The 114835-nt window shown below is 59.0% G+C and carries 106 protein-coding genes, 3 tRNA genes and 1 pseudogene (2 of these 110 cut by a window edge); 65 read left to right on the forward strand and 45 right to left on the reverse strand.

The window, feature by feature from the left end; translation table 11 throughout:
- The 3 genes in view from efeO (IF189_RS14845) to efeO (IF189_RS14855) are tightly spaced (at most 22 nt apart) and all read left to right on the forward strand, a layout consistent with a single transcriptional unit that may run on beyond the window.
- Positions 1–857, forward strand: the 3' portion of a protein-coding gene (gene efeO, locus IF189_RS14845; protein ID WP_134827034.1) for an iron uptake system protein EfeO. Its footprint begins 343 nt before the window's first position; only the last 857 of its 1200 coding nucleotides appear in the window; its start codon lies off the left edge, out of view; it ends in the stop codon at positions 855–857.
- A gap of 17 nt (positions 858–874) precedes the next feature.
- Positions 875–2173, forward strand: coding sequence for an iron uptake transporter deferrochelatase/peroxidase subunit (efeB, locus tag IF189_RS14850; RefSeq protein WP_119428205.1), 1299 nt, complete (start codon positions 875–877; stop codon positions 2171–2173).
- A 22-nt stretch (positions 2174–2195) separates the two neighbouring features.
- Entirely contained in the window at positions 2196–3020 is an 825-nt protein-coding gene (gene efeO, locus IF189_RS14855) for an iron uptake system protein EfeO (protein ID WP_134827035.1), read from the forward strand.
- A 66-nt stretch (positions 3021–3086) separates the two neighbouring features.
- Here the strand turns inward: efeO (IF189_RS14855) and pssA are convergent, their stop codons facing one another.
- Positions 3087–4430, reverse strand: coding sequence for a CDP-diacylglycerol--serine O-phosphatidyltransferase (pssA, locus tag IF189_RS14860; protein ID WP_134827036.1), 1344 nt, complete (start codon positions 4428–4430; stop codon positions 3087–3089).
- A 258-nt stretch (positions 4431–4688) separates the two neighbouring features.
- Here pssA and IF189_RS14865 point away from each other — a divergent pair, with 258 nt between their 5' ends.
- The 4 genes from IF189_RS14865 (at position 4689) to IF189_RS14880 (ending at position 7409) form a co-directional block, all read left to right on the forward strand.
- Positions 4689–5255 carry a TetR/AcrR family transcriptional regulator gene (locus tag IF189_RS14865; protein WP_134827037.1) on the forward strand — a complete coding sequence of 189 codons (567 nt, stop codon included), beginning with the start codon at positions 4689–4691 and terminating at the stop codon, positions 5253–5255.
- Between the two features lie 52 nt (positions 5256–5307).
- Positions 5308–5787: a DUF1348 family protein gene (locus tag IF189_RS14870; protein WP_085709991.1), complete on the forward strand. Its 480-nt coding sequence runs from the start codon at positions 5308–5310 to the stop codon at positions 5785–5787.
- 212 nt (positions 5788–5999) lie between these two features.
- Positions 6000–6521 carry a hypothetical protein gene (locus tag IF189_RS14875; RefSeq protein WP_134827038.1) on the forward strand — a complete coding sequence of 174 codons (522 nt, stop codon included), beginning with the start codon at positions 6000–6002 and terminating at the stop codon, positions 6519–6521.
- Between the two features lie 108 nt (positions 6522–6629).
- Positions 6630–7409, forward strand: coding sequence for a TSUP family transporter (locus IF189_RS14880; RefSeq protein WP_119428211.1), 780 nt, complete (start codon positions 6630–6632; stop codon positions 7407–7409).
- Here IF189_RS14880 and nudC read toward each other — a convergent pair.
- From nudC to IF189_RS14895, 3 genes are all read right to left on the reverse strand, one after another.
- Positions 7377–8207 (reverse strand): NAD(+) diphosphatase, encoded by an 831-nt coding sequence (gene nudC / locus IF189_RS14885; protein ID WP_134827039.1) that lies wholly within the window; start codon positions 8205–8207, stop codon positions 7377–7379. The genes IF189_RS14880 and nudC overlap by 33 nt on opposite strands.
- 6 nt (positions 8208–8213) lie before the next feature.
- On the reverse strand, positions 8214–9026 hold the full coding sequence (locus IF189_RS14890) for a crotonase/enoyl-CoA hydratase family protein (RefSeq protein WP_134827040.1): 813 nt from the start codon (positions 9024–9026) through the stop codon (positions 8214–8216).
- A gap of 82 nt (positions 9027–9108) precedes the next feature.
- On the reverse strand, positions 9109–9882 hold the full coding sequence (locus IF189_RS14895; protein ID WP_318780482.1) for a class I SAM-dependent methyltransferase: 774 nt from the start codon (positions 9880–9882) through the stop codon (positions 9109–9111).
- A gap of 157 nt (positions 9883–10039) precedes the next feature.
- Here IF189_RS14895 and IF189_RS14900 point away from each other — a divergent pair, with 157 nt between their 5' ends.
- The 4 genes from IF189_RS14900 (at position 10040) to pncA (ending at position 12554) form a co-directional block, all read left to right on the forward strand.
- Positions 10040–10573 carry a tetratricopeptide repeat protein gene (locus tag IF189_RS14900; RefSeq protein WP_192551796.1) on the forward strand — a complete coding sequence of 178 codons (534 nt, stop codon included), beginning with the start codon at positions 10040–10042 and terminating at the stop codon, positions 10571–10573.
- Positions 10574–10635: 62 nt separating this feature from the next.
- Entirely contained in the window at positions 10636–11121 is a 486-nt protein-coding gene (locus IF189_RS14905) for a sigma-70 family RNA polymerase sigma factor (protein WP_192553582.1), read from the forward strand.
- Positions 11118–11876 (forward strand): anti-sigma factor family protein, encoded by a 759-nt coding sequence (locus tag IF189_RS14910; RefSeq protein WP_192551797.1) that lies wholly within the window; start codon positions 11118–11120, stop codon positions 11874–11876. The genes IF189_RS14905 and IF189_RS14910 overlap by 4 nt, the downstream gene beginning before the upstream one ends.
- A gap of 51 nt (positions 11877–11927) precedes the next feature.
- A complete protein-coding gene (gene pncA / locus IF189_RS14915; RefSeq protein ID WP_192551798.1) occupies positions 11928–12554 on the forward strand; it encodes a bifunctional nicotinamidase/pyrazinamidase in 627 nt (208 codons plus the stop codon).
- Between the two features lie 39 nt (positions 12555–12593).
- On the opposite strand, the gene IF189_RS14920 is transcribed toward pncA, so the two are convergent.
- Together IF189_RS14920 and IF189_RS14925 are read right to left on the reverse strand one after the other, a co-directional pair.
- Positions 12594–13895, reverse strand: coding sequence for an ATP-binding protein (locus IF189_RS14920; protein WP_134827045.1), 1302 nt, complete (start codon positions 13893–13895; stop codon positions 12594–12596).
- 4 nt (positions 13896–13899) lie between these two features.
- Positions 13900–14601, reverse strand: coding sequence for a response regulator transcription factor (locus IF189_RS14925; protein ID WP_007960391.1), 702 nt, complete (start codon positions 14599–14601; stop codon positions 13900–13902).
- Positions 14602–14863: 262 nt separating this feature from the next.
- Between IF189_RS14925 and IF189_RS14930 the strand changes: the two genes are divergently transcribed.
- The 3 genes from IF189_RS14930 to IF189_RS14940 all read left to right on the forward strand — a co-directional run bounded on the left by IF189_RS14930 (position 14864) and on the right by IF189_RS14940 (position 19856).
- Positions 14864–16021 (forward strand): efflux RND transporter periplasmic adaptor subunit, encoded by a 1158-nt coding sequence (locus IF189_RS14930; RefSeq protein ID WP_192551799.1) that lies wholly within the window; start codon positions 14864–14866, stop codon positions 16019–16021.
- A gap of 15 nt (positions 16022–16036) precedes the next feature.
- Positions 16037–19135: an efflux RND transporter permease subunit gene (locus IF189_RS14935; protein ID WP_134827047.1), complete on the forward strand. Its 3099-nt coding sequence runs from the start codon at positions 16037–16039 to the stop codon at positions 19133–19135.
- A 79-nt stretch (positions 19136–19214) separates the two neighbouring features.
- Entirely contained in the window at positions 19215–19856 is a 642-nt protein-coding gene (locus IF189_RS14940; RefSeq protein ID WP_114883288.1) for a DUF1345 domain-containing protein, read from the forward strand.
- A 55-nt stretch (positions 19857–19911) separates the two neighbouring features.
- Here the strand turns inward: IF189_RS14940 and IF189_RS14945 are convergent, their stop codons facing one another.
- Positions 19912–22446 (reverse strand): autotransporter outer membrane beta-barrel domain-containing protein, encoded by a 2535-nt coding sequence (locus tag IF189_RS14945; protein WP_225739900.1) that lies wholly within the window; start codon positions 22444–22446, stop codon positions 19912–19914.
- Positions 22447–22693: 247 nt separating this feature from the next.
- The gene (locus IF189_RS14950; protein ID WP_192551800.1) at positions 22694–25531 is read right to left on the reverse strand and encodes a hypothetical protein; all 2838 of its coding nucleotides are present in this window, start codon (positions 25529–25531) and stop codon (positions 22694–22696) included.
- Positions 25532–25764: 233 nt separating this feature from the next.
- On the opposite strand from IF189_RS14950, the gene IF189_RS14955 reads away from it, so the two are divergent.
- The 5 genes from IF189_RS14955 (at position 25765) to IF189_RS14975 (ending at position 31119) form a co-directional block, all read left to right on the forward strand.
- Positions 25765–26793 carry a LacI family DNA-binding transcriptional regulator gene (locus tag IF189_RS14955; RefSeq protein ID WP_134827048.1) on the forward strand — a complete coding sequence of 343 codons (1029 nt, stop codon included), beginning with the start codon at positions 25765–25767 and terminating at the stop codon, positions 26791–26793.
- A 172-nt stretch (positions 26794–26965) separates the two neighbouring features.
- Entirely contained in the window at positions 26966–27748 is a 783-nt protein-coding gene (locus IF189_RS14960) for a sugar phosphate isomerase/epimerase family protein (RefSeq protein WP_192551801.1), read from the forward strand.
- Complete coding sequence (locus IF189_RS14965) at positions 27741–28763, forward strand: sugar kinase (protein WP_192551802.1); 1023 nt, start codon at positions 27741–27743, stop codon at positions 28761–28763. The genes IF189_RS14960 and IF189_RS14965 overlap by 8 nt, the downstream gene beginning before the upstream one ends.
- A gap of 58 nt (positions 28764–28821) precedes the next feature.
- Positions 28822–30120 carry an MFS transporter gene (locus IF189_RS14970; protein WP_134827051.1) on the forward strand — a complete coding sequence of 433 codons (1299 nt, stop codon included), beginning with the start codon at positions 28822–28824 and terminating at the stop codon, positions 30118–30120.
- Positions 30121–30141: 21 nt separating this feature from the next.
- Complete coding sequence (locus tag IF189_RS14975; protein ID WP_134827052.1) at positions 30142–31119, forward strand: 2-hydroxyacid dehydrogenase; 978 nt, start codon at positions 30142–30144, stop codon at positions 31117–31119.
- Positions 31120–31260: 141 nt separating this feature from the next.
- On the opposite strand, the gene IF189_RS14980 is transcribed toward IF189_RS14975, so the two are convergent.
- The 4 genes from IF189_RS14980 to IF189_RS14995 all read right to left on the reverse strand — a co-directional run bounded on the left by IF189_RS14980 (position 31261) and on the right by IF189_RS14995 (position 36695).
- Complete coding sequence (locus tag IF189_RS14980; protein ID WP_192551803.1) at positions 31261–32448, reverse strand: pyridoxal phosphate-dependent aminotransferase; 1188 nt, start codon at positions 32446–32448, stop codon at positions 31261–31263.
- Between the two features lie 41 nt (positions 32449–32489).
- The gene (locus IF189_RS14985) at positions 32490–34115 is read right to left on the reverse strand and encodes a methyl-accepting chemotaxis protein (protein ID WP_192551804.1); all 1626 of its coding nucleotides are present in this window, start codon (positions 34113–34115) and stop codon (positions 32490–32492) included.
- Positions 34116–34339: 224 nt separating this feature from the next.
- On the reverse strand, positions 34340–35479 hold the full coding sequence (locus IF189_RS14990) for a glycerate kinase (RefSeq protein ID WP_134827055.1): 1140 nt from the start codon (positions 35477–35479) through the stop codon (positions 34340–34342).
- A 91-nt stretch (positions 35480–35570) separates the two neighbouring features.
- Positions 35571–36695 (reverse strand): sugar diacid recognition domain-containing protein, encoded by a 1125-nt coding sequence (locus tag IF189_RS14995; RefSeq protein ID WP_114883310.1) that lies wholly within the window; start codon positions 36693–36695, stop codon positions 35571–35573.
- 170 nt (positions 36696–36865) lie between these two features.
- On the opposite strand from IF189_RS14995, the gene IF189_RS15000 reads away from it, so the two are divergent.
- Positions 36866–38176, forward strand: coding sequence for an MFS transporter (locus IF189_RS15000; RefSeq protein ID WP_134827056.1), 1311 nt, complete (start codon positions 36866–36868; stop codon positions 38174–38176).
- 65 nt (positions 38177–38241) lie between these two features.
- Here IF189_RS15000 and IF189_RS15005 read toward each other — a convergent pair whose 3' ends face one another.
- Both IF189_RS15005 and IF189_RS15010 read right to left on the reverse strand, forming a co-directional pair.
- Positions 38242–38613 (reverse strand): DUF6124 family protein, encoded by a 372-nt coding sequence (locus IF189_RS15005; protein WP_192551805.1) that lies wholly within the window; start codon positions 38611–38613, stop codon positions 38242–38244.
- A 351-nt stretch (positions 38614–38964) separates the two neighbouring features.
- Complete coding sequence (locus IF189_RS15010) at positions 38965–39330, reverse strand: hypothetical protein (RefSeq protein WP_134827058.1); 366 nt, start codon at positions 39328–39330, stop codon at positions 38965–38967.
- A 97-nt stretch (positions 39331–39427) separates the two neighbouring features.
- On the opposite strand from IF189_RS15010, the gene IF189_RS15015 reads away from it, so the two are divergent.
- From IF189_RS15015 to rarD, 3 genes are all read left to right on the forward strand, one after another.
- Complete coding sequence (locus IF189_RS15015) at positions 39428–40327, forward strand: LysR family transcriptional regulator (protein WP_134827059.1); 900 nt, start codon at positions 39428–39430, stop codon at positions 40325–40327.
- Positions 40328–40396: 69 nt separating this feature from the next.
- Positions 40397–41410 (forward strand): aldo/keto reductase, encoded by a 1014-nt coding sequence (locus tag IF189_RS15020; protein WP_134827060.1) that lies wholly within the window; start codon positions 40397–40399, stop codon positions 41408–41410.
- A 138-nt stretch (positions 41411–41548) separates the two neighbouring features.
- Entirely contained in the window at positions 41549–42430 is an 882-nt protein-coding gene (gene rarD, locus IF189_RS15025) for an EamA family transporter RarD (protein WP_085710020.1), read from the forward strand.
- Positions 42431–42496: 66 nt separating this feature from the next.
- Here rarD and hppD read toward each other — a convergent pair whose 3' ends face one another.
- Entirely contained in the window at positions 42497–43573 is a 1077-nt protein-coding gene (gene hppD / locus IF189_RS15030; protein WP_192551806.1) for a 4-hydroxyphenylpyruvate dioxygenase, read from the reverse strand.
- 246 nt (positions 43574–43819) lie between these two features.
- A complete protein-coding gene (locus tag IF189_RS15035; protein WP_192551807.1) occupies positions 43820–44767 on the reverse strand; it encodes a DMT family transporter in 948 nt (315 codons plus the stop codon).
- A gap of 77 nt (positions 44768–44844) precedes the next feature.
- Between IF189_RS15035 and IF189_RS15040 the strand changes: the two genes are divergently transcribed.
- The 3 genes from IF189_RS15040 (at position 44845) to IF189_RS15050 (ending at position 47969) form a co-directional block, all read left to right on the forward strand.
- Positions 44845–45717, forward strand: coding sequence for a LysR family transcriptional regulator (locus tag IF189_RS15040; RefSeq protein ID WP_192551808.1), 873 nt, complete (start codon positions 44845–44847; stop codon positions 45715–45717).
- Positions 45718–45832: 115 nt separating this feature from the next.
- Positions 45833–47368, forward strand: a complete 1536-nt coding sequence (locus tag IF189_RS15045; RefSeq protein WP_134827064.1) for an EAL domain-containing protein — start codon at positions 45833–45835, stop codon at positions 47366–47368.
- 235 nt (positions 47369–47603) lie between these two features.
- Complete coding sequence (locus IF189_RS15050) at positions 47604–47969, forward strand: histone-like nucleoid-structuring protein, MvaT/MvaU family (RefSeq protein WP_064381416.1); 366 nt, start codon at positions 47604–47606, stop codon at positions 47967–47969.
- A gap of 208 nt (positions 47970–48177) precedes the next feature.
- On the opposite strand, the gene IF189_RS15055 is transcribed toward IF189_RS15050, so the two are convergent.
- Positions 48178–48696 carry a DUF4946 domain-containing protein gene (locus IF189_RS15055; RefSeq protein ID WP_134827065.1) on the reverse strand — a complete coding sequence of 173 codons (519 nt, stop codon included), beginning with the start codon at positions 48694–48696 and terminating at the stop codon, positions 48178–48180.
- Positions 48697–48838: 142 nt separating this feature from the next.
- Between IF189_RS15055 and gloA the strand changes: the two genes are divergently transcribed.
- Positions 48839–49360, forward strand: a complete 522-nt coding sequence (gene gloA, locus IF189_RS15060) for a lactoylglutathione lyase (protein ID WP_065260490.1) — start codon at positions 48839–48841, stop codon at positions 49358–49360.
- A gap of 60 nt (positions 49361–49420) precedes the next feature.
- Here gloA and ahpF read toward each other — a convergent pair whose 3' ends face one another.
- The 3 genes from ahpF to IF189_RS15075 form a co-directional block, all read right to left on the reverse strand.
- On the reverse strand, positions 49421–50983 hold the full coding sequence (gene ahpF, locus IF189_RS15065) for an alkyl hydroperoxide reductase subunit F (RefSeq protein WP_134827066.1): 1563 nt from the start codon (positions 50981–50983) through the stop codon (positions 49421–49423).
- Positions 50984–51111: 128 nt separating this feature from the next.
- A complete protein-coding gene (gene ahpC, locus IF189_RS15070; RefSeq protein WP_003224621.1) occupies positions 51112–51675 on the reverse strand; it encodes an alkyl hydroperoxide reductase subunit C in 564 nt (187 codons plus the stop codon).
- A 136-nt stretch (positions 51676–51811) separates the two neighbouring features.
- Positions 51812–52750, reverse strand: a complete 939-nt coding sequence (locus IF189_RS15075) for a site-specific integrase (protein ID WP_192551809.1) — start codon at positions 52748–52750, stop codon at positions 51812–51814.
- Between the two features lie 177 nt (positions 52751–52927).
- Here IF189_RS15075 and IF189_RS15080 point away from each other — a divergent pair, with 177 nt between their 5' ends.
- Positions 52928–53932 (forward strand): DNA-binding protein, encoded by a 1005-nt coding sequence (locus IF189_RS15080; RefSeq protein WP_192551810.1) that lies wholly within the window; start codon positions 52928–52930, stop codon positions 53930–53932.
- On the opposite strand, the gene gorA is transcribed toward IF189_RS15080, so the two are convergent.
- Entirely contained in the window at positions 53929–55287 is a 1359-nt protein-coding gene (gene gorA, locus IF189_RS15085; protein ID WP_192551811.1) for a glutathione-disulfide reductase, read from the reverse strand. The genes IF189_RS15080 and gorA overlap by 4 nt on opposite strands.
- Positions 55288–55416: 129 nt before the next feature.
- Positions 55417–56256, reverse strand: coding sequence for a UTP--glucose-1-phosphate uridylyltransferase GalU (gene galU, locus IF189_RS15090; protein WP_085710029.1), 840 nt, complete (start codon positions 56254–56256; stop codon positions 55417–55419).
- A 248-nt stretch (positions 56257–56504) separates the two neighbouring features.
- Between galU and IF189_RS15095 the strand changes: the two genes are divergently transcribed.
- Both IF189_RS15095 and IF189_RS15100 read left to right on the forward strand, forming a co-directional pair.
- Entirely contained in the window at positions 56505–56693 is a 189-nt protein-coding gene (locus IF189_RS15095; RefSeq protein WP_085710030.1) for a hypothetical protein, read from the forward strand.
- Positions 56694–56832: 139 nt separating this feature from the next.
- Complete coding sequence (locus IF189_RS15100) at positions 56833–57129, forward strand: hypothetical protein (protein ID WP_134827071.1); 297 nt, start codon at positions 56833–56835, stop codon at positions 57127–57129.
- A gap of 3 nt (positions 57130–57132) precedes the next feature.
- On the opposite strand, the gene IF189_RS15105 is transcribed toward IF189_RS15100, so the two are convergent.
- Positions 57133–57363 carry a hypothetical protein gene (locus tag IF189_RS15105; RefSeq protein WP_085710032.1) on the reverse strand — a complete coding sequence of 77 codons (231 nt, stop codon included), beginning with the start codon at positions 57361–57363 and terminating at the stop codon, positions 57133–57135.
- A gap of 72 nt (positions 57364–57435) precedes the next feature.
- The gene (locus IF189_RS15110; RefSeq protein WP_134827072.1) at positions 57436–57792 is read right to left on the reverse strand and encodes a hypothetical protein; all 357 of its coding nucleotides are present in this window, start codon (positions 57790–57792) and stop codon (positions 57436–57438) included.
- Between the two features lie 212 nt (positions 57793–58004).
- On the opposite strand from IF189_RS15110, the gene IF189_RS15115 reads away from it, so the two are divergent.
- The 5 genes from IF189_RS15115 (at position 58005) to ada (ending at position 61135) form a co-directional block, all read left to right on the forward strand.
- A complete protein-coding gene (locus tag IF189_RS15115; RefSeq protein ID WP_007958929.1) occupies positions 58005–58307 on the forward strand; it encodes a DUF1883 domain-containing protein in 303 nt (100 codons plus the stop codon).
- Positions 58308–58340: 33 nt separating this feature from the next.
- Positions 58341–58511, forward strand: coding sequence for a hypothetical protein (locus IF189_RS15120; RefSeq protein WP_192553621.1), 171 nt, complete (start codon positions 58341–58343; stop codon positions 58509–58511).
- A gap of 92 nt (positions 58512–58603) precedes the next feature.
- Positions 58604–59317, forward strand: a complete 714-nt coding sequence (locus IF189_RS15125; RefSeq protein ID WP_413038505.1) for a 2OG-Fe(II) oxygenase — start codon at positions 58604–58606, stop codon at positions 59315–59317.
- A 5-nt stretch (positions 59318–59322) separates the two neighbouring features.
- Entirely contained in the window at positions 59323–59979 is a 657-nt protein-coding gene (gene alkB / locus IF189_RS15130) for a DNA oxidative demethylase AlkB (protein ID WP_192551812.1), read from the forward strand.
- Positions 59980–60067: 88 nt separating this feature from the next.
- Positions 60068–61135: a bifunctional DNA-binding transcriptional regulator/O6-methylguanine-DNA methyltransferase Ada gene (ada, locus tag IF189_RS15135; RefSeq protein WP_134827075.1), complete on the forward strand. Its 1068-nt coding sequence runs from the start codon at positions 60068–60070 to the stop codon at positions 61133–61135.
- On the opposite strand, the gene IF189_RS15140 is transcribed toward ada, so the two are convergent.
- Both IF189_RS15140 and IF189_RS15145 read right to left on the reverse strand, forming a co-directional pair.
- Complete coding sequence (locus tag IF189_RS15140) at positions 61132–61590, reverse strand: GyrI-like domain-containing protein (RefSeq protein ID WP_134827076.1); 459 nt, start codon at positions 61588–61590, stop codon at positions 61132–61134. The genes ada and IF189_RS15140 overlap by 4 nt on opposite strands.
- Positions 61591–61650: 60 nt before the next feature.
- Positions 61651–62634 carry an MDR family oxidoreductase gene (locus IF189_RS15145; RefSeq protein WP_192551813.1) on the reverse strand — a complete coding sequence of 328 codons (984 nt, stop codon included), beginning with the start codon at positions 62632–62634 and terminating at the stop codon, positions 61651–61653.
- A gap of 179 nt (positions 62635–62813) precedes the next feature.
- On the opposite strand from IF189_RS15145, the gene IF189_RS15150 reads away from it, so the two are divergent.
- From IF189_RS15150 to IF189_RS15205, 12 genes and pseudogenes are all read left to right on the forward strand, one after another.
- Entirely contained in the window at positions 62814–65261 is a 2448-nt protein-coding gene (locus IF189_RS15150) for an autotransporter (RefSeq protein ID WP_192551814.1), read from the forward strand.
- A 108-nt stretch (positions 65262–65369) separates the two neighbouring features.
- Positions 65370–66431, forward strand: coding sequence for an NAD(P)H-dependent flavin oxidoreductase (locus IF189_RS15155; protein WP_192551815.1), 1062 nt, complete (start codon positions 65370–65372; stop codon positions 66429–66431).
- Positions 66432–66607: 176 nt separating this feature from the next.
- Complete coding sequence (gene modA, locus IF189_RS15160) at positions 66608–67375, forward strand: molybdate ABC transporter substrate-binding protein (RefSeq protein WP_114883351.1); 768 nt, start codon at positions 66608–66610, stop codon at positions 67373–67375.
- On the forward strand, positions 67376–68056 hold the full coding sequence (modB, locus tag IF189_RS15165; RefSeq protein ID WP_085710042.1) for a molybdate ABC transporter permease subunit: 681 nt from the start codon (positions 67376–67378) through the stop codon (positions 68054–68056).
- Positions 68057–68059: 3 nt separating this feature from the next.
- Positions 68060–69139: a molybdenum ABC transporter ATP-binding protein gene (modC, locus tag IF189_RS15170; RefSeq protein ID WP_192551816.1), complete on the forward strand. Its 1080-nt coding sequence runs from the start codon at positions 68060–68062 to the stop codon at positions 69137–69139.
- Positions 69140–69211: 72 nt separating this feature from the next.
- Complete coding sequence (locus IF189_RS15175; protein ID WP_134827081.1) at positions 69212–70240, forward strand: DNA topoisomerase IB; 1029 nt, start codon at positions 69212–69214, stop codon at positions 70238–70240.
- Positions 70241–70384: 144 nt separating this feature from the next.
- Positions 70385–72022 (forward strand): ATP-binding cassette domain-containing protein, encoded by a 1638-nt coding sequence (locus IF189_RS15180; RefSeq protein WP_192551817.1) that lies wholly within the window; start codon positions 70385–70387, stop codon positions 72020–72022.
- Positions 72023–72093: 71 nt separating this feature from the next.
- Positions 72094–72323 (forward strand): annotated as a pseudogene (locus IF189_RS15185) (hypothetical protein).
- Positions 72324–72443: 120 nt separating this feature from the next.
- Positions 72444–72674: a hypothetical protein gene (locus IF189_RS15190; RefSeq protein ID WP_085710047.1), complete on the forward strand. Its 231-nt coding sequence runs from the start codon at positions 72444–72446 to the stop codon at positions 72672–72674.
- Between the two features lie 87 nt (positions 72675–72761).
- A complete protein-coding gene (locus tag IF189_RS15195) occupies positions 72762–73046 on the forward strand; it encodes a hypothetical protein (RefSeq protein ID WP_134827084.1) in 285 nt (94 codons plus the stop codon).
- A gap of 113 nt (positions 73047–73159) precedes the next feature.
- Positions 73160–73822 (forward strand): TetR/AcrR family transcriptional regulator, encoded by a 663-nt coding sequence (locus IF189_RS15200; RefSeq protein ID WP_134827085.1) that lies wholly within the window; start codon positions 73160–73162, stop codon positions 73820–73822.
- A 118-nt stretch (positions 73823–73940) separates the two neighbouring features.
- Positions 73941–74777, forward strand: a complete 837-nt coding sequence (locus IF189_RS15205) for an NAD(P)H-binding protein (protein WP_192551818.1) — start codon at positions 73941–73943, stop codon at positions 74775–74777.
- Here IF189_RS15205 and IF189_RS28865 read toward each other — a convergent pair.
- Both IF189_RS28865 and IF189_RS29010 read right to left on the reverse strand, forming a co-directional pair.
- A complete protein-coding gene (locus IF189_RS28865) occupies positions 74732–75070 on the reverse strand; it encodes an aldehyde dehydrogenase family protein (RefSeq protein WP_263974418.1) in 339 nt (112 codons plus the stop codon). The two genes, IF189_RS15205 and IF189_RS28865, sit on opposite strands and share 46 nt — an antisense overlap.
- Complete coding sequence (locus IF189_RS29010; RefSeq protein ID WP_413038506.1) at positions 75067–75219, reverse strand: hypothetical protein; 153 nt, start codon at positions 75217–75219, stop codon at positions 75067–75069. The genes IF189_RS28865 and IF189_RS29010 overlap by 4 nt, the downstream gene beginning before the upstream one ends.
- A 534-nt stretch (positions 75220–75753) precedes the next feature.
- Between IF189_RS29010 and IF189_RS15215 the strand changes: the two genes are divergently transcribed.
- The gene (locus IF189_RS15215; RefSeq protein WP_225739901.1) at positions 75754–77631 is read left to right on the forward strand and encodes an acyltransferase family protein; all 1878 of its coding nucleotides are present in this window, start codon (positions 75754–75756) and stop codon (positions 77629–77631) included.
- A 269-nt stretch (positions 77632–77900) separates the two neighbouring features.
- Complete coding sequence (locus IF189_RS15220; RefSeq protein ID WP_192551819.1) at positions 77901–79367, forward strand: hypothetical protein; 1467 nt, start codon at positions 77901–77903, stop codon at positions 79365–79367.
- Between the two features lie 506 nt (positions 79368–79873).
- On the opposite strand, the gene IF189_RS15225 is transcribed toward IF189_RS15220, so the two are convergent.
- The 7 genes from IF189_RS15225 to IF189_RS15255 form a co-directional block, all read right to left on the reverse strand.
- Positions 79874–79960, reverse strand: a tRNA-Leu gene (locus IF189_RS15225).
- A 193-nt stretch (positions 79961–80153) separates the two neighbouring features.
- Positions 80154–80227: transfer RNA gene (locus tag IF189_RS15230), tRNA-Cys, on the reverse strand.
- A gap of 47 nt (positions 80228–80274) precedes the next feature.
- Positions 80275–80350, reverse strand: a tRNA-Gly gene (locus tag IF189_RS15235).
- A 60-nt stretch (positions 80351–80410) separates the two neighbouring features.
- Positions 80411–80971 (reverse strand): CDP-diacylglycerol--glycerol-3-phosphate 3-phosphatidyltransferase, encoded by a 561-nt coding sequence (pgsA, locus tag IF189_RS15240; RefSeq protein WP_085603312.1) that lies wholly within the window; start codon positions 80969–80971, stop codon positions 80411–80413.
- Between the two features lie 32 nt (positions 80972–81003).
- Positions 81004–82827 (reverse strand): excinuclease ABC subunit UvrC, encoded by a 1824-nt coding sequence (uvrC, locus tag IF189_RS15245; RefSeq protein WP_134827088.1) that lies wholly within the window; start codon positions 82825–82827, stop codon positions 81004–81006.
- A gap of 2 nt (positions 82828–82829) precedes the next feature.
- Entirely contained in the window at positions 82830–83471 is a 642-nt protein-coding gene (gene uvrY / locus IF189_RS15250) for a UvrY/SirA/GacA family response regulator transcription factor (RefSeq protein WP_032829778.1), read from the reverse strand.
- A 127-nt stretch (positions 83472–83598) separates the two neighbouring features.
- Positions 83599–84063 carry a GNAT family N-acetyltransferase gene (locus IF189_RS15255; RefSeq protein WP_134827089.1) on the reverse strand — a complete coding sequence of 155 codons (465 nt, stop codon included), beginning with the start codon at positions 84061–84063 and terminating at the stop codon, positions 83599–83601.
- 634 nt (positions 84064–84697) lie between these two features.
- On the opposite strand from IF189_RS15255, the gene IF189_RS15260 reads away from it, so the two are divergent.
- Positions 84698–85774 carry a 3-deoxy-7-phosphoheptulonate synthase gene (locus IF189_RS15260; RefSeq protein ID WP_134827090.1) on the forward strand — a complete coding sequence of 359 codons (1077 nt, stop codon included), beginning with the start codon at positions 84698–84700 and terminating at the stop codon, positions 85772–85774.
- Between the two features lie 47 nt (positions 85775–85821).
- Here the strand turns inward: IF189_RS15260 and IF189_RS15265 are convergent, their stop codons facing one another.
- A complete protein-coding gene (locus tag IF189_RS15265; RefSeq protein ID WP_225739902.1) occupies positions 85822–86931 on the reverse strand; it encodes a hypothetical protein in 1110 nt (369 codons plus the stop codon).
- A 337-nt stretch (positions 86932–87268) separates the two neighbouring features.
- Here IF189_RS15265 and IF189_RS15270 point away from each other — a divergent pair, with 337 nt between their 5' ends.
- The 10 genes from IF189_RS15270 to IF189_RS15315 all read left to right on the forward strand — a co-directional run bounded on the left by IF189_RS15270 (position 87269) and on the right by IF189_RS15315 (position 100238).
- Positions 87269–88138, forward strand: a complete 870-nt coding sequence (locus IF189_RS15270) for an esterase/lipase family protein (RefSeq protein WP_134827091.1) — start codon at positions 87269–87271, stop codon at positions 88136–88138.
- A 96-nt stretch (positions 88139–88234) separates the two neighbouring features.
- Entirely contained in the window at positions 88235–88516 is a 282-nt protein-coding gene (locus IF189_RS15275) for a peptidylprolyl isomerase (RefSeq protein WP_041478733.1), read from the forward strand.
- 135 nt (positions 88517–88651) lie between these two features.
- Entirely contained in the window at positions 88652–90520 is a 1869-nt protein-coding gene (locus IF189_RS15280; RefSeq protein WP_192551820.1) for an extracellular solute-binding protein, read from the forward strand.
- Positions 90520–91581 carry a microcin C ABC transporter permease YejB gene (locus IF189_RS15285; protein WP_085710058.1) on the forward strand — a complete coding sequence of 354 codons (1062 nt, stop codon included), beginning with the start codon at positions 90520–90522 and terminating at the stop codon, positions 91579–91581. Before IF189_RS15280 ends, IF189_RS15285 begins: the two co-directional genes overlap by 1 nt.
- Positions 91581–92603 (forward strand): ABC transporter permease, encoded by a 1023-nt coding sequence (locus IF189_RS15290; RefSeq protein WP_114883385.1) that lies wholly within the window; start codon positions 91581–91583, stop codon positions 92601–92603. Before IF189_RS15285 ends, IF189_RS15290 begins: the two co-directional genes overlap by 1 nt.
- A gap of 13 nt (positions 92604–92616) precedes the next feature.
- Positions 92617–94191 carry an ABC transporter ATP-binding protein gene (locus IF189_RS15295; protein WP_134827093.1) on the forward strand — a complete coding sequence of 525 codons (1575 nt, stop codon included), beginning with the start codon at positions 92617–92619 and terminating at the stop codon, positions 94189–94191.
- A 166-nt stretch (positions 94192–94357) separates the two neighbouring features.
- Complete coding sequence (locus tag IF189_RS15300) at positions 94358–95773, forward strand: sigma-54 interaction domain-containing protein (RefSeq protein ID WP_134827094.1); 1416 nt, start codon at positions 94358–94360, stop codon at positions 95771–95773.
- Between the two features lie 273 nt (positions 95774–96046).
- Positions 96047–97438, forward strand: coding sequence for a GntP family permease (locus IF189_RS15305; RefSeq protein ID WP_134827095.1), 1392 nt, complete (start codon positions 96047–96049; stop codon positions 97436–97438).
- Between the two features lie 7 nt (positions 97439–97445).
- Positions 97446–98219, forward strand: a complete 774-nt coding sequence (hbdH, locus tag IF189_RS15310; RefSeq protein ID WP_134827096.1) for a 3-hydroxybutyrate dehydrogenase — start codon at positions 97446–97448, stop codon at positions 98217–98219.
- 63 nt (positions 98220–98282) lie between these two features.
- A complete protein-coding gene (locus tag IF189_RS15315) occupies positions 98283–100238 on the forward strand; it encodes an acetoacetate--CoA ligase (protein WP_192551821.1) in 1956 nt (651 codons plus the stop codon).
- Between the two features lie 6 nt (positions 100239–100244).
- Here IF189_RS15315 and IF189_RS15320 read toward each other — a convergent pair whose 3' ends face one another.
- Complete coding sequence (locus IF189_RS15320; RefSeq protein WP_134827098.1) at positions 100245–101354, reverse strand: PilT/PilU family type 4a pilus ATPase; 1110 nt, start codon at positions 101352–101354, stop codon at positions 100245–100247.
- 127 nt (positions 101355–101481) lie between these two features.
- Here IF189_RS15320 and IF189_RS15325 point away from each other — a divergent pair, with 127 nt between their 5' ends.
- Together IF189_RS15325 and IF189_RS15330 are read left to right on the forward strand one after the other, a co-directional pair.
- The gene (locus IF189_RS15325) at positions 101482–104019 is read left to right on the forward strand and encodes a PAS domain-containing protein (protein ID WP_192551822.1); all 2538 of its coding nucleotides are present in this window, start codon (positions 101482–101484) and stop codon (positions 104017–104019) included.
- A gap of 50 nt (positions 104020–104069) precedes the next feature.
- Positions 104070–104345: a peptidylprolyl isomerase gene (locus IF189_RS15330; RefSeq protein WP_065260528.1), complete on the forward strand. Its 276-nt coding sequence runs from the start codon at positions 104070–104072 to the stop codon at positions 104343–104345.
- A 48-nt stretch (positions 104346–104393) separates the two neighbouring features.
- On the opposite strand, the gene IF189_RS15335 is transcribed toward IF189_RS15330, so the two are convergent.
- From IF189_RS15335 to IF189_RS15370, 8 genes are all read right to left on the reverse strand, one after another.
- Positions 104394–105329: a sugar kinase gene (locus IF189_RS15335; protein ID WP_192551823.1), complete on the reverse strand. Its 936-nt coding sequence runs from the start codon at positions 105327–105329 to the stop codon at positions 104394–104396.
- The gene (locus tag IF189_RS15340) at positions 105329–106549 is read right to left on the reverse strand and encodes an amino acid deaminase (protein ID WP_134827101.1); all 1221 of its coding nucleotides are present in this window, start codon (positions 106547–106549) and stop codon (positions 105329–105331) included. Before IF189_RS15340 ends, IF189_RS15335 begins: the two co-directional genes overlap by 1 nt.
- Before the next feature lie 39 nt (positions 106550–106588).
- Positions 106589–107353 carry an IclR family transcriptional regulator gene (locus IF189_RS15345; protein WP_192551824.1) on the reverse strand — a complete coding sequence of 255 codons (765 nt, stop codon included), beginning with the start codon at positions 107351–107353 and terminating at the stop codon, positions 106589–106591.
- 79 nt (positions 107354–107432) lie between these two features.
- Positions 107433–107822, reverse strand: a complete 390-nt coding sequence (locus IF189_RS15350) for a RidA family protein (protein WP_007912330.1) — start codon at positions 107820–107822, stop codon at positions 107433–107435.
- A 32-nt stretch (positions 107823–107854) separates the two neighbouring features.
- The gene (locus IF189_RS15355) at positions 107855–108652 is read right to left on the reverse strand and encodes an amino acid ABC transporter ATP-binding protein (protein ID WP_007960239.1); all 798 of its coding nucleotides are present in this window, start codon (positions 108650–108652) and stop codon (positions 107855–107857) included.
- Complete coding sequence (locus IF189_RS15360) at positions 108649–109311, reverse strand: amino acid ABC transporter permease (RefSeq protein WP_114883423.1); 663 nt, start codon at positions 109309–109311, stop codon at positions 108649–108651. Before IF189_RS15360 ends, IF189_RS15355 begins: the two co-directional genes overlap by 4 nt.
- Before the next feature lie 9 nt (positions 109312–109320).
- Positions 109321–109983 carry an amino acid ABC transporter permease gene (locus IF189_RS15365; protein WP_059405928.1) on the reverse strand — a complete coding sequence of 221 codons (663 nt, stop codon included), beginning with the start codon at positions 109981–109983 and terminating at the stop codon, positions 109321–109323.
- A 51-nt stretch (positions 109984–110034) separates the two neighbouring features.
- Positions 110035–110883 carry a transporter substrate-binding domain-containing protein gene (locus IF189_RS15370; RefSeq protein WP_085710070.1) on the reverse strand — a complete coding sequence of 283 codons (849 nt, stop codon included), beginning with the start codon at positions 110881–110883 and terminating at the stop codon, positions 110035–110037.
- Between the two features lie 338 nt (positions 110884–111221).
- Here IF189_RS15370 and IF189_RS15375 point away from each other — a divergent pair, with 338 nt between their 5' ends.
- The 3 genes from IF189_RS15375 to nrfB all read left to right on the forward strand — a co-directional run.
- Positions 111222–111653, forward strand: a complete 432-nt coding sequence (locus tag IF189_RS15375) for a thioredoxin family protein (protein ID WP_134827102.1) — start codon at positions 111222–111224, stop codon at positions 111651–111653.
- 176 nt (positions 111654–111829) lie between these two features.
- On the forward strand, positions 111830–112984 hold the full coding sequence (gene wecB / locus IF189_RS15380; protein ID WP_134827103.1) for a non-hydrolyzing UDP-N-acetylglucosamine 2-epimerase: 1155 nt from the start codon (positions 111830–111832) through the stop codon (positions 112982–112984).
- Positions 112981–114835, forward strand: the 5' portion of a protein-coding gene (gene nrfB / locus IF189_RS15385) for a cyclic di-3',5'-guanylate-activated glycosyltransferase NrfB (protein WP_134827104.1). It continues 320 nt past the right edge of the window; only the first 1855 of its 2175 coding nucleotides appear in the window; it begins with the start codon at positions 112981–112983; its stop codon lies off the right edge, out of view. The genes wecB and nrfB overlap by 4 nt, the downstream gene beginning before the upstream one ends.

A 114835-nucleotide genomic window follows, 5' to 3' on the forward strand; every position in this document is an offset into this window, starting at 1 on the left:
CCGGCGATTACGCCATCACCTGCGGCCTGCTGAGCAATCCGCGCGGCGTGCTGCACGTGACGCCGACCGCTGCCTCGGATGCCGCCGCCAAGGCCAAGCCGTCGATGGTCGCTTTCGTCGGGCCTCTGTCAGAGTTCCGGGTTTATCTGGCCACCCAGGGCAGCGCGCTGATCAGAGCTGTCACCGCACTCAATCAAGCGATCACCAGCGGCGATCTGGCCCAGGCGCAAGCGGCGTACCTGCCGGCCCGCGCGGCGTATCAGCGTCTGGCCCCGGCCGCGCAACGCCTGGCCGAGCTGGACAACAGCATCAACGCCCGCGCCGATTACTTCGAGAAACGCGAGCAGGATCCGGCCTTCGTCGGCTTCCATCGCATCGAGTACGCGCTGTTCCAGCAACGCAACCTCGACGGTTTGTCGCCGATTGCCGAACGCCTGCTGGGCGACGTCACCACGCTGAAACAGCAGCTGTTGGCCCAATCGCTGCCGCCGGAGCAACTGGTGGAAATCCTCGTGCGCAACCTCAACACCCTGGCCGACGTGCGCGCCGCCAGCGGCGAAGAGGAGCGCTACAGCCACGGCGACCTCAACGGCTTCGCAGCGAATCTGGAGACGGCGCACAAAGTCGTCGAACTGCTGCGACCCCTGCTGACGAAATCCGCCGCCGACCTGCTGCCGAAAATCGACAGCGCGCTGACTGACTTCGACAACACCCTGAACGGCTTCAAGGTCAAGGACGGCTACGCGAGTTACGACACCGTCAGCGGTGAACAACGCAAACAGATCGCCGACAAGGCCAAGGCTCTGGCCGACGCCCTCGACGCCATTGATCCCGCCCTCGGCCTCTCCGGCCTGTAAGTAGAAGACGAATACCGATGAACGATTCCGAACACTTCAACCTGCAACGCCGTCGCGTACTGATGGGCATGGGCGCCGCCGGCGTCGCTCTGGCCGGCACCGCCCTGAGCTGTCCGGCCATGGCCGCTGCGCCTGCACAAGTCACCGAAGCGCCGAGCAGCGACAAGACCCAGGATCATCACGACTTTCACGGCGTGCACCAGACCGGCATCGTCACCCCGCGCCCGGCATCCGGCATGCTGGTGTCGTTCGATGTGCTGGCCAGCGACCGCGAAGACCTCGAACGCCTGTTCCGCACCCTCAACGAGCGCATCGCGTTCCTGATGAAGGGCGGCCCTGTCGCGCAGATCGATCCGAAATTGCCGCCGCCGGACTCCGGCATCCTTGGCCCGGTGGTCACCCCGGACAACCTGACCATCACCGTGTCGGTGGGCGAATCGCTGTTCGACGAGCGTTTCGGCCTCGCCGCCGCCAAGCCCAAGCGCCTGATCCGCATGGTCGGCTTCCCCAACGACGCGCTGGAAGCCGATTGCTGCCACGGCGATCTGAGCCTGCAGTTCTGCTCCAACACCGCCGACACCAACATCCACGCCCTGCGCGACATCGTGAAGAACCTGCCGGACCTGCTGCTGGTGCGCTGGAAACAGGAAGGCAGCGTGCCGCCGCAAGCCCCGGCCAAACCCGGTGTGCCGGCGCAATCGGCGCGTAACTTCCTGGGTTTCCGCGACGGTTCGGCGAACCCGGACTCCAACGATGGCAAGGCCATGGACCGCATCGTCTGGGTGCAACCGGGCAGCGACGAACCGGCCTGGGCGGCCCACGGCAGTTATCAGGCGGTGCGGATCATCCGCAACTTCGTCGAACGCTGGGACCGCACGCCGTTACAGGAACAGGAAAGCATCATCGGCCGGGTCAAGACCACCGGCGCGCCGATGGGCGCCAGCCATGAGACCGAAGTCCCGGACTACAGCAAGGACCCGGAAGGCAAGCTGACCAAGCTCGACGCGCACATCCGCCTGGCCAACCCACGCACTGCTGCGAGCCAGGCCAACCTGATCCTGCGCCGGCCGTTCAACTACTCCAACGGTGTGAACAAGAACGGCCAGCTCGACATGGGCCTGCTGTTCATCTGCTACCAGGCCGACCTGGAAAAAGGCTTCATCACCGTACAGACCCGCCTCAACGGCGAACCGCTGGAGGAATACCTCAAGCCGGTCGGCGGCGGTTACTTCTTCACCCTGCCGGGTGTTACGGGCGACAAGGATTTCATCGGTCGCTCGCTGCTCAACGCTACCCAACCAAAAACAACTGCATAGCATTCAACAGGAGCCGCCCCCAATGAAAAAGACGCCCATCGCGTTATTGCTGACCCTTGGTCTACTCAACACTCCGCTGTCGGCGTTCGCGGCGACCGCACCGCTGGATCTGGTCGGGCCGGTTTCGGACTACAAGATCTACGTCACCGAGCAACTGGACCAGTTGGGCACCCACACCAGGCAATTCACCGACGCTGTGAAAAAGGGTGATCTGGCCACTGCGCAAAAGCTCTATGCACCGACCCGCGTCTACTACGAGTCGATCGAGCCGATTGCCGAGCTGTTCAGTGACCTCGATGCGTCCATCGACTCCCGCGTCGACGACCATGAAAAAGGCGTGAAGGCTGAAGATTTCACCGGTTTCCACCGCCTCGAGTACTCGCTGTTCTCGGAGAAGAGCACCCAGGGCCTGAACGATCTGGCCGACAAACTGGATAAAGACGTGCAGGACCTGCAGACCCGTGTCGCCGGCCTGACCTTCCCGCCTGAAAAAGTCGTCGGTGGTGCTGCCGCCCTGCTGGAAGAAGTCGCCGCCACCAAGATCTCCGGTGAGGAAGACCGCTACAGCCACACCGACCTCTATGACTTCCAGGGCAACATCGACGGCGCGAAGAAAATCGTCGACCTGTTCCGTCCGCAGATCGAGAAGCAGGACAAGGCCTTCGTGGCCAAAGTCGACAAAAACTTCGCCACCGTGGACAAGATCCTGGCCAAGTACAAGACCAAGGATGGTGGTTTCGAGACCTATGACAAAGTGAAGGACAACGACCGCAAGGCGCTGGTGGGTCCGGTTAATACCCTGGCGGAAGACCTGTCGACGTTGCGTGGCAAGCTCGGTCTGAACTGAGATCCGCGCATAAAAAAATCCCCCGGACGCGTTTTGCGCGTTCGGGGGATTTTTTGTTTTCCGACGTTACAGAATCCGGTACAGCAACCGTTCGACCCGCACCCGGCTCACGCGTTTGAGGAACTTGGCCACGCCCGCCGGGTAGTCCGGCAAGGCTTCCAGATCCTGGAAACGTTCGATCCGCGTGGTGTGTTCGAAGATGTTTTCCAGCTCCAGACGACGTGGCTCCAGCCACTCGCCTTTCGGGTCGTCGATCAGCAGCGCGTTTTCCAGATCGAGACGGAACGCCCGCGGGTTGAGGTTGTTGCCGGTCAGCAGCGTATAGCGCTGGTCGATCCACATGCCCTTGAGGTGATAGCTGTTGTCGCCCTCACGCCACAGGTGCAGGTTCAACTGGCCGCTGTCGATGTTGCGCTGATGACGCTTGGCGAAACGGCGCAGGCTGATCTCGTAGAGATACGGCAGCGCGGCGATCACCTTGAACGGCTCGCTCGGCGGAATGTAGAAGTCGTTGGCGGTCTTGTCGCCGACCACGATGTCGATCTTCACGCCACGGGCCAGCGCCCGGTTGATCTCGCGGATCACCCCCAGCGGCAGGTTGAAGTACGGCGTGCAGATGGTCAGTTGCTTCTGGGCGCTGGCGATCAGCTCCAGAATCACCCGGTTCAGCGGGTTGTTCTTGCCCACGCCGAGCAACGGGTTGACCGACAGGCCGGTATGCGCCGTACTGCCGGCGCTGGTGTCGTACGCCGCGTACTTGAGACGGCTGCGCAGGTCGCCGATGTCGTTGCGCAGGCTGCGGGTGGTCGGCAGGTGCGGCAGGTCGAGGCGATGCACCGCTTTCGATTCGATCAGGCCGTGCTTGACCAGATGGTGCATCGAGTCGGCCAGTTCACGGCTCTGCAACACGTGATAGCGGTCGAAGCGGTACTTGTCGAACTTGTGCAGGTACACGTTGTTCAGGCTGGCGCCGCTGTAGACCACGCAATCGTCGATCACGAAACCTTTCAAGTGCAGCACGCCGAACAGCTCACGGGTCTGCACCGGCACGCCGTAGACCGGCACCACGCTCTGGTGGGTACGGGTCATTTCCTGATACCAGGCGGCGTTGCCCGGCTGCTTGCCGGCACCGATCAAGCCACGCTGGGCGCGCAGCCAGTCAACGACCACAACGATTTCAAGCTCGGGGCGCTTGAGTTTCGCGGCGTGCAAGGCATCGAGGATTTCCTGACCGGCTTCGTCGTTTTGCAGATAGAGCGCGACGAGGTAGATGCGCTGGGTCGCCTGGGCGATTTTCTCCAGCAGGCAACGACGGAACTCGGCGGCGCCGGACAGAATGGTCACGGCCTCGGCGGTCAGCGGAAAGCTGCGCAACTTGGGCAGCAGAGAGCGTTTGAAAAGCAACGGCATAGGGCTCGCAATGGGTCGAATCCGAAGAACCCGAGAGCTTACACCATCAACTCCTTCGGGTCTTCCCGCCTGATTGATCGTTCCCACGCTCCTTTTATGATCGTTCCCACGCTCTGCGTGGGAATGCAGCCCGAGACGCTCCGCGTCCCTTCCAGAGCTGGAACGCGGAGCGTCCCTTGAGGCATTCCCACGCAGAGCGTGGGAACAATAAATAAAAAACATTTGACCAAGGAGAACGATCGTTCTACTGTTCGCCACATGAACGAAACCAACAGCAACGACACGACCCGCGACATCATTCTGGATGTCACCGAAAAGTTGATCTACAAGAGTGGCATCGCGGCCACCGGCATGGATCTTCTGGTGAAAACCGCCGGTGTCTCCAGAAAAAGTATCTACCGCTACTTCGCCAACAAGGAGGAGCTGACCGTCGCCGCCCTGCAACGCCGCGACGTACGCTGGATGCACTGGTACAGAAGCGCCGTCGATCAGGCTGAAACCCCGGCCGATCGCCTGCTCAACCTGTTTACCGTGCTCAAGGGCTGGTTCGCCTCGGAAGGCTTCCGGGGCTGCGCCTTCATCAATACCAGCGGCGAGACCGGCGATCCAGAGGATCCGGTGCGCCTGGTCGCCAAAGACCACAAACAGAAGCTGCTCGACTACCTGTGCGAGCTGTGTACCGAACATGGTGCCGAGGACCCTCAACTGCTGGCCAGACAGTTGCTGATCCTGATTGACGGCGCCATTACCGTAGCGCTTGTGATGGGTGATCACAGTGCCGCCGATAATGCGCAATGCATGGCGCGAAAGTTATTGGACCTGTAAAGCCTCAATAAGCGACAAGTTGGTTAATCGTTAATTTGATCGGGAGACAAATATGTCTACTGCAGCCGAAGTGCGTCCGCCATTGCCACCCTTCAACCGTGAATCGGCCATTGAAAAAGTTCGCCTGGCCGAGGATGGCTGGAACTCCCGCGACCCGCAGCGCGTGTCGCTGGCCTACACCCTGGACACCAAATGGCGCAACCGCGCCGAATTCGCCAACAACCGCGAAGAAGCCAAGGCCTTCCTGACCCGCAAATGGGCCAAGGAACTGGATTACCGCCTGATCAAGGAACTCTGGGCCTACTCCGACACCCGCATCGCCGTGCGCTACGCCTACGAATGGCACGACGACTCGGGCAACTGGTTCCGTTCCTACGGCAACGAGAACTGGGAGTTCGACGAGCATGGCCTGATGTTCCAGCGTTACGCCTGCATCAACGACATGCCGATCAAGGAAAGCGAACGCAAGTTCCACTGGCCGCTGGGCCGGCGCCCGGATGATCATCCGGGGTTGTCGGAGCTGGGTCTGTAACCGCGGACCTCGCTACTTCTGGTGGAAGCACGGATGCTTCCACTTAATGCTTTTCCTCAGAAACAGAAGTCAGTCGCTTTTATCGCAAAAGGTACTAATGGACTGTCAGTAATGACAGTAGCGGCCAAAGAAGATCTATCAAATCATTGCCATGCAGGCAGATTTGGCCGAATTAACGGCCTCTCTTCTACCCATGACAGTGAGCGACTGATATGACCCAGAAAAACATGGTTCCAAATGGTGATTTCAGTACCGGTGATTTCAGCAAATGGATTCCACAAGGTTACGACACACCTTTATCCGTCGAACGCCACAACGGTAACTATGCCGCACGCTTGGTCGGTGGTAGAAACCAGGGTCAGAGTCTGGCAACAGAGACCTTTCGAACTCAATCGGGAGAGTTCACTTTCAGTTTTCAGGTCCAAGCCCTCGATGCCGCCCCGTTGCAAGACACCAAGGATCGACGAATTCACCTCCCAGTCCTCGACAAAACCCCCAATCCTCTGTTTCACGCGCACATCTACTACACGCTTTGGGCAACCAATCGCAACACTGGTGAGCATGAAGTATGGCCCGAAGTGCGCTATGTCGATTCGCAAACAAGAACGCTGACGCTCAAAGGCACTATCCAGCCCGGTTACGAGTGGTTAAGTGTTCACTTCGCCATTACCAACGATTTCTTTGGAAACAAAGGGCCGTATTTCATTGACAATGTCTGGTTCTCGACGATGTAGCGACTTACATTCAGGCACCACTTGATCGATAAGGATCACAGTCGCGATGAACGGGGGTTACGGCTATGATGACCGCCCGTTCCTGCCCTGCCGAAATAAGCCGATTCCATGCCTTTCGAACTCAGCGTTGACCTCACTACCCTGGCCGTTCTGGCCCTTGTCGCTTTCATTGCCGGATTCATCGACGCCATCGCCGGCGGTGGCGGGCTGTTGACCACGCCTGCGCTGCTCACCGCCGGTCTGCCGCCGCATCTGGTGCTGGGCACCAACAAGTTGAGTTCGACCTTCGGTTCGGCCACCGCCAGTTTCACCTTCTACCGGCGCAAGCTGTTTCACCCACGGCAGTGGATGCACGCGATCATCGGCACCCTGGTCGGCGCGCTGACCGGCGCCATCGTCGCCCACTATCTGCCGGCGGAATGGCTGAACAAGATGCTGCCGGTAATCGTCTTCGCCTGCGGCCTGTACCTGTTGTTTGGCGGCACGCCGAAAGCGCCGCTGGACAGCGACGCACCGATCAAGAAGAAGTGGCAATCGAGCCAGGGTTTCAGCCTTGGTTTCTACGACGGCGTGGCCGGCCCGGGCACTGGCGCGTTCTGGACCGTCAGCAGCCTGCTGCTCTACCCGATCGATCTGGTCAAGGCCAGCGGTGTAGCGCGCAGCATGAACTTCGTCAGCAACATTGCGGCGCTGTCGGTGTTCGTGTTTTCCGGGCAGGTGGACTGGATCATCGGCCTGAGCATGGGCCTGTCGGTGATGGTCGGCGCGTTCTTCGGGGCGCGCACCGCGATCAGCGGTGGCGCCAAGTTCATTCGTCCGGTGTTCATCACCGTGGTGCTGGGGTTGACCGTGCGTCTAGCCTGGCAGCACTGGTTCAGCGTGGCCTAAGCGCCGCGCCACGTAGACGTCGATCAGGTAACGTGCAATCGATTTGGACGCCGGCAACGGCGGCAGATCGTGCACGTTGAACCACTGGGCGTCTTCGATCTCGTCTTCCTGACAGACAATCTCGCCGCCGGCGTATTCGGCATGGAAGCCCAGCATCATCGAATGCGGGAACGGCCAGCACTGGCTGCCCATGTACTGGATGTTCTTCACTTCGATCTTCACTTCCTCGCGCACTTCGCGAATCAGGCAATCCTCGGCCGACTCTCCCGGCTCGGCAAACCCGGCCAGCGTGCTATAGACCCCGGTGACAAAACGCGGTGAGCGCGCCAGCAGCACTTCATCGCCACGAGTCACCAGCACGATCATGCTTGGCGAAATCCGCGGATAACTGCGCAGATCGCACGGCTGGCAATACATCGCCCGCTCCCGTGGCACTTGAGTCATGGCCTGACCGCAGTTGCCGCAGAAACGGTGTTCACGGGCCCACGTCCCGATCTGCGCTGCATAGCCCAGCACTTTGTAAATCGTGTGATCGCCGTCGAGCATGAACGCCCGCAAGCCTTTCCAGTTGCAGCCCGGCACCTCGCTGGCGCTGCGCAGTTCCAGCAGGTAGACCGGCTCGCCATCGAGGTGGCCGATACCGTGCTCGGCGAGGATCGACAAGTCCTGGCGCTTGAGCCATTCCCGGGGGAACAGCACGCCGTTGTCATCGAACAGAAAACCCTCGGGGCTGCGCGCGACGGCCCAGCCGCCCGGTTGATCGGTGTCCAGTACTGCGGTGGTCCAGCGAGATGTCATGGTTTCTCAATCCAGAAATTCGGGTTTCTGTTTGCTCATATGGGCGGCCATGGCCACGCGCAAGTCGGTGGATTGCAACATGGCGGCGTTCCAGGTGGCAACGTACTCCAGACCATCGTCGATACGGTGGTCGCGCATGTAGCTGATCATTTCCTTGGTGCCGGTGACCGCGATCGGCGACTTGCCGGCGATGTCCCGGGCAATGTCCATCACGCCTTCGATCAGGCTGTCCTTGTCGCTGTAGACGCGGTTGACCAGCCCGATGCTGCGCGCCTCTTCGGCGCCAAAGGTGCGACCGGTGTAAGCCAGCTCACGCAGCATGCCGTCACCGATGATCCGTGGCAACCGTTGCAAAGTGCCAACATCGGCTGCCATGCCGATATCGATTTCCTTGATGGAGAATTGCGCGTCTTCGGCGGCGTAGCGCATGTCGCAGGCCGCGATCAGGTCGATGGCACCGCCCAGGCAATAACCCTGGATCGCCGCGAGCACCGGCTTGCGGCAATTGTCGACGGCATTGAACGAGGCTTGCAGGGTCAGGATTTTTTTGCGCAGCAGGCGCGCGTTGCGGCCGACGTCCTTGCCCAGCTCATTGGCCACGCCGGCCAGCATCATCAGGTCGATGCCCGAAGAAAAGTGTTTGCCGGCACCGCTGAGCACCACCGCCCGCACTTCGTCGGTGTCGTCGATCCACTGGAACACCTCGACGATTTCGCTCCAGAACGCGGCGTTCATCGAGTTGATCTTTTCCGGACGGTTGATCTGCACATGGGCGATGTTGTCGGCCAGTTCGACGCTGAAGGCGGTGTATTGAGTCATGGCAGAAATCCTTTACCGGTCTGAAAATGAGGCCTGAACTATATCAAGGCCTCAGAACGGCGGTTCGGCCAAATGCAGGACTCTAGCCGCCCTTCACCGCCACGAACGCGGCAGTCTCGTAGGGCACAGTCATCACATCCCTGCCCCGCAGCTCGGGATCGGACGCGATCAACGCCCGCAACTGGGCATCGATCCGGGCTCGCTCTGCATCCGGCAGCGCCGCGATGAAACTGGTGGATCGCACCCGGTTGAAAATCACATCCTCCGGCGAGCCGGTATGACCGTGGTGAAAATGCTCGGCCTGCAACGGCCCGAACGCCGGGTGCGGAAACACCTTGCGCCAGGCACCGGTGTAATAGCGCGGCGTGTCGCCTTCCAGGGCGTTGACGATTGCGTCGAGCTTGGGCACCCAGCCGACCTTGATATCGCGCAGGTTCCAGATCAGCCCGAGCTTGCCGCCGGGCTTGAGTACCCGGGCGATTTCGTCCAGCGCCTCGGTGCTGGCGAACCAGTGAAAGGCCTGGGCGCAGACCACGGCATCCACCGAGGCGTCGGGCAATGGCAAATCGGTCGCCATGGCGCTGACGGCCAACACGTCGGGCCAGTTGGCAGACAGTTTTGCCAGCATCTGCGCCACCGGCTCCACGGCAATCACCTGGGCACCGGTCGCCACCAGTCGTCCGGTGAACTTGCCGGTGCCGGCGCCGAGGTCGATAACCGTCTTGTGGCCATCCAGGTCCAGGGTTGCCGTCAGCCATTCGGTGACCGCCGGCGGATAGTCCGGCCGGCCTTTGACGTAGGTTTCCGCTGCGGTCTTGTAACCGGCGGCAGCGGAGTGATGAACCTGATCTTTCATGGCGCAACTCCCGGAGTAGAACGGCGGATTGACGACAGACGACACGAGCATAGCCCGCGACTTTGCGCTTTCCTTGAATGGCACCTGACAAAGCAATGAATAAAACTTCACCTTGCGGTGTTCAACGTGAAACATGACCCACTATGGAGCCTTGCCCATGACTATCCGTTCCGTTATGTTCGCCGCCCCGTTGCTGATGGCCGCCATGTTGTCCAGCCCTTTGGCCCTGGCCCACGGTGATGAAGACGAGCCGGTGCAGAAACCCAACTGCCCGAAAGGCCAGGTGTACGACAGCAAAACGCAGAAATGCGTGACGCAGACCAGCAGCCTGGTACCGGACGCCGACCGCACCGACTACGCCTATCGTCTTGCGAAGGACGGTCGCTATGAAGAAGCCCTGGCCTTGCTCGACACCCTGAAACAGCCGAACACCGCCAAGGCACTCAACTATCGCGGTTACGCCACGCGCAAGCTGGGGCGCACCGACGAAGGCATCGGTTATTACCTGCAATCGGTGAAACTTGATCCGCAGTACGCGCAAGTCCGCGAATACCTGGGCGAGGCTTATGTCATCAAGGGTCGCGTCGATCTGGCGCAGGAACAGTTGCAGCATATCCAGAAGATTTGCGGCACGACCTGCGAGGAATACCGGGACCTGGCCGAAGCCATCAACGATTCATCGAAAACCTGACACGACACGCGGAGGCGAACATTTTCAGCGATCAGGCCTTCAGAGCCGAACTCGGACAACACCTGGCGCGCCTGTGGCGCTACGGCTTGCTGCTGTCGCGCAACCGGCACGTGGCCGAGGATCTGGTGCAAGCCACCTGCGTACGGGCGCTTGAACGTTCGGGCCAGTACGTGGCCGGCACGCGCATGGATCGCTGGCTGCTGAGCATTCTGCATTCGATCTGGCTCAATGAAGTGCGCGCCCGCCGGGTGCGCCAGGGCCAGGGCGTGGTGGACGCCGACAGCCAGCTGACATTCGACGGCGAATACGCCGCACAGACCCACGTCATGGCGGCGCAGGTGATCCGCCGCGTCGATGCGCTGCCGGAAACCCAGCGTGAAACGGTGTACCTGGCTTATGTCGAAGGTCTGTCCTATCGCGAAGTCGCCGAGATCCTGCAAGTGCCGATCGGCACGGTCATGAGTCGCCTCGCCACCGCCCGCCTGAAACTGGCCGAATACCCGCCGCTGCATGCGGTACCGAACCCCCCCGCAGGAGACCGGCAATGAATACGCCTTCCGACGAGCAACTGGTGGCGTATCTGGACGATGAACTGGACCGCGAACAACGCAGCCAGCTCGACAACCTCATCGCCGACGATCCGCTGCTCAACCTGCGTGTGCAGTGGCTGAGCCGCAGCAACCTGCCCTATCGCGATGCCTACGACGAACTGGCCCGACAGGCACCGCTCGATCGCCTGCAAGCCCGACTGGATGCCGCACCCTCCCCGCAACGGCCCGGATTCAGCCGGCGCTGGTTCATCGGCGCGGCAGCAGCGGGCATGGTGCTCGCGGGCGTCGCGGCCGACCGTTTGTTCCTCGGCTGGCAAGCGCAGAAATCGCATGGCTGGCGCGAGCTGGTGGGCGATTACATGGCGTTGTATGTACCGCAAACCCTTGAACATCTGGCCACCGACGAAGCCTCGCAACTGGCGCAGCTGCGCACGGTTGACGCTCGACTGGGCCTGAACTTGTCGCCCGCGAAGCTGAAACTGCCCGGTGCGCAGTTCAAACGTGCGCAACTGCTCGAATACGACGGTGTGCCGATTGCGCAGATGACCTGGCTCGACGCCGCCCACGGCCCGCTGGCGCTGTGCGTCACGCGTTCCAACAGCGGCAGCCAGGCACTGGCCCATGAACGTCGGCACGGGATGAACGTGGTCTACTGGACCGAACGCGAGCATGCCTGGATGCTGATCGGGCATAACCCGGCCGCCGAACTGGAAGGTCTGGCGAAAATGTTTAAAGAGCGGCTGAGCACATGAGCCTGCCTGTCACTATGCTTGGCCAGTGATTATCCAGGGAGGAACCCTTACATGACGATTTCACTGCGCACTGCATTGCTGGTCATCGACGTCCAGAACGACTTCATTCCCGGCGGCCAACTGGCCGTGCCCGAGGGTGACCGGATCGTTCCGCTGATCAACCGACTCGCCGAACAGTTCAAGCAAGTGGTCATTGCCCAGGACTGGCACCCGGCGGGTCATGCTTCATTTGCGTCAAGCCATCCCGGCCGCCAGCCTTACGACGTGATTCAATTGCCGTACGGCGAGCAAACCCTGTGGCCGGATCACTGCATTCAGGGCTCACGCGGCGCCGATTTTCATTCGGGACTCAATCTGCCCCACGCTCAACTGATCATCCGCAAGGGCTGCAATCCGGACATCGACAGCTATTCGGCGTTTCTGGAAGCGGACCGGGCGACCACTACGGGGCTGGCGGGTTATCTGAAGGAACGCGGCATCGACACGGTGTACATGGTCGGCCTGGCGCTGGATTTCTGCGTGATGTTTTCCGCGCTGGATGCACGGGCGGCGGGGTTCAATACGTTTGTGGTGCTGGATGCGTGCCGGGCAATCGACATGAACGGCTCGCTGGCATCGGCCATCGAGCGGATGCAGGTGGCCGGGGTCGGGTTGATTCAATCCACTGAGTTGCTCTGATCACGGATCGCTCCCACGCCATGCGCGGGAGCGATCGAATCAAACCGGGGTCGGCAACCAAAGCCTGAAGCGCGCTCCACCCAACGGCGAACCTTCCACCGTCAACGTCCCGCCCTGCGCTTCCAGCGCCCGACGGCTGATGGCCAGTCCCAGGCCAAACCCGCCAGTTGCCCGGTCACGGCTGCGATCCAGTCGATAGAACGGCTCGAAAATCCGCTCCCGCTCGTCTTCCGGAATGCCGATGCCGTCGTCATCCACCCAGATTTCACAGCCCTTCGGGCAGACCTGGACACCGATCTGAATGCGTTTTTCGCAGTAACGCATGGCGTTGCGCAAAAGGTTCTGAATTGCACGGGCGGTCAGGCGCGGATCAAGGGAAAAACGTTCCAGCTGATTGTGCAACAACACATCGATAACGATTTCCGGGGACTCAAGCTCTTCGTCGACGCTGCCCAGAATGCTGTCGATGAACTCGTCCAGCGACACTTCGACCTGCTCCGGCAAACGCGCCGGGTTTTGCAGGCGACTGTAAGACAGCAGCTCCAGCACCAGCTCATCGAGTTCGCGAATGTGTGCGACCAGACCTTGCAGGCGTTCACGACTGGTTTGCGGCAAATCATCGGACAGCGCCAGCGCCAGACCGAAGTCCAGTCGGGTCAGTGGCGTGCGCAGTTCGTGAGACACCGCGTTGAGCAGATCACGCTGCTGATTGAGCAGGTTTTCGATATCGCCGGCCATGGTGTCGAACACATTGGCCAGGCTGCCAATGTTCGAACTCGAACCGATTTGCGTACGTTCGCTCAAATGGCCCTTGCCGAAACGCTCGGCGGTGCCCTTCAGGCGTTCAAGATCACGCCAGTGCGGACGCAGCCACAACAACAGGCACGCCAGCAAACTCGCACCGATCAGGACGTTGATGCTCCAGTACAGCAAGTTCACATCCATCGGATCCGGCGGCACCACCATTTGCACGGCGATCTCCCCGTTCAACGGTGTCACCGCCAGCGTTCGCCAGCCCCAGTCGCCGATGCGCACCACGTTTTCACCACGACGCAGGCGCTCTTGTTCAATCCGGGTGAAATCAGCGTTATCGATACGAGCGAGGACGATGTGCAGCGGCTGGAAGTCCTTGTCCATCGACGCGGCAACCGCCGGCCACTGATCCTGCGGCACCGCGCGAAACTGCTTGGTGATCAGCGATTGCAGGCCCCGGGAATAGTCGAGGTTGTAAGTCACGAAGCGATCCCTGAACGCCATCACCACCAGATCCGGCACCAGATAGATTGCCGCGCTGTAGGAAACGATCGTTACCAGATAAAGGCGAAACAGGATTCTGAACATCGACTCAGCATTCCCACTCGGAACGGCTGAACAGATAACCCTTGCCCCACACGGTCTTGATCTTGCGCGCTTCGCCCGCGTGGTCGTCGAACTTGCGTCGCAGCTTGGAAATCGCCACATCCACCGAGCGATCGGTGCCGTTGAACTCTATGCCGCGCAAGCGCTGCAGGATCTGGTCGCGGCTCAGCACTTCGCCGGCGTGACGGGCCAGCACCACCAGCAGGTTGTATTCGCCGCTGGACAGCTCGACCGGTTGTTCGCGCCAGGTCACGGTGCGCTCCGACAGGTCAATGCACAGATTGCCCATCAGGATGCGGTCGTTGGCGGTCATCGGTTCGCCGAGGCTGCTGCGGCGCAACAATGTGCGCACTCGGGCCAGCAGGACCCGCGGCTCGCAGGGTTTGGTGACGTAATCGTCGGCGCCCATTTCCAGGCCGAGCACCTGATCGTGGCTGTCATCGCGGGCGGTGAGCATCAGGATCGGCAGCGTCGCCGAATCGGCGCGCAACAGGCGACACACCTGCAACCCGTCGAGGCCCGGCAGCATCAGGTCGAGAATCACCAGATCCGGCGGATTGAGCCGCGCCCGTTCGCGCACATGGTCGCCGCGGCCGATCACGCTGACGGAATAGCCGTTGCGCTCGAGATAGCTGGAGATCAGTTCGGCGAGGGCGGTGTCGTCTTCGACCAGGAGGATGTTGGGCATTGATGATCCAGAAAGTGCTGTGGCGACTCATCATCCGCTATCGCGAGCAGGCTCGCTCCCACAAGGGACTGAATTCCAAATGTGGGAGCGAGCCTGCTCGCGATGCTTTATCTGTCGCAATAAATTTCAAGGCGTAAAGGATATACGCCCTCACTCGTCCCTGAGCAAAACCCTTACACAATTTCACACAGCGCCTACAAAGCTTCACCGCTACCCTCGGCGACTGTCCGTAGGATGCGCAGATCAATATTGGGGGTTGTACATGTCGAAGAATCTGCTGGCCGGGCTCGGCCTGATCGCATTGGCGCTGACGCTGAGTGCCTGTGGTAAATCCTCGAGCACAGAGGAACAGGCGCCGCCGGCCACCGTGCGGGTCGAAACCCTTGAGGCACGCCCCCTGTCGATCAGCAGCGAACTGAGCGGGCGCATTGCCGCGCCACGCATCGCCGAAGTCCGCGCCCGAGTGGCCGGCGTCGTGCTGCAACGCACCTATCGCGAAGGCAGCGACGTAAAAAAGGGCGACGTGCTGTTCCGCATCGATCCGGCGCCATTCAAGGCTGACCTGGACAGCGCCGAAGCTGCCCTGCGTAAAGCCGAAGCCAATGCGTTTCAGGCAAAACTGCAGGAACAGCGCTACGCACAGTTGATCGATGACAAGGCCATCAGCGCTCAGGACTACGACAACGCCCGCGCCAATGCCCGGCAAACCGCCGCCGACGTCGCCGCCAACAAGGCTGCCGTCGAGCGTGCGAAGCTGAATCTTGGCTATGCCACCGTCACCGCGCCGATCTCCGGTCGCGTCGGTCGTGCACTGGTAACCGAAGGTGCACTGGTCGGCCAGAGCGAAACCACGCCCATGGCGCTGATCCAGCAACTGAACCCGATCCACGCCGACCTCACCCAGTCGACCCGTGAACTGAATGAGTTGCGCCGGGCCTTCCGTTCCGGCCAGTTGCAGCAGGTCGGTCAGGATCAGGTCAAGGCCACGCTGATTCAGGATGACGGCAGCCTCTATCCGCTGCCGGGCAAGTTGCTGTTCAGCGACATCACGGTCGATCCGGGCACCGGGCAGATCGTTCTGCGCAGCGAATTCCCCAACCCGGATCTCGATCTGCTGCCCGGCAGCTACGTTCGCGTGCGTCTTGAACAAGGCGTGATTCAGCATGGCCTCACCGTGCCGCAACGTGCGGTGCAACGCGACAGCGCCGGTGTGGCGCAAGTGCTGACCGTTGACGATCAGATGCGCGTCGCCCTGCAACCGGTTCAGCTCGGCGCGGTGCAGAACGACCGCTGGATCGTCACCGGTGGCCTGAAGGCCGGCGACCGCGTGGTCATCGAAGGCCTGCAGCACGCACGCCCCGGCGAAACCGTGCAGATCGACGACACCCCTCTTCCACTTGCCCAGACCTCTGGTCAGTAAGCAGGACGCTTTTCTATGCCGCAGTTCTTTATCGACCGCCCGGTGTTTGCCTGGGTCGTCGCGTTGTTCATCCTGTTGGCCGGTGCGCTGGCCATCCCGCAATTGCCGGTGGCGCAGTACCCCGACGTCGCACCGCCGCAGATCGAAATCTATGCCGTGTACCCGGGCGCCTCGGCGCAGACCGTCGACGAAAGCGTGGTCAGCCTGATCGAGGAAGAGCTCAACGGCGCCGATCACCTGCTGTATTTCGAATCGCAGAGCAGTCTGGGCAGCGCCACGATCAAGGCCACGTTCCAGCCGGGCACCAACCCTGAGCTGGCACAGGTTGACGTGCAAAACCGCTTGAAAGTGGTCGAGTCGCGCCTGCCGCAAGCGGTCAACCAGCAAGGGTTGCAGGTGGAGAAAGTCTCCGCCGGTTTCCTGCTGCTGATCACCCTGACCTCCAGCGACGGTAAGCTCGATGACGTAGCGCTCAGCGATTACCTGGCGCGCAACGTGATGAACGAGATCAAGCGCATTGACGGCGTCGGCAAGGCCCAGTTGTATGGCGCCGAACGGGCGATGCGGATCTGGGTCGACCCGCAGAAGCTGATCGGTTTCAACCTGACGCCGGCCGACGTCAACGCCGCCATCGTCGCGCAGAACGCTCAGGTGTCGGCGGGCAGCATCGGCGATCTGCCGAACCCAAGCACTCAGGAAATCACCGCGACGATTCTGGTCAAGGGTCAGCTGTCGACGCCGGAAGAGTTCGCCGACATCGTGCTCAAGGCCAATCCCGACGGCTCCACCGTGCGCATCAAGGATGTGGCGCGGGTCGAGATCGGCAGTCAGGAATACCAGTTCGGCACCCGCCTGAACGGCAAGCCGTCCACCGCCGTTGGCGTGCAACTGTCGCCGGGCGCCAACGCCCTCAGCACCGCAACGCTGATCCGGGCGAAGATGGATGAACTGTCGCGCTACTTCCCGACCGGTGTGGAATACAAGATCCCCTACGACACTTCGCCGTTCGTGAAGGTCTCGATCACCAAAGTGGTCTACACCCTCGGCGAAGCCATGCTGCTGGTGTTCGCGGTGATGTTCCTGTTCCTGCAGAACATCCGCTACACACTGATCCCGACGCTGGTGGTGCCGGTGGCGCTGATGGGCACCTTCGCGACCATGCTCGCGCTGGGCTTTTCGATCAACGTGCTGACCATGTTCGGCATGGTGCTGGCCATCGGCATTCTGGTGGACGACGCCATCGTGGTGGTGGAGAACGTCGAACGGATCATGGCCACCGAAGGTCTGTCTCCGAAAGAAGCAACGCGCAAGGCGATGCGGCAGATTACCGGCGCGATCATCGGCATCACGCTGGTGCTGGTGGCGGTGTTCATTCCGATGGCGTTCATGCAGGGTTCGGTGGGCGTCATCTACCGACAGTTCTCGCTGTCGATGGCTACCTCGATTCTGTTCTCGGCCTTCCTTGCCCTGACCTTGACCCCGGCATTGTGCGCAACGCTGCTCAAGCCGATCGCCAAGGGCGAGCATCACGAGAAGACCGGGTTCTTTGGCTGGTTCAATCGCCGCTTCGAGCAACTGACCGATCGTTATCAGGGCTGGGTCGGCTACGCGCTGAAACGCACCGGGCGTTACCTGCTGATTTACGTTGTGCTGCTGGTGGGTCTGGGCCTGTGCTTTGCGCGCCTGCCCTCCTCGTTCCTGCCGGTCGAGGACCAGGGTTACACCATCACCGATATCCAGTTGCCGCCGGGCGCGACCAAGAATCGTACCGTGCAGGTCGCCGAGCAGCTCGAAGCGCACAACAGTGGCGAACCGGGCATCAGTGACAGCGTGGTGATTCTTGGTTTCAGTTTCTCCGGCAGCGGGCAGAACGCCGCACTGGCGTTCACCACGCTCAAGGACTGGTCGCATCGCGGCAGCGACGACTCGGCCAGCTCCATTGCTGAACGCGCCAACATTGCCCTGAGCCAGATCAAGGACGCGATGGCATTCTCGGTATTGCCGCCGCCGGTTGACGGCCTCGGCACCTCCAGCGGTTTCGAGTTCCGCCTGCAGGATCGCGGCGGCCTCGGTCATGCGACCCTGATGGAGGCGCGCACCCAATTGCTGGAGGCCGCCGAGAAAAGCCCGATCCTGATGAACGTGCGTGAAAGTGCTCTGGCCGAGGCGCCACAAGTGCAGCTGGAGGTGGACCGTAAACAAGCCAACGCGCTGGGCATTTCCTTCGCCGACGTCGGCAACGTGCTGTCCACCGCCATCGGTTCTTCGTACGTCAACGACTTCCCCAACCAGGGGCGCATGCAACGGGTGGTGGTGCAGGCCGAAGGCGACCGCCGCAGTCAGGTCGATGATTTGCTGAAGATGCACGTGCGCAACGACGCCGGAAAAATGGTGCCGCTGTCGGCGTTCGTCCGAGCCACTTGGACCCAAGGCCCGGCCCAACTGACCCGCTACAACGGCTACCCGGCGATCTCGATTTCCGGTGAACCGAAACCCGGTCACAGCACCGGCGAAGCCATGGCGGAGATCGAACGTCTGGTAGCGCAAGGGCCGAAAGGCATGGGTCAGGAATGGACCGGTCTGTCGTTGCAGGAGCGTTTGTCCGGCAGTCAGGCGCCGATTTTGCTCGGGTTGTCGTTGCTGATCGTGTTCCTGTGCCTGGCGGCGTTGTATGAGAGCTGGTCGATTCCGACGTCCGTGCTGCTGGTGGTGCCGCTCGGTGTGCTTGGCGCGGTGTTGGCGGTGACCCTGCGCGGGATGCCCAACGATGTGTTCTTCAAGGTCGGCCTGATCACCATCATCGGCCTGTCGGCGAAGAACGCGATCCTGATCATCGAGTTTGCCAAGAGCCTGTATGACGAAGGTCACGATCTGATCGACGCCACGCTGCAAGCGGCGCGTCTGCGGTTGCGGCCGATTGTCATGACCTCGCTGGCGTTCATTCTGGGTGTGGTGCCGTTGGCGATTGCCACGGGCGCGAGTTCGGCGAGTCAGCAGGCAATTGGCACAGGGGTGATTGGCGGGATGATTACCGCGACGTTGGCGGTGATCTTTGTGCCGGTGTTCTTCGTTGTCGTGATCAAGCTTGTCCGCAGGTTCACCAAGCCTGATTGATCGAGCGCTCCCGGCGCGGTGGCCAGAGGTCGCTGCGCTGGGCTAAGGTGTCTGAACCACCCTGGCCCATCGAGTCCCCATGCGCTTCCTCGCCCGCACCCACCCTCGCCTTTCCGCTGCCGCGTTGCTCGGCCTTGCCGCAGGCCTCCTGGCCCCGGCGGAATCTGTCATCAGCAAAATCCTCATCGGCTGGAACGCCGGGGTCTGGACGTACCTGATCCTGATGCTTTGGCTGACCATCCGCGCCAAAGCGCCTGACGTCAAACGTATCGCCGAAGTCGAGGATGAAAATGCCGGGCTGGTGCTGTTTGTCGTCTGCATCGCGGCGTTGGCGAGCCTGGCCACCATTACCGTCGAGCTGGCTGGCAGCAAGGACCTGGAAACCACCCGCAAACTCCTGCATTACGGTTTTACCGCGCTGACGGTGATCGGTTCGTGGCTGCTGATCGGGGTGATTTTCTGCGTGCACTACGCCCGGCTGTTTTACACCTGGGACGGCAAGGAGCCTGCACTGCGATTTGCCGAAGGCCTGACGACACCCAACTACTGGGACTTCCTGTACTTTTCGTTCACCATCGGCGTGGCGGTGCAGACGGCGGATGTCGGTGTGGCTACGCGGGAGATTCGCAAGATCGTGCTGGCACAGTCGTTGATCGGTTTCGTATTCAATACGGCGATTCTGGGCTTCTCGATCAACATCGCCGCGGGGCTCTTCGGCTGAGCGCACAAAAAAACGCGCCGGCATTACTGCACGGGGCGTTTGTTGTTTCAGCACATCAGAAGAAGTAACTGACTCGCAGGCTGCCACTCCAGTTCTGATTGACGGTGTTGCCTTTGCTGCCACCGACCTGACCGGAAACCTGCCAGTTGCGCTGCGCCGGTGTCCACTTCAGACCTGCGCCATATTCGACCCCGCTGCTGGCGCGATCGTCATCGAAGCTGTCGTCGTTGATCTTGACCCGGTTGGCTTTGACGAACTCATGGTTGGCCCCCAGCGACAGGCTCGGCTCCAGAAGACTGCCGTTATCAAGAGCAATGACTCGTCCCCCCCTCACACCGGCGTTGCCCTGAACCGAGTGCATGGTGTCGGCCTTGACCTTGAGACCATTGTCCAGACGATAGCTTTCGCTCTGGGTCGCGCCAGTCGATACCCGGACCTGTGGCTCGACAAACCAGTTGTCCTTCAGGCGAATATGCTTGCCCACCGCCACCGAACCGCTGGCGCCCAATGCCTTGTAATCGCCCTTGGCCCGCGTGCCGTCGCTCATGGTGACCTTGGCCTTGTTGTCGAACTGATTGACCTTGGCCATGACGTTGACGAACACACCGTTTTCAACATCGTAGGTGCTGCCATAGACGCCAGCGTTCAGACTGTCGACCGTCGCGCTGGAGCCGTATTTGAGGTCCATATTGGTTCGGCTGGCACCCACGAAACCACCGACAACCCAGGCACTGCCAGCAATATCCACCGTCGTATCGGCACCACCGGTGATGCCGCTCTGGTTTTGGGTGTAGCCGTCGCCGTAAGCATTTTTGACGTTGTATTGGTTGCCATAAGTGCGTACCCAGATGCTGTTGCTCAGCTTGGTGGTATCACTGTCGCTGGCCGCGCGAAGCGCAGAATCGGGCCGGATACTCAGACCACGATCACCGATCTGGTCGCTGAGCATGTTCATTTCCGCATTCAATACACTGCGGGCACTGCCGGCCAAAGCCAGGGCGGTGTTGGTCGAGGTGCTGACGGTTTCCTTGTCCGGGTTGAGGTACAGGCCCTGCCCGTCCTGCTTCAGTCGGTAAACGAATGTACCGGCATCCACCGTGTCTTTATTGGCCAGAGTAAAAGCAGCGGTGCCAGCGGCAATACTGCCGACTTTCACCGGTTCTGCGGTAACAGGCGTCGTTCCGGTGGCAGAGACCAGCAATTGATGCTGACCGCTTGCAGAGCCAGTCACGTTCAGGAAGTCAGTACTGCCAGTCCCGAGATCGGTGCCCATCACGAAGGTGCCTTTACCTGTGAGATTGCCGATATTCAACTGCTGGAACTGCTCGTTGGTGCCCATTTGCACGACACCGTCGTTCATACCCAGATTCTGTACGGTGCTATCACCGGTCATGACCCATCGCGCAGCATTGTTGATGGTCAGGTTACCCGAGTTGTTGATCTGGCCCGTAAGCACCGAACCGTTGTCCAGCAGCACGCTGCCGTTGGTATCGCTGTTGACGTTACCGGTCAGCGAGCTGCCATTGTTCAGCGAAAGGCTGGCGACATTGTCGACGTTGCCGTTGATGGCCGAACCGTTGTCCAGGCTGATGGTGGCGGCCGTTCCCGCAACAGCGGCTACGTTACCGTTCAAGGTAGCGCCGGTGTCGAATCGGGACTGAGTGACATTCTGCAGATTGCCGTTGAGCGTGGCGCCGTTCTGCATCAGCAGTGCAACCGTACTGCCGGTCTCGGCAATCACATCACCTGCCAGGGTACTGCCATCGACATTGAAGTTGGCGGTGGAGCGGTTGATCGCCTTCAAAACCGAGCCATCGCCGCCGATCAGTTCAGAGTTGCCACTGACATTGATGTTGGCGACAGTCCCGGCCCTGGCGGAGGAACCCAGCACGATAGCTGACCCGGTTCCACCGTTCACACGAGTATTGTCAAGCGTCACGGTACTGGCGTTGACGCCTTCCGAGTCAGTCACGATTTGCAACCCGTCCTTCGCGCCAGTGATCGTGCTGCCCGTCGCTGAAAGTGTTGCGCCGCCCAATTGCACGCCGTAACTGGTAGCGCCCGTGCCGACGACAGTGGAGTCTGTAAGGTTCAGCACGGCAAAACCTACCGCGTTTACACCGCCAGTCACGCCGGTGATGACACTGTTACCCGAAACGGTGGCAGAGGAAGAGGCTGGCGTGTTGATGTTTCGTCCCAGCAGAAGCCCGAAACTGTTGGTACTGGTGATCGTCGAGTTGTTGATCGTTGCATTGCTGTTGAGCAGTTGAATGGCTCCCCGGCCCGCCGCGCTATTGACCGTGGCGCCGGTCATATTCAACGAGGAGGTGTTGGCATCGATACGCTGGCTCTGGCCACCGTTGAAAACGACATTGGCATTTTGTGAAGCGATGGTCAGCGCTGTCGCGTTGTTGACGGTCAACGTTCCCCCCTGGGACACCACCCAGGCTTCCGGTGCAGGTGGATTGGTGACCACTTCACTTTCGCCCGGCAACAGGGTTCGGCTGTAGGCCTCGGGAGAGGCGATCAACGCCGCTGCCATCATCAGTCTGATAGTGTTCGGGTGTTTTGGAAGGAAAAAAATGGACATGGGTACTCCTCAAACCTGCACGATTACAGAAACTGTTTTTTGGCAGTGTTGAACGCGCGCCCCAAAAAACGTCCGACAGCCTAATGAGAAAACCGAATGTTTAATGTAGGAATAGTCCTTATATGAGTGACGACTTGTCCTTCAGAAGTGAAGTCACTTATCCCTCCTTCAAAGCGGTAGAAATCGCAAGAGAGACCGTCAGATCTCTCTCGCGGTGCAAACAACATCCAATCTGTTGGTCACAGCGTTAAGCCGGAGCCACTGTCAGATCGCAATACTGGAAGCTGCTATTGATGGTATCCAGAGGCTTGATGATCGGAGTTGACGATCGCGTACCGCCAGCAGCCGTATACCAATACTTCCCATACGCAATGACACCACGCTTCGGCTGTGCGGCCTTGAAGTTTGCGGGAGTACCGACACCTGCAACGTCAGGCACATTGGCAGCCTTGATGGTGTAAGGTTGCGAGTCCGCCGTACCGGCAATCAACTGTTGGCCTGCAGGATCCGAGTACGCTTCAAAGTATGCGGTAATAAGGGTGCCTGGCTGTAGTAACGGGTCTTTTGGGATATTCAGCCCCATCACATAATTACTCGTAGGACTGATCATCGCGAAGCACTCGATATAGTCGCGAGTTGCAGGCTTGCGGACATTGACCGTTGGAGGCGGCAGTACAATCGGAATCTGGTTGACGACCACTGTTTGAGGCAAGGATTTATTGACGTTCTTACCCAGTCCCGTGATTTCGATCGTGTAGCGGGCCGTATCGCTTGGTGGTTTCAACTTGGCCATTTCACTTGCCGGGATAGGAACAGAAAAACTCGACACAGGCCCAAACGGACTGAATGTTGCAAAAGGTATTGTAGCGTTACCCAAGTAACACTTGACCTCATGCTCCGGCAGAATGTCCGGGTCTGCCAGGGCGTTTGTCACTGTAAATGTGCCTGGTTTGTCACGATCAGTAGCCGCCACAATGTTTGCAACACCGGAAGCCCCCGTCACAACCGGTAACTGGAGATTCGGGTTCTCCAGATCAGGTGGATTCGTAGGTATTACACCCGCGACACGCGAGTCAAAAGTAAAGGTTGCAATCGGTGATTCGGCATCAGGCGTAAGACCGGCACGCACTATTACGGAGTAGATCTCAATGTCGACGGGGCTATCGGGATCAGCAAACAGCGGATAAACATCCTTGAAGTCAATGTTGTAAGTCAAATTAGCGTTAGCCCATGGCTGTGTCGCAGTCTCGAAAAAAACAGTGACATCGTTGGCTTTAGTAAGCACCAGATAGATTTCATCCCCCGGCTCCGCGTCTTGAATTGTCGAGTTTTCGACGGTAGCCGTAAGCGCGATGGGGACCGGAGGTGTAGTCGTGCTGAGAAAATCTTCCCAGTAAAGCGTCGTGGTGTAATTTGGATCGGTCTTCGGCACCAATGGGGCTTTATTGATCGATGGTGCTAATGGTAATTTCAATGTCAACAAGGGTGCAGAAACAGATTCCTGGCCTTGATTACCGATCCAGTCGGTCCATTCATAAATCCAATTGACGCGCCCATTAGGGAATACACGCAACTCGGTGCTAGGAAAACTGAACTTACCCGTCGCATCGACAGTTCCATTAAAGACCTCAACTCTTTGCGAACCGGAAACAAGCCAGACTCTTAAATTGTCATCGAGCCTACGCCCGAAATACCCGACGTTAACCGTACCCTCCACATTTTGATTCGAGTTTACCCAGGTGGAATCAACCGTCTTCTGTGGATCCGCAGGACCGTTGTCAAAACTTGGAGCCGGTGTTGGCCTGATTTTTCTGGGAGGGTTTTTTGTATCGACCGGTGCGAGTTGGTCAGATATAAGCTCCAATAGGCCGTCATCGACATTACCGCCTCCCTCTTTGTAGTACCTGACCAGCAACTCCCAAACAGTCGGACCTGGGGATGTAGCCTTTTCCATAAACATATTTGCGGGCAAGGCCAGCGGGATAGGCGACGCAGGCCGACCACTAACAGGGCCAAGGACCGCATCATTCGGGAAGTCAATCCAGTTCAAATCTCCTTTTTCACGAATAAAAAATCCAACTTCATCGTCATCATGCTCATCATCGGTACGAGTCAATTCGAGAATCACGTTACCGGAGTCCATCATGGCTTTCTTGATAAAGCCACCCGGGAGCGTATCAACTGTAATAGTCAAATCAAGAACCCCACCACCTGACGAAGCAGAAGCCGGGCGTTGTTTTCTAGGTACAAATGTAATTCCCATTGTCGTCTCTCCATGCGAGTTCAGGCCGGAAGGGCCAGGTGTACCAGGTGTTACTCGATCGATTTTCACCAATCCTTTTTTTGATTCAGCTACGAGTCTGCTGCCATCAAACACCTGACAAATAAAAACAGCGGAGTCGTTATCAATCAACGAACTTATATAGTTTGGAAATGGCACTTCATGCATAAAGCCATTTGTTATATCCGTATCGGAAAGCGTTCTCCTCCATTGGCCAAAAGCTTCTTTCACTTCCGGACCACTTCCGTTGAGTGACCGGTATCCCCTCCAGGTAATCACTGCAACATATCCCGACAGCGCAATGTTAAGCAGGGAAGGAATTTTTAGAGAACCGCCACTTGTCAATGGAGGAATTTTGTTGTTATTCCAGTACCCCCAGAGTGTTGCGCCCACCGCCAGAAGTTCCGGAAAGGTTAACGGCGGTTTATGAATTGTCAGTTTACGCCATGGAGACTCATCCGGATTACCCCCACCTCCTTTCCACAACCTGTAATAAACATACGCAACACCAGGAGTTGCCAACTGTTCAGGCTTCAAGGGCGCATAAACAAAAGGATCAATAAATCCCGCTGGATAATCATCATTAAATATAGTTGTTTCTAATGAGTCCTGGACCCAGACCACCATCAGTTCATCTTTAGGTTTCGGGTCTTCCGGACCGGGTATAGCGATTCGAGTACCAGCTAACTGGATATCTCTGGAGACATGTCCATCCAGATCATTATCATCAACACCTTCAACTGAAAGTGGTGCGGCAAATATGCCGCTTGAAGGACTGTTTTTGGATAAATCAGCTGAACTCATGATTCAAATCCACCACATTAATCGGGGTTCCGTTTGTGAAATCCCCTGCTGATCCGTTGGTCAAATTAGGCGCTTCTGTATGTCTTTCTCCAACTGTCAGATCTGACAGGTGCAGCTACCGCCTGTCGGAAACGGTGGACTTTTTTTCCAATCAGCCCCCCACCTTTCACTTGACGCAGCCAAGGAATCTGGTGTTTTCTGAAACCGGTTTCAGAAAATAAGAAGACTCAACCGTGAACGATTTCTCCGCCGCCCAGCGCAGCCGCGTGACCATGCTCGATGTCGCCCAACACGCTGGCGTGTCCAAGGCCAGCGTCTCGCGCTTTATCGGCGATGACCGCGTCCTGCTCTCCGATACCATCGCCCAACGCATCGAGCAGGCGATTGCCGAACTCGGCTATCGCCCCAATCAAATGGCCCGTGGTTTGAAACGCGGCCGCACGCGCCTGATCGGCATGCTGGTGGCCGATATCCGCAACCCTTATTCGATTGCCGTGATGCACGGGGTGGAAACCGCCTGCCGCCGGCACGGCTATAGCCTGGTGGTGTGCAACACCGATCGCGATGACGAGCAGGAACGTCAGCACCTGGCGCTGTTGCGCTCGTACAACATCGAAGGGCTGATCGTGAACACCCTCGGCCATCACCGGGATGAGCTGGATGAGCTGAAGCGGGAAATGCCGCTGGTGCTGGTGGATCGCAAGGTCGACGGGCTGGACAGCGACATGGTCGGGCTGAACAACCCGCAAGCCATCGAAATGGCGCTGGAACATCTTCAGCAGCGCGGCTACCGCGACGTGCTGCTGGTGACTGAACCCTATGACGGCACCAGTTCACGGATCGAGCGGGTCAGCAGCTTTCAGCAGCAGGTTGGCCAGCGCGAAGACATGCATGGCGCGGTGCTGGAAACCGGCCCAAGCCTCGCGAACGATCTTCAAGCCTTTTTGAACACACCTGATTCGGGTCCGAAAGCCCTGTTCTGCGCCAATGGCGTGGCGGCGCTGGCCTGCACCCTGGCGTTGCGCGAGATTGGCTGCCGGTTGTTCGAGGATGTCGGGCTGATCGCGCTGGATGATCTGGATTGGTATCCGTTGGTGGGCAGCGGGATTACCGCCCTTGCCCAGCCGACCGAAGAGATTGGTGCGCGGGCGTTTGAATGTTTGCTCAAGCGGTTGCGTGGGGATGATGAAGCGGCGCGGACGCTGGATTTTGCGCCGGTGCTCATTGAGCGCGGTTCAACCCAAGGGAAATCGGCTGACTGATCAGGCCCCATCGCTGGCAAGCCAGCTCCCACGGGTAATCGGGTCTACTTAAGTTTCGTGAACGATCCCGTATCTGTGGGAGCTGGCTTGCCAGCGATGAGGCCCGAAAGAACGACACACAACTTGATGATTTTTTGAACAAAAATGAAACCGGTTTCAGAGGTAGATAACAATGAATAAACCTGCCGTTTCCATCAGCCTCTCCAGCTACGGCGCCGACCTTGTGCGCCGTCGCGGCCAAGGCTCGTTCATCGAAGTGCTGGCCGCTGCGGGCGCCCATCGCATCGAATGGCGCGAAGAGCTGCTGACCAACGAAGTCCCCGGACAACTCGCTGCTGCCACACAAGCTCAAGGCCTGCAAAGCATCTACTCCTCGCCCACCGAGCTGTGGCTGGCCGGTCAGTCACGGCCCAATCCCGAACTCATCACCGCACTGCAAAACGCCGAAGTGTTCGGTTCGAAGTGGCTGAAGGTTTCCCTTGGTTTTTTCACTGACAACAACGATCTGCAGACGCTGGCGCAAATCCTTGCGCAAAGCCCGGTGCAACTGCTGGTGGAGAACGACCAGACCTTACACGGCGGTCGAATCGAACCGTTCCAGCGCTTCTTTGCCGCCGTCGAACAACACAACCTGCCGATCAAGATGACCTTCGACATCGGCAACTGGCAGTGGCAAGACCAGTCCGCCACCAGCGCCGCACGATTGCTGGGCCGCCACGTCGGCTACGTACATTGCAAAGCTGTGGCCCGTCGCGCCGACGGCAAATTGGTAGCGGTGCCACCGGCCGCCACCGACCTGCATCTGTGGGAACAACTGCTGCGGCACATGGCCCAAGGGGTCATGCGCGCCGCCGAATATCCGTTGCAGGGCGAAGACCTGGTGCAACTCACCACCGAACACGTCGCCGCCCTCGCCCGCCTCGGTCAATCCCGCCTGGAGCCTGCCCATGTCTGAGATCGATATTCTGTCGTTCGGCGAAACCATGGCCATGTTTGTTGCCGAACAGAGCGGCGATCTGGCCTCCGTCGAGCAGTTTCACAAACGGATTGCCGGGGCCGACAGCAATGTGGCCATCGGGTTGTCGCGCTTGGGATTCAACGTTGCGTGGCTGAGCCGGGTCGGTGCCGATTCGCTGGGTCGCTTCGTGGTCGAAACCCTGCACGGAGAGGGTCTGGATTGCAGCCACGTTGAAGTCGACCCGGCGCACCCGACCGGTTTCCAGCTCAAGTCACGCAACGATGACGGCAGCGATCCGACGGTCGAGTATTTCCGTCGCGGCTCGGCAGCCTGTCATCTGTCGCCGCAGTCGATCAGCCCGACGCTGTTAAGCGCCCGGCATCTGCACGCCACCGGCATTCCGCCGGCGCTGTCCGCGTCGGCGCGGGAAATGTCCCGTGAACTGATGACCCGCATGCGCAACGCCGGTCGCAGCGTGTCGTTCGACCCGAATCTGCGCCCGAGCCTGTGGGCCAGTGAGCGGGAGATGATCACCGAGATCAACCGCCTCGCCGCCCTCGCCCACTGGGTGTTGCCGGGGTTGAGCGAAGGTCGTTTGCTGACCGGGTTTGAAGACCCGGCGGACATCGCGGCGTTCTATCTCGATCAGGGTGCCGAAGCCGTGGCCATCAAACTCGGGCCGCAGGGCGCGTATTACCGCACGCATCTGGATCAGGGGTTTGTCGCCGGGGTGCCGGTTGAAACCGTGGTCGACACAGTCGGTGCCGGAGACGGATTTGCGGTGGGGATGATCAGTGCCCTGCTGGAGCACCTGAGTTTTCCCGAAGCCGTCAGACGTGCCAACTGGATTGGCAGCCGGGCGGTGCAGAGCCGTGGCGACATGGAGGGTTTGCCGACCCGATCCGAACTCACCGCTGAATTCGAGGCCGCCATCGCGAGCAAGCTCGCTCCCACAAGTCTTGTGTACGCCACGGACACTGCGGGAGCGAGCTTGCTCGCGAAGGGGGCGTAACAGACGCAACAATTTTTGAACCTGCTGCGACAAAAACAACAAGCTCAGGAGCAAGACCATGAAAACCGCAACCCTCGCCACCCGCCGCTGGTGGTACATCATGCCGATCGTGTTCATTACCTACAGCCTGGCGTACCTGGACCGCGCCAATTACGGTTTCGCCGCCGCGTCCGGAATGGCTGCCGACCTGATGATCACCCCGGGCCTGTCCTCGCTGCTCGGCGCGCTGTTCTTCCTCGGGTACTTTTTCTTCCAGGTGCCCGGGGCGATCTACGCGCAGAAGCACAGCGTCAAGAAGCTGATTTTCGTCAGCCTGATTTTCTGGGGCGGGCTCGCCACGCTGACCGGCGTGGTCTCCAACGCCTATTGGCTGATCGTCATCCGCTTCATGCTCGGGGTGGTCGAAGCGGCGGTGATGCCGGCGATGCTGGTGTACCTGTGCCACTGGTTCACCCGCGCCGAACGCTCCCGGGCCAACACCTTCCTGATCCTCGGCAACCCGGTAACGATGCTGTGGATGTCGGTGGTCTCGGGTTATCTGGTGCAGCATTTCAGCTGGCGCTGGATGTTCATCATCGAAGGGCTGCCGGCGGTGCTCTGGGCGTTTATCTGGTGGAAGCTCGCCGATGATCGTCCGGCCCAGGCCAAGTGGCTCAGCGACCGGGAAAAGCACGATCTGGAAAGTGCGCTCGCCGCCGAACAGGTCGGTATCAAAGCGGTGAAGAACTACGCCGAAGCCTTCCGTTCGCCGAAGGTGATCATTCTGGCGCTGCAATTCTTCTGCTGGAGCATCGGTGTATACGGCTTCGTGCTGTGGTTGCCGTCGATCCTCAAGGCCGGTGCGCAAATGGACATGATCGAGGCCGGCTGGCTGTCGGCGTTGCCGTATCTCGCGGCGGTGATCGGCATGCTGCTGGTGTCCTGGGGCTCGGACAAACTGCAAAAACGCAAACGCTTCGTCTGGCCGCCGCTGCTGATTGCCTCGGTGGCGTTCTACGGCTCCTACGCCTTGGGCGCGGAGCATTTCTGGTGGTCGTACACGCTGCTGGTGATCGCCGGCGCCTGCATGTACGCACCTTACGGACCGTTCTTCGCCATCGTGCCGGAGATCCTGCCGGCCAACGTCGCCGGTGGCGCCATGGCGCTGATCAACAGCATGGGCGCCCTCGGTTCGTTCGGCGGCTCGTATCTGGTCGGTTACCTGAACAGCTCCACCGGTTCGCCCGGCGCTTCGTACCTGTTGATGAGCGGCGCGCTGATGCTCTCGGTGGTGCTGACGATTTTTCTCAAGCCCGGCGCCAGCGACCGGGTGACGGCCAAGCGCGTCTCACCGCGTCCGCTGCCGGCCCATTCCTGAATTGATAGAGAGATGACTGCGATGAAAAAGCAGGTTGTGCTGTACAAGAAACTTTCGCCTTCTCTGATGGCGCGCCTTGAGGAACAGGTTGATGTAACGCTGATCGACAGCCTCGACACCGACGGTCTGATGAAACTGCGCAACGCCCTGCCCGGCGCCCACGGTCTGCTTGGCGCCAGCCTGAAACTGGACGCGGCGCTGCTCGATCTGGCGCCGCAGCTCGAAGCGATTTCCAGCGTTTCGGTGGGCGTCGACAACTACGACATCGACTACCTGACCCGGCGCCGGATCCTGCTGACCAACACCCCGGACGTGCTCACCGAAACCACCGCCGACACCGGTTTCGCACTGATCCTGGCCACCGCTCGGCGCGTGGTGGAACTGGCGAACATGGTGCGCGGCGGTCACTGGCACCGCAGCATCGGCCCGGCGCATTTCGGCACCGATGTGCATGGCAAGACGTTGGGCATCATCGGTATGGGTCGGATCGGTGAGGCGTTGGCGCAGCGCGGGCATTTCGGGTTCGGGATGCCGGTGATCTATCACAGTCAGTCGCGCAAACCGGCGGTCGAAGAACGCTTCGATGCGCAGTACCGCAGTCTTGAGGACTTATTGCAGCAGGCGGATTTCATCTGTCTGACGTTGCCACTGACCGCGCAGACTGAAGGTTTGATTGGCGCGGAGCAGTTTGCGTTGATGCGACCGGAGAGCATCTTCATCAACATTTCACGGGGCAAGGTTGTGGACGAGGCGGCGATGATCGACACCTTGCGCCATAACCGGATTCGCGCGGCGGGGCTGGATGTGTTCGAGCGCGAGCCGCTGAATCACGATTCGCCGTTGCTGCAGTTGAACAACGTGGTAGCGACACCGCACATGGGGTCGGCGACCCATGAAACGCGCGAGGCGATGGCGCGGTGCGCGGTGGAGAATCTGTTGGCGGCTTTGTCCGGTGAAAAGCCCGCCAATCTGGTGAATCCATTGGCGTGGCAAGGCTGAACGTTTCTTTTACTGAAAGGGCCCTATCGCTGGCAAGCCAGCTCCCACAGTGTTGGTGTAGTACACAAGAATTGTGATTGCCGATAAACCTGTGGGAGCTGGCTTGCCAGCGAAAGGGCCAGTCAAGACAACACAGAACCTTCAGGCGCTGCGTACTTGCAGAAGCTGCGCAGCGCACAAGGCAATCCGCGAACACGCATCCGCCAGCTTCACTCGATCCACCACCAACCCGATGCGGATATGCCCCGCCGCACTCGGCCCGAACGCCTCTCCCGCCAGCACCGAAACGCCATACCCTTCCAGCAGCCGCTCGGCAAAACCCTGCGCGCCGATCCCGGTCTGGCGCACATCGACCATCACGAACATCCCGCCATCCGGCCTGATCGGGTACAACCCCGGACAGCCGCGCAACCGCTCGCACACCAGATCCCGGCGCAACCGGTATTCCTCGCGCATCTGCGTCACTTCCGGCAAATCCTTCTCCAGCGCGACCTGAGCGGCTTTCTGCACAAAGTCCGGCAGACCGAACAGCATGCTCAATGACAGGTTCACCAGATGCCCGGCCAACGGTTTTGGCCCGATCATCCAGCCGATGCGCCACCCGGTCATCGCATGGGATTTGGACAGACTGTTGATGGTCGCCGTGCGCTCGGCCATGCCCGGCAGACTCGCCGGGCTGACGTGCTCGCCTTCGTATAACAATTCGCTGTAGACCTCATCGCTGATCAGCCACAAATCATGGCGGATGCACAGCGCCGCCAACTCCTGCCAGATGAGCAGCGACAGACTGGCACCGGACGGGTTGTTGGGGCTATTGAGCAGCATGGCCCGGGTCCTGGGCGTGATTCGCGCCGCGACATCTAGCGGATCGACACGAAAGCCGTTTTCCGGACGAACCGGCACTGGCACCACGGTCGCGCCGCAAGCACCAAACACGCCTTCGTAGGTGACATACATGGGTTCGGCGACGATCACTTCATCGCCCGGATCGAGCAGACATTGCGCCACCGAATACACCGCGCATTGCGCGCCCGGCAGCACAATCACATGGTCAGCGTCCACGTCCTGGCCGCTGCGTCGCCGATGGCGCTCGGCGATCCGCTTGCGCAGCTCCAGCCGGCCGCGCACTTCGGAATAATGGGTATCGCCCGCCAGCAGGCTGTCGATGGCGCCGTGGATGATCGGCAACGGTGTATCGAAATCCGGATCACCCACCGACAGCAGCAATACATCGACCCCTTCGGCGCGCAGCTCCAGCGCTCGGTCGTGAATCCGCCAGGCCGCTGCTCCCTCCCCGGCGATTCGTTGGGTCAAGGCTGAATAGCGCATGTACGTCTCCTGATTGCGCGGTCTCCAGCCTTCACCCTAGGTCAAATCACAAACCGCGCCACCATCGCATTCAAATCCACCGCCAGACGCGACAGTTCGTGGGTCGCAGCGCTGGTCTGGTTGGCCCCGGCCGCCGATTGGGTGGCCAGATCGCGGATATTCACCAGATTGCGATCCACCTCGCGGGACACTTGCGCCTGCTCTTCCGAAGCGCTGGCGATCACCAGATTGCGCTCGTTGATCTGGTGAATCGATTGCGTGATCTGCTCCAGCGCGACGCCGGCGGCACGGGCCATTTCCAGGGTCGTCTGGGTGCGCTGGTTGCTTTGCTGCATCGATTCGACGGCTTCACCAGTGCCGTTCTGGATGCCGGCGACCATTTTTTCGATTTCCTGGGTCGATTGCGCGGTGCGATGGGCCAGGGCACGAACCTCGTCCGCCACCACGGCAAAACCACGCCCGGCTTCACCGGCACGGGCCGCTTCGATGGCAGCGTTGAGTGCCAGAAGGTTGGTCTGTTCGGCGATGGCGCGGATCACGTCCAGCACTTTGCCGATGTCGCGGCCCTGTGCGGCGAGACCTTCGATCATCTGAGCGGTGTTCTGCACATCCCGGGTCATGGTCTGGATCGCATCGACGGTTTTCACCACCTGATCGCGACCTTCACGGGCGGCGTGAGTGGACTGGTTCGACGCTTCGGAGGTCGACACCGCGTTGCGCGCCACCTCTTCCACCGCCGCGGTCATTTCGTTGACGGCGGTGGCGGCCTGTTCGATTTCGTCGTTTTGCTGTTGCAGGCCACGGGACGCTTCTTCGGTCACGGCGCTGAGTTCTTCGGCGGCGGCGCCCAGTTGCGTGGCGGAACCGGCAATCTGCTCGATGGTCTTGCGCAGGTTTGCCTGCATCACAGACAAGGCTTCCAGCAGATGCGCCGGTTCGTCCTTGCCGTCGACTTCGATGGCTTTGGTCAGGTTGCCGCCAGCGATGGTTTGTGCGGCGGCCACGGCACGGTTCAACGGGGTGACGATGCTGCGCGTCAGCATCAAGGCGAGCAATACAGTCGCCACGGCAGCGATGACCGCCACGATGACCACGCCGGTGATGGCGCTGTCGTAATGTTCGCCCGCCTCTTGTGCAGCGCCTTTGGCGCCGGCGGCGTTGATCGCAATCAGTTTGTTGAGTTGCTCGCCCATCTGGTCGGTGCCGTCCTTGATCTTCGTGTTGATCAGGGTGCGCATGTCCTCGACCTTGTCCTGGCGGGACAGCTCCATCATCTGGTTTTGCGCTTGCAGGTAGTTGTCCAGCGTCGTCGCGAACGCTTGATATTGTGCCTTCTCATCGCTATCGGCCGGCAATGCGGCGTAGGCAGCCTGGGCACTGCGCACCTTGTCGACGAGGACGCCGATGCGGGTCTGTGCATCCTGCAGACCGGCGGCGTCACGGTTGACCAGAATGCGGAACGAGAGGATCCGCAGGCGCAAGACGTTTTCCGTCACCACGCCAAGGTAAGCGACGCTGGGCAACTGATTGGTCTGCATCTCGACGGACGCCTGGCGGATGACCGACATGCGGTTGACGGCGAACACGCCGAGCACGATCACCAACAGGGCAATAAAGGCAAAACCGAGGAAGGCACGGGGCGCGATATTCAGATTACGCAAGGACATAGTAGGACTCTCGGATGATTGAAACTGCGAGCGTCCATGCCGTAATCACTGCCCCGCTAAAGCGGGTTTCAGTCCGGCGTCACTGTGCTGGGAAATCTTCTGTGCGCCTGATCGCTGTATCGGCCAGGCTTTAGGAAGTTTGCGTGTAAAGAAGAAATATTTTTCAAAGTGTTGCGAGTGTTTCGCTATTGAAACACCCGACGTTTTAGATGATGGGTGACAGGTCAGGCGGGAGTCGCCATGCGCCAGACGCGGGCAATATCAGTGGCGCGTTCGCGCAACAGACGCGGCGCCTCGGTGCAGGCTTGTTCCAGAGTCATCGGACCGCTGGTGACGGCAAATGCAGCGTCGATGCCGTGATCGTAAAGTTCTTGATAGCCCTCGCCCAAGGTGCCGGCAATCACGATCACCGGTACGCCGTGTTGCTTGGCGATCCGAGCCACGCCGAACGGGGTTTTGCCGCGCAGGGTCTGCGCATCGAAGCGCCCTTCCCCGGTGATCACCAGATCTGCGGCTTTCACTGCATCGGCCAGGCCGACCAATTCGGCGACTACTTCGACCCCCGCCTGGAACCGTGCGCCGAGAAACGCCTTGGCGGCAAAACCCAGTCCACCCGCCGCACCGCTGCCCGGCTCGTCCCGAACATCCTTGCCCAGCGCTTGCGCGCAGAGTTCGGCGAAGTGACCGAGGGCTTGATCCAGTTGCTGCACTTGCGCGGGTGATGCGCCTTTCTGTGGGCCGAAAATCGCCGAGGCGCCGTGGGGGCCACACAGCGGATTGTTAACGTCGGCGGCGATGTCGAAACGGACTTGTGCCAGACGCGGGTCGAGTTCATCGAGATCCAGTTTGGCCAGTTGCGCCAGCGCCAGACCGCCCGGCACCAGTGATTGTCCTTGAGCGTCCAGCAGTTTCACGCCCAGCGCCTGCATCGCCCCGGCGCCGCCGTCATTGGTGGCGCTGCCGCCGATGGCCAGAATCACCCGTTGTGCACCAGCGTCCAGCGCTGCACGGATCAGCTCACCGGTGCCGAACGTGCTGCTGATGCAGGCATCGCGTTGCCCCGGCGGCACCAGTTGCAGACCACTGGCCTCGGCCATTTCGATGATCGCGGTGTGGTTGTGCGGCAACCAGCCCCACGCGGCTTCGACCGCCGCGCCCAACGGGCCGCGCACGCGAGTGCGGCGCAACTCGCCTTCACAGGCGTCGAGAATCGACTCCACCGTCCCTTCGCCACCGTCGGCCATCGGGCATTTGACCAGCGTCGCCTGCGGCCAGACCTGCGCCAGGCCCAGCGCGATGGCTTCTGCAACGCCTTGGGCACTCAGGCTGTCCTTGAACGAATCGGGGGCGATGACGATTTTCATGCAAATTCTCCAGTTCCAATGCCCCTCATGCTGCCAGTCGCTTGAAACGTTGACGCCTGTCCGCTGCACAAGTGGCGCAGGCGTTTATTGTTCATTTCGACAAATCGTCAGTCTGTGGCAACAATTGCACCCCGAGATACAGCGCCAGCATGCCGTCGAGCCTCAGCGGATCGACCCCGCTCAACTCGGCAATCCGCTCCATCCGGTAGCGCAGACTGTTGCGGTGAATCCCCAAGGCATCGGCGCAGGCCTGGCTTTGGCCATCGTGGTCGCACCAACTGCGCAGGGTCGCAAGCAACTGGCCGTTGCTGTCCTTGGCGATGACTTTGCGCAACGGTTTGAGCAGTTCATCCAGCGCATCATCGTTGCGATGGCGCCAGAGCATCACCGGTAGGCGATAGCGATTGAGGGTCAGCAGCCGTGAGCGCGGCAACACTTCACGGCCATAGGCGAGCAAGTCGCCGACTCGCCGATAGCAACGGCGCAGCCCGGTCAGTCCATCGGCCTGCCCGCCGACGGCAATGCGCAGGATGTTCCAGCCCAGGCCATCGAGTTTTTCCAGCAGCCGATCATGCTCGACGTTTTGACTTGCCGGCCGGCACCACAGCAGCGACGACTTGGCCGAACTCACGCACCAACTGTCCGGATAGCGCGACATCAACCAGGCACTCAGCGCCTCGACGGTTTGCCCCGGCCCGTGCTCCAGGCCCAACTCAAACAGATACGGCACCCGCGTCAGTTGCGGTTTGAGCCCTAGCTGCTGGGCTTCGTCGACCAGCCTTGGCGAATCCCCCGCTTCGCTCAGCAACAGCGCCAGCAAGTCATCGCAGCGTTGCCGCCGCCACTGCTGCTCGGATTGCTGATTGCGCTGGCCGACCAGCATTTCGGCGGTCATGCGCACCAGTTCGGCGTAAGTGCGCAATTGCTCGGGCTCGCCAGTAATGCCGAGCACGCCGATCAAACGCTGATCGAGCAGCAACGGCAGATTGATCCCCGGCTGCACGCCTTTCAAATGCACGGCGGTCTGCGCGTCGATCTCCACCACCCGCCCGTTGGCCAGCACCAGTTGCGCGCCTTCGTGGCGGGTGTTGATCCGCTCCGGCTCGCCACTGCCAAGGATCAGCCCCTGGCTGTCCATGACGTTGACGTTGTAGGGCAAAATGGCCATGGCCCGGTCGACGATGTCCTGGGCGAGGTCGTGATCGAGTTCGAACATAAGGGGAAAATCCTTGAAAACAGGCGCGGACGGTTGTTCACCCGCACAGGGTCTGCCGGCAAACCCTGTGCTCAGGCACAAAGACAATCCGGCCAAAGGTGACCGAGACTCTCAGGGCGATCAACGTTACCCTTTGCATCGCAAAAAATCATAATAAAGAGAGAGCCGCCATGTCGCAGAGCGCCGCTGCCGCCCAGACCATCGCTGACGATAAAAATGCCGTCTACAAACGCATCACCCTGCGTTTGATCCCCTTCATCTTCATCTGCTACCTGTTCAACTACCTCGACCGGGTCAACGTTGGATTCGCCAAACTGCAGATGCTTGACGCGCTGAAATTCAGCGAAACCGTGTACGGCCTCGGTGCCGGTATCTTCTTCATCGGCTACGTGCTGTGTGGCGTACCGAGCAACCTGGCGCTGACCAAATTCGGTCCACGGCGCTGGATCGCGCTGATGATGATCACCTGGGGCACGCTGTCGACCTGCCTGCTGTTCGTCACCACGCCGACCCAGTTCTACACCCTGCGCCTGTTCACCGGTGCGGCTGAAGCCGGGTTCTTCCCGGGCGTTGTGCTGTATCTCTCGCAGTGGTTCCCGACCTTCCGCCGTGGGCGGATCATGGCGCTGTTCATGTCGGCGATCCCGGTATCCGGCCTGCTCGGCAGCCCGTTCTCCGGCTGGATCCTCAATCACTTCGCTGCGGGCCAGGGCGGTCTGGCCGGTTGGCAGTGGATGTTCCTGCTGCAAGGCATTCCGACTGTAATCCTCGGCGCACTCGCCTATTTCCTGTTGAGCGACAACTTCGCCGCTGCCAAATGGCTGACCCCACACGAGCGTTCGGTGCTGGAAGCGGATCAGGCGGAAGACTTGGCGAACAAACCGAAAACCACCTCCGACTCGCTGATCGCCGTATTCAAGAACCCGGCGATCTGGGCCTTCGGCCTGATCTACTTCTGCATCCAGAGCGGCGTGTACGCGATCAACTTCTGGCTGCCGTCGATCATCAAGAACCTCGGCTTCAGCGACAACCTGGTGATTGGCTGGTTGAGTGCGATTCCTTATCTGTTGGCCGCCGTGTTCATGCTGGTGGTCGGGCGTTCGGCGGACTTGCGCAAAGAGCGTCGCTGGCATTTGGTGGTGCCGATGTTGATGGGTGCCATTGGCCTGCTGATCGCGGTGAACTTCGCGGCTAACCCGGCGATTGCGATTCTCGGTCTGACCATTGCGACCATGGGTGCGCTGACCGGTCTGCCGATGTTCTGGCCGGTGCCGACTGCCATGCTGAGCGCGGGTGCTGCGGCGGGTGGATTGGCGTTGATCAACTCGATGGGGCAGATGGCCGGGTTCCTGAGCCCTTACCTTGTGGGTTGGGTCAAGGACAGCACCGGGTCGACCGATGCGGCGTTGTATCTGCTGGCGGGTGTGATCGTTGGCGGGAGTCTGCTGGCATTGCGGATGACGCGGACGTTGCGGGCCTGATTATCGGCAGACACACAAAAACGGCCCACACTTCGGGCCGTTTTTTATTGGCGCTCTACAATCGGTCAGGGCCGGGCTTCAGCCGCCGTGTCCAGATTATCCAGCACCCGATTTACCGCAAGTTCCGCCAGCATGATCAGTTGCCCGATGCCCAGCAGCACATGCCGCTGCGGCGCATCGATCATCCCGGCGAAATCGCTGGCCATGGGTTTGGCGGAGGTCAGGGTTTCGCAGGCGTCGGCCAACAGTTCTTCGCTCGGGATGCCGGGGGCGATGAGGTAGCGGGTGTTGGGTTTGAGCAGAGGTTTTCTGGGGTGGAACGGGTTGAGGTAGTGATCGAGGGCGCGTTCGGCGGCTTCGTGGAATTTCTTGGAATCGAGGGTTTCGTAGGGCGAGGTGGTGTCGGCTTCGGGTGGGTTGGGTGTTGGTTTGATCATGGCAAAACTCCTAAGGCACTTATTGGAGCCACCACTCTCGCTACCAAACGATGGTGGTGGCCAGACGCAGGTTGGTAGACCGGGCCTTAGGAGAAACGGCGCACCCGAAGGTGCCCTGCGAATGACCACCATAAAACAGAGACAAAAGACTCTACAAAATGGAGCACTCTGCATTTAAAGACCCGGGCTACCAAACCCGATCGCTGTTCTTTTCAGCGACGGACTAACGATAAAACCCGGCCTATAAGCGCACAAGCCGGCGGATTCTGGCGCAGTCGTAGGCAACGGCGCAAGGTTGTGTAGCCTGAGGTGCGTGTCTGAACGTGTCCTTTAAACACCACGATTAAACACTCACAAAATGCCCGTTTTTGCATCCAGCTCCAGCACCAATCCCCCCGGCATCTGAACAAAAATCTGCCAGATCCCGTCCTCCGGTACCTGCGCCAGTTGATAAGGCAACCCACTACCCTGGACCCGCTTCAAAACCACCGCCGCGTCTTCATCCGTACGAAACGCAATATGACTCAACGCCGCCTCATCCAGCGCGGGCCGCTCAATCACATGCACCAACGCCTGCCCATCCTGATACAACCACCGCCCGGGAAACGGAAACGGCGGCCGCCGCCCCGGTTTCAGCCCCAATAGCGCATCGAAAGCGTCTTGCAACGCCTGACCGTCAGCGGTGTTGAAGGCCAGATGATCGAATGTCCACGTCATGTCTGTCTCCTGCGGTTATTCAGGATTTCAGTATCTGTGCTTGCCAATCCCGGAAAAATCCCGCAAAACGCCAAGGATCTTCAACGGATTTTTACTAATGAGCTCGATCCTCGATCTGGAAATCTTTGTCCGCACCGCCGACTCCGGCAGCATTTCCGCCGCCGCACGGGCGCTGGAGCTGACACCGGCCGCCGCCAGCATCGCGCTGAAACGTCTGGAAACCCGCCTCGGCATCCGCCTCTTCGCCCGCTCGACCCGCAGCATGCGCCTGACCGAAGAAGGCCGGCGCTACCTGGAAAGCGTGCGCCTGGCACTGGCCACCCTGGCCGAGGGCGAACAGGCGCTGAAGCAGCAGACCGAAGGCCTGAGCGGCGTGCTGCAACTGGCGGCGCCGTCGGACTTCGGGCGCAATGTGTTGCTGCCGTGGCTGGACGATTTCAAGCGCGAGCACCCGCACATTCAACTGCAATTACTGCTTAACGACCGGCATGCGGACCTGTTTCGCGAGACAGTGGATGTGGCGCTGCGCTTTGGCGTGCCGAGTGATTCGACGCTGGTGGCGTTGCCCATTCTGCCGGAGCATCGGCGTGTGGCCTGCGCCAACCCTGCGTATCTGGAGCGTCACGGCACACCGCAAAACCCGGCTGAATTGAGCGAGCACAGCGTCCTGCTCTACCTGCGCAACGGTCGGCCCTATAACACCTGGCGTTTCCATCGCGAAGACGAAACGGTCGAGGTCGAAGTACGCGGCGACTACCTCAGCGACGATGGTGAAGTCGCGCGCCGTTGGGCGCTCGCCGGGCACGGCATCGCCTACAAGGCCTGGCTCGACGTAGCCGAAGATGTCCGCGCCGGGCGGCTGGTGACGCTGTTCGATGACTGGCTCGGCGAGAGCGTGCCGTTCAATCTGCTGTGCCCGCACCGGGTGCAGGTGTCGGAACGGGTCAAGGTGTTGCAGGCGTTTTTGCGCGAGCGCTGCGAGGCATTGCGTCGATAAATTCACTTTGCCGCGCCGGATGCTTCTGGTATTTGATGGAAGCTTTCCCACCGACAAAAGGATTTCGGCATGAGCTATCGCACACTGGGTCAATCGGGGTTGCAGGTGTCCACCCTCACCCTCGGCACGATGATGTTCGGCGAGCAGACCAGCGCAGAAGACTCGCTGCGCATCATCGACAAGGCCTGGGATCAGGGCATCAACTTCATCGACACCGCCGACGTCTACACCAACGGCCGCTCGGAAGAGATCGTCGGCGAAGCCATCGCCCGTCATCGTCATGAGTGGGTGCTGGCGACCAAGGTCGGCTTCGGCCCGGTGGACGGCGTGCCGAACCGCAGCGGTCTGAGCCGCAAGCACCTCTTCAATGGTCTGGAGGCCAGCCTGACCCGGCTCGGCACCGACTACCTCGACATCTATTACCTGCACCGCGAAGACCACAACACGCCGCTGGAAGTGACGATCTCGGCGATTGGCGATCTGATTCGCCAGGGCAAGATCCGTTATTGGGGCCTGTCGAACTATCGCGGCTGGCGGATTGCCGAGGTGATTCGCGTGGCGGACAAACTGGGGGTTGATCGCCCGGTGATCAGCCAGCCGCTGTACAACATCGTCAACCGTCAGGCCGAGACCGAGCAAATCACCGCCGCCCAGACTTACGGCCTTGGCGTGGTGCCTTACAGCCCGCTGGCCCGTGGCGTGCTCAGCGGCAAGTACGCACCAGACGTGACCCCGGATGCCAACAGCCGTGCCGGGCGTCAGGACAAGCGGATTCTGGAAACCGAATGGCGCGTGGAGTCGTTGCGCATTGCCCAGCAGATTCAGCAATACACCCAGGAGCGTGGGGTCGGGATTGTCGAATTTGCGATTGCCTGGGTGCTGAACAACGGCGCGGTGACGTCGGCGATTGTCGGGCCGCGTACGGAAGAACAGTGGGATGCGTACACCAAGGCCCAGGCGGTGAAGATTACGGCGGAGGATGAGGCGTTTATCGATTCGCTGGTGACGCCGGGGCATGCTTCGACGCCGGGTTTCAATGATGTGAGCCATTTTGTGTCGGGGCGCAAACCGCGTCAGCCTTAAGCACCTATGCTTCGACACAGGTCCCGCTCTCACGGGATCTGTGTCGAATGTTGGAAATATCGATCACTCGGCCAATATTCACCACAAAAACCACGTATCCTGCGCGCCCCGTTTGACCATCACCCCCGCGAGGACAGTTTGTCTAAAGGTATCGCTCTCTCGGTAACAGCCTCGACGCTGTTTGCCGTCATGTATTACTACACCTCGTTGCTCACACCGTTGAGCGGCGTGGAAATCTACGGTTGGCGGATGTTGCTGACCGTGCCCTGCATGACCGTGTTCATGTTGTTGTCCGGCGAATGGCGGCGGGTGCTGGAGCTGCTGCGCCGGATCCCTGCACTGCCGAAGTTGATCGGTGGCCTGATCCTGTCGTCTGCGTTGCTGGGCGTGCAGTTGTGGCTGTTCATGTGGGCGCCGCTCAATGGCTACAGCCTTGATGTATCGCTGGGCTACTTTCTGTTGCCGCTGGCCATGGTGCTGACCGGACGTATTGCTTACGGCGAAAGCCTGTCGTACTTGCAAAAAATCGCGGTGTTCTTTGCCAGCCTCGGCGTGTTGAACGAGTTGTATCAGGTCGGCGGATTTTCCTGGGCGACGCTGGTGGTGGTCGTCGGTTACCCGTTGTATTTCGTGCTGCGAAAATACCTGAAGACCGACAACCTTGGCGGCTTGTGGGTCGACATGACGCTGATGCTGCCGGTGGCGTACTGGTTTGTGCGCGGCGGTGAACAGGGTTTCGGCGTGTTCGATCAGTATCCGGCGCTGGCGTGGCTGATTCCGCTGCTCGGTCTGATCAGTGCGTCGGCGCTGGTGGTGTACATCATTGCCAGTCGTTTGCTGCCATTCAGCCTGTTCGGCTTGTTGAGTTACGTGGAGCCGGTGCTGTTGCTGGGTGTGGCGCTGCTGCTCGGCGAGAGCATCAAGCCAGGCGAATGGCTGACCTACATCCCTATCTGGCTCGCGGTGGTGGTGCTGGTGTTTGAAGGGTTCAAGCATCTGATGCGCCAACGGCGTCCGTAAGACGCGCAATAAAAAGCCCGGCCTGCACAATTAATTGCAGGCCGGGCTTTTTACATCTGATGCGGATTACTCGGTGGCGAGTACACCACGACGCACCTGGTCACGCTCGATCGATTCGAACAGTGCCTTGAAGTTGCCTTCGCCGAAACCATCGTCGCCTTTACGCTGGATGAATTCGAAGAACACCGGGCCCATCAAGGTTTCCGAGAAGATCTGCAGCAGCAGACGCTTGTCGTCTTTGTCCGATGCGCCATCAAGCAGGATGCCGCGCGATTGCAGTTGATCGACCGGCTCGCCGTGGTTCGGCAGGCGGCCTTCGAGCATTTCGTAGTAGGTGTCCGGCGGCGCGGTCATGAAGCGCATGCCGATCTTCTTCAACTGATCCCAGGTCTTGACCAGGTCGTCGGTGAGGAACGCCACGTGCTGGATGCCTTCGCCGTTGAACTGCATCAGGAACTCTTCGATCTGCCCCGCGCCCTTCGACGATTCTTCGTTGAGCGGGATGCGGATCATGCCGTCCGGCGCGGTCATCGCTTTCGAGGTCAGGCCGGTGTATTCGCCCTTGATATCGAAGTAACGGATCTCGCGGAAGTTGAACAGCGTTTCGTAGAACTTGGCCCAGTAGGCCATGCGACCGCGATACACGTTGTGGGTCAGGTGGTCGATGATCTTCAGGCCGGCACCGACCGGGTTGCGGTCAACGCCTTCCAGGAATACGAAGTCGATGTCATAGATCGAGCTGCCTTCGCCGAAACGGTCGATCAGGTACAGCGGTGCGCCGCCAATGCCTTTGATCGCCGGCAGGTTCAGTTCCATCGGGCCGGTTTCGATGTGGATCGGCTGGGCGCCGAGTTCCAGTGCGCGGTTGTAGGCCTTCTGCGAATCCTTGACCCGGAACGCCATGCCGCATACGGACGGACCGTGCTCGGCCGCGAAGTACGAAGCCACGCTGTGGGGTTCGTTGTTGAGGATCAGGTTGATCGCGCCCTGGCGATACAGGTGCACGTTCTTGGAACGGTGGGTCGCGACCTTGGTGAAGCCCATGATCTCGAAGATCGGCTCCAGGGTGCCAGGTGTCGGCGATGCGAACTCGATGAACTCGAAGCCCATCAGGCCCATTGGGTTTTCGTATAAATCTGCCATGGTTGGCGCCTCATCATTCTTATCAATTAACCAGAGTTATTTGTCAGTAATGCTGAGACCGGTGGGTGGCGCACAGGAGATGCCACGCACACTGCGGGCGAGGAAGTCACCGTAGATCAGTTGAAACCCGAATATCTTCATTGTCGACCCAAGGCTCTTGCGGGCGAGGCTTCTGCTGCCAGAAGACGATTATTATTGTATGCGTAACCCGATTCTACACAGCGTAAATAGGGTTGTCTGCCCTCTCTATAAAATCCGCTTTTTTCGGCCCGGTGCAAGGGGTTTGTTGCACAGCCAGATGCCCGCCAGAATCAGCACGCCGCCCAGGCACATGGGCAGCGTCAGTTGCTCGCCCAGCAGGGCGGCGCCAGCCAGCACGGCGGTCAGCGGGTTAAGCGCAATGAACACACCAGAGCGGGTCGCGCCGATTTTGCGGATGCCGTCGTAATAACCGATGTAGGCCAGCGCCGAGCCCAGGCCCCCGAGATAAATCAGACTCAGCCATTGCGTCATCCCCAGACTGGCCATCGCCGCCCCGCTCACTTCGCCACGCACGGCGGCCAGCGCCCAGAGCATCAGCGTGCCGAGCAGAATCGAAAAGGTCACCGTCTGCAACGGGCCGATGCTCTGGTTGAGACGGCGGGAAAACAGCGAGTAAATACCCCAGCTCAACACGCAGCCGAAAATCAGCAGATCGCCGATCCAGGCGTCTGGTGTCGCAGCCAGCAGTTGCGGATTACGACTGACGATCACCACACCGGCGCCGCCGATGCAGATCAGGATCCCGATGACTTTCAATCGACTCAGACGCTCCTTGAACAGCAGCCAGGATGCCAGGCCGATCACCGCCGGATTCAACGCAACGATCAGCGATGCCCGCGACGCATTGATGTATTGAAGGCCGTAAAAGAAGCACAGGTTGTAAAAGAAAATCCCGAAGAACCCCAGCAATGCCAGTTGCAGCCATTGCCCGGCATTCGGGCGTGCGAGAGGAATTCGCGCTAGCCACAAAAAGCCGAGCAATGCGACGCTGGCCAGCAGGAACCGAAGGCTGGCGGCGAGGATCGGACTCAGGCTGCCAGCGAGAAATCGCCCGGCCACCCAAGTCCCGCCCCAGATCATGCTGACCATGGCGAGGTTCAGATAGACGGGCATGTCCGAGGCCACCGGACGGATTGATTCATGACTATTCATAACGCCCTCGACGACGAAACTGACGGATGCCGTATCATTCGAGTCATTGTCGATCATCGTAAAATGAGCTTTTACTCATGACTTTGACCCAGCTCGAAATCTTCTCTCTGGTGGCCGAACTGCGCGGCTTCACCCTCGCCGCCCATCGTCTGGGGATTTCCCAGTCGGCGGTGTCCCATGCCTTGAAGTCACTGGAGCAGGAACTGGGTGTCGAACTGTTTCGCCGGCATCAATCGCAAGTCGAACTCAGCGATATTGGCGAGCAATTGCTGCTGCGCGCACGGGCGATGCTCGGGCTGGCCAACACATTGCGCCAGGAAGCCGCCGATGCGCGCGGGCTGAAAAGCGGCACCTTGCGTATCGGCTCGTTCGGCCCGACTTCATCGATCCGGTTGCTGCCGCGGATCCTCCGGCATTTCCGCCAGGCGCACCCGGGCATCGAGGTTCACATCGACGAAGGGCCGGACCGGCAGGTACTCCAGTGGCTCGACGAGCGACGGATCGATATCGGTTTCGTGGTATTGCCCGAAGAACGCTTCGATACGTTTGCCCTGATGGAAGACCAGATGGTCGCCCTGCTCCCGCTCGACCACCCTCTGGCCTCGCAGGTGGAACTGAGCCTGAAAGATCTGTGTAGCGACCCGTTCGTGCTCACCGAAGCCGGCTCTTCGGAACTGGTATCGCGACTGTTCAACGCGGCAAGGCTGAGCCCGAATATCCGCTACCGCTGCTCGCAACTGCTGAGCACCCTCGACACCGTGAGCCGGGGCGACGCCATCACCCTCGTTGCCGAGGGTTCGCTGCCCGACGAGCCAAACCCGCAATACGTGAAGAGGCCATTGTCGCCCGCCGTGGTGCGCCACATCGGCCTGGCCGTGCTTGATCAGCGTCAGGCATCACCCGCCACTCTGGCTTTCATCAACCTGGCGACTGCACTGGATTACCGCTGAGCGGCGCAAGCGTCAACGGCCATCTATCATGGGCACAGACCCAACGCTTTCCAGAAGGTGCATCCTTGCCCCGCCTGCCGTCGAGAGCCCCACACCACCGCAACAGGATGCGCCCATGCCTCTGACCGTCAGGCCCCGCCGCAAACGCAGCACCCGAATCATCGTGACACTGCTGTGCGGCCTGCTGCCGATCATCATCGGCACGGTCATTCTGCATATGCAGGCCGAGCGCACGCTGGAGCAGAGCTCCCGGCAAACCGCCGAGGAAGCCTTGCGCCAGTTCGACCTGATGCTCGACAACACCGCCCAGTCCGCCCGGGAATTGCTGCCGCTGGCGGGCCAGACCTGCGAGGACGTCAAACTGGCCCTACGCGAACAGGTCACACGTCGCCCGTTCGTGCGTTCGACCAACCTGGTGTGGGACAACAACCTCTATTGCAGTTCGTTGTTCGGCGACTTCAAGGAAGCCGTCAATCCGGGGGACTACACCCAAGGCAAGTTATGGCTCATGAACGGGAACCCGGTTACGCCTGATACGGCGCTGCTGGTGTATCGACTGAGCGATGGCCGGGGCGGCGCCCTGACGACGCTGGACGGCTATCACCTGAGTAATATCCTGCGCCTGATCGGCCGGCAGACATTGTTATTGCTGCAAGTGGGCAATAACTGGCTTTCGGCCGACGGCAAAGTGCATCAAGGCCCCCTCCCCGAGTTGCCGGTGGCCCAGAGCACGTTGAACTCTCCGCACTATGCCTACACGGTGAGCGCAGGATTCCCCGAAGGTGAAGTCTGGAACTACATGAGCGACGAATACCCGCCGCTGTTCAGCCTGTTGATTTTCTTCGGGGCGGTGTCCGGGGCAATCGGTTATATCGTGCAGAACCGCGCAACATCCCCCAGTCACGAAATGCTGCGCGCGCTGGAAGCCGGAGAGTTCATTCCCTACTTTCAACCGGTGGTCTACGGCGACAGCAAACGCTGGTCGGGCTGCGAAGTGCTGATGCGCTGGAATCATCCCAAGGAAGGCCTGGTGCGTCCGGACCTGTTCATACCGTTCGCAGAACATTCCGGGCTGATCGTGCCGATGACCCGTTCATTGATGCAGCAGACCGCTGTCGTGCTCGGGCCGCTGTCTGCTTCCTTCGAGGCCCCCTTCCACATTGGCATCAACATTACGGCCAGTCACTGCCACGATCTGGAGTTGCTGGAAGACTGCCGCGAGTTTCTGGCGGCATTCGTCCCTGGCAGCATCAGCCTGGTCCTGGAGTTGACGGAACGCGAGTTGATCGAGCCCACCGACATCACCCATCAGCTGTTTGCACAACTGCGTGCCATGGGTGTGAAGATCGCGATCGACGACTTCGGCACCGGTCATTCGAGCCTTGGCTATTTGAGAACATTCAATGTCGACTTCCTGAAGATCGACCAGACATTCGTTGCCATGATTGATAAGGACGCCCTGTCCCGACACATTCTGGACAGCATCATCGAACTCTCCGCCAAACTGGATCTGGGCATTGTGGCCGAAGGCGTGGAAACACAGGTCCAGGCCGATTATCTGGCCGCGCACCACGTCAACTTTCTGCAAGGCTATCTGTTTGGCAAACCGATGCAGGCTGCAGACTTCATCGATGCATTAACTCACCATTAACTAATCGCGATAAAACCGGCGGGCTCAGACCGTTCGCACCAAATTGATACAAGACATCGCTGTTTTTACATAAAGAAAAAGTCAGGATTTACTCTTGACGCATTAACTACTACAATTTTTCTTACCTGTTGCTAGATTGGCAGGTGAGCCACTATCACCGAGTCGCTTCAAGGCTCTTGGCTTATAGCTTTGTTTGCGGTTGGTATCAGCCAAACACACTATTGGAGTAAAGATATTGTCCAGACTCGCTGAATTTCGTGCAGCTGAAAAGGCCCTTCAGGAACAGCTCAAGCAGCTGGAATCGCTGAAGAACGATGCCGGGCTCAAGAAAGAAATCGAATTCGAAGAAAAGCTCCAGGGGCTGATGAAAACCTACGGCAAAGGCCTGAAAGACATCATCGCCATCCTCGATCCGAACCCGGCCAAATCCGGTCTGCAACTGACCGCAGCACCTAAGACCCGCCGCGCCCGCGTGGTCAAGGTCTATCAGAACCCGCACACCGGCGAGCTGATCGAGACCAAGGGTGGCAACCATCGCGGCCTGAAGGCCTGGAAGGAACAATACGGTGCCGCCACCGTTGATTCCTGGTTGCGCGGTTAATCCCCCGCAAACATAAAAGCCCTGCAGATGCAGGGCTTTTTTTTGGACAATATCTAACAAATGCAACAATTTCCCGTCTCGAAAGTTCAGAGCCAAACAGCCTCTTGCACTGGAACTATGCTTCCGGATGTTGCGTCTTCGCAGGGCGAGCAACTTTGTATTTAATCACTTCAGGTATCTAACGGGCTGAGGATCACCGAACAGCTGACTAAAATTTCAAGCTGTTTCTCGCCGCCACTATTTCATCAGCGCTAGCCTTGTAAACCTCGGCTTGCCCGGCATACGAAAGTACATAGGCCTTGTCTGCCTCTACTGCAGCAACCAATGTTTGTGACAGCACATGACGGCCATTTTCGGTGACTGTACAAGTGGTCTCGAGCGCCGCGAGTGAGCCAAGTGTGCTCGAATGAACCTTGTTACAGACACTCTGATAACCGCCCTGGAAAAAGTCCTTCTGCACCGACTTGCGCATCTCCAGCAGCACGCCTTGCAGATTGACCTGATGACCCGTTTCCACACGCGTCATCGTCAACTCCATCACCATCACCTGATTGCCATCGGCATCGGTCTTCACCGCCCGCTGACGGGAAACTTCCGGCGTGGTTTCGGGCAGCGCTTCGACTTGCCAGCCCGCTGGCCAGGTAATGCTCGGCGCATCAGCGCAGGCCGAAGCAGCGATGAGGGACAAGCCGAAGAAAACGAACAGCGATTTGAACGGTCGGATCATTACCAGAGGCACTCGCGGATTGAGCCGTAAAGTCTGAGGCTCGCCCGCTTGCAGGGCAAGCCCGCGCTTTCGGTTTGGCGATGCCGCAAGGCATGCGTATCATTGCGCCCATTCACTCGCCCCAATTTGTTACGGAGGGCCCATGAGCCTGCAAGAACTGAACACCTTCCCTGGCGTCACCGCCACCCCGGACAGCGCAACCCGCAACTTCGTGTTCAACCACACCATGCTGCGCGTCAAGGACATCACCAAGTCGCTGGATTTCTACACCCGCGTGCTGGGTTTCTCGCTGGTAGAGAAGCGTGATTTCCCGGAAGCGGAATTCAGCCTGTACTTCCTCGCCCTGGTCGACAAATCGCAGATCCCGGCCGATGCCGCTGCGCGCACCGAGTGGATGAAGTCGATTCCCGGCATCCTGGAACTGACCCACAACCACGGCACCGAAAACGACGCTGATTTCGCCTACCACAACGGCAACACCGACCCGCGCGGTTTCGGCCACATCTGCATTTCGGTGCCGGACATCGTTGCTGCTTGCGCACGCTTTGAAGAACTGGGCTGCGACTTCCAGAAGCGCCTGACCGATGGCCGCATGAAGAGCCTGGCGTTCATCAAGGACCCGGATGGCTACTGGGTCGAGATCATTCAGCCGGCGCCGCTGTAAACGCTGAAAAGAAAAAACCCCATCATCGCTAATGGGGTTTTTCTTTTTTCGGTCCGGGATTTACGCTGGGGCCGAAGTACGGATCAGGTGATCGAAAGCGCTGAGAGAAGCCTTGGCGCCCTCGCCCACCGCAATCACGATCTGCTTGTACGGCACGGTGGTCACGTCGCCGGCCGCGAAGATACCCGGAATCGAAGTCTCACCCCGGTTGTCGACGATGATCTCGCCACGCGGCGACAGCTCGATGGTGCCTTTGAGCCAGTCGGTGTTGGGCAGCAGACCGATCTGCACGAAGATCCCTTCCAGCTCGACCGTGCGCAGTTCGTCAGTGTTGCGATCCTTGTAACGCAGGCCGTTGACCTTTTGGCCATCGCCAGTGACTTCAGTGGTCAACGCACTGGTGATCACGGTGACGTTCGGCAGGCTGTGCAGCTTGCGTTGCAGCACCGCGTCAGCACGCAGTTGTACGTCGAACTCAAGCAAGGTTACGTGGGACACGATGCCGGCCAGGTCGATGGCCGCCTCGACACCGGAGTTACCGCCGCCAATCACCGCCACACGCTTGCCCTTGAACAGCGGGCCGTCGCAGTGCGGGCAGTAAGCCACGCCCTTGTTGCGGTATTCCTGCTCGCCCGGCACGTTCATTTCTCGCCACCGTGCGCCGGTCGCCAGAATCACGCTCTTGGCCCTTAGGGTCGCGCCGCTGGCGAAGTGGACTTCATGCAGCTCGCCGTTCTTGCCCGGGATCAGCTTGTCGGCGCGTTGCAGATTCATGATGTCCACGTCGTATTGCTTGACGTGTTCTTCCAGCGCGGTCGCCAGTTTCGGGCCTTCGGTTTCCTGCACGGAAATGAAGTTTTCGATGGCCATGGTGTCCAGCACCTGACCGCCAAAACGCTCAGCCGCAACGCCAGTGCGAATGCCTTTACGTGCTGCATAAATAGCTGCCGAAGCACCGGCCGGGCCACCGCCGACCACCAATACATCAAAGGCTTGCTTGGCGCTGATTTTCTCGGCCTGACGCTCGATGGCGCCGGTGTCGAGTTTGGCGAGGATTTCTTCCAGGCCCATGCGGCCCTGACCGAAGTTTTCACCATTGAGGTAGATGCTTGGCACAGCCATGATCTTGCGATCGTTGACTTCGTTCTGGAACAGCGCGCCGTCGATGGCGACGTGGCGGATGTTCGGGTTCAGCACGGCCATCAGGTTCAACGCCTGGACTACGTCCGGGCAGTTCTGGCAGGACAGCGAGAAGTAAGTCTCGAAGCTGAACTCACCCTTGAGCGAGCGGATCTGTTCGATCACTTCGACACTGGCCTTCGAAGGGTGGCCACCGACTTGCAGCAGGGCCAGCACCAGCGAAGTGAATTCATGGCCCATCGGGATGCCGGCGAAACGCAGGCTGATGTCGGCACCCGGGCGGTTGATCGAGAACGACGGTTTGCGTGCATCGTCGCCGCTGTCGCTCAAGGTAATCTGGTGCGAAAGACTGGCAACGTCTTTCAGCAGGTCGAGCATTTCACGGGATTTCGCACCGTCGTCGAGTGAAGCAACGATCTCGATCGGCTGGGTGACCCGTTCCAGGTACGATTTCAACTGGGCTTTAAGATTGGCGTCCAACATACGGGCGATCTCCTGACTTTATTTGAGGCGAAAAAAAGCCCGAGCGAATCTCGCCCGGGCTTTTCTATTGGGCGGTGCAGCTTACTTAAGTAGGTGCGGAGTTCCGCCCTGCGTTGCGTGTCACAGACTTAGATCTTGCCGACCAGGTCCAGGGACGGAGCCAGAGTGGCCTCGCCTTCTTTCCATTTGGCTGGGCAAACTTCGCCTGGGTGAGCAGCAACGTACTGAGCAGCCTTGATCTTGCGCAGCAGCTCGGAAGCGTCACGGCCAACGCCGCCATCGTTCAGTTCAACGATTTTGATCTGGCCTTCAGGGTTGATCACGAAGGTGCCACGATCCGCCAGGCCAGCTTCTTCGATCAGCACGTCGAAGTTGCGGGAGATTACGTGGGTCGGGTCGCCGATCATGGTGTATTCGATTTTGCCGATGGCTGGCGAAGTGTTGTGCCAGGCAGCGTGGGCAAAGTGGGTGTCGGTCGAAACGCTGTAGATTTCTACGCCCAGTTTCTGGAAAGCAGCGTAGTTGTCGGCCAGGTCTTCCAGCTCGGTTGGGCAAACGAAGGTGAAGTCGGCTGGGTAGAAGAACACTACGGACCATTTGCCTTTCAGGTCAGCGTCCGAGACTTGTACGAAGTCGCCGTTTTTGAACGCGGTAGCTTTGAACGGTTTTACTTGGCTGTTGATGATAGGCATTGATGACTCTCCGTCAGGGTTGTGAATTCGATGGGTGAATCCTACCCACTCACTCGACGGATGGCTCATTGGCAAACCTGATGCTGCTGATTTGTTTTCGCTATTAGCTGACTGTATTAATAGAAGAAAACGATATCTACGACGACAACGGCTTATCCGTAATCCGGGCCATCCCGTGAAAGGGGCTCGCTTCAACATAGCGCATGGCGGACTTCATATCCTTCCAGCCCACATAACTCATCAGTGACTTGAGATCCCAGCCACTTTGATGGGCCCAGGTGGCAAAGCCGCGCCGCAACGAGTGGCTGGTGTAGCGCTCGGCGGAGATCCCGGCGCGCTCCAGGGCCTGTCGCAGCAGCGGAATCACGCTGTTGGCGTGCAAGCCCTCCTCGCTCAGGTTGCCCCAGCGATCGACACCGCGAAACACCGGGCCGCGTACGAGCGCCGCTTCGGTGATCCAGTCGATGTAGGCCTGCACCGGACACAGCTTCAGCAACGCCGGGGCCTGATAGGTCTGACCGAGGTTTTCCCGGTCGCCCTTGCTGCGCGGCAGGTACAGGGTGATGCTGCTACCAGCGTGGGCCTGAACATGCTCGATCTGCACCCGGCACAACTCATCACTGCGAAAGCCCCGCCAGAACCCCAGAAGAATCAGCGCTCGATCCCGGCAGGCTCTGAGTAGCAACGGCCGGTCCTGTTTTTCTCGGGCCTCTTTCATTTCCTGCTCAAGCCAGGCCACCGTCTGCTCAAGATCTTGTAGCTGTAACGGCTCAGCCTGTTTCTCCTGCGCGGGATGCAGCGCACGGATGCCCTTGAAGACTTTGCGCACCACCGGCGTCTTGGTCGGATCGGCGAACCCCTGACTGTTATGCCACTGCGCGAGCGCCGACAAGCGCAACTTCAGCGTGTTGACCGACAGCACGCCCGCATGAGCCACCAGATACCGCGCGACGCTGTCAGCCGTCGCGGGCAGGAAACCGCCCCAGACCGTTTCGAAATGCTCGACGGCCGCACGATAGCTGCGGCGAGTGTTGTCACGGGTGGCGGCTTGCAGATAGCGATCGATATCGCTCATGGGCTGATTTCTCGCAGATGTACTGATTTGAAGATTGAAAAGCGGATTCTGGCGCTTCACACGGGGTAATACCAGTATATCCCGCCCGTTCATCTTGAAACATTTAACTTTATTTTCAGCATGGTACACTGCGTACTTTGGTGGCATGTACCACAGTACGTAATCGTAGGAGCACATATGGCCCGTGGCGGCGTTAACAAAGCAGTAGTCCAGATCGCGCGCGCAGCGATCCTCGCCCGTGGCGAACACCCGAGCATCGACGCAGTACGCATCGAGCTGGGAAATACCGGATCAAAAACCACGATTCATCGCTATCTGAAGGAGCTGGATGACGGCAGCCAGCCGGCGGACCCTTCGGCAGAACCCATCGATGACGAGCTCCTGGCGCTTGTCACACGCCTGGCACAACGTCTGAAAGAACAGGCGCAGGAACCGATCGATCAGGCTCGCGAACAGTACGAGCAACAACGCCAGGCACTGGAAGCGGAGCTGAATCAGCTGCGCCAGGACCATGCGCAACTGGAGAAGAAGCACGACATCCAGGGGGCAGCGCTAGCGAAAGAATCCGAAGCCTTGAGCGATACACGCTCGATGCTGCAAACCGAACAGACACGCAATGCCGGCCTGAATCAGGCGCTGGCAGATTTCGAATTGCGCTTGCAGGACAAGGACGAGCAGATCCGCTCGCTGGAAGAAAAGCACCTACATGCTCGAGATGCGCTTGAACACTACCGCAATGCCGTCAAGGAGCAGCGCGAACAGGAACAGAGCCGTCACGAAAGTCAGGTTCAACAATTGCAGATGGAGTTGCGTCAGGCGCAGCAAAGTGCGCTGGTGCGCCAGGACGAAATCACTCAATTACACCGTGACAACGAACGTCTGCTGACCGAGAACCGTGGCACGCTGCGTGAACTGAGCCTGCTGCAGGATCAGCTCAAGCACAGCAATCAGCGTCAGGATCAACTGCTGGAGCAAGCGACGCGCGTCGACAGCGAGCGCACCCTCCTCCAGGAACGCTTGCGCGTGGCACTGCTGGAAAGTCAGACACTCAAGCAGAGCGTCGATGAGCAGTCGCAGCTCAACCAGTCACTGGAAAAGCAACTGGCTCAGACTCGGGAAAGCTTGCGCCTGGCCACCACCGTTGCGGCAGCGCCAGACGCAAAAACTTCAGAGGACGATTAAGCGCCGACCGGCGTACGCATGGTGACAAACTCTTCGGCCGCCGTCGGGTGCACCCCGATGGTGTCGTCGAAGTCACGCTTGGTGGCGCCAGCCTTCAGGGCAATTGCCAGGCCTTGCACTATCTCGCCGGCATCCGGCCCGACCATGTGGCAGCCCAGCACCTTGTCGGTTTTGCCATCGACCACCAATTTCATCAGCGTGCGCTCCTGGCATTCGGTCAGGGTCAGCTTCATCGGACGGAAGCGACTTTCGAAGATCACCACATCGTGCCCCGCTTCACGCGCTTCTTCTTCGGTCAAACCGACAGTGCCGATGTTCGGCAGACTGAATACCGCTGTCGGGATCATCTTGTAATCCACCGGTCGGTATTGCTCCGGCTTGAACAGACGTCGCGCCACCGCCATGCCTTCAGCCAGCGCCACCGGCGTCAGCTGAACGCGACCGATGACATCACCCAGCGCAAGAATTGACGGCTCGGTGGTCTGGTATTGCTCGTCGACCTTGATGAAACCTTTGTCGTCGAGCTGCACTTCGGTATTTTCCAGGCCGAGATTGTCCAGCATCGGGCGCCGGCCAGTGGCGTAGAACACGCAATCTGCTTCCAGAACGCGACCATCCTTGAGAGTAGCCTTGAGGCTGCCATCGGCTTGTTTGTCGATCCGCTCGATATCGGCATTGAACTGCAGATTCATGCCGCGCTTGGTCAGCTCTTCCTGCAGATGTTTGCGCACCGAACCGTCGAAGCCGCGCAGGAACAGATCACCGCGATACAGCAACGAGGTATCTGCACCGAGACCGTGGAAGATGCCGGCAAATTCGACGGCGATGTATCCGCCACCGACGACCAGGACGCGCTTCGGAAGCTCTTTCAGGAAAAACGCCTGATTGGAGCTGATGGCATGCTCATGCCCCGGGATTTCCGGAATCTGCGGCCAGCCGCCCGTGGCGATCAGAATGTTTTTCGCGGTGTAGCGCTCGCCGTTGACCTCAACTTCGTGCGGACCAACGATTTTCGCGTGCGCTTCGTGCAGGGTCACGCCACTGTTGACCAGCAGATTGCGATAAATACCGTTGAGGCGATTGATCTCGCGATCCTTGTTGGCGATCAGGGTCGCCCAATCGAAATCCGCTTCGCCCAGGTTCCAGCCAAAACCGGACGACTGCTCGAAGTCTTCGGCGAAATGCGCGCCGTACACCAACAGCTTCTTCGGCACGCAGCCGACATTGACGCAGGTGCCACCCAGATAACGGCTCTCGGCCACCGCCACTTTCGCACCGAATCCGGCAGCGAAACGTGCAGCCCGCACACCGCCGGAACCGGCACCAATCACATAAAGGTCAAAATCGTAGGCCATTTCTTTCTCCTCGGCAGGCGATCAGCATACCCGCCGTCGTCCTTTGGGCAAGCACTCCTGCCGATATAGGGGCGGAAAATGAAAAAGCCACCCGAAGGTGGCTTTTTCTTACAGACAGGTAAAGCGCTATCAGTAGGCCTTGCCAGTCTTGTAGAAGTTTTCGAAGCAGAAGTTGGTCGCCTCGATGTAACCCTCGGCACCACCGCAGTCGAAACGCTTGCCCTTGAACTTGTAGGCCATCACGCAGCCGTTCTGGGCCTGCTTCATCAGGGCGTCGGTGATCTGGATTTCACCACCCTTGCCTGGCTCGGTCTGTTCGATCAGGTCGAAGATGTCCGGGGTCAGGATGTAACGACCGATGATCGCCAGGTTCGACGGTGCGTCTTCCGGCTTTGGCTTCTCGACCATGCTGTGTACGCGGTAGATGTCGTCGCGGATCATCTCGCCGGCAATGACGCCGTACTTGCTGGTTTCTGCCGGATCGACTTCCTGAATGGCAATGATCGAGCAGCGGAACTGCTTGTACAGCTTGACCATCTGGGTCAGTACGCCGTCACCTTCGAGGTTGACGCACAGGTCGTCCGCCAGGACCACGGCGAACGGTTCATCACCGATCAGCGGACGACCGGTCAGGATCGCGTGACCCAGGCCTTTCATTTCAGTCTGACGGGTGTAGGAGAACGAGCACTCGTCCAACAGCTTGCGGATACCGACCAGATATTTCTCTTTGTCGGTGCCCTTGATCTGGTTTTCCAGCTCATAGCTGATGTCGAAGTGGTCTTCCAGGGCGCGCTTGCCACGGCCGGTCACGATGGAGATCTCAGTCAGACCAGCATCCAGAGCTTCTTCGACGCCGTACTGGATCAGTGGCTTGTTTACCACCGGCAGCATTTCTTTGGGCATGGCCTTAGTCGCTGGAAGGAAGCGAGTACCGTAACCGGCTGCTGGGAACAAGCATTTCTTGATCATATAAGTCCTTGAAAGGGCTGTGTGTACGAGTTTCGGCGCAGTCTAATCAGGCGGCGTGCACCTTACAATGCCCCGCACTGGCTAACCGATGTCAACATAGAGAAATATTCTCGCGGATAGTTCAATCCGCACGCAGAAGCTGCGCATTCAGCGTAGCCCAAATATTCAGGAGCACCGCATCGACCCGCGCCCGCTCGCCCGTTTGCCGTTATCATGACGCCTTTGAACCAGCCAACGAGGCCGCTAGGATGTCCGCAGCAAAAATCATCAACGGGTACACCGTCGCCAAGGCAAAAGATGGCCAGTGGCATATCACCGCCGCCAACGGTGAAGATGTATCCGGTCCATTGCCCACTGAAGCGATGGCGGTTGAAGTGGCCGCGGTGCTTGATTACACGCCTCCTGCACCGAAGCGTCGCGGCAAGGATCAAGACTGATCGGCGACCACAAATCCCGGCCCTGCCACTGCGCAGGGCTTTTTTTGGCCCGCACACAAAGATGTGGCCAATCGCTATAACCTTTTCACACCGGCGCTGTCATAGCGTCTAGCCCTCTCCTTCCGAAGACGACATCGCCATGAACATCCGTACCCTGCACCGCATGCTGCCACTGATTGCGCTTCTGGCCCTGGCCGGCTGCGCCACTTCCGAAACGACTTATCTGAACAATGGCGAACAAGGCTTGAGCATCGACTGCTCCGGCGAGGCGAACTCCTGGGCCAGTTGCTATGAAAAGGCCGATGCCTCCTGCGCCGGAACCGGCTATCGCATCGTTGGAACGGAAGGTACGCCTGCGCCGAAGGAAAGCGACAAGACACTGGGCGTCGACGTCGGCAATTACAAGACTCGCAGCGTCGTGGTGGTCTGCAAGTAGGTTCTACATGTGGATTTCGGCGAACTTGATCCCCAGCCCGCGAACGACCTCAATCAGGTCGTCCAGACGGCCAAACGATTCGACTTCGTCGTTTTCATCCACCAGAAAATAACTGCGCCCGGCGCTTTTCTTGAAAAACACGATCCACTCACCCGGATTCGCCGGGTTCTGAATCACATGCGTGGCCGCAATCAGCCCTTCTTTATGGCGCTCGCGCACCTGCTCCCGCTTCATGCACATCTCCAGAAATGACAATGCCGCCCAGGCGTGGCCTGGACGGCATCAATACCGATGACTGACAGTTTATCAGCCGGAAATGCACACCGTGGCGGCATTGCGTACATCCCGAGGACGTATCGGCACATTGGACATGCGCTCATGCAACTTGATACTGCTGCCGCCGGAGCGATCCTCGATGTCAAACACAGCCGCCGGGCCGGATGACAATTTCCCCGGCACGATCACCCGAACCCCGTCCTTGTGCGGCTCCATTTGCAAGGCCCCGCGGCTTTGCGCCAGCTGGTCAGCCAGGCACTGCGCATATTCGTGGGGCTTCTTGCCGGAAATGACGTTCATGGTCGGCAACGTCTCGTTAATCTCCGAAACGCTTGCGCAACCACCCATCGCCAATGCCAACGGCACAATGACCACACCCCACTTCATACAGAATCTCCTATAAAGACCGTCGGACAGCACGAATGCCAATTTTCTCCGAGGCTCATTGCATTTAACGCACATGGAATCGCGAATAACTGTTTTTAATTGTCAAAGCAGCGCCCGACGGCCGGATAATAACCTGTCCGGACTGATAAACTGCCGCCAATCGACCTTGCTATCGTTTTGATTTTGTAGAAAAAGCCCTTCTGGAGGCGCCCATGAAATTTATTCACCAGCGCGAGCACCTCAACGAAGACGACATCGTCGTCATCCAATGCTCGCAAACCTGCAACATCCGTCTGATGAACGACGCCAACTTCCGCAGCTTCAAGAACGGCGGCCGTCACACCTACCACGGCGGCGCCTTCGACACCTTTCCGGCCCGCATCACAGCGCCGAGTACCGGTTTCTGGAACATCACCATCGACACCGTCAACCGCCGCGCAATCAGCGTGACCCGCAAGCCGACCCTGACGCACTCGATCAAGATCATCCGTCGTTCCAGCTCCAAACTCAGCTGATCGCCCCCTCAATACAATCAGGTAAGCATGACCGTGGCTCAAACGACCAAATACGTCATCAAGTACAAACTCAACGGCGAGCGCCGCTTCGAATTCGCTCAGCTGGAAAACGGCACGCCGGAAGAAGCCAAGGCTGCGCTGGATGCCCTGCATGGCCAGAGCGGCGACGTGATCAGCGATATCAACGTCAGCAAGGCCTTGTAAGACACGGGTGACAATTCGACCGCAAGCGCCGGAGTGTTCCGGCGTCGCGGGCTGCCTAGACTGATCGCCTGGACAAGCACCAAGGAATCAGCATGCCGATGTCACCCGACTCTCCCCTCGACAGGCTCGACTGGGTCGCAATGGAGCAACAGCTGGATCAGGACGGCTGTACCGTCATCCGCTCGTTGTTGCGCCCGGAAACCTGCGAGCGCCTGAGTGCGCTTTATCCGCAAAGCGAACCGTTCCGTTCGCAGGTGATCATGGCGCGCCACGGCTTCGGTCGTGGTGAATACAAATATCTACGCTACCCGCTGCCTCCGGTGGTTGAGCGCCTGCGCAATGCGCTTTATCCACGACTTGTTCCCCTGGCCAACCGCTGGCACGAACGAATGGGATTGCCGGAACGGTTTCCACCTCTGCACAGCGAATTTCTGGCGTGCTGTCACGCCGCCGGTCAACTGCGGCCTACCCCGCTCTTGCTGCAATACGGCCCACAGGACTACAACTGTCTGCATCAGGACTTGTACGGCGAACACATCTTTCCGCTGCAAGTGGCGATTCTTCTGTCAGAGCCTGGCGAAGATTTCAGCGGCGGTGAATTCGTCCTGACCGAGCAACGTCCGAGAATGCAGTCTCGCCCGCTGGTGATGGACCTGAGAAAAGGTGACGCCTTGATCTTTGCCGTCAACCAGCGCCCGGTCAAAGGCGTGCGCGGCGATTATCGGGTCACCATGCGCCACGGCGTGAGTCGCCTGCACAGCGGGAAACGGCATACTCTCGGCATCATCTTTCACGACGCAACCTGACCATCATGCACAGCAATTTCGACCTCTTCGCCGACACCGAGCAGCCACCCCGCTCCGAGCAGATTGGAGAGCAATCGTGGGTCTTGCGTGGCTTCGCCCTGTCCCGTATCGAGCAATTGCTGCCGGCGCTGGAATCGGTCATCGAACGTGCCCCGTTGCGGCACATGATGACGCCCGGAGGCTTCAGCATGTCCGTTGCCACCAGCAGCTGCGGCGCTTTGGGCTGGATCACCGATCGCAGCGGCTACCGCTACTCGGCCGAAGATCCAATCAGCCACCAGCCCTGGCCACAAATGCCTGAGGTCTTTCGCGAGCTGGCCCAGGCAACGGCGAAGCAAGTCGGATTTTCCGACTTCACACCGGATTCCTGCCTGATCAACCGCTATGTCCCCGGCGCGAAAATGTCTTTGCATCAGGACAAAGACGAACATTCCTACGCCGCACCTATCGTGTCCCTGTCATTGGGCTTACCCGCCATGTTCCTGTTCGGCGGCTTCGCCCGCAGCGACAAGAGTCAGCGCATTTCGCTGTTGCACGGCGACATGGTGATCTGGGGCGGCGTCGACCGGCTGCGCTATCACGGCGTCCTGCCGATCAAACACGGCCGGCATCCACAGCTGGGCGAACAGCGTTTCAATCTGACATTTCGCACCGCTGGATAACCTCACGGAATTTGACCGCAAGGGCCGGAGTGTTACGGTTGGCGGCACTGGTTAACCTGAAATTCAACAGGTCAACGGACTCTCCATCATGAAAACGCTTTCGACCCCTTTGAACACTCAAGACGATCCACGCTGGGCCGCTGTTGTCGCCCGCGACCCACGTGCGGACGGTCAATTTGTCTATGCAGTGAAGACCACCGGCATCTATTGCCGCCCGAGCAGTCTGGCGCGCCTGCCGAAGCCGCAGAATGTCGAGTTCTTCGACACGGCAGAAGCAGCTGAAGCGGCGGGATATCGCCCCAGCAAACGGGCGAGCAAGGATCAAAGCGACGTAGCCGCGCAACATGCCGCGACCGTAGCCGCCGCCTGCCGGCAGATCGAAAGCGCCGAAACGCTGCCGGCACTCAACGAACTGGCCGAAGCCGCCGGCCTCAGCGCCTTCCATTTCCATCGGGTATTCAAAGCCGCAACCGGCCTGACACCCAAGGGTTACGCCGCCGCGCATCGTTCCCGCAGAGTGCGGCAACGTCTGGCAGATGGCGGCTCGGTGACCGACGCGCTGTACGACGCCGGCTTCAACTCGAACAGCCGCTTCTACGAGTCCGCAGACCAGTTGCTGGGCATGAAACCCGGCGATTTCCGGGCCGCCGGGCAAAACAACGACATTCGTTTTGCGGTCGGCCAATGTTCGCTCGGCGCGATTCTGGTGGCACAGAGTGACCGGGGGATCTGCGCGATTCTGTTGGGGGACGATCCTCATCAACTGGTCTGCGACCTGCAGGATCAGTTTCGCCGGGCCAACCTGATCGGGGCTGATGCCGAGTTCGAACAACTGATCGCCCATGTCGTCGGCTTCATCGAAGCACCAGCCATCGGCCTCGATCTGCCACTGGATGTGCGGGGCACCGCGTTTCAGGAACGGGTCTGGCAGGCACTGCGCGAAATTCCGGTCGGCAGCACCGCCAGTTACGCCGACATCGCTCAGCGCATCGGCTCGCCAAAAGCGGTTCGGGCCGTGGCTCAGGCTTGCGGTGCCAACAGCCTCGCGGTGGCGATCCCTTGCCACCGTGTGGTGCGCAGCGACGGCAATCTCTCGGGCTACCGCTGGGGTGTGGAGCGCAAGCGTGAGCTGTTGTCCCGGGAAACGCAGCCTTAGCGAATACCGATGTAGATAGCTACCGACTCCGGGCCAAGGTAGGCCTCGAAGTCGGTGGCATAACGACGCTGGATCTGCGGGTTGGCTTCGAAGTGTTTCCAGATCCGGCCCCAGGTGGCGATGACGGCGTCGGGCAATGCGCCCTGCCCCTGAAACACCAGATACTCGCCACTCTCGATCCGGATTGTTTCGAAACCGCTTTGCGGATCAACGACAGCAACGCCGGCGGTCACATCGAATGCACCCGAGGCATCGGACTCGTAAGCCGAATACACCCCGTAAATCGGCGACTCGGTCTGCTTGCCGGGAATGACCTCTGCCAGGTTCTTCCCGAAGAACTCGCCCCACATCGGACCGATTTTCGCAGTCTCAGCCTTGTGTTCTGCGGCATTGGTGGTTCGAACTCGCAAGCCTGAAACCGTGAACGACTCAACGTGCTGTTGTTGTAAATCCATCGAAGTGCCACTCCCTTTTTTGAAGTGCGGCCCGGCAGGTCCGCGATGGCGCTTAATGTGTCAGCGATTGACGTCTACGACAACCCGTCCGCGCAACTGTCCGGCGAGCAATTTCGGAGCAGCTTCGATCGCTTCGCTGAGGCCGATTTCGTGGCTGATCAGGGGCAACAGGGTGAAATCCAGATCCTTGGCCAGACGCGCCCAGGCCTCGATTCGACGGGCCTTGGGCTGGGTCACGCTGTTGATGCCGGCCAGCGTCACGCCACGCAGGATGAACGGGGCCACCGATGCCGGAAAGTCCATACCCTGAGCCAGACCACATGCCGCAACGGTGCCTTCGGCGCGGGTACTCGCACAGGCATTGGCCAACGTATGACTGCCGACCGAATCGATCACCGCAGCCCAGCGCTCCTTCGCCAAGGGTTTGCCTGGCTCGGACAAAGTTGCACGATCGATGATTTCGCTGGCGCCCAGTCGCTGCAAATATTCATGTTCCGACACGCGCCCGGTGGACGCCGCCACGCGAAAGCCAAGTTTGTGCAACAAAGCAATGGCAAAGCTGCCGACCCCGCCATTGGCACCGGTGACCAGTACTTCACCCTGCTCTGGCGTCACGCCATTGCGCTCCAGCACCATGATGCACAGCATCGCCGTGTAGCCCGCGGTGCCAATGGCCATGGCTTGCGCGGCAGTGAAGGCTTTTGGCAGCGGAATCAGCCAGTCGCCGTTGAGCCGCGCCTTCTGGGCCAGACCGCCCCAGTGGCTTTCACCCACGCCCCAACCGTTGAGCAGCACCTGATCGCCAGCCTTGTAGTCGGGATGCGAACTGACTTCGACCGTACCCGCCAGATCGATCCCGGGCACCATCGGAAACTTGCGCACCACCGGACTGTTGCCGGTAATCGCCAACCCGTCCTTGAAGTTGAGCGTGCTGTACGCGACGCGCACCGTCACATCGCCTTCAGGCAACTGCTGCTCGTCGATTTTCTGCAGGCTGGCGCGATAACCGCTGTCGTCTTTGTCGATCAGAATGCCGTTGAACATGACTGCCTCTCAGGGGAAGGATTCGGGAGATCGTGGCATTCAAATAGCACACTGCAACATTTTGCCCCACTCGACTTTCCGCCAATCGCTGAAACCGGCGGGTGAATCCGGATCGGGCGACTATGCTTTTTCGACTGCTTCCGTTTATCCCCGAGAAGCCTTTGTCGATGGAGCTGACAATGTCCCGCGCCCGCCCTTTTCTTGCCTGGTTGATGCTCTGTCTGTTGGCATTCAACAGCGCGTGGGCGGCGCCTGCGGCCAAGACGGCAGACGCCGCTGCCGTTGAGCCGACCTGGCCGCAAGTCATCACCAGCGGCAAGTCAAAACTCACCGTGTACCAGCCCCAGCTCGACAGCTGGGACGGCTACACCTTGCAGGCCCGCGCCGCCGTCGAGGCGACCGATGCCGACGGCAAGGCGACTTACGGGATCGTCCAGTTCAGCGCTCATACGCTGGTCGACAAGGCGACTCGCTGGGTCATGCTCGACCAGTACAAGATCATCAAGGCCGACTTCCCTGCCGACGCCAACCAGGCCGACACCTGGATTACGACACTGCAAAGCGATGCGGCCAAGCGCAAGAAAACCATCTCCCTGGATCAGCTCGAAGCCGCGGTCGGCGTCCTGACCGCCGAACAGAAAGCCGACACGGCGCCACTGGAAAACACGCCACCGACCATCATCAGCTCTGACGTGCCGGCCATGCTCGTTTATATCGACGGTGAGGCCGCGTATCGCCCGGTGGACGACACCGGACTGCAACGAGTCATCAACACCCGTCCTCTGCTGCTCAAGGACGGCCAGGGCAAACACTATCTGCACGTGTTCGACGGCTGGATGGTTGCCGATCAATTGGCAGGGCCGTACACCCTGCTGTCCTCGCCCCTGGCGGATCTGGAGAAAGCCAAGAAAGCCGCGATCGAGAGTCGGCAAGTGGATCTGCTCACCGGGCAAAGCGATCCGAAGGACAAGGTACCGAGTCTGGCCAAATCGCCGCAGCCGAAGATCTTCGTGGCCACGACCCCGACCGAGCTGATCGTCACCGATGGTGCGCCACAGTGGCTGCCGATCCAGGGTACGCAATTGCTGTATGTCAGCAACACCACCGGGCACATCTTCAAGGAAATCGGCGACCAGAACAGTTATGTGCTGATCTCCGGCCGCTGGTTCCATGCCGCGGACATGAATGGCCCCTGGACATTTACCCCGGCGGACAAGCTGCCGGCAGACTTCGCCAACATCCCCGACGACAGCCCGAAAGAAAACGTCAAAGCCTCGGTTGCCGGGACGCCGCAGGCAAGGGAAGCGGCCATTGCCGCCACGATCCCGCAGACGTCGGCAATCAAGAAAAGCGCGGTCAAAATGACTGCCCCGCAATTCGATGGTGAGCCTCAACTCAAAGCCATCAGCGGAACCCCGCTTCAGTATGTGATCAACAGCGCGACGCCGATCATCCGGGTCGATGAAAACAGTTGGTATGCGGTGGAGAACGGCATCTGGTTCGTCGCGACAGCGGTGGCCGGGCCATGGACCGTCGCCAGTTCGGTACCGGCGGTGATTTATTCGATTCCGCCGAACTCGCCGATGCATTACCTCACCTACGTCAAAGTCTATGAGTCCAGCGGTGACACGGTCGTCGTCGGCTATACCCCGGGTTATCAAGGCTCGACGCTGGATCCAGCGACCGGCGTCGTGGTTTACGGCACAGGCTATCCGTACACACCCTGGGTGGGCACTGTCTGGTACGGGCCGCCAGTGACTTACGGTTTTGGCGTCGCCATTCGCTACACGCCGTGGACAGGCTGGACCTTCGGTTTCGGCTTCGGCTGGAGCTGGGGCGGCAGCACTGCCGCGATGGGTTGGGGCTGGGGCGCCTATCCATGGTGGGGCAATTACGGCTGGGGTTACGCGTGGGGGCCACATCTGTATCCGGCGCCATTGGCCTGGGGAGGCGCAGCCTACGGTTATCACGGCGGCGCCGTGACCTGGGGGCCGGGCGGCTGGGCCAGCACTACCGGCAACATCTATCGGCAATGGGGCGACCGGGCGACGGTCAGCCGCTATGGCGCGGGCTACAACGCCTGGACCGGCAACCGCTGGGCCGGTCAGGTCGGCTCTTCCTATAACTCACGGACCGGGATTGCTACGGCAGGTCAGCGCGGTGCGGTACACAATGTCTACACCGGTAACTATGCAGCGGGTCGCAGTGGTGAAGTGGTCGGGCCCAACGGTGGTGCAATTGCCGGAGGCCGCGTTACGGCAGGCAATGTTCGCAATGGCACTCAGGTTACCGCCAATCGAGGCGCCGTCTACAACCCGAACACCGGCAACACCACGCAGTACGGCGGGATCCATGGGCGTAACAGCGGCGCCGCGCGGGTTGGCGACAACGTTTACGCGGGGCATGACGGCAACGTCTACAAGAAAACCGATGACGGCTGGCAGTCGATGGTCAAGGGAGGCGCGACACGTGCGCCGATCAACAACAATGCTCAGTTGCAGAACCTCAACCGCGATTCAGCGGCGCGTAACGTTGGTAATCAGCGCCTGAACAACTTCCACAACTCTTCGCAGTTCATGAACCATTCATTCGGTGGAGGCGGTGGTGGCGGATTTCATCGACGCTGACCCGAATCCCGCGAGACCACAAATCTAGGCTGGCCCTGAACCCGGTTTTGCTGGTAAAAAAACCGGCTTCAGCTTCTCTGCCCTGCTTTGTCCTTCGGAGTCTTTTCCATGAACCAATGGCCAGATACGCGCATTCTTGACCTGCTCGGCATCGAACTGCCGATTATCCAGGGCCCTATGGCCGGTGCCACCAACTCGTCGATGGTCATCGCCGTCTGCAACGCGGGCGGTTTGGGTTCAATGCCGGCAGCTATGTTGAGCATCGAGCAATTGCGCGAAGAACTGAAGGCCATCCGCCAAGGCACCGACAAACCGTTCAACGTCAATTTCTTCTGCCACCAGCCACCGGCCGCCGATGAGCAGCGGGCACGGGACTGGAAGAATCTGCTGGAACCCTACTACCGCGAACTGGGTGCCGATTTCGACGCTCCGACGCCGGTATCCAACCGTGCACCGTTTGATGCGGCCGCTTGCGAAGTGCTTGAAGAGTTTCGTCCTGAAGTAGTGAGTTTCCACTTTGGCCTGCCGGAAAAATCCCTGCTGGACCGGGTCAAGGCGACCGGCGCGAAAATCCTCTCCTCGGCCACCAACGTCGATGAAGCCATCTGGCTGGAGCAGCATGGTTGCGACGCAATCATCGCCATGGGTTACGAAGCCGGCGGGCACCGGGGCATGTTCCTCAGCGATGACTTGAGCAGCCAGGTCGGGACCTTTGCCCTCGTGCCGCAAATCGTCGACGCGGTCAAAGTGCCGGTGATTGCCGCCGGTGCGATCGCCGATGCGCGAGGCGTGGCAGCGGCGTTCATGCTCGGTGCATCGGCCGTGCAGGTCGGCACGACTTATCTGTTTACCCCGGAAGCCAAAGTCAGCGCCTCTCATCACAAGGCGCTGCGTACCGCCAAAGACAGTGAAACAGCGGTCACCAACCTGTTCACCGGGCGCCCGGCACGGGGAATTCTGAATCGAGTGATGCGCGAAGTGGGTCCGATGTCGGCCAAGGCACCGGCGTTTCCGTTGGCCGGCGGTGCTCTGATGCCCTTGCGCGCCAAGGACGAGGCCGACTTCAGCAACCTGTGGGCCGGTCAGGCGTTTAGGCTGGGCAAGGAGTTGAGCAGTGCTGAACTGACCCGGCAACTGGCCGAAGGAGCGCTCGCGAAACTCGTTCGGTAAAGGCACAGCAGACCGAGGGATTCCATGCCCTCACCTGCCCGCCTGAAACCAGCACTTTCCGTTTGGAAGCATTTCGCTATATATTCAGCTATATAGCGATTCACCCCCTCGCATCGGCGCAGTCTACCCCTCTAACAACAACTGCCCACTGCACCTGCCAACAACGGAGCTGTTACATGACCATTCGTGCCTCACGTTTTGCCCCTACCTGCCTGGCCTCCCTGCTTGCGGTGTTCGCCGTCGGCGCTGTTCAGGCGGATGAAGTGCAAGTTGCCGTCGCGGCCAACTTCACTGCACCGATCCAGGCAATCGCCGCCGATTTCGAAAAAGACACCGGGCACAAACTGGTCGCAGCCTACGGTGCCACCGGGCAGTTCTACACCCAGATCAAGAACGGCGCACCGTTCGAGGTATTCCTCTCCGCTGACGACACCACGCCTGAAAAACTGGAAAAAGAAGGCGACACCGTCAAAGGTTCGCGCTTCACCTACGCCATCGGCACCCTGGCGCTGTGGTCGGCCAAAGAAGGTTACGTCGATGCCAAAGGTGACGTCCTGAAGAAAAACGAATACCAGCACCTGTCCATCGCCAACCCGAAAGCCGCGCCTTATGGTCTGGCGGCCACCCAGGTGCTGGAAAAGCTGAAATTGACTGAAGCGACCAAAGCCAAGATCGTCGAAGGCCAGAACATCACTCAGGCCTACCAGTTCGTATCCACCGGCAACGCCGAGCTGGGCTTCGTTGCCCTTTCGCAGATCTACAAGGACGGCAAAGTCAGCAGCGGTTCGGCGTGGATCGTTCCGGCGAGCATGCACGACCCGATCAAACAGGACGCCGTCATTCTGAACAAAGGCAAGGACAACGCCGCCGCCAAGGCACTGGTTGACTACCTCAAAGGCCCGAAAGCCGCTGCGGTCATCAAGTCCTATGGTTATCAGCTGTAAATGTCGCTGACGAGTGCCGATTTCGCGGCGATCTGGCTGACCCTGAAACTGGCGTCCCTGACCACCGCAATCCTGCTGGTCATCGGCACTCCGATTGCCCTGTGGTTGTCGCGCAGCCGTTCCTGGCTGCGCGGCCCCATCGGGGCGATCGTTGCCCTGCCCCTGGTGTTGCCGCCGACTGTCATTGGTTTCTATCTGTTGCTGGCAATGGGGCCGAATGGCTTTCTGGGTCATTTCACCCAGTGGCTTGGGCTTGGCACGCTCACCTTCAGTTTCACCGGGCTGGTCATCGGTTCGGTGCTCTACTCCATGCCTTTTGTGGTGCAGCCGTTGCAAAACGCCTTCTCCGCCATCGGCACTCGCCCACTGGAAGTGGCCGCGACTTTGCGCGCCAATCCCTGGGACACTTTTTTCAGCGTCATCCTGCCGCTCGCGCGCCCCGGTTTCGTTACCGCAGCGATCCTCGGCTTCGCCCATACGGTTGGCGAATTCGGCGTGGTGCTGATGATCGGCGGCAATATTCCCGACAAGACCCGAGTGGTCTCGGTACAAATCTACGACCATGTTGAAGCCATGGAATATTCACAAGCGCATTGGCTCGCCGGGGCAATGCTGGTGTTTTCGTTTCTGGTGTTGCTGGCGCTCTATTCCAGCCGCAAGTCGCGCGCAGGCTGGAGCTGATCGATGATTGAAGCACGCTTGAAACTCGCTTACTCAGGCTTCGGCCTGGATGTCGACCTGCACCTGCCGGGTCGTGGCGTGACCGCATTGTTCGGGCAATCAGGCTCCGGCAAGACCACCTGCCTGCGCTGCATCGCCGGGCTTGAACGGGCCTCGCACGCCTTTGTGCAAATCAACGACGAAGTCTGGCAGGACAGCGAGAAAGGCATTTTCGTCCCGCCGCACAAACGTGCGCTCGGCTATGTCTTTCAGGAAGCGAGCCTGTTTCCACACCTCTCGGTGCTGGCCAACCTGCAATTCGGACTCAAGCGAATTGCCAGGCATCAGCGCCGGGTCGACATGGCGCAAGCCACTGAACTCTTGGGAATCGGCCATTTGCTGGAACGTCATCCGCAGCATCTGTCCGGCGGTGAACGTCAGCGCGTCGGTATCGCCCGGGCATTGCTGACCAGCCCGAAACTGCTGTTGATGGACGAACCGCTGGCCGCCCTCGACAGTCAGCGCAAAAGCGAAATCCTGCCTTACCTGCAACGGCTGCACGACGAACTCGATATCCCGGTTCTGTATGTCAGTCACGCACAGGATGAAGTCGCGCGACTGGCCGATCATCTGGTACTGCTCGACAACGGTAAAGCGCTGGCCAGCGGCCCCATCGGCGAAACCCTGGCGCGCCTCGATCTTCCTCTGGCAATGGGCGATGACGCTGGCGTCGTGATCGAGGGGCTAGTCATTTCCTACGATCACGACTACCAATTGCTTTGCCTGCAATTGCCCGACACGTTGTTGAGCATTCGCGTGACTCACTCCCCCATGGAAGTGGGTCAGGCGCTGCGCTGCAAAGTGCAGGCTCGCGATATCAGCCTGACTCTGCAAAACACCGAACACAGCAGCATCCTCAATCGGTTGCCGGTCACGGTGGTCAGCGAAATGCCCGCCGACAATGCCGCTCATGTGCTGATTCGCCTCGATGCGGGCGGCACGCCGCTGCTGGCCCGTATTACCCGTTACTCACGGGATCAGCTTGGTGTGCATGCCGGCCAGAAATTATGGGCGCAGATCAAGGCTGTCGCCGTTCTGGCATAAATCGGTCGGCACGACTGCCGGGGTCTGCGGTCAATCGCTGTAACAGCCCGATTGCCGCCCAGGAACCCCGCCATGCCCGATACCGCGCTGACCGATGTGTTGCCTTCGGACCTGCATTACGTCGATGACACCCAGCCGGGACTCACCCGCAAAAAGCTGCGCGGCAAGTTCTGCTACTTCGACGCAACTGGCCAGCGCATCCGCGATCCTGACGAAATCAAACGCATCAATGCGCTGGCAGTGCCTCCAGCCTACACCGATGTGTGGATCTGCGCGGACCCTCGCGGCCATCTGCAAGCCACCGGCCGCGATGCTCGCGGGCGCAAACAATACCGCTATCACCCACGCTGGCGCGAAGTCCGTGATGCCGACAAATACTCGCGCTTGCGTGAGTTCGGCATGGCGCTGCCGAAATTGCGCAAACAGCTGGAAGTGCTGCTGGACGCGCCGGGGTTCAGCCGCGACAAAGTCATGGCTACGGTGATCACGCTGCTCGATGCCACGCTGATTCGCGTCGGCAATACGCAATACGCGCGGGACAATCGATCGTACGGCCTGACCACCTTGCGCAGCCGGCATGTCGAGATCAATGGCAGTGCGATCCTGTTCCAGTTTCGCGGCAAGAGCGGTATCGAGCATCAGATCACCGTCAAAGACCGACGCCTGGCGCGGATCATCAAGCGCTGCCTGGAAATCCCGGGGCAGAACCTGTTCCAGTACCTGGATGAGCATGGCGAACGGCACACTGTCAGCTCTTCCGACGTCAACACCTATCTGCAAACCCTGACGGGCGCGGATTTCACCGCCAAGGACTACCGGACCTGGGCCGGCAGCGCCCTCGCCCTGGCGGTGCTGCGGGAGTTGCAATGGGAGTCGGAAACCGAGGCCAGACGGCATGTGGTGGAGATGGTCAAGGGTGTGGCGCGGCAATTGGGCAACACCCCGGCGGTGTGCCGCAAATGCTATATCCACCCGGCCGTGGTGGAGCATTTCATGCTGGGCGCACTGGCGGAGCTGCCAAAGCCGAGGATCCGCAAAGGTCTGCGCAAGGAAGAAGTCGCCTTGGCGCTATTTCTTGAACGCATGTCAGACATGGCTTGAAGCGGTCGAACGTCTCGACTAGGCTATCGGACTTCCCCTCCCAAGGACGACCGCAGAAAGTGAACAACTAAGCCTTCAAAAATGTAATCGCGACACGCCTTTCAGGGCGCTTGTCTGTTTTCACGACATTTTTTGGAGGTGCCGATGACTCACGTCTCGCGTACGCCTGCCCTCGTCTCCCTGAATCAGCTGGGTTTCCAGTTCGCCAATGGCGAGACGATTTTCGATGCACTCGATTTGAAGTTCGATCACACGCCGACCGCCATCGTCGGACGCAACGGTGTCGGCAAAAGCGTACTGGCGCGCTTGATCGCCGGACAATGGCTACCCACCACCGGCAGCGTGACGCGCACAGTGGCCACAACCTACGTAACGCAAACCTTGGTCGCCGCACCTGGCGAGACGGTCGCCGAGACCACCGGCAGCGCCGCCATTCTTCAGGCCCTGGAGCGAATGAACCGAGGCTGCGGATCAGTCGAGGACTTCGACCTCATTGGCGAGCAATGGGATCTCGCGGAGCGTTTGCGGCGCTTGCTCGATGACGCCGGGCTGGCCGAGGTTGCACTCACTGACTTGACCGAACAACTCAGTGGCGGCCAGCAAGCACGAGTCGCACTGATCGGCGCGTTTTTGAGTCAGGCTTCGTTGATGGTCCTTGATGAACCGACTAACCATCTGGATTCATCGGGACGGCAATGGCTGATGGCCGCACTGGAGCGCTGGCACAGCGGGCTGATCGTCGTCAGCCATGACCGGCAATTGCTCGATGGCATGCAACGGATTGTCGAATTGAATGGCGTGGAGGCAAATGACTTTCGCGGCAATTATTCGGCGTTCCGTGAACACCAGCGGATTCATCAAGCAGCGGCACAAGCGCGTCTCGATCAAGCCCGAAGCGAACGCCAGCGTGAACACGTACGGTTGCGGCGTGAACACGACACGATACAACGCCATGCAGCCAATTCCCGACGCAAAGCCGAAACCGCCAACATTGCCAGTTTCGAATACGTGGCGATCAAAGGCGCCGCCCGGGAAATCATGGGGCATGTCCGACAAAGCCATCAGGCACGCAAGTCCGAGCTGGATGCCCAGGTATGGGAGGCATATGCCAAGGTACAGCCCGCAGACAATGTGCTGGTCAACCTGCCCGGAAGCACCGTGCCGAACAATCGTCAGGTCTGCACGCTGATTGAAGCAGGATTGCCATGGCTGCCCCGCGAAGCAGCAACGAGCTACCTGAGCCTGGCGATCCGTGGTCCGATGCGAATCGCTGTCAGCGGTCCCAACGGGTGCGGCAAATCGACCCTGCTGAAAGTGCTGGCCGGGCAATGGGCACCAATCGGCGGGGTCGCCACGACTCACGTTCCATTCGCGTTTATTGATCAGCAACTGGCCCAACTGGACGATCAGCGCTCGATCACCGAACAGTTGATGACGCAGGGCGCGGGCCTGGACGAAGGCACGCTGCGCAGCAACCTCGCTCACCTGCAACTGGATGCTCGTCGCGCCACGGGATGTTGCGCTTCATTGAGCGGTGGCGAACGCCTGAAAGCCGCACTGGCGCTGGCATTGTGGAGAGCAGAGCCTGCGCAACTGCTGTTGCTGGACGAACCGACCAATCATCTGGACCTGCCCTCGGTGGAAGCTTTCGAACGAGCGTTGCAGACATTTCCGGGAGCGATAGTTGCCGTTTCGCACGACCAGGACTTCCTCAAGGCGCTGCAACCGACTCACTCACTGAACTGGCGTCGTTCCGGGTGGACACTTCAACCGACGAACTGACCTGACTATTTTTTGCACGATTTGTCAGGGCTTCTATAGTTGATCTGATATGAATCAGTTGCGGTGACGCCATGGAAGACATATTCGTCGTGAAGCGTTGCAACAAGATCATCATTCACGGTCGCCGCGCAGGAGAAAGTCTTCACGAACCCGCCGAGGCCACCAGTGGTATCGCATCAGTGACACGCGTACTGGCGGTTTCATCGGGGATGGTTACGATCTGGAAGAGGACGCCCGGCGAGAATGCCAGCGACTGAATGCCGCCAGTTCACGGGTGACTGTCAGTGAGTCTTCTGACTGATAGCTGTCATTTACGGGTCTATACTCAAACCAGCTGAAGGAGCAGCGCCCCAACGGCAGAGAGCTCGCGCTTCGCGGGCTTTTTGCTGCCTCAGAGCGGTTTCCTGAACGGAGGTGTTCCATGTCCGAAAGAGAGTCCATCACCACTCTCCTCACCTTGCTCGAGGCCCGGGAGGCACGCCTTGCCGCAGCCTGCAAAGAGATCGCCGACTGGGTCGATCATCAAGGCGGGCACCCGACCGCCCTGCGCATTCGCGATCGCTTGAACGACATCGAAAAGGATACGCCGCTAATCCGCAGCACCCTCTCGTCGCTCAAGCCTGTCGATCGGCCGCTGCCACGCTTCAGGTGATCCACTGATTCGCACAATGCCTGCAAAAAAAGAACGTCCTTGGTGGTGAAAGGTCAAACCCTTTACACGTCACCAAGGAGGCGTCTCATGGTCATTCACTTCAAAGTCGACGGGCATCTTGCCTGTGGTCACAAGGGCAACAATCTCAGCGCCAGCCCCGAGCTCAATCGCGTCAAGTGCCGCAGCTGCCGCAACACCGACGCTTATAAAAAAGCACGCAAAGATCAGCGCAATGCGGCGCGCCGGGCCGCTCGCCATGCCAAGGCAACGAACCATGCATCCAGTTGGCGTTCCGAGTGGATCGAGCGTCTGACGGCGATGGCTGGCCTCCAGCGTCTGCCGAGGGGTTTTACCGGGCAAGCCTTCGTCTAGACCGGTAACACAATGGGCCGACTGTTCGGCCCATTCCTGCTGATGTGTTTATTACTGTGTAGCTCTGCCGATGCTATGGTGAGTCCTGTCGGTTCCAGTTTCGGTAACTCAGCGTGCAAACATCCATTGATCCTGAAGACAACTCAGGAACGCCCCCCTCGCCTCGCCGCAATCCGTCACAAAAACGCAGCCGTGAACGGCAGGAACGGATTCTCGGGGTGGCTACACGGCTGATTGCCAGCAAGGGCAGCGATCAGTTGAAGATGAGCGAAATCGCTTCACTCTGCGAGATATCCATCGGTTCTCTCTATCAGTATTTTCCCGACAAAAGCTCAATCATCCTCAGCCTCGCGCAGCGTTACAACGCAGAAAGCCGCCGTTGTATCCAGGTTGCACTGGAGGCGGTCCACGATGCGCAATCGCTGGAAGTCGCTTATTCGGAACTGCTGGATCTGTACTACCAGATCATCACGGCAGAACCGGTCATGCGCGATATCTGGTCAGGCATGCAGGCTGACAAACAGCTGCTGGATCTGGAACTGCAGGAAAGTCGCATTGCGGCGCAAATGTTGACCCGCGCGGTACTGCGCGCTTTCCCGGACGCCAATGAACAACAAGTGAGCGATGCGGCTTTTCTGGTCTGGCAACTGGGTGAATCAACGATGCGCCTGGCCATTTCCTGCTCCGAGGCAGAAGGTAAGCGACTGGTCGAAACCTTCAAGCGCATGTCGCTTCGGGAAATACTGCATCCGGCCCTCGCCGACTCTTCGATTTAAATCCGTGACGTTCAACAAATGACCTGTCGTCGGCTGAGGGCAGGCGTTTCTTGACGGCATAACGTGAGCATCTATCGTATTTTTTGTGAGAGATACTCACGTTAACAGAGAGATGATCATGACAAACTCAGAAGCCCAACCCTTTCTGATACTCGGCGCTACCGGAAAAACCGGAAGCCGCATCAGCAAACGACTGATCGAAGAAGGACATCCGGTTCGACCAGGGTCACGCAATGCACCCATCCCGTTCGATTGGGAGAGTCCTTCAACCTGGAGCGCTGCTCTCACGGGGGCGCGCGCCGTCTATATCTCCTATCAGCCCGATCTCGCCATGCCCGGCGCCCTGGAAACCTTGCAGGCGTTCGTTTCGCTCGCGGTCGAGCACCGCGTCAAACACTTGGTACTTCTGTCAGGACGCGGTGAAATTGAAGCGCAAGAAGCTGAACGTATTGTGCAGAACAGCGGTATCGACTGGACAATTTTGCGTGCCAGCTGGTTTTTCCAGAACTTCAGCGAAGCGCATTTTCTCGATCCGATCATCGAAGGTCAGCTCGTGCTGCCAGTTGGCAATGTCGCTGAGCCCTTTGTCGATGCGGAAGATATTGCCGAGGTCGCCGTGCAGGTCCTCACAAAACCGGGACATAAAGGAAAATTTTATGAGCTCACAGGGCCAAGGGCACTGACCTTTTACGAAGCGCTAGAAGAAATCAGCTCGGTGACCGGACGGGATATTCAGTTCACACAAGTCTCGGCGAAGGTTTACCTCAAGGAACTTGAGCGTGCGCAATTGCCGACACCCTATGTCAACCTGTTGCTTTACCTTTTCACCACCGTGCTAGATGGACGCAATGCGGCGGTAGCCGATGGCGTGAAACAAGCCTTGGGGCGCCCGGCGAATGACTTCAGCGCTTATGCCAGGCGCACGGCTTCGACCGGAATCTGGAACGCGCGGTAGTAAAAGGAAATTGGACGAAGACGTATGTATTTATCGGAAACACAAAAGCGGGTATGCATGAGAAATATCATGCAAACTTTTTGATTTAACAAACGACTAGCGTATGCAGACCTGCTCAATCCATCGGTGCATTCGCAATCAAAGTCTTGGGTTACAGATACGTGCTCATTCCCCCAACGCTCCATTTCTCGCCCCAGCACCGAATGTTTGAACCCACTGAAAGGAGCTCGTGGTTTGTGAGTCAGCGTATTGATCAACACACGCCCCGAATCAATCTGACGGGCAATACTCACACAGCGTTCATCGCTGTTTCGGTGTACCAGCGCTTGGCAATCCGGATCGCGTCAGCCTCACACGGGATGATTGTCAGTATGAGGCTGACGACTTCTTCGCGCACGATTCGCATTTGATTGTTGGCATCCGTGAAAATCCTGGTTTTCACGAAGCATCCCGTATCCAGACCTTGTGGACGACCGTCGTCTCCTTTAGAACCAGGAACATTGAGTTAAACCAAGCAATGTGCGCCAGCAAGCGACGAGATTCCCGTTGCATCTGTCGCGAGACACTCCGCGCTCCGTGTCAATCACCCATGACCTTTTGCGACGGTTGCAACGAATCCTGGCTGGTCGAGTCGGACGGCCAGAACGACCACGCAGCATCGATCAGTAGTCTGAGACCGAGTTGACTCACAATAGGAAATTCTGCCACTTGGCCTCCCAAATGATTACACTAGGCCACCAGATTTCAGGGAGCTAGTTCGATGGATTACACGGCCGTAGAAATTTCTTTTCTCTTACAGGGATCGTTGATCGCGCACCACCATCCGAAGTGCGCCACCTACTCACTACGGAGAGGACGAGTAGACCACAGACCGACAACAACCGCTTAGATAAATAGAGTTCATTCCAAACTCTTCAAAAAATAGATTTATAAATCTTACTCCACGCCAACGCGCCGAGTAATAGGGATTTTTTTGATGTTGCGCTACCGTTCTGACATTGATGGGCTTAGAGCACTTGCAGTGCTCGGAGTAATAATATTTCACTTGAAATTAGGCTTTCTTCCAGGAGGATATACAGGGGTTGATATATTTTTTGTGATCTCCGGATATCTAATCTCCAAAACCATCTTTGAAGAGATAGGTAGATCAGAGTTCTCAATTGCGAAATTTTACGTCAGGCGCGCGCGACGTATTTTGCCCGGCTTTTTGTCTGTGGTTGTATTAACCTCAATTGCAGCATACATTTTTTTGTACCCCGCCGAACTAACTCATTATGCTAAAACTGCGATTGCATCTGCATTTTTTGCCGCCAACCTTTTCTTCTACAGCAGTCTCGATTACTTCTCCGTTGGCGCGAACGAAATTCCACTACTGCATCTATGGTCTCTAGGCGTAGAAGAGCAGTTTTACATTTTTTTCCCTTTAATAGCTTTGGCAGCCATAAGATTTGGAAAACTTTGGCAAAGCGCAATTATCGCAATCATCATGCTTTTTTCGCTTCTGTACTCCCAAAGTCTTTTATACATAGATCCTACAGCTTCATTTTACCTGCTCCCCTCAAGAGCATTTGAACTTCTGATCGGAAGTTTGATTGCGCTCCCAAACTTACCTAATATACGAAACCAAAAAGCGGGCTTAATATCGGCGACAATCGGCATAACCGCGATTGGCTTTAGCTTCTTTTTTTACGATGAAAATACTAAATTTCCTGGGATTGCAGCCTTGCTCCCCTGCCTAGGCACCGCCTTGCTGATAGTAGGCTGCCAGCAAGAAAACATTGTTGGGCGCGCTCTATCATTACCGCCGGTGAGATTTATCGGGAAAATATCCTACTCATTATATCTTGTTCACTGGCCACTTATAGTTTTTGCTGATCGCCTTTTCCCAACAGCCGACCAAAACTTACGTGCCGCGTGCGTTTTTGCATTATGCCTTATTTTGGCGACACTGAATTACATGATTATCGAGCAGCCTTTTCGCAAAGCGAAACAAGACTGGCGCCCGTTTAGAGTACTGAGTCTTTCAGCAACATCACTGTTTTTTGTTGCTGCAATCTCAGGTTACGTAACAGTAAAAAATGGCTTTCCTCAGCCGACTACAGCGCGAACTGTAAATGCCATCGCCATGCTTCAATATAGCTATGCGAAAGACTTTCTTGATGGCACGTGCTTCCTCCGGCCGGAACAAACTTCAACAGATGCGCTTCGCAGTGGATGTATTCCTGCAGCTGGCCAAAAAAGCATCATGCTCTGGGGAGATAGCCACGCTATTCATTTATACCCTGGATTGAAACCTTTGATAGAAGAACGAGGGTATTTCCTGGGAGCGCTAACTACTTCAGGCTGCCCACCGATATTAGAAACCGATGCGGCGTTACGGCCAAACTGCCGGGCATCTAACACTCATGATTTTGAGATTATAAAACAAATTCACCCGTCTCTCGTTATCATGAGCGCTATCTGGCCGTCGAGCCCCGAGACCATAGGAAAGCTCAAGGACACCATCGACAAGCTGTCTAGTCTAGGCATCAAAACAGTGGTCCTCGGCACATCTCCAATATACAAACAAAGTGTCCCACTGCTGGTTATTAAGAAAGTCGAAGCGGGAGAAACCAGCATGATGTCTTCCGACGAGCTGGAACTTCCGGCGATCATAACCAGCAGAAATGCAGCTGCCGCTGTCGTCGCAACTACAAATGCCAAATTTGTAGATGTATTTAAAACGATTTGCCCAAAAGACACATGCGCCATGGCCAGCGCTGACGAAACACCTTATTACTACGATATACACCACTTTACTCCAGTAGGATCTAGACATTTTGCGAAGGAACTGCTGCCTCAGATAATCAACTAAGATGTTCTGTTTGATTTGAACCGCCCCGGAGCAGTCGCTGTGGCGGATCAAATCAGTACAACTGTTTCAGCCGCTGCTGGCATATGATCCCCCACCCTCGCCGTCTCTTGCCTTGCCAGCAGCGATCCGACATTGCGCCAGATCGCGAACCGGGACCAATATCAGGTTGACTGGGTTCAGATAGCGGATAAATCTAATGGCTAATGTTGTAGAATTTCACGACCGCATAAAAACGACACAAAAACATCGCTAAGGGCAAAGGACACAATATGGAATCACTGGCTTTGGGATCAATTAAAAAAACGTGGCTGGAGTACTTCGCAAAAATCGCGAATAACGATCAGAAAATAATCGCCTTTATTGCGGCAACATTTATATTTTATATCGCGCAAAAATCTATCGATGCAAAAATATTCTTGGGCGATGCGAAAGACTACTGGTATTTGAGCTCCTACATTTGGGACTTCTCCTTCCCCCAAAATCTTCGAGGATATTTTTTCCCGCTTTTGCTTTCACCCGCAAAATACCTATCTGAAGCCATGCCGCAATTTGGATACTTTCCATTAAGAGCCCTACAATCCGTTGCGTACAGCTACATCCTTGGTATCGTTTTTCCCGATCTGTTTGTAAAAATCTTTGGGGGGACGAGCACACTTCCGAGAAGACTTATTGTTCCATCACTTGTTGCAATATTTTTTCCTGGGCTTGTCTCGTACCCCCTGAGCGACTTGCCTGCGCTTTCGCTGACTTTCCTTAGCATTTACCTTTTGATCTGCGCCAAAGAAAAAACATCCATCACTGGTATGCTATCGTTTGTTTTCATTGCGGGAATACTTGCTTACGGAGCTTGTAACACCAGATCGATTTACATATTCACGCTAATCGCATTAACAATTGCTGTTCCAGCTGTGATTTTTAAAAACAAATCAATAAAAACCCGACTTCTCGCAACCGTTGTTTTCATTATTGGGTCTGCAGTTTGCTCCACTCCCCAGACACTGATAAACATCAAACATTTCGACACCCCTTCGCCTTTTGTAATATCAAACATTGGCGACGCCTCTCTGTTTGCCACCCAATTAAAATGGGGAATTACAATACAGCGCTATGAGACTCTTCTAGACGAAGAAAATGCAAAAGTGTCGGGTATCTATTATTTCGACCCAGAAGGTGAACTTTTTTTTAGCAATAACGGAATGAAAGATATAAAAGCAACAGTGCCTTGGTACCTTAAAATGGCACTATCAGAACCAATCGAGTTTTCCAAACTATACGTACGACACTTTATCAATGGCATCGATGTGCGCGACCATGAGGTATACACAACGTCCCCTTCGCATGAAAAAGTATTTCGTTCAGCGATAAGCCTGTCGGTATTTTTTTTCGGATTATTTATTCTTGCTCGTGGCCTCATAGAGAAGCCAATTGAACATTCAAAATCCGACACAACAATTTCAACCAAAGTTTTCTGGGTATTATTGTTTATACTTCCGGTGGTAGCAATTATTCCTGGCGCAATAGAGACGAGGTTCTTCATTCCACTACAGATTCTCTGCTACGGCGCAATCGCATTCAAACTCTGCGCACCTGAAATTAAAAATCTGCCATCCCTGAAAAACTTAACGATCGCACTTGCATATGTAGCGATTCTTACGTGCTCAATAGCCATGACAAATACTTCTATATTGTCAAGATATAGCATTATTTTCGAAGACCACAAGGCGCCTCAAAAGTAATTGCGTTCAAATGAATAACGGCCGCCCTTTACGAGAGTCGAGCGCCAGATTCATGGACAACGCTAGATGGCATTGCCGACCAGCGGTGGAGGACTCACGTGACAACCTCTACCGCTGTCAGCGCTTTAGAATACTTCTGCCAACCCTTCGCCAACACAACCCCTCAACGGCCGCATCGCCCACTCGAAGCGCCAGCAAGAACGCCCCATTGAGCAGATAGGGCTGCTGCGGAAGCGGCCCAAATGCCCTCCAACGGGTAAAGAATTGCGCGTTACTTTACTGACAATAATCCGTGCCTTTCTGCACCAAATCAGCACCTTGAACCGCGCCCCGGCCCCGACCTCGCACAGAATCACAGACACCCTAATGATGGAAAAGCAGGACATCCGGTATCTGATGAGTAATAGAGTGGCGGCGACCAAGTGAGTGTGGCCAAATTCAAAACGTCGGCCTAGAAGCAAGCAAGGGTTTGCATCAGCTTTCGCCCGCAAACCCTTGATTTTAGATGGTGCCCGAAGCCGGAATCGAACCGGCACGTCCTTACGAACGGGGGATTTTAAGTCCCATGCGTCTACCAGTTTCGCCATTCGGGCGGTAGCGCGGTGCAGCGTTATCCTGATACAGATTCCCAATCCTGACAGATTGAAGCCTACGCAACAGGAGGGGGAAATATATACATCAGTCCCCGCTGAAGCAAGTTTGCAAAGGTAATTTTCAAGATTAAATCTTGCTAAAATTTGCAAAAAAAAGCTCCGTAAATCATGGATCTACGGAGCTTGTTTATAGTGGAGGCCGAGGTCGGAATCGAACCGGCGTAGGCGGATTTGCAATCCGCTGCATAACCATTTTGCTACTCGGCCTCAAAGCATTTGTTGTCAGTAGCACAACAACAAACGCTGTACAAACTTGGAGCGGGAAACGAGACTCGAACTCGCGACCCCGACCTTGGCAAGGTCGTGCTCTACCAACTGAGCTATTCCCGCTTGGTGTGGCGCATTCTATAGAAATCAGAAGCGCCGTCAACCCTTTGATTCAAAAAAGTTTTATTTCTTTTCAACATCGGTCTTCAGATGTGGCCAGGCAGCCCGAAGGTACTGAACCATCGACCACAACGTCAGGCCTGCCGATACCATCAGCAACGCATAACCGATGAAAACCCAGAAGCTGAAAACCTTGGGGTTGGCCAGGAGGATCACCAACGCAAGCATTTGTGCAGCGGTCTTCCATTTGCCCAGGTTCGACACCGCCACATGGGCCCGCGCACCGAGTTCAGCCATCCACTCACGCAGCGCCGATACGACGATCTCGCGACCGATGATGACCGCAGCGGGCAGCGTGAGCCACAGGTTGCCGTGTTCTTGCACCAGCAACACCAGCGCAACGGCAACCATCAATTTGTCAGCGACGGGATCCAGAAACGCACCAAACGGAGTACTTTGTTCCAGGCGTCGTGCCAGATAACCATCCAGCCAGTCCGTTGCTGCCGCGAAGGCAAAGACCGAACTTGAGGCCAGATAACTCCACTGGTAAGGCAGATAGAACAGCAAAATGAAGATCGGGATGAGCAGGACACGGAGAACGGTAATCAGATTAGGGATATTCATCGGCACAACTGGCTACGAGGTGAATGGGCATTCTACTCACTATGCAGGTTTGCATAAATCGACTCTGCTAGCTTTTTGCTGATCCCCGGTGCTTTGGCGATCTCTTCGATGCTTGCACGAGACAGCTCCTGCAATCCACCAAAATGTTTCAGCAAGTCCCTGCGACGGGTCGGACCAACGCCCGCCACGCCTTCCAGCGTTGACGTACGACGGGTTTTGCCACGACGCGCACGGTGTCCGGTGATTGCAAAGCGGTGAGCTTCGTCACGGATTTGCTGAATCAGGTGCAACGCCGGGGAGTCGCCACGCAATGTGAACTCATGCGCAGCATCATTCAGATACAAAGTCTCGAACCCCGCCTTGCGCGTCGCGCCTTTTGCCACACCGAGCAGGATCAGGTCCGGTACGGCCAGCTCGTTGAGCACATCACGCGCCATCGACAACTGCCCTTTGCCGCCGTCCACCAGCAGAATGTCCGGCAACTTGCCCTCCCCGTCCTTCAGCTTGCTGAAGCGCCGGGTCAATGCCTGATGCATGGCCGCATAATCATCACCCGCCGTTACGCCTTCGATGTTGTATCGACGGTAATCCGATTTGATCGCCCCTTCCGGCCCGAAGACCACACAGGATGCAACGGTTGCCTCGCCACTGGAATGACTGATGTCGTAGCACTCCAGCCGTTGCGGTGGCTCATCAAGATTCAGCACCTCGGCCAAGGCCTCGAAACGCGCGGCTACATGCTGACGGTTGGCCAGTCTCGCGCCCAGCGCCTGTTCGGCGTTGGTCACGGCCAGTTGCTGCCAGCGCGCCCTCGTTCCGCGAACCCGATGACTGATCGTCAGTTCGCGCCCGCGAAGTTCCTGGATCGCCTCGATCAGCGTGGGGAAGTCATCATGAACGACGTTGACTATCAGCTCGCTTGGCAAATCCCGCTCAGGGCTGCTGATGAAATACTGGCCAAGAAACGCCGCCATAACTTCGGCAACGTCTTCCTCGATGCCAACCTGCGGAAAGAAGTTCTTGCTCCCCAGAACCCGACCGCCCCGCACGCTGATCAAATGCACGCAGGCACCACCGGGGTTGACGAAAGCTGCGATCACATCGATGTCGCCAGTCCCGCCCTCCATGCTCTGTTGATCCTGGACGCGACGCAGCAAGGCAATCTGGTCGCGCAGCTCTGCAGCGCGCTCGAACTCGAGATTGATTGCAGCCTCTTCCATCGCGGTCGACAGCTCATTGGTCAACGCGTGGCTGCGGCCCTCGAGAAACATCACCGAGTGACGCACGTCTTCGGCGTAAACCTCTGGCTCGACCAGCCCGACACAGGGAGCCTTGCAGCGCTTGATCTGGTACTGCAGGCACGGACGGGTCCGGTTCTTGTAATAACTGTCTTCACACTGACGCACGAAAAACGTCTTTTGCAGAAGACTGAGACTTTCGCGAATGGCCCCGGCACTCGGATAGGGCCCAAAGTATTTGCCCTTGGCCTTCTTGGCGCCGCGATGGATGCTGAGACGAGGGAATTGCCCGTCAGACAGAAACACATACGGATAGGACTTATCATCACGCAACAGAATGTTATACGGCGGCCGCCACTCCTTGATCAGCGTTTGCTCAAGCAGCAGGGCTTCGGTTTCGTTGGCGGTGATGGTCGTTTCGACCTGGGCGATTCGCCCGACGAGAGCAGCGGTTTTTGGCGCCAGCCCGGTCTTGCGAAAGTAACTGGCCAGGCGCTTCTTCAGATTCTTGGCCTTGCCGACGTACAACAGACGCGCATCGCTGTCGAACATGCGGTAAACGCCGGGGCGCCCGCTGACAGTCGACAGGAAGGCGCCGGAATCGAATGTTTCAGTCATGGTCAGAGGCTGGCATCAACCATGCCGTGACGAACTGCCAGAAGCGTCAGCTCGACATCGCTGCTGATCGAAAGCTTCTCGAAAATGCGGTAACGGTAGGTGTTTACGGTTTTTGGCGACAGGCACAATTTGTCGGAAATGATCTGCACCTTCTGACAGCCGACAATCATCAGCGCAATCTGGATTTCCCGCTCGGACAAGGCATCGAACGGAGAATCATTGGTTGGCTGAAACGACTTGATTGCCAATTGCTGGGCAATTTGCGGGCTAATATAACGCTGGCCGGCAAAGACCAGGCGGATGGCCTGTACCATTTCCGGCAGACCGGCGCCTTTGGTCAGGTAGCCCGCGGCCCCCGCCTGCAGCAATCGTGTAGGAAACGGATCCTCTTCGCACACCGTGACCGCGACCACCTTGATGTCCGGATGGCTGCGCAGCAGTTTGCGCGTGGCTTCCAGGCCGCCGATGCCGGGCATCTTGACGTCCATCAGCACCACGTCAGGCTTCAACTCACGGGCCTTGATAAGGGATTCTTCCCCGGACTCGGCCTGGCCGACCACTTGCAGGCCATCGATATCGGCCAGCATTCGTGTAATGCCTGTACGAACGAGATCATGGTCATCGACCACTAGCACCCTAATCAAGCAGACACCTCGCGATATGGTCTTATTGGGATGCCGGACACCTTAGCAAAAAGTGCCAGACAGACCTAGCGGCAAGCAACATATAAAAAGTTTCAATTCATCATTCAGGGCTTGCCGGCCGTGGGTTTCAGAGCACAGGTGTACTGAAATCGAGCTGCATCCTCAGGAAACATTCGTCCTCGCCCTGCACAACCATTCCTTTTCTGCGATACAGGTTTTGCGCCGGATTATTCTTGAACACCGTCAGACGCAATGCCGGTCGACGTTCCTGGCGTGCAATTGCAACAACCTGATCGATCGCCCATGATCCTGCACCTTGTCCCTGATATCCCTCGCAGACCTGCAATTCACGAATGTACAGCGCGCGAGCATCACGACTGAGACTGAAATAACCGACGGGCCTGCCATTGCATTCAATCAACCAGTTCTCGCGTCCGGCCCAGGCAAGATCGAAAGCTTCGTCCTGCCACAGCAGATCGTAGTCGATGTAATAGCGGAGCATGTTCCGACAGGTGATTTCTCGCGTAAACGACAGGTCATCGGGTGATGCCGGTCGCAATTGAAAGCTTGTTTGCACATCCACCACCTGCATGACTTGCCCTCCCTGATGCGACTTCGACGCGACTCGACCCTGAGCCGCTGAAAAGCCACAGTGTGTCACAGGCTCAACCGATAGAAGCCTTCTTGTACCGGCAATAGCAATTTCTGATTGCTGATGCGTATCGGGCTCTAGTAAGCTCGGCGCATTCATCGGAGACAGACCATGTTCAACGCCCTTGCACAGCTTCATGCCACCAGCGCCCTGCGCTCGGTTGCCGCTGCCTGCGTGAACAGCATCTGCGCTCCAGCCAGCTTTTATTTTGGGTATTGGTTTAGCCACTGGCGCGCCTGATACCCACACGGCGCCCATATAGACGGGTCGCCTACCAGAGAATTCTCAACCCCCGGTCGGCCTCCCGACCGGGGGTTTTGTTTTTTCAGGCCCTGAACTTTCAGCGACACACCAGACACTTGAGGAATAACCACATGAACTACGCCACTTATTACCGCTACGACAGCTTTACCGCCTGGCGATTTAGCAGCCTCCGCTCGGGACAGCCTGCCGCCTCCGATCGGTCACCCACAGGTGGCAAGCCAACACACGTAGCCAATACGGCCAACTGTCGAACACCCCAATAGGGCCGAGTCAGCGGGAAAGACCCGCGACCAGCCCAGGAAGCCCGAAAATGAACTCGTCCGTTTCTGCTCTGCCACTGTCCACCCTGAACCCGGCCAACGAAGCGTTGACCCTGCGTCTGCCAAGCTCGCTGCAACTCAAGCAGCGATTGCCCCTGAGCAATGCCTTGAACCAGCAGGTTGCCGATCACCGTCAGGCAATCCGCGCCATACTCAACGGCGAAGACCACCGTTTGCTGGTCGTCGTCGGCCCTTGCTCCATTCACGACCCTGTATCCGCGCTCGAATACGCAGGCAAACTTGCTCGACTGGCCGATGAAGTCAGCGGCGAAATGCTCCTTGTGATGCGTGCTTACGTCGAAAAACCCCGCACCACCGTCGGCTGGAAAGGCCTGGCCTACGATCCCCATCTCGATGGCAGTGACGACATGGCCGCCGGCCTGACATTGTCACGTGAACTGATGCTGGAAATGATCCGACTCGGTCTGCCGGTTGCCACCGAACTGCTGCAACCCATGGCAGCCGGCTACTTCGACGACCTTCTCAGTTGGGTCGCCATCGGTGCGCGGACAACCGAATCACAGATCCATCGCGAGATGGCCAGCGGGCTGAGCATGCCGGTCGGCTTCAAGAACGGCACTGACGGGGGCGTGGCTATCGCCGTCGACGCAATGCGTTCAGCGGCCCATCCACATCGCCATTTCGGCGTAGACAGCCAGGGCCATCCGGCAATCATTCCGACTTCAGGCAACCCGGATACACATCTGGTCCTGCGCGGTGGCCATCAAGGGCCGAACTACGATCGTGCCAGCGTGTCCCGAATCCATACCGAGCTGAGCCGACTGAAGATCCCGAGCCGGATCATGGTCGATTGCAGCCATGCCAACAGCGGCAAGGACCCTCTTCGTCAGCCGGAGGTTTTCAACGATGTGCTGGAACAGCGCCTCCAGGGAGACCGTTCGCTGGTCGGCATGATGATCGAGTCGCATCTGTTCGAAGGGTGCCAGCCATTGAGTGAGTCGTTGCGCTACGGCGTCTCGGTAACGGATGGCTGCCTGGGCTTCACTGCGACGGAACATCTGCTGCTCAATGCTGCGGAGCGTCTTCGGAAACCGTCCCTGGCCTGAATATGAAACCGGCCTTCCGGAGCATGCCTGCCCGGAAGGCCGCTTGATCAAGCCTGCACGCGCACCAGTGCCACATCGGACGCCTGACTGACATCATCCAGTCGCTCAACCGAGTAGGACACTTGAACAGCCGTACCGACATGCTCGCGCCAGAAGCGATAGGGAACGATAAACACCAGAGGCTCAATCTCCATTCCGCTGGTTATTTCCCGATCATCACGATGAAAGAAGTGCTCGCCATCGCACTTGAGATAAACCAGTTCACCGACCTCCACCTGCGCATTGCTGATCACTATGCTGACGCCATCAATGGTTTCGCGTACGTCCAGCGCCCCTTCCCGTGTTTCAAGCACTTGTGGTGCGGCCAGCTCGTCGCGCACCAACGGCGCAATGATGATGTTCCTGGAACCCGACTCGCGCAGCGCTCCGGTTTTTTGTTCAATGACATATCGAACAAGCACTTCGCTGCCAGGATGCGGGATGATGAATCCAGGATCGACACCGAACACGAGCGGCGCTCCAACAGCGTATGGCTCGACGATCAAGCTGTCCCGGAATGAGGCGTGTTCTGCAGCCCCCTGCCAGAACAACTCCACTCGATCACCCTCCGACATTCCGGCATAAGGCTGGAGAGTGACAGTGGTGCCTTCATTGACGCGCGCCGGATCAAGGTGCCCGGCAACGGCATCGTCAACCGTGGGCGGCAGCAGACTGTATAGAACATCCCCCACATTCAGCTGAGTCCTGACGGAGTTGACGGGCAACAACCATTTCATGCTGCTCAACGTCCAGAACACCTCCAGCGAACCGCCATCCAGCGCAGCGATGTGAGGACTTCTGATGACAAAAACGATATCCCTCCCCAGCTGAACCTCGCTGACCGACCGCGCAAACTCCTGTCGATACGGCAAGCCCTCGATATCGAGACCATGCCAGCTCAGTACCACTCTGTCACCGCATGCCATATCGGGATATGGCGCGATCCGGATGACGACCCGGTTCAACGAAGGATCAAGGACACCTCCTTCCACCGATTCGAGGGTAACCGCGGGCATTAAATCCGACGGCTCGCGCAGACATGCGTGCCCGGATGAGCCGATCGTCGTTACGGCTAAAACATTGCCCCGTGTCGCTTCTTGCACGCTCTGCCTATTCATTCGTAGCTCCACTCCTTGGAAACGTCCTGCAGCTTGCTTGCTGCGTCGAAGAGCCTCTATTCAATCAGTCAGACAAGAAAAATGATGTCGTCCATCCACACCGCGTTCCGGTCGCAACCGCATCGCAACAGGTAGGCAATGACGGGACAAACACATTGAACGAGGCAAAAGATGTCCAGATATTCCGATCCGGATTTCAAACTTTGAGGACATTTCCTGCGCATGCCGGCCCAGTTTCCGCCTCCCGAGACAGACGCTTCATACATCGAGAGCTCCGAGACTGAATTAGAGTGACACCCGGAAAATATCGATGAACTTCTGCGATCAAGGATGAAAAATGCAACAAGACACCACCACCCGTTACCCCATCCTTCTGGTGCACGGTTTGTTCGGATTCGAGCGCATCGGCCCATTTGAGCTGTTCCACGACGTCAGGCAGGCGTTGAAGGCCATTGGCGTGCAGGTATTCGTGCCGCACTTGTCAGCCATTCACGACAATGAAGTACGCGGCAGACAACTGCTTTGCCAGATCGACTCCGTGCTCAAGGGCACAGGTGCGGTCAAAGTCAACCTGATCGGCCATAGCCAGGGCGCACTGGCTTCTCGCTATGCAGCAGCGCTTGCCCCACACAAGGTTGCATCCGTGACATCGGTCAGCGGGCCGAATCACGGTTCGGAACTGGCGGACTTCCTGCGCAAGGCACTGATCCCCGGGAAGCTGCCGGAAATCGTGGCGCAAAACGTGGCCACACTGTTTTCCGACTTTCTGTGCCTGCTCAGCGGGACCGCAGCGCTGCCGCGAAATGCATTGGCCGCATTGAATGCCCTGACGACTGCAGGCGTCGGCGACTTCAATGACAAGTACCCGCAAGGCCTGCCGCAGAGCTGGGGCGGACAAGGCGCCGAACAGGTCAATGATGTGCGCTACTACTCCTGGAGTGGTGTCGTGCCGCCAATGACTCTGCAGAACCCCGACCCGGTGCAAGACCTCTGCCGGGCCCTGTCGCAGTACTTCATGACCGAACCCTTGCAAAACGATGGCTTCGTCGGGCGCTACAGCTCTCATCTGGGCACCGTGATCCGTTCCGACTATCCAGTTGATCACCTGCGCAGCCTGGGTCGAACCACCGGCAAGCACGCCGGAGCAATCGATTCGATCCAGTTGTATGTCGAACACGCCTTACGTCTGCAGGCAGCTAATCTCTGAGAACCGGCATCCTACAACCGAACGGAACTTTGCCGAGAAATCGGCCACTGAATCCGGTAGGCTCCACCCTTTACTGATTTGATTGGAGATTTCCCCATGGCCAAAGCCACTGCCCGCCACATCCTGGTTTCCAGCGAAGACAAGTGCAACGAACTCAAGGCCCAGATCGAAGCCGGCGCCGATTTTGCTGAAGTCGCCAAAGCCAACTCCACCTGCCCGTCCAGCCGTCAGGGCGGCGACCTGGGCTCGTTCGGCCCGGGCCAGATGGTCAAGGAATTCGATACCGTAGTGTTCAGCGCACCGATCAACGTCGTGCAAGGCCCGGTCAAGACTCAGTTCGGCTATCACCTGCTGGAAGTCACCAGCCGTCAGGACTGATCCTTCGTCCCTTGCGCTGTGTAACGGCCCGCCAGATGGCGGGCCGTTGTGTTTTGGTTACACCACGCGGCTGGCGAACAGTATCGGGCTCGCGTACAAATTGCGCTTATCGATCATCCGGCTCTAAGGCTGACAATGCGACTGGCTTTTTCCACATTGATGTTCACTGCCGTGGCTCTGCTGATGGGCGCCGCCGGTGTGAGCGCTGCACCGCAACATGCATTGACCGTTTACGGCGAACCGGCGAAGTACCCGGCCAATTTCAGTCACTTCGACTACACCAACCCACAGGCCCCCAAGGGCGGAACGATGCGCCGTTCGGCGATCGAGATCGGTCACTTCGACCATGTCCTGCCCTACATCGACAAAGGTATCGGCGTCACCCAGATCGACGGCCTGCTGTACTCCCCGCTGGCCCAGCGCTCGATGGACGAGCCTTACACCGTCTACGGACTGGTGGCACAGAAGATGGAGCGCTCCGAGGATGGCCTGTCCCTGCGTTTCTTCATCAACCCCAAGGCTCGCTTCGCCGACGGCAAACCGATCACCGCCGAAGACGTGCGCTACACCTACGACCTGCTGATGACCCAGGGCAGCCTGCGCTATCGAACCCAGTTCGCCGACGTCAAAGGCGCCGAAGTCGAAGCGCCGCTGACCGTGCGTTTCGATTTCAAAAGCAATGAAAACCGCACCCTGCCACTGGATATCGCGACGCTGCCGGTGTTTCCCGAACACTGGTGGAAGACCCGGGACTTCGCCGGCGGTGGCGGCTACGAACCACCGCTGGGCAGCGGCCCGTACCGGGTTGGCAAGGTCGATTCCGGACGCAGTATCACCTTCGAGCGCAATCCCGACTGGTGGGGCAAGGACTTGCCGGTCAGCCGCGGACTCTACAATTTCGACCACTTCAGCATCGAGTACTTTGGCGACACCGATGTCGCCCGTCAGGTATTGCGCGGCGGCGCCTATGACTACAACCGCGAATTTTCCGCTACCGGCTACTCGATCGGCTACGACAGCCCGGCCCTGAGCGACGGGCGCCTGCAGAAAGCTCACCTGGCAACCGAAGCACCGCAATCGGCGCAAGGCTTCGTGTTCAACCTGCAAAAACCGATGTTTCAGGACCGCCGCGTGCGCCAGGCCCTGGCCATGCTCTGGGATTTCGAATGGAGCAACCGGCAGATGATGCGCAACATGTACATCCGCCAGCAAAGTTACTTCTCCAACAGCGCCCTCGCCGCCCGTGAACTGCCGGACGCTGCCGAACTGAAGATTCTTGAACCGTTGCGCGGGCAGATTCCCGACGAGGTGTTCACCCAGGTCTTCGAGGCGCCGAAAACCGACGGCAGCGGCCTGATCCGCGACAAACAGTTGCAAGCGCTGGAACTGCTGGAACAGGCCGGCTGGAAACCGGACGGAGACCAACTGGTCAACGCACAGGGCGAGCCATTGAGCTTCACCTTCCTGGTCAGTCAGAACGGCATGGACCGGCTGCTGCTGCCCTACAAGCGCACGCTGAAACAGATCGGCATCAACCTCGACATCCGCCGCATCGACTCTTCGCAATACGTCAATCGCCTGATGAGCCGCGACTACGACATGATTGTCACCGGTTACCCGGTCACCACCTCACCCGGAGGTGAGCTGCTCAATTACTTCGGTTCCGCGTCGGCCAACGATCCCGGCGCCAACAACTACATGGTGCTGAAGAACCCGGCGGTCGACACCTTGATCAACGGTCTGATCCGCGCCTCGACCCAGGCCGACATGCTGCATTACGCCCATGCGCTGGACCGGGTGCTGCAATGGAACTACTACTGGATTCCCAACTATTACCCGCCGGGCACCTCGACCGTGTGGTGGAACCGTTTCGGCATCCCCACCGTGCAGGCGAGCAATGACGAAGCGATCGAAAGCTGGTGGGAAATCAGCAGCACACCGCTGACCAACCAGCAGATGACGGCCGAGAAAATCAGCCGTGGCAGACCCGGAGGGCCGCACTGATGTGGGCTTACATACTGCGGCGTCTGCTGCTGATCATCCCGACGCTGGTGATCATTCTGCTGGTCAATTTCGTGATTATTCAGGCCGCTCCGGGCGGTCCGGTGGAACAGGCCATCGCCCATTTGCAAGGGATCGGCGGCGCCAGTGTCGGTGGCGGTGCGAGCGAGACCATGAGCAGCACCTCCCGCGCCAGCCGCGGCCTCGACCCGCAGCTGATCAAGGACATCGAAAAACAGTACGGTTTCGACAAGCCGGCCCATGAACGCCTGTGGCTGATGCTCAAGAACTACGCGCAACTGGATTTCGGCAAGAGCTTCTTCCGCGGCGCCACGGTCACTGACCTGATCCTGCAGAAAATGCCCGTTACCATTTCTCTCGGGCTCTGGGCCACGTTGATCACTTATCTGGTGTCGATCCCGCTGGGCATCCGCAAAGCCGTGCACCACGGCAGTCATTTCGATATCTGGAGCAGTACTGCGATCATCATCGGCTACGCGATGCCGGCGTTTCTGTTCGCGATGTTCCTGATCGTGGTGTTTGCCGGCGGTACGTCGCTGAACTGGTTTCCGGTGCGCGGCCTGGTCTCGGACAACTTCGAATCGCTGTCGACGCTGGGCAAGATTGCCGACTATTTCTGGCACCTTGTTCTGCCGGTCACTGCATTGGTGATCGGTGGCTTTGCGACCCTGACCATTCTCACCAAGAACTCGTTCCTCAATGAAATCACCCGTCAGTACGTGGTCACCGCTCGCGCCAAAGGCCTGAGTGAACGCCGGGTGCTGTATGGCCACGTGTTTCGCAACGCGATGTTGCTGGTGGTGTCGGGCATTCCGCAGGCGTTCATCAGCGTGTTCTTCGCCGGCTCGCTGCTGATCGAGGTGATCTTCTCCCTCGACGGCCTCGGGCGCATGAGCTACGAAGCGGCCGTGTCCCGCGACTATCCAGTGGTGTTTGGGTCGCTGTTCATCTTCACCCTGTTCGGCCTCCTGATAAAACTGATCGGCGACCTGTGCTACACGCTGGTCGATCCGCGCATCGACTTCGCCGCGAGGAATGCCTGATGTTCAAGCTCTCGCCTCTGGGCCGTCGCCGTTTCGAACGCTTCAAGAAAAACCGCCGGGGCTGGTGGTCACTGTGGTTGTTCATCGGTCTGTTCGTGATCAGTCTCGGTGGCGAACTGATCGCCAATGACAAACCGCTGGTCGTCAGCTATCAAGGCCAGTGGTATTTCCCGGTGTTCAAGCGCCACACCGAACAGGAGTTCGGCGGCCAATTGCCCTTCCAGGCCGATTACCGCAGCGACTACGTACAGAATCTGATTCGCAAGGACGGTGGCTGGCTGCTGTTTCCGCCGATCCCGTTCAGTGACGACACGCCGAACTACGACCTCAACAAACCGGCACCGAGCCCACCGACGTCGGTCAACTGGCTGGGTACCGACGATCAGGCGCGGGACGTGCTGGCACGGGTTATTTTCGGCGCGCGGGTGTCGATTCTGTTCGCCCTGATGCTGACCTTCGTCAGCGCCCTGATCGGCATTGCGGCCGGCGCCCTGCAAGGCTACTACGGTGGCTGGATCGACCTGATGGGTCAGCGTCTGCTCGAAGTCTGGTCGGGACTGCCGGTGCTGTACCTGCTGATCATTCTGTCGGGTTTTGTCGAGCCGAACTTCTGGTGGCTGTTGGGGATAATGGCGCTGTTTTCCTGGCTGGCACTGGTCGACGTGGTACGGGCCGAGTTCTTGCGCGGGCGCAACCTCGAATACGTCAAGGCTGCGCGAGCGCTGGGCCTGACCGACCGCAAGGTGATCTTCCGGCACATACTGCCCAACGCGATGAATGCCACATTGAGCTATCTGCCCTTCATTCTGACCGGGGCGATATCTACGCTCACGGCGCTGGACTTCCTGGGTTTCGGCATGCCGGCGGGCAGTGCTTCCCTGGGCGAGTTGATCGGCCAGGGCAAGCAGAACCTGCAGGCACCATGGCTGGGATTGACGGCGTTTTTTACCCTCGCGCTGATTCTGTCCTTGCTGGTATTCATTGGCGAAGCATTGCGCGATGCCTTTGACCCGCGCTCATGAACGGATATTTGATATGACTGACAACCTGATCGAAATCCGTGACCTCAGCGTCGCCTTCCATGACCAGACCGTGGTGCGCAATCTGTGCCTGGACATCCGCCCCGGCGAGTGCCTGGCGCTGGTAGGCGAATCGGGCTCGGGCAAATCGGTGACGGCCCACTCGATCCTGCAACTGCTCCCCGACAGCGAAGCCCAGACCACCGGCAGCATTCGCTATCGCGGCCAGGAACTGGTCGGTGCCGATCCCAAGACCTTGCGCGACCTGCGGGGCAACCGCATCGCCATGATCTTCCAGGAGCCGATGACCTCGCTCAATCCGTTGCATACCATTGAAAAACAGATCGGTGAAACCCTGCTCCTGCACCGTGGCATGGGTGGCAAAGAAGCCCGAGGTCGCATTCTCGAACTGCTTGAACTGGTGGGCATCCAGAAACCGAAAGAACGACTGAAGGCTTACCCCCACCAATTGTCCGGCGGCCAGCGACAGCGGGTCATGATTGCCATGGCCCTGGCCTGCGAACCGGAACTGTTGATCGCCGATGAGCCCACCACGGCCCTCGACGTCACCGTGCAGCGCAAGATCCTGGTGCTGCTCAAATCCCTGCAACAACGCCTCGGCATGTCGCTGCTGCTGATCAGCCATGACCTGAATCTGGTGCGCAGCATCGCCCAGCGGGTGTGCGTGATGAAGGCCGGGGAAATCGTCGAGCAGGCACCGTGCGAAACCTTGTTCACCGAGCCGAAACACCCTTACAGCTGCGTGTTGCTCAATGCCGAACCCGAAGGCGAAGCACTGCCCCGGGACGAACGGGAAAACGTGCTGGAAGTCGAAGACCTGCGGGTGGATTTCGTCGTTGGCGGCGGACTGTTCCAGCGCAAGCAATACCTGCGTGCCGTGGACGGCATCAGCCTGAACATCCAGCGCGGCAAGACCCTGGGCATCGTCGGCGAGTCCGGCTCGGGCAAGTCGACACTGGGTCAGGCGATCCTGCGCTTGCTCGACTCCGAAGGCAGCATCCGCTTTCAGGGCGAGTCCCTCGACAGCCTCAACCAGAAACAGCTACGGCCGTGGCGCCGGCAGATGCAAGTGGTGTTTCAGGACCCGTTCGGCAGCCTCAGCCCGCGCATGTCGGTAGCGCAGATCATCAGTGAAGGACTGGAGGTGCATTGCCAGTCCACGGCTGACGAGTGCGACGACCAGGTAATCCGGGTACTCAAGGAAGTCGGCCTCGACCCCGAAAGCCGTCACCGCTACCCCCACGAATTCTCCGGCGGCCAACGCCAACGCATCGCAATTGCCCGGGCACTGGTACTGAAACCGGCGCTGATCCTGCTCGACGAGCCGACCTCGGCACTGGATCGCACCGTGCAAAAACAGGTGGTCGCCCTGCTCCGCCAGCTTCAGGAAAAACACGGCCTGACTTACCTGTTCATCAGCCACGACCTGGCGGTGGTCAGGGCACTGGCCCACGACATGATCGTGATCAAGGACGGCAAAGTGGTCGAACGCGGTGCCAGCCATGACGTGTTCGACTCGCCGCAGCATCCGTATACCAAAGAGCTGTTGGCGGCGGCGCATCCGGGATAGGCATAATCAGCGCATGCCTTTAAACCGAGTCGCAGCTATCGCTGGCAAGCCAGCTCCCACAGGGCTTTTGGTCGTTCACAAATGTCGTGTACTCCCGATAAACCTGTGGGAGCTGGCTTGCCAGCGATAGGTCCAGGCCTGGCGCCACACATTCAGGATCAGCTAGATGAACACCACCGAAAGCCTCAAGGATTACCAACGGGTCCGCACCCTGGCGATCCGTTCGTTGTTCGAGATCATCGAGCAATCCAGTGAAGGCACGGTGATTGTCGACCGCGATGCGAACATCGTCTGGATGAACGAACGCTACGCCCGGCGCTTCGGCCTCGACTCCGCGGCCGGGGCCATCGGAAAGCCCTGCGAAAGCGTGATTCCGGGCAGTCTGCTGCGTGAAGTGGTGCGCACCGGGCGACCGATTCTGCTGGACATGCAGGACACACCCAAAGAACCGCTGGTGGTCATGCGCCTGCCGATCCATGACGACGCCGGATCGGTAATCGGCGCCATCGGCTTCGCCCTGTTCGATGAGTTGCGCACACTGTCGCCGATGCTCAAGCGCTACCTGAGCATGCAGGAGGAACTGGCCTCGACCCGTTCGCTGTTGCGCGCCCGGCAGACCAAATACAACTTCGCCCATTTCATCGGCACCAGTGCTGCGAGCCTGGAGGTCAAACGCCGTGCCCGGCGCAGCGCCAGCGCCGAGTCGCCGGTTCTGTTGCTGGGCGAAACCGGCAGCGGCAAGGAGTTGCTGGCGCAAGCCATTCACGGTGCTTCGCCTCGGGCGCACAAAGCGTTCGTCAGCATCAACAGTGCGGCGATTCCCGAAGCGTTGCTCGAAGCCGAGTTTTTCGGCACCGCACCCGGCGCCTTTACCGGCGCTGATCGCAAGGGGCGCACCGGCAAGTTGCAGATCGCTCAGGGCGGGACGCTGTTTCTCGACGAAATCGGCGACATGCCGTTGCCATTGCAAAGCAAATTGCTGCGGGTGCTTCAGGAGAAAGAGTTCGAACCGGTCGGCTCCAACGACGTGATCCAGAGTGATGTACGGGTGATTGCCGCGACTTCGACGGATCTGGAGGCAGCAATCAAACGCGGTGAGTTCCGGGCCGACTTGTACTACCGCCTCAATGTGCTGCCGATTCAGGTGCCGCCGCTGCGCGAACGCCTGGACGATCTGCCGGCTCTCAGTGAAGCGATTCTTGAAGAGTTGCGCAGTCAGCATGAACTCAATCGCGAAGCGCTGGAATTGCTGGGTCAGCATGCCTGGCCGGGGAACATCCGCGAGTTGCGCAACGTGCTGGAACGAGCGGCGTTGCTCAGTGATGACTTGATGCTGACGGCGAACGACATTCGTTCTGCAATCGGTACGTTTACACCCGTTGAGCGCGCACTGACGCCCCTGTCAGAGTCTGTAGCCTATGAGACCTTCAGTCAGGCGCGGGAGCGTTTTGACCGGCAGCTGATTCAATCGACCCTCGCGCAATGCGGGGGCAAGGTGATTGAAGCGGCTGAGAGATTGGGACTTGGGCGTTCGACGTTGTACAAGAAGATGATTGCGCTGGGGATTGTAGAGTCTCAATAAAGAGACTCCATTCTCCGGACATGGACTGAATCAAAAGCTTCGCGGGCAAGCCCGCTCCCACAGGGGAAAGCGTTCAACTGTGGGAGCGGGCTTGCCCGCGAAAGCGCCATCACAGCCATAAAAGTCTCAAAATAGAGACAAAACCTCGAAAGCCGCCTTCAAAAATCAAACTAATTCCTTTTATTTCAACAAGTTAACCATCTGGCACAGTTCTCGCTATAGCCCCTCTCACACCCGTTCCACCCACAAAAATAACAATCGAAGGAGCACACCATGAGTGTGATCATCGCCTTGGCAGCCCTCGCGCTGCTGATGCTCGCGGCCTACCGTGGCTTCAGCGTTATCCTTTTTGCCCCGATCGCCGCCCTCGGCGCCGTCCTGCTCACCGACCCGTCTGCCGTCGCCCCTGCCTTCACCGGGGTGTTCATGGAGAAGATGGTCGGTTTCATCAAACTCTACTTTCCCGTGTTCCTGCTCGGCGCCGTGTTCGGCAAGCTGATCGAGCTGTCGGGTTTCTCCCGCTCGATTGTCGCGGCAGCGATTCGCTTGCTCGGCACCCGTCAGGCAATGCTGGTGATCGTGCTGGTCTGCGCCCTTCTCACCTACGGCGGCGTTTCGCTGTTCGTGGTGGTGTTTGCGGTCTATCCGTTCGCAGCGGAAATGTTCCGCCAGAGCAACATCCCCAAGCGCCTGATCCCCGCAACCATCGCCCTCGGCGCGTTCTCGTTCACCATGGACGCCCTGCCCGGCACGCCGCAGATCCAGAACATCATCCCCAGCACCTTCTTCAACACTACTGCGTGGGCGGCGCCCTGGCTGGGTGTGATTGGCACTATCTTCGTGTTCTGTGCCGGAATGCTGTTCCTGCAGCGCCAGCGCAACAAGGCTCAACGCGCCGGTGAAGGCTACGGCACCGAACTGCGCAACGAACCGGAAACCGCCGAAGACCTGAAATTGCCCAACCCGTGGATCGCCCTCTCGCCGTTGCTGGCAGTGGGCATCATGAACCTGCTGTTCACCCAGTGGATTCCGCAGTGGTACGGCAAGACCCACAGCCTCGCGCTGCCGGGCATGGCTGCGCCGGTCACCACCGAAATCGCAAAGTTGACGGCGATCTGGGCAGTGCAGGCTGCTTTGCTGGTGGGCATCCTGATGGTGCTGGCATTCGGTTTTAAAGCGATCAAAAGCAAACTCGCCGAGGGCAGTAAAAGCGCAGTCAGCGGTGCGCTGCTGGCGGCGATGAACACCGCATCGGAATACGGTTTCGGTGCGGTCATCGCCTCGTTGCCGGGTTTTCTGGTGCTGGCCGACTGGCTCAAGAGCATTCCCAATCCGCTGGTCAATGAAGCAATCACCGTGACCCTGCTGGCCGGCATCACCGGTTCCGCCTCGGGCGGCATGAGCATCGCGCTGGCGGCGATGTCCGAACAGTTCATCAGCGCTGCGCACGCCGCAAACATTCCACTGGAAGTGCTGCACCGGGTGGCCGCGATGGCCAGCGGCGGCATGGACACCTTGCCGCACAACGGCGCGGTGATCACGTTGCTGGCGGTCACCGGCCTGACTCACCGTGAGGCCTACAAAGACATTTTCTGTATTACGCTGATCAAGACCCTGGCGGTTTTCGTGGTAATCGGCACTTTCTACGCCACTGGCATTGTGTGAGGTATTCATGACGACTCTTACTGGCAAGACCGCACTGGTCACCGGCTCCACCAGCGGCATCGGGCTGGGCATTGCGCTCACGCTGGCCAAGGCCGGCGCCAACCTGATCCTCAACGGCTTTGGCGATGCTTCGAAGGTGATCGCCGAAGTCGAGCAGTTCGGCGGCAAGGTCGGCCACCACCCGGCGGACGTCAGCGACCCTGAGCAGATCGCCGAGATGATCGCCTACGCCGAACGCGAATTCGGCGGCGTGGACATTCTGGTCAACAACGCCGGTATCCAGCATGTCGCGGCGGTTGAGGAATTTCCGGTGGAGCGTTGGGATTCGATCATCGCCATCAACCTGTCGTCGGTGTTTCACAGCACTCGCCTGAGTTTGCCGGGCATGCGCGCCAAGGGTTGGGGGCGGATCGTCAACATCGCCTCGGTGCATGGCCTGGTCGGTTCCACAGGCAAGGCGGCGTATGTGGCGGCCAAGCATGGTGTGATCGGCCTGACCAAGGTCGTCGGCCTGGAAACTGCCGCCAGCAACGTCACCTGCAACGCCATCTGCCCGGGCTGGGTGCTGACACCACTGGTGCAGAAGCAGATCGACGATCGCGCGGCCAAGGGTGTCGACCCGCAGCAGGCGCAACACGACCTGCTGGCCGAGAAACAGCCGTCGCTGGAATTCGTCACGCCCGCACACCTCGGTGAACTGGTGTTGTTCCTGTGCAGCGAGGCCGGCAGCCAGGTGCGCGGCGCCGCATGGAATATCGATGGCGGGTGGCTCGCGCAGTAAGCGTGCAACTGATCGCTCCCACACTGTCGTGGGAGCGATCTGACAAACAATAAGAGGCAAACCATGTCCGACATTCTCTGGCAGCCCGATGCCAAACGCATTGCCCGGTCCCGCATGGACGGTTTTCGGCGCTTCATCATTCAGCGTCACCATGTGCACCTCGATGACTACCCTGCCCTGCACCAATGGTCCATCGACCAGCGCGAAGCGTTCTGGCAGGCGATCGTGGATTTCTTTGGAATCAGTTTTCACAGCCAGCCCGACGCGGTCCTGCGCGAAGGCTTGAAGATGCCCGGTGCCGAATGGTTTCCCGGCGCTACGTTGAACTTCGCCGAACACCTGCTGAGTCGACGGGACGACGCCATCGCGGTGATCGCCATCGGCGAAAACGGCCAGCGTGAATTGTTGACCTGGGCCGAACTGGCCCAGCAAGTCGCAGGATTCCAGGCCAGCCTGCAAGCGGCCGGCGTGGTGCTCGGCGACCGGGTCGCGGCGTGCATGCCCAACACCTGGCAAACTTTGGTGGCGATGCTGGCGACCACCAGTCTCGGCGCAATCTGGTCATGTTCCTCACCGGACTTCGGCACCCACGGCGTGATCGACCGCTTCGGCCAGATCGAACCGAAAGTGCTGATCACCTGCGCCGGTTACCGTTACGCCGGCAAAGAGATCGACCAGACGGTCAAGATCAACGAAATCCTCGAACAGCTGCCGACCTTGCAACAGTTGATCATCGTGCCTTACGCACGCCCTCACGCCCATGCCACGGATTACCGGACACCCGCCAACGTCACGTTGTGGGACGATTTCTATGAGCCGGGCGATGAGCCGCAGTTTGTCCCGGTGCCGTTCGATCATCCGCTGTACGTGCTGTATTCCAGCGGCACCACCGGCGTGCCGAAGTGCATCGTTCACAGCACCGGTGGCGTACTGCTACAGCACGCCAAGGAGCACGGGCTGCATGTCGATCTGGGGCCCGGCGACCGATTGTTCTACTACACCACCTGCGGCTGGATGATGTGGAACTGGCTGGTGTCGGCGCTGGCGGTCGGCAGCGCGGTGGTGCTGTACGACGGTTCACCGTTTTATCCGGACAACCAGCGAATGCTGGAGCTGCTTGATGACGAGCAGGTCAGCGTGTTCGGCACCAGCCCGAAATTCCTCGCGACCCTGGAAAGCAGCGGCATCAAGCCCCGTGAAAGCCATGACCTGAGCCAGCTGAAAACCTTGCTCTGCACCGGCTCCGCGCTTTCGCCGCAGAGTTATGACTTCGTCTATCGCGACTTCAAACCGGACGTCTGCCTGTCCTCGATGTCTGGCGGTACGGACATCGTGTCCTGCTTCGTCAACGGCAACCCGATGTCGGCAGTCCGCCGGGGCGAGATCATGGGCAAGAGCCTGGCCATGGCGGTCGAAGTGTGGAACGACGCCGGGCAACCGGTGATCGGTGAGAAAGGCGAGCTGGTGTGTACCCGGCCATTTCCGGCGATGCCCATCGGACTCTGGAACGATCCCGATGGCGAGAAACTGCGCAAATCCTATTTCAACCAGTTTCCTGGCGTCTGGGCCCAGGGCGATTACGCCGAAGAATTGCCCCACGGTGGAATGCTGATTCATGGACGCTCCGACGCCGTGCTCAACCCCGGTGGCGTACGCATCGGTACGGCGGAAATCTACCGTCAGGTGGAAAAGGTCCCGCAAGTGCTGGACAGCGTCGCCATCGGCCAGCAATGGCAGGACGACGTGCGCGTGGTACTGTTCGTGCGCCTCAAGGAAGGCGTAACGCTGGATGACGCGCTGCAACAGCAGATCCGGCAGGTGATCCGCGCCAACACCACACCGCGCCATGTACCGGCGAAAATCGTAGCGGTCACGGACATTCCGCGCACCATCAGCGGCAAAGTGGTGGAGCTGGCCGTGCGCAATGTGGTGCATGGCCAGCCAGTCAAAAACACTGATGCATTGGCCAATCCAGAAGCGCTTGAGCAGTTCCGCAATCGGGTCGAACTTCGCGATTGACGCCTGTCAGTCCACCAGTCCCCACTCGCCGGTCGATGGTGGTGGGGACGGGACGGTATCGGCATGCAGCTTCAGACGCAGGCGCAGGTTGTTCACCGAGTCTGCGTTTTTCAGAGCCTCGTCTTCATCGATCACCCCTTCCGCCACCAACGCGAACAGTGCAGCGTCAAAGGTCTGCATGCCCAGTTCCGCCGATTTTTCCATGATGGTTTTCAGTTCGCCGAAGTCATTGCGCCGGATCAGGTCGGCAATCGTCGGCGTACCGAGCATGACTTCTGCTGCCGCCCGTCGCTGGCCGTCCCGAGTTCGTACCAGACGCTGGGATACAAACACCTTCAGGTGATTGCCCAAGGCATGCAGCAATTGCGGCCGACGCTCTTCGGGGAAGAAATTGATGATCCGGTCCAGCGCCTGATTGGCGTTGTTGGCATGCAATGTCGACAACACCAGATGCCCGGTTTCGGCGAATGCCAGTGCATGCTCCATGGTCTCTCGGTCGCGGATTTCGCCGATCAGCACCACGTCCGGCGCCTGACGCAGGGTATTCTTGAGTGCAGCGTGAAAGCTTCGGGTGTCGACCCCGACTTCTCGCTGGTTGATGATCGATTTTTTGTGGCGATGGATGTACTCCACCGGATCCTCAATGGTGATGATGTGCCCGCTGCTATGGCGATTGCGATGGTCGATCAGCGCCGCCAGCGACGTGGACTTGCCCGAATCAGTGGCACCGACGAACAGGATCAGCCCCTGCTTGAGCATGACCGTTTCGAGCAGTACCGGCGGCAACTTCAGGTCTTCGAATCGCGGAATGTCGAGCTTCACGTTACGGATCACGATCGACACGTCGTTGCGCTGTTTGAAGATATTGACCCGGAAACGGCCGATCCCGGTGCGGGAAATCGCCAGGTTCATTTCCAGCTCCCGGTCGAACTCCCGGCGCTGTTCGGCGTCCATCAGGGACGCGGCGACAGTCGCCACCTCGCCGGGCTTGAATGGCTGTTCGCCCAGGGGCGTCAGCACACCGTCAAACCGCGCACTGGGCGGCGCGCCGGTGGACAGGAACAGATCCGAGCCGTGACGGCTCGCCAGTTGTTTGAGCAGTGCGTCGATTTCCATGGCCAGTAACACCCGCGAAGCTTTCAATGAACACAAGACCGTGCGTCGTGACGCGACGGGCCTTTCAGCGTCTACCGCACTAGGATAGTAGACGCCGCCTCACCGACCGACGCTCAGGACTGATGTGATGAACGCTGTACCGAACACCAACGACGCCCAGGCATTGATCGCCCGCACCGACTGGAGCCGCAGCCCGCTCGGCAGCGCCGGCACCTGGCCGCAGAGCCTGCGCACCGCGGTGGACATCGTGATTCACTCACCGATGCCGATGCTGCTGTTGTGGGGTCCGCAGCTCACCCAGATCTACAACAACGGCTTCGCGGTACTGGCCGGCAACAAGCATCCACACGCTTTCGGACAGCCGGCGCACCAGATATGGCCTGAACTTCGAGACTTTACCGACCCGATTTACAGCGCCGTCCTACAAGGCCAGGTGAGAACCTACAGCGAGCGACGCTTCACCCTGCAACGGGACGGCAAGGAATCCGACTTATGGCTGGACCTGACTTACAGCCCGATTCGCGACGAAAGCGCGCAAGTGGCCGGCATTCTGGTCACCGCCATCGAAACCAACGAACGCCGGCGCATTGCCCTGGAACTCAAGCAGCGTTCCGAAGAAAGCCTCAAGGCGCAAAAACAGACCGAGGAGCGCCTGCAACTGGCGCTGGCGGCCACCGACGCGGTTGGCACCTGGGACTGGGACATCGGTCAGGACCGTTTCATCGCCGATGCGCACTTCGCCCAGTTGCACGGGGTCGACCCGGCATTGGCCAGCCAGTTGCCGATCAGTGAATACCTGCACGGCGTGCATCCCGAGGACCGCGCGCTGATCGCCCGCAGCATCAAACATTGCATCACCCATGGCACCGAATACGCCGAGGAATACCGTCTGTTGCAGGCCAATGGCGACGTGCGCTGGGTCTTCGCCCGCGGGCGTTGCTACAAGGATCATCACGGGCGGCCAATGCGCTTTCTCGGCGCGGCGCTCGACCTGACCGAGCGCAAACACACCGAACAGGCCCTGCGCCAAAGCCAGACCGAGTTGCAACTGATCATTAACGCGATGCCGATCCTGATCAGTTACGTTGATCGCGAAGAGCGTTTTCGCCTGAACAACGCCGCATACCTGGAATGGTACGGGCTGACCCCGCAGGAGCTGTACGGTCGCACGATCCGCGAAGTGATCGGCGAAGAGTCCTACTTTCTGCGCGCCCCGTACATCGCCGAAGCCCTCGCCGGCCGCCCTTGCTCGTTCAGTCTGTACACCCCCCATCGAGATGGCACTCAACGCCACGCCCTGATGAACTACCTGCCGCGCCATGGCCCGGACGGCGCGGTGAACGGTTTCTACATCTTCGTGATCGACGAGACCGAACGCAAAAAGACCGAAGAAGCCCTGCGCAACCTCAATGAAACCCTTGAGGAACGCGTCAGTGCGCGCACCCAGCAACTGGCCCAGGCCAACCAGCGCCTGCAGAACGAAATGTTCGAACGCGAACGCGCCGAAGACGCGCTGCGCCACGCTCAGAAAATGGAAGCAGTCGGCCAGCTCACCGGCGGCATCGCCCATGACTTCAACAACATGTTGACCGGGATCATCGGCAGCCTCGACCTGATGCAACGCTACATCGCCAGTGGCCGCGCCGATGAGATCGGCCGGTTCACCGACGCGGCCGTGTCATCGGCCAATCGCGCCGCGGCGTTGACCCACCGCTTGCTGGCGTTCTCCCGACGCCAGTCGCTGGATCGCAAGACCCTCAACGTCAATGAACTGATCCATTCGCTGGAGGACCTGATCCGCCGCACCAAAGGCGACCCGATCGAACTGACCTTGCGCCTGGCCGACAACGTCTGGCCCGTCAGCACCGATGTCAGCCAATTGGAAAACGCCCTGCTCAACCTGGTGATCAACGCCCGCGACGCCATGCCGGATGGCGGCGAACTGCTGATCGAAACGGCCAACGTTTATCTCGATGGTAACGACATCACCACCCTGGAACCGGTCAAGGCCGGTGATTACCTGATGCTGGCGGTGAGCGACAACGGTACCGGCATGACACCGTCGGTCCGTTCGAAAGCCTTCGATCCGTTCTTCACCACCAAACCGATTGGCCAGGGCACCGGGCTCGGGTTGTCGATGATTTATGGTTTTGCCCAGCAATCCGGCGGGCATGTCAGCCTCGACAGCCTGCCGGGCCAGGGTACCTGCGTACGCCTGTACCTGCCTCGGCTGCATTCTCTGGTGGCGGAGCCGGCGGTGACTGAAACGGTGACGCAGACTCCCGCTGCCGCAACCGGCGAAACCGTGGTGGTGGTCGAAGACGATCCGGCGGTACGCATGCTGGTCATGGACTTGCTCAAGGAGCTGGGCTATCGCGCCCACGAGGCCGAAGATGCCAAAGGTGCCCTGCCGTTGCTGGAGTCAGACCTGCGTGTCGACCTGCTGGTGACCGATGTCGGCCTGCCGGGCATGAACGGCAGGCAACTGGCGGAAATCGCCCGCCAGCACCGTCCGGGGCTCAAAGTGTTGTTCATGACTGGCTATGCGCAGAAAGCCGCCGAACGCCAGGGTTTCCTGGAGGACGGCATGGACATGGTGGCCAAGCCGTTCTCCATTGATCTTCTGGCTGGCAAGATCCGTACGATGATCAGCCAAAACCCGTGACTTGAGGCATAATCCGCGCCCCGCCGTCACCCCGCTACAGGTATTGCACGATGAAAGCCCAAGCCCGCCACATTCTGGTCAAGACTGCCGATGAGGCTGAAAAACTCAAACAACGCATCGCCAACGGTGAAGCGTTCGATGTGCTGGCGAAGAAGTTTTCGACCTGCCCGTCCGGCAAGCGCGGCGGCGATCTGGGTGAAGTGCGGCCGGGGCAGATGGTCGGCGCCATCGACGCGGTGATCTTCAAGAAACCGCTGCGCACCGTGCACGGGCCGATCAAGAGCAAGTTCGGCTACCACTTGGTGCAGGTGTTTTTCCGCGACTGATCCAGTGCCCTGAAGGCGCAGCTTCGGCAGCGCCTTAAGGGATCGGATTCACGCCCTGGGGATCAGTGCTCCAGGCACTTGAATGACCTGACTGGCCAAGCAGTGCCCCGCCTCCGCCGCCTGCGCGGGACTTGCGCCTGACAAGCGACTGGCCAGATACGCCGCACTGAACGAATCCCCCGCCGCCGTGGTGTCCACCACCTTCTCGACCTTCTGTGCCGGCACTTCGAACGCTTCCCCGTCGCAACGGATCAGAGAGGCTTCGGCACCGCGCTTGAGCACTACTTCCGGTGTACCGATCTGCGCGTACGCCTCAAACACCGCGTCACAATCTTCGAAATGGAACAGCGCCTGTTCGTCGTCCACCGTCAGTAACGCCAGATCCACGTGAGGCAACACGCTGCGATACGCCACCCGCGCCTCTTCTACCGAGGCCCATAGCCGTGGCCGGTAATTGTTGTCGAAGACGATCCGCGCATCGCGCTGGCGGGCTTCGATCAAGGTCTCGATCAGTTTCTCCCGACCCTTCACGCCGAGCACCGCCAGCGTGATACCGCTGAAATACAGCACGTCGTAATCCGGCAGCGCTGCCAGAATCGGCGCGGCCGCCGGGGTCGTGAAACAGTCGCGAACGGCCGCCTCGTTGCGCCAGTACAGAAAGCGCCGCTCCCCGGCAGCATCGGTCTGGATGCAATACAGGCCCGGCAAACGACCGGGCAAGCGCTGGACCAGATCCAGGCCAATGTTTTCAGCGGCCCAACTGCGGCACATCGCGTCACTGAAACTGTCGTCACCCAGCGCGGTAACGTAATCGACCTGCGCCTTGTCACCCATGGCGCGGGACAGATAGACCGCCGTGTTCAGCGTGTCGCCGCCGAAGCTCTGTTGCAGGCTGCCGTCGGCACGCTGCTGAAGCTCGATCATGCATTCGCCGATCAGGGCAATGCGCGGGGTGTTCGGACCCAATGGACTGAGCGTGTTCATCAGAAACAGGTTTCCATGGTTTCGATCACCGACAGCTGCTCGTCCACCAGCAGCCCCACGCGCCACTTGTCGAAGGTCAGGCATGGGTGCGAAGTACCGAAGGAAATGATGTCACCCACGCGCAATTCCACGCCCGGTGCCACGGTCATGAACGCGTGCTGATCCATCACCGCCGTCACCTTGCAGGCACCGACGTCCTCGCCCACCGCTGGCACCACGCCGGCCTTGTAACGCAGCAACGGCACCGGCATCCCGGCATCGAACGCCACGTCACGCTTGCCCAGGGCTATCACGGCAAACCCCGGCTCCGGCATCGATTGCACATGAGCCCAGACTTCCAGCGCCGGACGCAGGCCTTCATGCAAATCGCTGCGACGGTCGAGCACGCAGCACTGGGCTTCCTTGTAGATGCCGTGGTCGTGAGCCACGTAACTGCCAGGACGCAGCACGCTGAGGAAGCGTCCGCCCGCGTTCTGCGCTTCGAACGATTCGGCGATCAGGTCGTACCAGGCCGAACCCGACGCGGTGATGATCGGTTTGGCGATGGCGAACGCGCCACTGTCCTGCAATTGCACCGCCAGACGCACCAGCGAGGCCGCGAATTCACGAATGCCGCTGACAGCGTGATCGCCATGGATCACGCCTTCGTAACCTTCGATACCGGTCAGGGCCAGCGCCGGTTGCGCGCCAATGGCCTTGGCCAGTTCGATGACTTCCTGCTCAGTCCGGCAACCGCAACGGCCGCCGACCACGCCGTACTCAATCATCACGTTCAGACGCACGCCACGCGATGCGAAGTAAGCGCCGAGGTCGGCGACGTTGTCCGGGTGATCGACCATGCAATAGAAATCGAAACCCGAATCGGCCGCCAACAGCTCGGCAATCAACGCCATGTTCGGCGTGCCGACCAGTTGGTTGGCCATCAACACCCGGCGCACGCCGTGGGCGTACGCAGCACGAGTCTGGGTGGCGCTGGCCAGGGTGATGCCCCAGGCGCCGGCGTCGAGCTGACGACGGAACAATGCCGGAGTCATGCTGGTCTTGCCGTGGGGTGCGAGTTCGGCGCCACTGTCGCTGACAAACTTTTGCATCCAGTGGATGTTGTGCTCCAGCGCTTCGCGGTGCAGCACCAGCGCCGGCAGGCTGATGTCACGCACCAGTTGCGCGCCAATAGTGGCATCACCCTTTTCCACGGCAGCAGTGTTGTTGGCGGTCGTCATGGTCGAACTCCTCACAGTCGCGTCCGCTGGCGGGCGCAGTTATTCGTTGATACGCCGGGCGAGGCTGTTGGCGCTCTCGATCAGAACCCGGCGATAGTCGTTGTAGTTGGTTTTGGCATCGGCGCGCGGTGCGACGATGCACAGGGTACAGATGGCCACGCCACTCGGATCTTTGACCGGCGCGGCGAAGCAATGGGTAAAGGTGTCGGCGACACTGTCGAACGAGAAGAAACCGTCGATGCCGGCCTGACGGATTTCCTTGAGAAAGGTCTCCATCGGCAGGCGTTCGCCATCCGGCAGGATGAAGTCGTCGGGGTCGATCAGGTCGCTGATCTGCTGGTCACTCAAGTGCGCCAGCAGCAGGCGTCCGGATGCGGTCCACGGGATTGGAGCGTTTTCACCGATATCGGAAGAAATGCGGAAATGCCGCTCGCCCTCTTTCATCAGCGCCACCGTGTATTTGCGCCCGTTGAGCAGGCACATCTGCGCGGTTTCCCGGGTCTGGCTGACAATCTCCTGCAACGCGTGATCGGCTTCGCGGCTGAGGTCGAAATGCCGCAGATGCGCCTGACCGAGAAAATACAGCTGACGACCGAGGTAGACGTGACCGTCCTTGCCCACGGACTCCAGAATCCTCCGTTCGAGCAATGACGCCACCAGTTCGTAGACCGTGGATTTCGGGCTGCCGATGCCGTTGGCGATGTCGTTCGGACGCAGTGGCTGGCCGATTTCCTTGAGGAAGTCGAGGATATCGAACGCCCGGTCCAGACCGCGTGCCCGGCGTTTGATGGTGTCTTCGGTCATTTTCAGTGGTTCCCATTCAAAGTGCCGGGAGTTTATCGCGAAAAATCGTTCCCACGCTCTGCGCGGGAACGGTCAACACTCAAGCCTTTTTCTTGTACGCAATGCAGTCGATCTCGACCTTGCAGTCGACCATCATGCTCGCCTGCACACAGGCCCGGGCCGGTGCGTGTTCGGGCTTGAAGTACTCGCCGAAGACCTTGTTGAAACTGCTGAAATCCCGCGGATCGTCCAGCCATACGCCGGCGCGTACCACGTCTTCCAGGCCATAACCGGCTTCTTCAAGAATCGCGATCAGGTTCTTCATGGTCTGGTGCGTCTGTTCGACGATGCCCCCGACAATGATCTCACCATCCACCGCCGGCACCTGGCCGGAAACGTGCAGCCAGCCATCGGCCTCGACCGCGCGGGCGAATGGACGTGGCTGACCGCCAGCGGCGGTGCTGCCGGTGCCGTAACGCGTAATGCTCATGGATGTGTCTCCTGATTGAAAAAGTGGAAAAGTCAGAACCGCGTGCTTTTGAGAAACTCAGCCAGCCGCGGCGATTGCGGACGCTCGAACAGTTCCTTGGGAGGCCCCTGCTCTTCGATGCGTCCCTGATTCATGAAAACGATCTTGTCCGAGACCTCGAAGGCAAAACGCATTTCGTGGGTCACCAGCAACATGGTCATGCCGTCCTCGGCCAGGCCCTTGATCACGTTCAGCACCTCACCGACCAGTTCCGGGTCGAGGGCCGAAGTGACTTCGTCGAACAGCATCAGGCTCGGGTTCATCGCAATCGCCCGGGCAATCGCCACGCGCTGCTGCTGACCACCGGACAACTGACCGGGAAAGTGATTGCGCCGCTCCAGCAGGCCGACCCGCTCCAGCCACTTTTCCGCCAGGACCACGGCTTCGTCCTTGTGCATTTTCTTCACCTTGAGCAAACCCAGGGTGACGTTCTGCAACGCGGTGAGGTGCGGGAACAGGTTGAATTGCTGGAACGCCATGCCGGTCATCGCCCGATGGCGGGCGATGACTTTTTCCGGGTGGCGCACGCGCTTACCATTGAGTTCGTCATAACCGATGGATTCGCCGTCGAGCAGGATCTGCCCGCCCTGGAATTCCTCCAGCATGTTCACGCAACGCAACAGCGTGGTCTTGCCCGAGCCGCTGGAACCGATCAGTGTCACCACGTTGCCGCGCTGCATGCTCAGGTCGACACCCTTGAGCACTTCGACCGCGCCGTACTGTTTGTGCAGGCCACGGATGTCCAGCAGGGGCTGGCCGTTCTGGACGTTGGAAACTTGAGCTTGAGTCATGGCAAGGCCACCCGCTTTTCAATGTGCCGGCCGAGTAATTCGATGCCGTAGTTGATGACGAAGAACAGAAAACCGGCGAACAGATAAAACTCCAGGGTCATGAACGTCCGGGCGATGATCTGCTGGGTGCTGAGCAACAGCTCGGCCACGCCGATCACCGACAGCAAGGTCGAGGCCTTGACGATTTCCGTGGACGAGTTGACCCAGGTCGGCAGGATCTGGCGCAACGCCTGAGGCAACAGCACGTAACCGAGGGATTGATAGAACGTCAGGCCGATGGCCTTGCTCGCTTCCATCTGCCCGCGCGGCAAGGCTTGCAAGGCACCGCGCACGATTTCGGCCACGTGGGAGCCGCAAAACAGCGTCAGCCCGAGTGCGCCGGCCTGAAACGCGCTGATCTGCCAACCCAGCGCCGGTGCCATGTAGAAGCAGGCCAGCACCAGCACGAACACCGGGGTGCCGCGAATCAGGTCGACATAAAAGCGGAACGGCGCGCGCATCCAGAACTTGCCGTAGGTCAGAATCAGCCCGGCAAATACGCCGATAACCGTGCCGAACAGAATCGCCAGCGCCGACACCTGCACACTGGTCAGAAAGCCTTGCCACAAGGCTTCGCGGGCAATCCACAACTCATGCAACCAGCTGGGGGATTCGTACATCGCAGCCTCCTATCGGCGGATCGCCAGACGCTGCTCCAGGTAACGCAGCAACATGGCAATGAGGTAACAGGCCGCGACATACAACGCCGTGGTCACCAGCCAGGTTTCGATCACCCGGTAGCTTTCGACGTTGATCTTGCGCGCGTAATAGGTCAGCTCCGGCACCGCGATCGCGGCGGCCAGCGAGGTGTCCTTGAACAGCGAAATGAAGTTGTTCGACAGCGCCGGCAGCACGTTGCGCAACATCACCGGCACGGTGACGTAGGCCTTCACCTGCCACTCGCCCAAGCCGATGGCGAGCCCCGCTTCACGCTGACCTTTCGGGATACTCAACAAGCCGCCGCGGAACACTTCGGTCAGGTACGCCCCGGCATACAGCGACAGGGTGATGATGAACGACGGGATCTTGTCCAGCCGGATCCCCAGGCTCGGCAATGCAAAGTAGATCAACAGAATCAACACCAGGATCGGCGTGTTACGGATCACCGTCACATACACCGATGCCAGCACCCGCAGGGCGCGATGCTTCGACAGCAAGGCAAACGCCATCAGCAGGCCGATCACGCAGCCGATGGCGATCGACACCAGCGCCAGTTCGAGGCCCAGACCGAGCCCCGCCAGCAAGGTGTCGAAATCGCGCCACACGGCGGCAAAGTTCAACTGATAGTTCATGGTTGGCAGTACCTTGAGCGGGGCGCGTCAGGGCGCCCCACTCTCACGGGATCATTTGAATTCGACTGGGAAACCGATGGCAGGCGATGGCAGGTCAACGCCGAACCATTGCTTGAACGATGCGGCGTAAGTCGGGAATTCAACGCCGGTCATGGCCTCATGCAGGGTTGTGTTGACGAAATTCAACCAGTCCTGATCGCCACGTTTGACGGCGCAGGCGTAGGTCTGCGGGCTCCAGGCGTACGTCGGGCTGCGGTAGCGGCCAGGGTTCTGCACCATCAGGTATTTGACCGAAGACTGGTCGGTGGCGGCGGCATCGGCACGGCCCGAGTTCACGGCCTGATACATCAGATCGACGCTGTCGTACTGATCGACCTTGGCCTTGGGCAGTGCCTGATGCACCAACTCCTCGGCGTACACGTTCTGCAGCACCGCCACGGTTACGCTGTCGCCGGCGGCCTGCAGGTCTTCGATTTCCTTGTATTTGCTGTTGTTCGGCAGCAACAGGCCGACACCCTCGCGGTAGTACGGCAAGGTGAACGCCACTTGCTGCGCGCGGCTGGCGGTGACGGTGATGAACTGGCAGCTCATGTCGACCTTGTCGGTCAGCAGATTGGGAATCCGCGCATCGGACGACTGCACCACGAATTCGACCTTGTTCGGGTCATTGAACAGACCTTTGGCCACCATCCTGGCGATGTCGATATCAAAGCCCTGCAACTTGCCGTCCGCGCCCTGGAAGTGCCACGGCGCGTTGGTGCTGCCGGTGCCCACGATCAGTTTTCCACGGGCCAGGACGCTGTCGAGCTTGCTGTCGGCCGCCTGGGCCATACCCATGACAGCGGACGAAGCCGCGAGAACAAAAACACACGCTTTGAACAAGGATGGTCGGCGATGCATGGCAAGCACTCCAGAGGATTGTTTATTCCGCTATACCGGAACTCGGTTTGTTACTACGGAATAGGCAGCAGAAAGTGTGCCACGGGACTCGAGGGGAATCAGCAATGGATCGAAATTTGTTTTGAATCAAAGGGATAAAAAGAAGGGTGAAGCTTGTGTTACGCGAGGTGTCATTACAACGCGCTACCGTTGGCTACACACGACGAGTATTCGGGCCACATATCGGTGCGCTTTGCACAAAAAAAGTGTTCGACACCTGTCAACTCTGACAGTAGCGGCAACGGCATCATTCGTCTTACCGTCGATTTCATCCGGAACAGATGAACAGGTAAGTCCCCATGCGCTCGACATCCGAATACTCGACCCTGGCGCCGGCCTATCGCAAAGCCTTGAAAACCAGACGGCTGGTGGCTTTGTACTTCTACAGTGAGCAATGCCCCGCCTGCCACTGGGCCAGCCCGGTATTCCGGCGAATTGCCGAAGGATTCAAACCTTGGGCCGACAGCTACATGCTTGATGTCGACAAGTCACCCAGACACGCGCGCGTTTCTGGATTCCCGACAATCCTGCTCTACAGGAACGGAAAGCTGCTGGAACATTTCAAAGGAATAGGCGATGAGGAAATGCTGGAGCAATCCTTTGTTCGCTACATCGGCAAGATCAAACCGGCACCCGTTCAGCACAAGCCAAAACATGACACTGCCTGGCTTTACCAGACTCTGCGAAATCTCTGCACCCTTCCCCGCACCTCTCCACGGAACTTTTCCTGAAAGTGCCACCTAAGAGCCATCAGGTAATGGCACTTTCGTTCCAATTGATCTGTAACAACTAGCCTCGAGGCCGGATTGGACAAGCTCCCATCCGGCTGCTTTTCTTTATTTCTCAGAAAGAGATAGGTGCTGCTGGCTATCCGGCCACGGCCTTGCTTCGTCCCAGGAGGGGTCTAATGTCCTTTAACGTCATGATGGTTTTCGGTACTCGACCGGAGGCCATCAAAATGGCCCCGTTGGCCCGGGTTCTGCGTCAGTGGCCCGACATCAAACTCAACATCTGCTCGACCGGCCAGCATCGCGAGATGCTCAAGCAAGTGCTCGACGCGTTCGAACTGACGGTCGATGAAGACCTGCAAGTCATGACCCAGGGCCAGACCCTCAACGGTCTCTCGCAACATCTGCTTGCACAACTCGATCAGGCCTACGAACGGGTCAAACCGGACATCGTGCTGGTCCACGGCGACACCACCACCAGTTTCATCGCCGCCCTCGCCGCCTTCAATCGCCAGTTGCCGATCGGCCACGTCGAGGCCGGTCTGCGCACAGGCAACCTGCGCGCGCCCTGGCCGGAAGAAGCCAACCGGCGCCTGACCGGCGTCATTGCCGACCTGCACTTTCCGCCGACCGGCAAGGCCGAAGCCAATCTGCTGCGCGAAGGCGTGCCGCAGGACAACATCGAAATCACCGGCAACACCGTAATCGATGCGCTGCTGTGGATGCGCACGCACCAGCAGCAAAGCCAGTGGCGGCCGGCGGCGGATTCCCCCTTGTCGGTGCTCGACGACAGCCGTCGCATGGTGCTGATCACCGGCCATCGCCGGGAGAATCTCGGCGACGGTTTCCAGAACATCTGCCAGGCCCTGGCCGATCTCGCCCTGCGTTACCCGGATGTGCAATTCGTCTACCCGGTGCACCTCAATCCGCAGGTGCAGAGCGCGGTGTACGGCATGCTCGCCGACAAACCCAACATCTATCTGGTCGCCCCTCAGGATTACCCGAACTTTGTCTGGCTGATGGGCCGTGCGCACTTCATCCTGACCGATTCCGGCGGCGTCCAGGAGGAAGCGCCGGCCATCGGCAAGCCGCTGCTGGTATTGCGTGACGTCACCGAACGCCCTTCCGTACTTGAGGGCGGCACCGTGTTGCTGGTAGGCACCGACACCGCGAAGATCGTCAAGGAAGCCAGCCAGTTGCTCGATGACGAAGCAACCTACCAACGCATGAGCCGCGTCCACAGTCCGTACGGTGACGGCCACGCCAGTGAACGCATCGCCACACGCCTCCACGCCTGGCTGAGCGCACGCTCGGCGGCGGGTAACGGCGTATGAGTCTGGGTTGGGTCGACTTCTTTGCGTATGTGCTGTTTGGTCTGAAGTATGTGGCGATCATCCTCGCCCTGCTGATGTTCATCCTCGGCCTCGATGACCTGTTCATCGACCTCGTCTACTGGAGCCGCAAGTTCATCCGGCGCTGGCGGATCTACGAGAAATTCAAACGCGCCGACGAGGAGCGCCTGTATTCGATTCCCGAGAAGCCGCTGGCAATCATGGTGCCGGCGTGGAACGAAGTCGGCGTGGTCGGCGAGATGGCGCGCCTTGCCGCCTCGACCATCGACTATGAGAACTATCAGATTTTCGTCGGCACCTACCCCAACGACGCCGAAACCCAGGCCGATGTCGACGCGGTCTGCCAGCACTACCCCAACGTGCACAAAGTGGTGTGCGCCCGACCTGGCCCGACCAGCAAGGCCGACTGCCTGAACAACATCATCGACGCGATCCTGCGCTTCGAGAGCGAGGCGAAAATCCAGTTCGCCGGCTTCATCCTGCACGATGCCGAAGACGTGATTTCACCTATGGAATTGCGCCTCTACAACTACCTGCTGCCCAACAAGGACCTGATCCAGATCCCGGTCTACCCCTACGCACCGGAATGGAAGGGTTTCACTGCCGGGCACTACGTCGATGAGTTCGCCGAGAACCACGGCAAGGACGTCATCGTGCGCGAGGCCCTCACCGGCCAGGTGCCGAGCGCCGGGGTCGGCACGTGCTTCAGCCGTAAAGCCATCAGCGCCCTGCTGGAAGACGGCGACGGCATTGCCTTCGATGTGCAGAGTCTCACCGAAGACTACGACATCGGTTTCCGTCTCAAGCAGAAAGGCATGAAGTGCATCTTTGCCCGCTACTCGGTCAGCGATCCGAAACTGGCGCTGGAACAACCCTGGGTGTTCGGGATGAACCGCGAGTTCTCCCAGGTGATCTGCGTACGTGAACATTTCCCACGGGACCTGCAGCACGCGATCCGGCAGAAGTCGCGATGGATCGTCGGCATCGTGTTCCAGGGCACCAAGAACCTCGGCTGGAGCCGCAAGGGTCTGCTTAATTACTTCCTGTGGCGTGACCGTCGCGGCTTGATCGCCTACCTGCTGAGTTTTCTGGTCAACCTGCTGTTCCTGGTGCTGCTGGCGATGTGGGCGGTCACGGTGATTTCCCCTGACTCATGGCGCTACCCGTCGATCCTCGCCGACAGCTCGTTGCTCTCGGTGCTGCTGTGGCTCAACGGCTTGATGCTGTTCAACCGCCTGTTCCAGCGTGGCTGGTTCGTTACCCGTTACTACGGATTGGTGGAAGGCTTGTTGTCGGCACCGCGCATGATGTGGAGCAACTTCGTCAACTTCTTCGCCAACCTGCGCGCCCTGCGTCAGGTCATGGAGATGGGCGACTCGCGGCGCGTAGCCTGGGACAAGACCACCCACGAATTCCCGGCACTGACCAAGGCACAACGCACACCGCTCGGCCATCGACTGGTGGAAAAAGGTCTGCTGACCGAAGAGCAACTGGAAGCAGCGATTACCAGCCCGGTGCGCCGTCGCCTGGGGCGCGAATTGCTGCTGCGCGAATACATCGACAGCACACAACTTGTGCAAACCCTTGCCGAACAGCTGGATCTGGAATGGGCGCCGCTCAATCCGTTCAAGCTCGACAAGCGCCTGATCGATGCCGTGCCACGCCGGGTCGCGTCGCACTATGGCGTGCTGCCGGTGGCCGAAGACGGCGACACCCTGATTCTGGCCTCCGAAGGCCCGGTCAGCCAGGTCTCGCTCGGCGCCATCAGCCGTCAATTGAAACGCCCGGTGCGTAGCCGTCTGGCACCCCAGGGCCGCGTCACATTGGGGATTC

It is taken from the genome of Pseudomonas sp. IzPS59, assembly GCF_014863505.1.
GTDB classification, from domain to species: domain Bacteria; phylum Pseudomonadota; class Gammaproteobacteria; order Pseudomonadales; family Pseudomonadaceae; genus Aquipseudomonas; species Aquipseudomonas kribbensis.

Excerpts from the sequence above, each read along its gene's own strand:
- efeB (WP_119428205.1), top strand. The coding sequence starts at position 875 with ATGAACGATTCCGAACACTTCAACCTGCAACGCCGTCGCGTACTGATG.
- efeO (WP_134827035.1), top strand. The coding sequence starts at position 2,196 with ATGAAAAAGACGCCCATCGCGTTATTGCTGACCCTTGGTCTACTCAAC.
- pssA (WP_134827036.1), bottom strand. The coding sequence starts at position 4,430 with ATGCCGTTGCTTTTCAAACGCTCTCTGCTGCCCAAGTTGCGCAGCTTT.
- IF189_RS14865 (WP_134827037.1), top strand. The coding sequence starts at position 4,689 with ATGAACGAAACCAACAGCAACGACACGACCCGCGACATCATTCTGGAT.
- IF189_RS14870 (WP_085709991.1), top strand. The coding sequence starts at position 5,308 with ATGTCTACTGCAGCCGAAGTGCGTCCGCCATTGCCACCCTTCAACCGT.
- IF189_RS14875 (WP_134827038.1), top strand. The coding sequence starts at position 6,000 with ATGACCCAGAAAAACATGGTTCCAAATGGTGATTTCAGTACCGGTGAT.
- IF189_RS14880 (WP_119428211.1), top strand. The coding sequence starts at position 6,630 with ATGCCTTTCGAACTCAGCGTTGACCTCACTACCCTGGCCGTTCTGGCC.
- nudC (WP_134827039.1), bottom strand. The coding sequence starts at position 8,207 with ATGACATCTCGCTGGACCACCGCAGTACTGGACACCGATCAACCGGGC.
- IF189_RS14890 (WP_134827040.1), bottom strand. The coding sequence starts at position 9,026 with ATGACTCAATACACCGCCTTCAGCGTCGAACTGGCCGACAACATCGCC.
- IF189_RS14895 (WP_318780482.1), bottom strand. The coding sequence starts at position 9,882 with ATGAAAGATCAGGTTCATCACTCCGCTGCCGCCGGTTACAAGACCGCA.
- IF189_RS14900 (WP_192551796.1), top strand. The coding sequence starts at position 10,040 with ATGACTATCCGTTCCGTTATGTTCGCCGCCCCGTTGCTGATGGCCGCC.
- IF189_RS14910 (WP_192551797.1), top strand. The coding sequence starts at position 11,118 with ATGAATACGCCTTCCGACGAGCAACTGGTGGCGTATCTGGACGATGAA.
- pncA (WP_192551798.1), top strand. The coding sequence starts at position 11,928 with ATGACGATTTCACTGCGCACTGCATTGCTGGTCATCGACGTCCAGAAC.
- IF189_RS14920 (WP_134827045.1), bottom strand. The coding sequence starts at position 13,895 with ATGTTCAGAATCCTGTTTCGCCTTTATCTGGTAACGATCGTTTCCTAC.
- IF189_RS14925 (WP_007960391.1), bottom strand. The coding sequence starts at position 14,601 with ATGCCCAACATCCTCCTGGTCGAAGACGACACCGCCCTCGCCGAACTG.
- IF189_RS14930 (WP_192551799.1), top strand. The coding sequence starts at position 14,864 with ATGTCGAAGAATCTGCTGGCCGGGCTCGGCCTGATCGCATTGGCGCTG.
- IF189_RS14935 (WP_134827047.1), top strand. The coding sequence starts at position 16,037 with ATGCCGCAGTTCTTTATCGACCGCCCGGTGTTTGCCTGGGTCGTCGCG.
- IF189_RS14940 (WP_114883288.1), top strand. The coding sequence starts at position 19,215 with ATGCGCTTCCTCGCCCGCACCCACCCTCGCCTTTCCGCTGCCGCGTTG.
- IF189_RS14945 (WP_225739900.1), bottom strand. The coding sequence starts at position 22,446 with ATGTCCATTTTTTTCCTTCCAAAACACCCGAACACTATCAGACTGATG.
- IF189_RS14950 (WP_192551800.1), bottom strand. The coding sequence starts at position 25,531 with ATGAGTTCAGCTGATTTATCCAAAAACAGTCCTTCAAGCGGCATATTT.
- IF189_RS14960 (WP_192551801.1), top strand. The coding sequence starts at position 26,966 with ATGAATAAACCTGCCGTTTCCATCAGCCTCTCCAGCTACGGCGCCGAC.
- IF189_RS14965 (WP_192551802.1), top strand. The coding sequence starts at position 27,741 with ATGTCTGAGATCGATATTCTGTCGTTCGGCGAAACCATGGCCATGTTT.
- IF189_RS14970 (WP_134827051.1), top strand. The coding sequence starts at position 28,822 with ATGAAAACCGCAACCCTCGCCACCCGCCGCTGGTGGTACATCATGCCG.
- IF189_RS14975 (WP_134827052.1), top strand. The coding sequence starts at position 30,142 with ATGAAAAAGCAGGTTGTGCTGTACAAGAAACTTTCGCCTTCTCTGATG.
- IF189_RS14980 (WP_192551803.1), bottom strand. The coding sequence starts at position 32,448 with ATGCGCTATTCAGCCTTGACCCAACGAATCGCCGGGGAGGGAGCAGCG.
- IF189_RS14985 (WP_192551804.1), bottom strand. The coding sequence starts at position 34,115 with ATGTCCTTGCGTAATCTGAATATCGCGCCCCGTGCCTTCCTCGGTTTT.
- IF189_RS14990 (WP_134827055.1), bottom strand. The coding sequence starts at position 35,479 with ATGAAAATCGTCATCGCCCCCGATTCGTTCAAGGACAGCCTGAGTGCC.
- IF189_RS14995 (WP_114883310.1), bottom strand. The coding sequence starts at position 36,695 with ATGTTCGAACTCGATCACGACCTCGCCCAGGACATCGTCGACCGGGCC.
- IF189_RS15000 (WP_134827056.1), top strand. The coding sequence starts at position 36,866 with ATGTCGCAGAGCGCCGCTGCCGCCCAGACCATCGCTGACGATAAAAAT.
- IF189_RS15005 (WP_192551805.1), bottom strand. The coding sequence starts at position 38,613 with ATGATCAAACCAACACCCAACCCACCCGAAGCCGACACCACCTCGCCC.
- IF189_RS15010 (WP_134827058.1), bottom strand. The coding sequence starts at position 39,330 with ATGACGTGGACATTCGATCATCTGGCCTTCAACACCGCTGACGGTCAG.
- IF189_RS15015 (WP_134827059.1), top strand. The coding sequence starts at position 39,428 with ATGAGCTCGATCCTCGATCTGGAAATCTTTGTCCGCACCGCCGACTCC.
- IF189_RS15020 (WP_134827060.1), top strand. The coding sequence starts at position 40,397 with ATGAGCTATCGCACACTGGGTCAATCGGGGTTGCAGGTGTCCACCCTC.
- hppD (WP_192551806.1), bottom strand. The coding sequence starts at position 43,573 with ATGGCAGATTTATACGAAAACCCAATGGGCCTGATGGGCTTCGAGTTC.
- IF189_RS15035 (WP_192551807.1), bottom strand. The coding sequence starts at position 44,767 with ATGAATAGTCATGAATCAATCCGTCCGGTGGCCTCGGACATGCCCGTC.
- IF189_RS15040 (WP_192551808.1), top strand. The coding sequence starts at position 44,845 with ATGACTTTGACCCAGCTCGAAATCTTCTCTCTGGTGGCCGAACTGCGC.
- IF189_RS15045 (WP_134827064.1), top strand. The coding sequence starts at position 45,833 with ATGCCTCTGACCGTCAGGCCCCGCCGCAAACGCAGCACCCGAATCATC.
- IF189_RS15055 (WP_134827065.1), bottom strand. The coding sequence starts at position 48,696 with ATGATCCGACCGTTCAAATCGCTGTTCGTTTTCTTCGGCTTGTCCCTC.
- gloA (WP_065260490.1), top strand. The coding sequence starts at position 48,839 with ATGAGCCTGCAAGAACTGAACACCTTCCCTGGCGTCACCGCCACCCCG.
- ahpF (WP_134827066.1), bottom strand. The coding sequence starts at position 50,983 with ATGTTGGACGCCAATCTTAAAGCCCAGTTGAAATCGTACCTGGAACGG.
- ahpC (WP_003224621.1), bottom strand. The coding sequence starts at position 51,675 with ATGCCTATCATCAACAGCCAAGTAAAACCGTTCAAAGCTACCGCGTTC.
- IF189_RS15075 (WP_192551809.1), bottom strand. The coding sequence starts at position 52,750 with ATGAGCGATATCGATCGCTATCTGCAAGCCGCCACCCGTGACAACACT.
- IF189_RS15080 (WP_192551810.1), top strand. The coding sequence starts at position 52,928 with ATGGCCCGTGGCGGCGTTAACAAAGCAGTAGTCCAGATCGCGCGCGCA.
- gorA (WP_192551811.1), bottom strand. The coding sequence starts at position 55,287 with ATGGCCTACGATTTTGACCTTTATGTGATTGGTGCCGGTTCCGGCGGT.
- galU (WP_085710029.1), bottom strand. The coding sequence starts at position 56,256 with ATGATCAAGAAATGCTTGTTCCCAGCAGCCGGTTACGGTACTCGCTTC.
- IF189_RS15095 (WP_085710030.1), top strand. The coding sequence starts at position 56,505 with ATGTCCGCAGCAAAAATCATCAACGGGTACACCGTCGCCAAGGCAAAA.
- IF189_RS15100 (WP_134827071.1), top strand. The coding sequence starts at position 56,833 with ATGAACATCCGTACCCTGCACCGCATGCTGCCACTGATTGCGCTTCTG.
- IF189_RS15105 (WP_085710032.1), bottom strand. The coding sequence starts at position 57,363 with ATGAAGCGGGAGCAGGTGCGCGAGCGCCATAAAGAAGGGCTGATTGCG.
- IF189_RS15110 (WP_134827072.1), bottom strand. The coding sequence starts at position 57,792 with ATGAAGTGGGGTGTGGTCATTGTGCCGTTGGCATTGGCGATGGGTGGT.
- IF189_RS15115 (WP_007958929.1), top strand. The coding sequence starts at position 58,005 with ATGAAATTTATTCACCAGCGCGAGCACCTCAACGAAGACGACATCGTC.
- IF189_RS15125 (WP_413038505.1), top strand. The coding sequence starts at position 58,604 with ATGCCGATGTCACCCGACTCTCCCCTCGACAGGCTCGACTGGGTCGCA.
- alkB (WP_192551812.1), top strand. The coding sequence starts at position 59,323 with ATGCACAGCAATTTCGACCTCTTCGCCGACACCGAGCAGCCACCCCGC.
- ada (WP_134827075.1), top strand. The coding sequence starts at position 60,068 with ATGAAAACGCTTTCGACCCCTTTGAACACTCAAGACGATCCACGCTGG.
- IF189_RS15140 (WP_134827076.1), bottom strand. The coding sequence starts at position 61,590 with ATGGATTTACAACAACAGCACGTTGAGTCGTTCACGGTTTCAGGCTTG.
- IF189_RS15145 (WP_192551813.1), bottom strand. The coding sequence starts at position 62,634 with ATGTTCAACGGCATTCTGATCGACAAAGACGACAGCGGTTATCGCGCC.
- IF189_RS15150 (WP_192551814.1), top strand. The coding sequence starts at position 62,814 with ATGTCCCGCGCCCGCCCTTTTCTTGCCTGGTTGATGCTCTGTCTGTTG.
- IF189_RS15155 (WP_192551815.1), top strand. The coding sequence starts at position 65,370 with ATGAACCAATGGCCAGATACGCGCATTCTTGACCTGCTCGGCATCGAA.
- modA (WP_114883351.1), top strand. The coding sequence starts at position 66,608 with ATGACCATTCGTGCCTCACGTTTTGCCCCTACCTGCCTGGCCTCCCTG.
- modB (WP_085710042.1), top strand. The coding sequence starts at position 67,376 with ATGTCGCTGACGAGTGCCGATTTCGCGGCGATCTGGCTGACCCTGAAA.
- modC (WP_192551816.1), top strand. The coding sequence starts at position 68,060 with ATGATTGAAGCACGCTTGAAACTCGCTTACTCAGGCTTCGGCCTGGAT.
- IF189_RS15175 (WP_134827081.1), top strand. The coding sequence starts at position 69,212 with ATGCCCGATACCGCGCTGACCGATGTGTTGCCTTCGGACCTGCATTAC.
- IF189_RS15180 (WP_192551817.1), top strand. The coding sequence starts at position 70,385 with ATGACTCACGTCTCGCGTACGCCTGCCCTCGTCTCCCTGAATCAGCTG.
- IF189_RS15190 (WP_085710047.1), top strand. The coding sequence starts at position 72,444 with ATGTCCGAAAGAGAGTCCATCACCACTCTCCTCACCTTGCTCGAGGCC.
- IF189_RS15195 (WP_134827084.1), top strand. The coding sequence starts at position 72,762 with ATGGTCATTCACTTCAAAGTCGACGGGCATCTTGCCTGTGGTCACAAG.
- IF189_RS15205 (WP_192551818.1), top strand. The coding sequence starts at position 73,941 with ATGACAAACTCAGAAGCCCAACCCTTTCTGATACTCGGCGCTACCGGA.
- IF189_RS15215 (WP_225739901.1), top strand. The coding sequence starts at position 75,754 with ATGTTGCGCTACCGTTCTGACATTGATGGGCTTAGAGCACTTGCAGTG.
- IF189_RS15220 (WP_192551819.1), top strand. The coding sequence starts at position 77,901 with ATGGAATCACTGGCTTTGGGATCAATTAAAAAAACGTGGCTGGAGTAC.
- pgsA (WP_085603312.1), bottom strand. The coding sequence starts at position 80,971 with ATGAATATCCCTAATCTGATTACCGTTCTCCGTGTCCTGCTCATCCCG.
- uvrC (WP_134827088.1), bottom strand. The coding sequence starts at position 82,827 with ATGACTGAAACATTCGATTCCGGCGCCTTCCTGTCGACTGTCAGCGGG.
- IF189_RS15255 (WP_134827089.1), bottom strand. The coding sequence starts at position 84,063 with ATGCAGGTGGTGGATGTGCAAACAAGCTTTCAATTGCGACCGGCATCA.
- IF189_RS15260 (WP_134827090.1), top strand. The coding sequence starts at position 84,698 with ATGAACTCGTCCGTTTCTGCTCTGCCACTGTCCACCCTGAACCCGGCC.
- IF189_RS15265 (WP_225739902.1), bottom strand. The coding sequence starts at position 86,931 with ATGAATAGGCAGAGCGTGCAAGAAGCGACACGGGGCAATGTTTTAGCC.
- IF189_RS15270 (WP_134827091.1), top strand. The coding sequence starts at position 87,269 with ATGCAACAAGACACCACCACCCGTTACCCCATCCTTCTGGTGCACGGT.
- IF189_RS15275 (WP_041478733.1), top strand. The coding sequence starts at position 88,235 with ATGGCCAAAGCCACTGCCCGCCACATCCTGGTTTCCAGCGAAGACAAG.
- IF189_RS15280 (WP_192551820.1), top strand. The coding sequence starts at position 88,652 with ATGCGACTGGCTTTTTCCACATTGATGTTCACTGCCGTGGCTCTGCTG.
- IF189_RS15285 (WP_085710058.1), top strand. The coding sequence starts at position 90,520 with ATGTGGGCTTACATACTGCGGCGTCTGCTGCTGATCATCCCGACGCTG.
- IF189_RS15290 (WP_114883385.1), top strand. The coding sequence starts at position 91,581 with ATGTTCAAGCTCTCGCCTCTGGGCCGTCGCCGTTTCGAACGCTTCAAG.
- IF189_RS15295 (WP_134827093.1), top strand. The coding sequence starts at position 92,617 with ATGACTGACAACCTGATCGAAATCCGTGACCTCAGCGTCGCCTTCCAT.
- IF189_RS15300 (WP_134827094.1), top strand. The coding sequence starts at position 94,358 with ATGAACACCACCGAAAGCCTCAAGGATTACCAACGGGTCCGCACCCTG.
- IF189_RS15305 (WP_134827095.1), top strand. The coding sequence starts at position 96,047 with ATGAGTGTGATCATCGCCTTGGCAGCCCTCGCGCTGCTGATGCTCGCG.
- hbdH (WP_134827096.1), top strand. The coding sequence starts at position 97,446 with ATGACGACTCTTACTGGCAAGACCGCACTGGTCACCGGCTCCACCAGC.
- IF189_RS15315 (WP_192551821.1), top strand. The coding sequence starts at position 98,283 with ATGTCCGACATTCTCTGGCAGCCCGATGCCAAACGCATTGCCCGGTCC.
- IF189_RS15320 (WP_134827098.1), bottom strand. The coding sequence starts at position 101,354 with ATGGAAATCGACGCACTGCTCAAACAACTGGCGAGCCGTCACGGCTCG.
- IF189_RS15325 (WP_192551822.1), top strand. The coding sequence starts at position 101,482 with ATGAACGCTGTACCGAACACCAACGACGCCCAGGCATTGATCGCCCGC.
- IF189_RS15330 (WP_065260528.1), top strand. The coding sequence starts at position 104,070 with ATGAAAGCCCAAGCCCGCCACATTCTGGTCAAGACTGCCGATGAGGCT.
- IF189_RS15335 (WP_192551823.1), bottom strand. The coding sequence starts at position 105,329 with ATGAACACGCTCAGTCCATTGGGTCCGAACACCCCGCGCATTGCCCTG.
- IF189_RS15340 (WP_134827101.1), bottom strand. The coding sequence starts at position 106,549 with ATGACGACCGCCAACAACACTGCTGCCGTGGAAAAGGGTGATGCCACT.
- IF189_RS15345 (WP_192551824.1), bottom strand. The coding sequence starts at position 107,353 with ATGACCGAAGACACCATCAAACGCCGGGCACGCGGTCTGGACCGGGCG.
- IF189_RS15350 (WP_007912330.1), bottom strand. The coding sequence starts at position 107,822 with ATGAGCATTACGCGTTACGGCACCGGCAGCACCGCCGCTGGCGGTCAG.
- IF189_RS15355 (WP_007960239.1), bottom strand. The coding sequence starts at position 108,652 with ATGACTCAAGCTCAAGTTTCCAACGTCCAGAACGGCCAGCCCCTGCTG.
- IF189_RS15360 (WP_114883423.1), bottom strand. The coding sequence starts at position 109,311 with ATGTACGAATCCCCCAGCTGGTTGCATGAGTTGTGGATTGCCCGCGAA.
- IF189_RS15365 (WP_059405928.1), bottom strand. The coding sequence starts at position 109,983 with ATGAACTATCAGTTGAACTTTGCCGCCGTGTGGCGCGATTTCGACACC.
- IF189_RS15370 (WP_085710070.1), bottom strand. The coding sequence starts at position 110,883 with ATGCATCGCCGACCATCCTTGTTCAAAGCGTGTGTTTTTGTTCTCGCG.
- IF189_RS15375 (WP_134827102.1), top strand. The coding sequence starts at position 111,222 with ATGCGCTCGACATCCGAATACTCGACCCTGGCGCCGGCCTATCGCAAA.
- wecB (WP_134827103.1), top strand. The coding sequence starts at position 111,830 with ATGTCCTTTAACGTCATGATGGTTTTCGGTACTCGACCGGAGGCCATC.